Source organism: Streptomyces sp. NPDC005752 (genome assembly GCF_040630715.1).
Taxonomy (GTDB): Bacteria; Actinomycetota; Actinomycetes; order Streptomycetales; family Streptomycetaceae; genus Streptomyces.
Map to the genome: position 1 here is coordinate 57,672 of NZ_JBEXYB010000012.1, position 112,787 is coordinate 170,458.

The window sequence follows — 112,787 nt, forward strand, 5'->3', positions numbered from 1 at the left end:
CCGGTCCAGGTCCACACCAGCGAGGCCGCTCCGGAACATGTTCAGCTCCCGGTCGCGCGCGGGCTGGACCAGGGGACGCAGCGTGAGGGCGTCCTCGGCGGTGTGGGTGTGGATGGTGGAGCGCAGGGTGACGATCCTGACCACCTCGCGGGACTCCATCAGGGCCGCGAGCGCGTCCGGGGCGAAGCCTTCCAGCCGGGAGAAGAGCTGGAAGTACGGCGGCCGGGTGTTCTGGGCCTGGAGGCCGACCAGACGGCTGACGGCGTCCTTGACCGGTACGGCGGTGCGGCGCAACAGCAACTGCCGTTCCAGTGTGGCCCTGTTGAGCGCACGGGTGGAGAGCACGGGAGCGTTCTTGGCGGCCATGGTCCGCAGACTACGCGGGGCCCTGGGCGGGGGTGCGGAACGGGCGACACTCGCACGGTCCACGAAGCACCGGCATGAAGGCACCGGCCCCCATGATGGGGCGGTGATCAGCGTCCTGTTCGCCGTCCTGACCGCTCTGAGCAACGGCACCGCCTCGGTGCTTCAGCGCCGCGCCGCCCTCGATGTGCCCGACAGCGACGCGATGCGCCTGTCGCTGATCGTGCGTCTGCTGCGGCAGAAGGTGTGGCTCGCCGGGATCGGTCTGGTGATCGTCGCCGCGGTCTGCCAGGCGGTGGCCCTCGCCACGGGGCCCATCGCGGTGGTTCAGCCCATCTTCGTGATCGAGCTGCCCGCGACCCTGCTGGTCGCCGGTTTCGTCATGCGGGTGGGGGTGTCGCGGCAGGTCTGGTGCGGGGTGGCGGCCGTGACACTGGGTCTGGCACTCGGTATGGCGGCCGCCGCGCCGGTCGGCGGCAGCGACGACGTTCAGGGGGCCGCCTGGGTCCCGGCTCTTCTGGCGACCGCGGCCTTCGAGGCCGCACTGATCGCCACGGCGCTCGGCGTCGCCGGAAACGCCCGGGCGGCGCTGTTGGGTCTGGCCGCGGCGTGCGGGTACGCGCTGACCGCCGCGCTGATGAAGGACGCCATGTCGCGGCTGGACGCCGGCGGCGCGGTCGGTCTGCTGACGGCGTGGCAGCTCTACGCCACCGCGGCGGCCGGGGTGGGCGCGCTGTTCCTCCTCCAGAACGCGCTCCAGGCCGGCTCCCTGGTGGCGGTGCAGCCGATGCTGACCCTCGGTGACGCGCTGATCAGCATCACCTACGGGGTGACCCTGTTCGGGGAGGAGCTGCGGACAGGCTGGTGGCTGCTCCCCCAGCTGGCCGGGGTGGCTCTGATCGCCGCCGGCTGTGTCGTTCTCGCCCGTACTCCGTTGGCGACGGCGAACGCGGCCCCGCCACGCACGGGGTGAGCCCTCAGGGGCGCCCCCGCGCCGGGACCTCCTCGCCGGGCGGCACCTGCCCGGGCGGGGTCCCGTCGCCGAACGGGCGGCCGCCCAGCTGCCCACGGTGGTGAGGGGCCAGCCAGCCCGAGAGCTCGGGGCCGAGCGGCACGATGCCGGTGGGGTTGATACCGGTGTGCACCCGGTAGTAGTGCTGCTTGATGTGGTGGAAGTCGACGGTGTCGCCGAAGCCCGGGGTCTGGAAGAGGTCCCGTGCGTACGCCCACAGGACGGGGTCCTCGGCGAGCTTCGAGCGGTTGCACTTGAAATGTCCGTGATAGACGGCGTCGAAGCGCACCAGGGTGGTGAACAGCCGGATGTCGGCCTCGGTGATCGTGTCACCGACCAGGTAACGCTGCCCGGCGAGGCGTTGGGAGACCAGGTCCAGGCGGCGGAACACATCGGCGTACGCGGCCTCGTACTCGCCCTGACCGGCGGCGAATCCCGCCCGGTAGACGCCGTTGTTGACGTCGCGGTAGACGCCGTCCATCACGGTGTCGATCTCGTCGCGATGCCGCTGCGGGTAGAGGTCGGGGGCGCCGGGGCGGTGCAGTTCCGCCCATTCGGTGGCCAGGTCCAGCGTGATCTGCTGGTAGTCGTTGGTGACCAGGGCCCCGGTCGGCACGTCGACGACCGCGGGCACGCTGACCCCGCCCGGGTAGCCGTGTTCCCGTGCGTCGTAGGCCTCGCTCAGGTAGCCGATGCCGAGCACCGGGTCCTTGCCGCCCTCGTCGAGGGTGAAGCGCCAGCTGCGGTCGTCCTGGACGGGGTCGGCGACGGCCAGGGAGAGGACGCTCTCCAGTCCGAGCAGCCGCCGTGAGACCAGGGCCCTGCTCGCCCAGGGGCATGCCCGGCTGACGACGAGACGGTAGCGCCCCGCCTCGACGGGCCAGCCGTCCCGGCCGTCGGCGGTGACGCGGTCCGCGAAGTGGCTGCGGGAGCGCTTGAACGGTTTGTGGCCGTACGAGGTGTTCCCGCCGGGTTCCCGGTCCTCGTTGTCGCTCATGGTGTTCCCTTCGGGGCGTCGGTGGCTCCGGGCGCCCGGGAGGACGTCTCGGACCGTCTCTTTCCCCGCCTGCCCGCCGCGACGTCGGCCAGCGCCACGACGAGGCCGGCGAGGACGAACGCGACGGAGACGAGGAGCCCGTGGTCGTAGGCCGCCGCCCAGTCGCCCGGTCCCAGCTGGGCGAAGAAGACCGAACCCACCGCGGCGATCCCGATGGCCGAGCCGACGCGCTGGCTGGTCTGGAGGGTGCCGCCGGCGCTGCCCGCGTTACCGACGGGCACCTCGGAGAGCGTGAGGGTCTGGTTGGGTGCGATGACGAGCCCGCTGCCCAGACCGGCCAGCAGCAGCGGGGCCGCCATCGCCAGCCCGGCGCCCCTGCCCGGGACCAGGTGCGCGGCCAGAGCGGTGAGCCCGAGTCCGACGGCCACCATGGTGAGTCCCACGACGATGAGGGGCCTCCCGAACCGGCCGACCAGCCGGCCTCCGATGCTCGCCGACGCGCCCGCGCCCAAGGCGAACGGGGTGATCGCGAGGCCTGCCTCCAGGGCGCTGTAGTCCAGCCCGGACTGGAGGTAGAGCGTGCTGATGAAGAAGATCGAGGTGAATCCGGCGAAGTACAGCAGGATCATCAGGCAGCCCAGCCAGAAGGACCTGAGCCGGAAGAGTGACAGGTCGAGCACGGGCTGGATGTTGCGTCGCGCGCATCGGGACTCCCAGGCGACGAACGCCGTGAGCAGGACCGCGGCCACGGCCACGAGCAGCCACTTGCCGTTGCCCGGCCACTGCTGGGCCTGGACGAACGGCAGCAGCAGGGCGAGGACCCCCGCGCCGAGCAGCAGGACGCCGACCGGGTCCAGATCGCGCGGGCGCACCCGGGTCGCCGAGGGGGTGTCGGGGAGCAGCCTACGGGCCAGCAGGAGGCAGACGATCCCGATCGGCAGGTTGACGTAGAACACCCAGCGCCAGCCCTCCTGCGCCCCGGCACCCTGGATCAGGAGACCGCCCAGCAGCGGGCCGACGGCGGTGGAGATGCCGACCACGGTGCCGAACATGCCGAAGGCCCGGCCGCGCTCGCGTCCGGAGAACATCTGCTGGATCAACGCGGAGATCTGGGGCGAGAGCAGGCCGCCCGCCGCGCCCTGGAGGAGCCGGGCGATGACGAGCCAGAGGCTGGACTGGGCGGCCCCGCAGGCGGCGGAGGCCAGGGTGAAGAGGGTCAGCCCCGCCATGAACACCGCGCGCCTGCCCCGCGCGTCGCCGAGGCGTCCGCCGGGGATGAGGACGAGCCCGAAGGCGAGCGCGTAGCCGGACAGCACCCACTGGAGGTCGGACTCGGGGGTGTTGAGGCCCTCCTTGATGGACGGCAGCGCCACATTGACGATGGAGACGTCCAGGAGCGTCATGAACCCCGCCACCAGACAGACGGCGAGGGCACGCCAGCGACGGGGGTCGGAGGGGCCGGGGCCGGGCATACCCGTGTCCCGGTGCTCCGTGCTCTCTGCCATGGTCCGCACCCTAGTTCGCGCCCGTCCGGACGTCGTCCCGGGCGCGCCGTAGGGCGGGGCGGCGGGCCCCGGTCAGCGGTGGCCGGTTCCGATCCGGCGTGTCCGGCCCCATCCGGGGTACCGGTCGGTCATGACTGTCGCCAAAACGAGCGTTCTGGTCCTGGACTGTGCCGAGCCGATCGAGCTCGCCGACTTCTACGCGAACCTCCTCGACGCGGAGGCGCGGACAGGGAGCGATCCTGATTTCGTCGAGATAGTGGGTAACACCGGGGTGCACCTGGCTGTCCGGCGCGACCACGGTTACGCGCCGCCGAGCTGGCCGCGCCCCGAGGACTCCCTGCAGGCGCATCTGCGCATCCTGGTGGGCCCGGAGGACATGGACGAGGCCGAGCGCGAGGCGATAGGCCTCGGCGCCCGGCCCGTGGACACGGGGGGCGGCAACGGGGGTCCCCGTGACGTCCGGATCTACAACGACCCGGCCGGGCACTCGTTCTCGCTGGCGGTGTATCCGGCGCCGGCAGGGCCTGCGTCGTAGGGGCGGGTCCCCTCTTTGGGGCAGCGCTTCGGGCCGGGGAGGCGTTCCGTAGGATCCCAGGGTGACGACGGGGACAGGGACGACGGGGACAGGGACGACGGGTACCGGTGCGGCGTGGGCGGGAGCTCCGGGGGTGGGATCGCCGCCGACCGGGGCGGAACGGCTGCTGCTCGAGGCGGCGGGCGACCGGAAGGCGGTGCCGGCCGCGCTGGCCACGAGCAGGCTCTTCGTGCTCGTCGCCCGGCTGCACGCGGACACCCCCGGTTTCGTTCCCCCGCTCAGCGCACAGGCGGATCCTGCTGAGCCGGGGCGAATGTGTGTCACGGTGCTGACGTCCGGCATGCTGCCGCCCTGGCATCCGGACTGGGTGTTCGAGGCGATCGGCGTCGACGAGCTCGTACGCCGGTGGCCGGTCAAGGTGCGGTGGCTGAGGGTCAATCCGGGTACGCCGTACGCCGTCACCCTCGAGGCCGGCGCGGGACGTCGCCGGGCGTGGCTGAAGGCGCACGCGCGTGCCGGCGGGCCTCCGGGCGGTCTGCTGGTGACCCATGGGGCCGGTCCGCTGCACGGGCCGGTCGCACACGGACTGGCGCTCGGCGCCCACCTCGCCGTGCACAACGGTCTCGTCTGGAACGACCTGGGCGCTGCTTACGAGGGGTACACGACGGACCGGGCACGGCTCCGTCGTCCCTGGGGCGTGCTGAACCGCGCCGCCTACCGGGAGACCCTGGAAGCGCTGCTGGCGACCCGGCTCGTCGGGCGTACGTACGAGTCGGTGCTCCGGATCCGCCGAGCACTCGCCGGGCGGCTGGGCCGCACCCCGACGGTCGCCGAGTGGTCCGCGGCGGTCACCGCCGAGATGACGCGCCGTCAGTCCACGGCGGCCGAGACGGCCGAGGCCCACGAGGCGCTGCGGCTGGCCGTCACGTACGAGGACAGATTCCGTGCGGACGGTGCCCTCGGCCCGGGCGAACGGGTCGACACCCTGGCCGCCTTCGACTACGGGCGGGCGGTCAACGTCGTACGGCTGGCGTTGGGGGCCCGCCTCTGCGATCCGTACGAGGCGGAGCAGGCCGTGCTGCGGATCGGCGCCCTGGCCAAGCAGGCCTACGGTTCCTGGGCGCGGTTCTCCCTCGGCTACTCGCTGACCCGCGTGATGCACTTCGACGAGGACGATGCGTCCGGAGTGAAGTACGAGGAGTCGCTCGCGCAGCACCGCATCCTGACCCAGGACCCCGACAGCCCCTACCGGAACCTGGCATGGTGATGAACTCGCTGCCCCCCTTTCCCGGCAACCCTCATGGCGCCCCCTGGGTTCCGCCGTCCGTGACGGAGCATCTGCTGCACGAGGCGGGAGCGCGCGGCGACGCGGAAGCACAACTGCGGGTCCTGGCGGGTGAGGAGCTCTACATTGTCGCGCCGAAGGCCGAGGTGGACGCGGCTCCCGACATGGTCTGGTGGCGCTCGCACCGGGACGAGGCCGGCCGGAGCTGCCGGCCGGTGCTCACCCGGGGGATGCTGCCGCCCTGGCATCCGGACTGGGTGTTCCACGGTGTCTCCCTCAAGTGGGTCGCGGAGACGGAGTGGAGCGACCCCTATCAGCTGTTGTCCGTCAACGCGGGCACTCCGGCCCAGATCCTCTTCCCGGCAACGCCCCCGCACCGCGCGATGTGGCTGCGCTACCACGCGGAGAACGACTGCCCCGGGGGCGACCGGCTGATCGCGTTGCGGCACGGAGCGCTGCACGGCCCCCTGGCCTACGGGCTGGCGTGCGGGGCGCATCTGGCGATCGGCAACGGTGTGCCGTGGAACGAGGTGGGCACCGTCTACAGGGAGTACGCGCGCGAACGGGAGCTGCTCCGCGACTCCTGGGGCATCACCGGACCGAGCGGCTGGCGCAGGCAGTTGGACTTCCTGCTGGACGCGCAGAACAGTCCGGCCGAGCCTGATTTCGTGCTCCGGGTGCGTGAACAGCTCAGGGCCGGGCTCGGCGAGCAGCCCTCCGCTGAGCTGTGGCGCGAGACGGCTGCCGGGCACGCCCAGGACATCGGGTTGGGCCACGGCACGGTCAAGGACATCGAGGAGCTGGTGCGGCGCATCGTGAGGTACGAGGCGCGGTTCCGTGCGGACGGGCTGCTGCCGCCGGACGGCCGGGTCACCACGACGGTCGCCTACGACTACGGGCGCGCCGTGAATCTTGCCAGGTGGGGGCTGTCCGCGCGCTTCTGCGTCCCGCACGAGGCGGAGCAGGCGATCGTGTACGCCGGTGCGCTGAGCAGATCGGCCTACCACTCCTGGGAGGAGTTCTCGGCGGGATACGCGCTGGGCCGTGTGCTGCGGTTCGACGGCGAGGACTACGGCGACTTCTACCTGAGCAACGTCACGGCGCACCGTCTGCTGACGGAGAGCGAGGGCAGCCCGTGGCGGAATCTCGCCTGGCGCTGAGTCTGCGACACCCCTCCGTGCGCCGCCGGCCGGTGTGGGGCGGCCGTGGCGGGCTCCGGGGGAGCTCAGCCTCGGTGGCCCGCCGCGGAGCACACGCGCTCACCTCGATATGACCTCGCATCACCAGGTGTGCGGCGTGCGTGGGGCAATGACGCCCGGAATTAACCTCCGGTCTCTTGCCACGACCGGTCTACGCGCATAGTTTTTGGCCCTCACTACACATTTGGGGGCAGTTCCCGTGCACATAGCCAGACCCGGCTCCGCCCTGCTGGCCGCCGCCGTCGCCGTGACCCTGTCGGTGACCGCGCTGCCCGCCGCCTTCGCGGCACCGTCGACGTCGGCCGTCATCTCCGAGGTGTACGGCGGCGGGGGCAACTCCGGTGCGACGCTCACCCGTGACTACATCGAGCTGGCCAACGCCGGCCAGAGCTCCTTCGGCCTGTCCGGCTTCAGCGTCCAGTACCTGCCGGGCACCCCCTCCGCCGGATCGCTGTGGCAGGTCTCCGCGCTGTCCGGCGCCGTCGCGCCCGGTGGCCGCTACCTCGTCGCGCAGGCCGCGGGCACCGGCGGCACGGTGGCCCTGCCGGCCGCCGACGCGACGGGCACGGTCGCGATGTCTGCGGCGAGCGGCACCGTCGCGCTCGTGTCCGGCACCGCCCCGCTCACGTGCAGGACCGCGGCGGACTGCGCCGCCGACACCCGGATCGTCGATCTCGTCGGCTACGGCTCCGCGGTCGTGCGCGAGGGCAGCGGCCCGGCGACGGGCGCCTCCGCGACCGCCTCCGTGGCGCGCGGCACGTCCCTGGCGGACACGGACGACAACACCGCCGACTTCACCGCGGGCACCACGACACCCGTCAACGCGGCGGGCGAGACCTCCGGCGGCTCCGGGCCGGGCGAGCCCGGCGGACCCACCGAGCCCGGCACGGTGCAGGTCCACGACATCCAGGGAACGACCCGTCTCTCCCCGCTCGCCGGGCAGTCGGTCGCCGGGGTCCCCGGCGTCGTCACCGGCGTACGGACGACGGGTTCGCGCGGCTTCTGGATCCAGGACACCGCCCCGGACGACGACGCCCGCACGAGCGAGGGCCTGTTCGTCTACACCGGCTCGGCGGCACCCACCGTCGCCGTCGGTGACTCGGTACTGGTCAGCGGAAAGATCGCCGAGTACTACCCGGCCGCCGGCGCCCAGTCGCTCACCCAGATGACCGGCCCGCTGACCACGGTCCTGTCCTCGGGCAACGCCCTGCCGGATGCGGTCGTCCTCGATGCCGCCTCGGTGCCGGACGCCTACGTGCCGACGGCCGGGGGCGGTTCGATCGAGGCCCTCGCACTCGACCCCGCGGCTTACGCCCTGGATCTGTACGAGTCGCTCGAAGGCACCCGCGTCATGATGGCCGACACCCGGGTGACGGGCGCGACGACCGCGTACGACGAGGTCTGGGTGACGGTGAAGCCGCGGGAGAACCCGACCCGGCGCGGCGGCACTCTGTACGCCTCCTACGAGGACCAGAACACCGGCCGCCTCAAGGTGATGTCGCTGAACGCCGCGCAGCCGGTCCCGGACGCGAACGTCGGCGACGTGCTGTCCGGCTCCACCACGGGTGTCGTCGACTACGCGTCGTACGGCGGATACAACGTGCAGGCCACCGAGTTGGGCGCGCTGAAGGACAACGGTCTGCGGCGCGAGGTGACGCGGAAGCAGAAGCGCAAGGAACTCGCCGTCGCCACGTACAACGTGGAGAACCTCGACGCGACCGACGAGCAGGCCAAGTTCGGCACGCTCGCCCAGGGTGTGGCGGTCAGCCTCTCGTCCCCGGACATCGTGTCTCTGGAGGAGATCCAGGACGACAACGGTGCGGTGAAGGACGGCACGGTGGGATCGGAGGCGACGCTCGGGCGCTTCACCGACGCGATCGTCGCCGCGGGCGGGCCGCGGTACGCCTGGCGCTATGTCGCCCCCGAGGACGGCAAGGACGGCGGCGAGCCCGGCGGCAACATCCGCAACGTCTTCCTCTTCAACCCCGACCGGGTCGATTTCGTGGACCGCCCGGGCGGCGACGCGACCACCGCGGTGAAGGCGGTGAAGACGAGGAAGGGCGCCACGCTCTCCGTCTCGCCCGGCCGGATCAATCCCACGAGCACGGCCTGGGACAGCAGCCGCAAGCCGCTGGTGGGCGAGTTCCGTTTCCGCGGCGAGCCGGTCTTCGTCATCGCCAACCACTTCGCGTCCAAGGGCGGCGACCAGTCCCTGCACGGCCGCTACCAGGAGCCGGTGCGCAGCTCGGAGACCCAGCGCGTGCGGCAGGCGGAGGAGGTCAACACCTTCGTCACGTCGCTGCTGAAGGCGGACAAGTCGGCCCGGGTCGTCACGCTCGGCGACCTGAACGACTTCGCCTTCTCCCTCACGGTGAAGGCGCTGACCAGTGGCAGGGTGCTCAAGCCGCTGATCACGACGCTGCCCGCCGGCGAGCAGTACAGCTATGTCTACGACGGCAACTCGCAGACGCTGGACCACATCCTGACCAGCCCCGCGATCAGCCGCTTCGACTACGACGTGGTGCACATCAACGCGGAGTTCGCCGACCAGGCGAGCGACCACGACCCGCAGATCGTGCGGATCGATGTGAAGGGCCGGGGCCCCCGGCACTGACCCACACCCGGGTGGCGGCCGGGCCAGGGCCGCCACCCGGATCGCCGTCACACCGCGAACGGTGTGCCGGAGAAGTCCCGTCGGCGGTGCGTCAGCTCACCGAGACGTCGTACGCCGTGCGGGTGGGCCTGGGAGCGGGGGCGACGCCGCGGTGGCCGGCGCCGGGGTGGCCTCACCGGCCCGCGCCTGATGTGGAAGCCGCACCCCGGCGGGATCGAGCGGCTGGTCCGTGAAGAAGCGGGTCACCAGGGCTGCGACCTCCTCGGACCGCTCCAGCACGACCCAGTGGTCGGATTCCGGCAGGGTGAGGAAGCGGCTTCCCTCGATCGTCCCGGCGAACTCCCGCTGCAGCTCCGGAGACGTCACCGTGTCGTACTCCCCCGCGAAGACGAGGGCCGGGACGCCGGACAGTCCGCCGGAGAAGTCGGGCCGGTCCCCCAGGGCCCGCCGCAGCGAGTCGGCGGCATGCTCGGAGTGGGCGAGCGCGTGCAGGAACGAGCGCCGCACATAGCGCCGGGCGAGCTCCCGGCGGTGCACGGGCCGGTCCGGGTCCAGGCACATCAGCCCGTCGGCGGCCAGCGCCGCGAAGCCCTCCGTGTCACCCTCGGCCAGCGCCTGCGTCGCCCGGTGCCAGTAGGCCCGCCGGTCCTCACCGACCTGTGTGGGGACGCCGCCGAGGACGAGCCGCGCGACGCGTCCCGGGTCGTGCCGGGCGCAGTCGAAGGCGACGGCCGCGCCGTAGGAGAAGCCGAAGAGATTGATCCGGGAGGCACCCAGGTCGTCGATGATCCCGGTGACCGCCGCGCGCAGGACCGGGGCGGCGGGACCGGGTGGGAGGGGGTCGGCCGAGCCCATGCCGGGGAGGTCCGCGGTCACCACATCGGCGACCTGACCCACATGGTCGTCCATCTGCGGCCAGCCGAACATGCCCTGCAGCGCGCCTCCGATCACCAGCACCGGTTCGGTCACCGGTGTTCCGCCGGCGGCCGGGTCGCGGGGCAGGACCCGATAGCCGTAACGCACCCCGTCCACCCTCAGTGAACGGATGATCTCCTCGGGCATGCTGCTCCTCGCTTCCCGTCAGGCTCTGGTGAGCACGAGCGCCGCGTTGTGGCCGCCGAAGCCGAGTGACGTCTTGACGGCACAGTCGAACACCGCGTGCCTGGCCTCCTTGCTCACCACCTCCACGGGGATCTCGGGGTCGGGGGCGTCGAGGTTGGCGGTCGGCGGGACGAGCTGGTGCTGGAGCGCGAGGACGGTCAGGGCGGCCTCGATGCCGCCGGCGGCACCCAGGGCGTGGCCGGTCATGGCCTTCGTCGAGGTGACGAGGGGGTGCTCACCCAGGACGCGGCGCAGCATGACCGCCTCGATGAGGTCGTTGGCGACGGTCGACGTACCGTGCGCGTTGACGTGGCCGACGTCGGAGGCGTCGAGGCCCGCGTCGGCCAGGGCGGTGCGCAGGGCCCTCTCGATACCGAGGCCGTCGGGGTCGGGGGCTACGGCGGAGTGGGCGTCGCTGGAGGCGCCGTAGCCGGCGACCCGGGCACGGACCGTGGCGCCGCGGGCGCGTGCGTGCTCGGGGCGTTCCATCACGAGGAGGCCGGCGCCCTCGCCGACGACGAAGCCGTCACGGTGCGAGTCGAAGGGGCGGCAGGCGGCCGCCGGGTCGTCGCGGCGCGTGGAGACGGCCCGCATCTGGCAGGCGCTGGCGATCAGGAGCCGGGAGCGGACCGATTCCGCGCCGCCCGCGACGACGATGTCGCAGGCCCCGGTACGAAGCATCTGGTGGGCCGTGCCGATGGCCACGGTGCCCGACGAGCACGCGGTGGAGACGGCCTGGCTCGGGCCGTGGACACCCAGGTCCATGGCGACGCTGCTGGCGGCGCCGTTGACGACACTCAGCGGGGCGAGCTTCGGGGAGACGCGCCGTGCTCCGCGCTCGCTGAGGGTGGTGTGCTGTTCGTCGTAGAACGGCAGGCCGCCGTGGGCGGAGCCGATGACCACGGCGACCCGTCCGCTGTCCCAGACCGAGGGGTCGAGTCCGGCGTCGGCGACCGCCTCGCGGGCGGCGATCACGGCGAGCTGGGAGAACCGGTCCATCAGCCGATGCACGGCGACACCCAGGACGGCCCTCGTGTCGAGACCTGCGACGGTGTACATGAAGTCGCAGGGCAGCCCGTCGAGTTCCGGCAGGTGCGGTACGGAGGGGGCGACCGCCGTGTCGCACACACCGCGCCACGCCTGGTCGACTCCCACCCCGGCGGCGGTGACCAGACCGATGCCGGTGACCGCCGCGCTGAACGGCTCGACGCCCGGACGTACGGGCACGGGTGCGAACGGCCCCCGGCCCGTCACGCGCCGGCCTTGCTGCACACGGCCTCGACCAGGCGGCCGACGGTGTCGCGCGACGACAGGACGACGTCCTCCAGATCGATGTCCATCCGGTCCTCGATGAGGAGCCGGAGCTCTTCCAGCGCCAGCGAGTCCAGCCGCAGGTGCCGGAGCGGCACCTCGGGCCGGATGGCCTCCGGGTCGGTTCCGAACCTGGTGACGAGCAAGGCGCTGATCTCTTCCGAGGTGCTCATGTGGACGCTCCTCCGCTCTCGGTACGCGGTGACGCCGACCGCGTGGGGGGTGAGATGGCCATCGGGGACGCCGGCTGCTCGGGAGGGACCCTTTATACGCCTTCACGGCCGCCGTTCCCGACCCCGTTCCCCCGTGAGGAGTGGGGACGGCCAGGTGTGCGATTCCGCCGCGCCGCGAAGGCGGGTGACACGATGGGCACGGACGTACGGACATGAGGCCGCGTCCGAGGACGGGCGCTGCGCGGTGACGCGGCGGCACGACCCGGCGGCACGACCCGGCTCGGCCGAACAGACCGCCGATCGGGCCGCGTTGCACGCATTGCCGGGGCGGAGCGAGGGGCGGCCGCGAGATGCCGGCCGGCCGGCTGCGACGGCGCTGACCTGCACCGTGCCGGGCACGGCACGAGGAGGTCGACGGGGCTCCCCGCAGCGGGTTCTGAGCCGTACACTCCGCGATCATGACCTTCGAAACGGTGTACGCCGACGCTCCTGCCCCGGACGGACCCGCCCTCTTCCCGACCATGTCCACCATGCGCGCCATGCGCCGCCTCAAGCCGGACGCCGTCCCGGACGAGACGATCGACCAGCTCATACAGGCCGCCGTCTGGGGGCCGAGCGGCGGCAACATGCAGTGCTACGAGTACGTGGTCGTCACGGACCGCGCGGTCATGGCCGAACTCGCTCCGCTCTGGAAGCGGTGCGTGGACGCCTACCTCGCGACGACCGGCAAGCACGCGCCCAAGGGCATGGACGACGCGGCGTACGGGCGCATGGTGGCAGCGATCGAGCACCAGCGCGACCACTTCGCGGACACACCTGCGCTGATCATCCCTTGTTACAAGTTCCCGGAGCCGCAGTTCGACGAGGAGGGTCTGGGGGTCTACGCCGCCTCGCTCGGCCCTTCCGGACTCGAGCACATGGCGGGCACCCAGGAACGCTTCCAGGCTCTCGCGGAGGGTTCCTGCGTCTATCCGGGCGTCCAGAACATCCTGCTCGCGGCGCGGGCGCTGGGGCTCGCGGCGAACCTCACCATCTGGCACCTGATGCTGGAGCAGGAGTGGAAGGAGGCCCTCGGGATCCCCTCGGACACCCGCACCTTCGCCGCCATCCCGGTGGGGTGGCCGCAGGGCAACTTCGGGCCGGTCCGCCGCCGCCCGGTGGCCGACGTGGTCCACCGGGACCGCTGGTAGCGACATCGGCGTGCCGTCACCCCCTGCCGGGGTGGCGGCCCATCCGGGAGGGCGTCGGGCGCACTTCGGGAAGAGCAACTCCATTCGGGTGAAAGGGATTTGGACACACGGCGGCGTCGTTGTCATGCTCCGTACAGATAGATAGCCTGTGCGGGCTCAGCGGCCCTCGGCCCACCCCACCGGTCCGGCGGCCTTCCTCTCCCCCACAGACCTGGAGCAGGTATGCCCCGACGCCCCGCCGGCCACACCCGAGGCCGCGCAGCCGTTCTTGCCTCTCTCACCGTCACCGCCCTCGTCACCACCGGCCAGCCGGCCGGCGCCGACTCCGCCGGCACGGACTCGATGAACCAGGCTTTCCAGCAGGCCGCCGAGGAGTACGGCGTACCGCGCGACCTGCTCGCCGCCGTCGGCTACGGCGAGACGCACCTGAACGGACACTCCGGACGGCCCAGCCAGGACAACGGCTACGGCGTGATGCACCTCGTCAGCAACCCCGTCAACCACTCCCTGGAGAAGGCCGCCGCACTGACGGGTGAGTCCACGGCCGATCTGCGCGAGGACACCGGGTCCAACATCCTGGGCGGCGCGGCCGTCCTGCGCAGCCACGCGGACGCACTGGGTCTGGACACGGCGGAGCGGTCGGACATCAACGCCTGGTATCCGGCCGTGGCCCGTTACAGCGGAACCGAGGGCGCTGTCTCCGCCCTCTACGCCGACACCGTCTACACCTTCCTCGCCCAGGGCCTGCGGGCCACCGTGGCCGGCGGCGAACGGGTATCCGTCACCTCCCGCCCGGTCTCCCCGGACAAGGGCCCCCTCGCGAAGGCGGACGTCACCGCCCAGAGCCCCGACTACCCTCCGGCGCTCTGGGTGGCCGCCAACTCCGCCAACTTCGCGACGGGTCGCACGGCCACGGTGGACAAGGTCGTCATCCACGTCACCCAGGGCTCGTACGCCGGGACCATCAGCTGGTTCCAGAACGCGACGTCGAAGGTCAGCTCCCACTACGTGGTCCGTTCGTCGGACGGCCAGATCACCCAGATGGTGCGCGACAAGGACACCGCGTACCACGCCAAGAGCGCCAATGCCTCGTCGCTCGGCATCGAGCACGAGGGCTTCGTCGACGACCCGTCGTGGTTCACCGACACGATGTACCGCTCCTCCGCGGCGCTGACGACCTATCTGTGCGACCGGTACGGCATCCCCAAGGACCGGGCACACGTCATCGGGCACAGTGAGGCCCCCGGGAACGACCACACCGACCCGGGCGCCAACTGGAACTGGACCTACTACATGCAGCTCGTCGGCGGCTCCAGCGGCGCCGACGGCCTGAGCTTCGGGGCGTACACGACCCAGAAGTCGGGCTCGACGGGCCCGCAGGTGAAGGCCGTGCAGACGCTGCTCAACCAGCAGGGTTACGAGGCGGGCACAGCGGACGGCGTGTTCGGCTCCGCCACCAGGAGCGCGGTGCAGGCGTTCCAGACCGCGCGTGGGCTCTCCGCCGACGGCACCGTCGGCCCGAAGACCTGGACCGCGCTGCTCTCCGCCGGCACCACCCCGACGCTCGTGTCGGGCGCCTCGGGCGACGCCGTGAAGCGACTGCAGCGGTCGCTGACCGCGGCGCTCGGCAGGACCGTGTCCGTCGACGGGGCCTTCGGTGCGAACACGGACAAGGCCGTCCGCGACTACCAGAGCACACGGGGCCTGTCGGCCGACGGCAGCGTCGGCCCCAGCACCTGGGCCGCGCTGCAGGCCGGGCGCTGATCTCCGCCGCACCGTGTTCCGGTGCCCCGCGCCCGCCCGCCGGGTAACCCCACCCCCCATGTCCCCAGTCGGCATGCGGCGCACTGACCCAGAAGGGCACACGCTGCGGGCGTCCGGCGATGAAGGACGCCTCGCGGTGCGACCGGCACCGGGGACTGGTCGACGTACACCGTCGCGCGGCGCAAGGCCCGGGAGAAGGCGGCCCGCCGCAGGTGAGACGGAGCGGCCGGACCGTGCGACGGAGTGGTCCCGCACCCCCACACGGGATGCGGGACCACCTCGACCGGACGGCTCAGCAGCTCACTTCAGACCGAACGCCTTGATGATCTCCTGGTCGACGGCCAGGCCGCCGGGACCCTCGGTGTGTGCTCTGAGCGAGACCGAGGAGGCACCCTCGGCAGGCGCCCTCAGCTCCGCGGTCCACTCACCCGCCGCGCCCTTGCGCAGATTCACCGCGCTCCACGTCGCACCCTCGTCGTAGCTGACGGACAGCGAGGCCTTGTTCGCCTTCACCGCACCGTCGAGCCATGCCTGGGTGCCGGACTCGATGCCGACCTCGACCGGCTTGCCGGCCCTGACGTCACCGGCCAGATCGGTGTCCACGTCGTAGTCGAGCTGGAGCAGCGGGATGTCGGCCCGCTCGGTGCCGTCCGGCAGGGCTCCCGAGACGTAGTCCCACTCGGTGTGCGTACGCGTGGAGGTCTTCCAGGTGGCCTCGTCCCGCACCGAGTCGATCACCAGGCGGTACGGCACCTTCGCGGACGACAGGTTTCCGATGTGACCGGCCCGTCCCGCACCCTTCTTGATCAGGGTGTCGCCCTGGTAGAAGGCGTAGGACGTGGTGTCGTACTCGTCCGCGGGCATCGAGCCGGAGTGGCCCTCACCCGAGTCCGTCCACGGCGTGATGTTGAACTGCATGTCGTTGTACGACGTACGGAAGGGGCCCCAGTAACCCGTGCCCAGACGGGGACCCGTGACCGGGGCGAACCAGTCGGACCGGTAGGTGCGGCCCGCCCTGTAGTCGAGTTCGGGGCTGCGCATCTCGTGCGCCGTCTCGGTGGCGTCGCCGTTGAGCACGGAGTGGTTCTCGTACCAGAAGGAGGCGCCCGGGAGCGGGCTGACCCACTCGGTGCGGGTGCCCGGGAACTTCTCGTACTCCTCGAAGCCGAGGCCCGGCCCGTAGTCAGGGATGTCGTACCGGTAGCCGCCGCCCAGGGTCGCCTTGTGGCCGTAGAAGGTGTTCTCTACCTTCGCGAGCTGACGTGACGACGGGGCGAAGGCCAGCGAGCGGTCCGGGATGGTGCCGTCGTGGCGGTCCACCAGGTCGTACACGTAACCGGCGAACTTCCGCTGGTCGACCGTGAGCTTCCCACCGCGCTGTGCCGCCCTGATCAGTGTCTCGCCGGCGACCCTCTGCACGGAGGCGACCGGGATGGTGGTCTGCTCGCCGTACGGCGCGTAGCTCTCCATCGCCGCCCCTCGGCCGTCGTTGACGACGAAGAGCGCCTTCGCGCCCGCCGCGAGTGCGTTGGCCAGCCGCTCGGCGGGCGGGACGGCGTCACTGCGGGTCACGATGACGGCCTTGCCCTTGACGCCGCGTCCCCTGTAGTCGGCGGCGGCGCCGTTGCCTGCGAAGACCCCGGTGAGCTTCTGCTCGCTGTCCTCGGCGACGACCGAGCCGTTCTGCACCGTGACCGGGACGTCGTGACCGTCGGCCGTCAGGTCGACCAGTTCCTCGCCCTGGCGCCAGCGGGTGAGGAAGCTGAAGTCGCCCTGGGTGACCTTCTTCGTCGGGCTCGCCCACAGCTGGTCGTAGGTCAGCGGGATCTGGTAGGCGTCACGCTGGACGACGCCTTCGGGGGACGTACGGGCCATGTCGTAGCGCAGCTGCCGGGTCTCGGTCTCCTTCGGGGTGCGCACGCTGACCTTGCGGGCCTCGGAGGCGTCGAGGGTGACCGTGGTCGCCTTGTCGAGGATCGTCTCGGGGGCCGACAGGAACGCCACGGCCTTCGAGTCGGCGCGGTCGCCGTCCACGTCGGCGGAGGTCCAGGCCGTGTAGTTGCCCGGAGGCAGCCGCAGTGTGCTCTCGCCGGAGACCTCGACGAAGCCGAGCTGCGTGTCGCCGAGCGCGGCGAAGACCACGGTGCCGTCCATGGGCTCGCCCGCGCGGTCGCGCAGACGGAGCGTCAGGTCGTGGAGCTCCCGCTCCTTGTTCACGGCGAAGCCGGTGTGGGGCCACCGTCGCGCCGGACGCGTCGGTGGCGACGACCTGGCCGGAGAACCGGGTGTCGTTCGCGACCTTCGACGGGTCGATGGAGAGGACGGCCTGGGCGGTGGAGCCGGCCGGAACGGTCAGTTCGGGAGTGGACAGCGTATAGGCGGCGGCGTCCGTGTCGGTGGCCAGCTTCAGTGTGACGTCCTCGTCGCCCGTGTTGCGGTAGGTGAGGGTGCGCTCGGCGACCGCGTCCTCGGCGCTGTGCGGCCAGTCGTACGACGCGACCTCGACGGAGCCGGTCGCCTCGATCGCCGTGTCGACGGCGGCCTTCACGTCGAGTCGGCCGGTGCCCTGCTCGTACGGCGTGTAGCCGGGCAGCAGCTTCGACGAGCTCATCAGCGTGTCCTTGAGCCGCTGACCGGACCACTCGGGGTGACGCTGCTTCAGGATGGCCGCGGCCCCGGCGACGTGCGGGGTCGCCATCGACGTACCGGACATCTGCTGGTACATGCCCTCGATGCCCGGGGCCGACTGGGAGGCCGCCGCGTTGATGTCGACGCCGGGCGCCGAGAGGTCGGGCTTCAGGCCGTGGGACCGCACGAGCGGGCCCATGGAGGAGAAGGCGGCCCGGCCGTCCTGCTTGTCGACGGCGGCGATGGTGAGCGCGCTCGCGGCGGAGCCGGGCGAGCCGATGGTGCCGGCGCCATAGGCGTTGCCGGCGGCGATCACGAACAGCGGGCCTCCGTCCGCGGAGAGCGCGTCGACGGCCTGTGCCATCGGATCGGTTCCGTCGTCCGGAATGCTGGATCCGAGGCTCGTGACTCCTCCCCCTCATGAATGAGGGGGCTTCTCGTAATGCCGGGTTGGCGTCGCGGCGGACCAGCCCGGCCCGTAGAACGTTGACAGCTCCGACTGTGTCGGCGTGCGCGCTGTGGCCGCACGAGACGCAGTGGAACTTGTCCTGTGTGGGCCGGTTCTCCTTGGCGGTGTGCCCGCATTCGGGGCACTGCCTGGAGGTGTTGCGGGGGTCCACCGCGATCACCTCCCTACCGGCGCTTTCAGCCTTGCTGGTGAGGATCGTCAGGAACACCCCCAGCCAAAGCAGGGGATACCCACGCAAGATCAAGGGATGGAGACGACGTCGGCGCCTTCGGCCTTCGCCCACTCCATCGCCTCGATGATGCCCGAGTCGGCGCCGGACCCCTCGTTGCTCAGGACCTTGCCGACGATCAGGTCGACGGCGGGGGCGACGCCCTTGTCGGCGCCGTCCGAGGCCGCGCCCGAGCCCGCGACGGTGGAGGCGACGTGCGTTCCGTGACCGTTCCCGTCGACGACCTCCTCACCGGGGATGAAGCTCCTGGACAGCGTGATGCGGTTTTTGACGTCCGGGTGCGTCGCGTCGATGCCGGTGTCCAGGACGGCGACCGTGGTGCCCTTGCCGTCGAAGCCCTCCGCCCAGGCCTGCGGTGCGTTCACCTGCGGGACGGAGTCCTTGAGCGCGGCCTCGACCTTGCCGTCGAGCCACAGCTTGGCGATGCCGTTGTCCAGCGAACGGCTCTTCTCCGTACGGGAGATGTCGTTCCAGAAGGTGCGGGCGTCGTCCTTGCCGGCCTTGAGGGCCACGCCGTGGACCGACTCCAGGGTGCGGACCGCCTTGCTGCCGCGCGGGGCGGCGGGCAGCGAACGCGCCACGCCCGCCGGGTAGGTGGCGATCAGCGGAATGCCGCCGGAGCGCCGGTCGTCGTAGCCCATGCCGACCAACGTGGAGATGTTGAACAGCCGACGGTCCAGCTTCTCCGCCGCGATGAGGGCGGTCGCCTCGTCGGGGATGACGTAGATGTCCTCCCCCGCCTGCCGCACGTGCACACCGCCCTTCGCGCCGTCGGGGCGGTCGACGGTGACGGTGTCCTGGTTGCCCGCGCCGTCCGAGTAGTGGACGACGTCGCCGGTGACCAGGGTGATGTCGTAGTCGCGGGCTTCGGATCCTCGGCGGTCCTCGGCATTCGACGGCTTCGGGGCGGCGGTGGCGGAACCCGCCGCGGGAAGCATGACGCCGCTCAGGAGGGCGACGGAGGTCGCTATGAGCAGAGCCCTGCGTCCCGCGCGAGCGGGTCTCGCCCGGCCGGAAACGGCGGAGAGGGAAAATGTCATGCAGCTGATCTACCGGTAAATCCGGTGCTGCGGACGGCCTCACCCCTGGCGTGAAACCACCGTGGCGGCAACCCGCCCGGGATGGACGGCGCCAGTGGAGCGGATCAGGCCACCGATGCCAGCGGTGTGCCCGTGTCGTGGTGGATCGGCGTGTGGGCCCCCTTCAGCGGCAGGCCGGTGCCGCCGCGCCGCTCCGCGACGATCTCCGCCGCGATGGAGAGCGCGGTCTCCTCCGGAGTCCGGGCTCCCAGGTCAAGACCGATCGGCGAGTGCAGGGAAGCCAGTTGGCGCTCGGTGACACCGGCCTCGCGCAGCCTCTCGTTGCGCTCCAGGTGGGTGCGGCGGGAGCCCATCGCGCCGACGTAGGCGACCGGCAGCCGAAGGGCCAGTTCCAGCAGCGGGATGTCGAACTTGGCGTCGTGCGTGAGGACGCAGAGCACCGTGCGCGCGTCGACGTCGGTGGTGGCGAGGTAGCGGTGCGGCCAGTCGACGACGATCTCGTCGGCGTCCGGGAAGCGTGCCGCCGTGGCGAAGACGGGCCGGGCGTCGCAGACGGTGACCCGGTAGCCGAGGAAACGGCCGGCCCGCGTCAGGGCCGCGGCGAAGTCGATGGCGCCGAAGACGATCATCCGGGGCGGTGGGACGCTCGATTCGACGAGGAGGGTGAGGGGGCTGCCGCACCGGGAGCCCCCGGCACCGATGACGACCTCTCCGGTGCGGCCCGTGTCGAGCATCGCGCGCGCCTCCGCCGCGGCCGTACGGTCCAGCTCGGGATGTCCGCCGAGCCCGCCCTCGTACGTGCCGTCGGAGTGCACCAGCAGCGGCTTGCCGAGCAGTTCGTCCGGGCCTCCGGTGACGCGGGCGACCGCCGCCGCGCCCCCCTCCGCGGCGGCCGCGAACGCGGCGGCGAACACCCGGCGCGCGGGGTCGTCCACGCGCACCGGGGTCACCAGGACGTCGATGACGCCGCCGCAGGTCAGACCGACCGCGAAGGCGTCGTCGTCGCTGTACCCGAAGCGGGTCCGCACGGTCGTGCCGTCCTCGATCGCCTGGAGGCACAACTCGTACACCGCGCCCTCCACACATCCGCCGGAGACCGAGCCGATGGCCGTGCCGTCGCTGTCCACGGCGAGGGCGGCGCCCGGCTGCCGGGGCGCGCTGCCGCCGACGGCCACCACGGTGGCCACGGCGAACGCGCGTCCCTGCCCGACCCACCGGTGCAGCTCTTCGGCGATGTCCAGCATGGCGTGTCTCCTTCTGAGGTGCGGAGGGCGAGGGGGGCGTCAGCTGACGCCCAGCCAGCTCTCGATGGGGTGGAGGGCGAAGTACACGACGAAGACCAGCGTCAGGACCCACATGAAGACGCCGACCTCGCGCGCCCTGCCCTGGGCGAGCTTGATGGCCGCGTAGGAGATGACGCCCGCGGCGACACCGGTGGTGATGGTGTACGTGAACGGCATCAGGACGACGGTGAGGAATACCGGTACGGCGACGGAGCGGTCGCCCCAGTCCACGTGCCGGGCGTTCTGCATCATCATCGCGCCGATGACGACCAGGGCGGCGGAGGCCACCTCGGCGGGCACGATCGTCGTGAGCGGGGTGAAGAAGAGGCAGGCTGCGAAGAAGAGCCCGGTGACGACGGAGGCGAGCCCGGTGCGGGCCCCCTCCCCGACGCCGGTCGCCGACTCCACGAACACGGTCTGGCCGGAGCCCCCGGCCACGCCGCCGATGGCACCGCCCGCCCCGTCGATGAACAGAGCCTTGGACAGGCCCGGCATCCGGCCCTTGTCGTCCGCGAGCTTCGCCTCCGTGCCGACCCCGATGATGGTGGCCATGGCGTCGAAGAAGCCGGCCAGGACGAGCGTGAAGACGATCATGCCGACCGTCATCACACCGACGTCACCCCAGCCACCGAACTCGACGTCGCCGAAGAGCGAGAAGTCCGGTGAGGAGACCGCGCTGCCGCTCAGCTCGGGCGGGCCGCTGCTCCATGCCTTCGGGTCGATGTCGCCGACGGCGTTGACGACGATCGCCGCCAGGGTGCCGACGACGATGCCGATCAGGATCGCGCCGGGGACGTTGCGCGCCTGCAGCATGAAGATCAGCAGAAGGGTGACGGCGAAGACGAGGACCGGCCAGCCGGCGAGTTCGCCCGCCGGGCCGAGGGAGAGCGGGGTCGCGGTGCCCTGGTGGACGAAGCCGGCCTTGAAGAGGCCGATGAGGGCGATGAAGAGACCGATCCCGATCGTGATGCCGTGCTTCAGCGCGAGCGGGATGGCGTTCATGATCATCTCGCGGAGGCCGGTCACGACCAGGAGGCAGATCACCACACCGTAGATCACACACATGCCCATGGCCTGCGGCCAGGTCATGGCCGGCGCGACCTGCGAGGCGAGCACACCGGAGACGCTCAGGCCCGCCGCGAGCGCGAGCGGGACCTTACCGACGAAGCCCATCAGCAGGGTGGTGGCGGCCGCCGCGAGCGCGGTGGCAGTGATCAGGCCGGGCTGGCTCAGCAGCTGGCCGTCGACGTCCTTGCCGCCGAGGATGAGCGGATTGAGCAGGAGGATGTACGCCATGGCCATGAAGGTCGTGACGCCGCCGCGCACTTCGCGTGCGACGGTCGATCCGCGTTCGGATATGTGGAAGTACCGGTCGAGCCAGGACCGTCCGGCGGGGACGTGCGAGCCGGGGCCCGCGTCCTTTGCGCCGGTCCTGGGTTCCACGGACTGCTGGGTCATGTTGCCTGACTCCCAAGGTTCACAGGGGCACCCGCGTGGAGCTGTCGTGATTGCGGGATTTGGGATGACTGCGAGGCGCACGACCCGGGGGACGGCCCGAGGCGAACTCTGCGTGCAGATGGAGAGGTTGTTCGTTGGCTCCGGACGGCGCGCGGTGCGGGGAAGTGTGACGTTCACCGCGGGCACGCACCGCCCGGAGGGTCGTGGCGGCCGTCAGGTACCGGTGATGTGCTCGGGGCGCACCGGTGTCCTGTCGAGCTCCAGGCCCGTCGCGTTCCGGATCGCCGCGAGGACGGCCGGGGTGGACGACAGGGTCGGGGCCTCGCCGACGCCGCGCAACCCGTACGGGGCGTGGTCGTCGGCGAGTTCGAGCACGTCGACCGGGATGGTCGGTGTGTCGAGGATGGTGGGGATCAGGTAGTCCGTGAAGGACGGGTTGCGTACCTTCGCCGTCTTCGGGTCGACGATGATCTCCTCCATGACGGCGACACCCAGCCCCTGGGTCGTGCCGCCCTGGATCTGGCCCACGACCGACAGCGGGTTGAGCGCCTTGCCGACGTCCTGGGCGCACGCGAGCTCGATGACCTTGACCAGGCCGAGCTCGGTGTCGACCTCGACGACCGCGCGGTGCGCGGCGAAGGAGTACTGGACGTGGCCGTTGCCCTGGCCGGTGCGCAGGTCGAACGCCTCGGTGGGCCGGTGGCGCCACTCCAGCTCGACGTCGACGCTCTCGTCCTCCAGCACGTCGGCGAGCGAGGCGAGCACCTCGCCGCCGTCGGTGACGACCTTGCCTCCCTCCAGGAGGAGTTCGGCGGTGGCCCAGGCGGGGTGGTACGTGCCGAACTTGCGGCGGCCGATCTCCAGGACCTTGTCCCGGACGGCCTCGCAGGAGTTCTTCACGGCGCCCCCGGTGACGTACGTCTGCCGGGAGGCGGAGGTGGAGCCGGCGGATCCGACCTGGGTGTCCGCCGGGTGGATGGTGACCTGGTTGACCCCGAGTTCGGTGCGGGCGATCTGGGCGTGCACGGTGACTCCGCCCTGCCCGACCTCCGCCATCGCGGTGTGCACGGTGGCCACCGGTTCCCCGTTGATGACCTCCATCCGCACCCGGGCGGTGGAGTAGTCGTCGAAGCCCTCGGAGAAGCCGACGTTCTTCAGACCGACGGCGTATCCGACACCGCGCACGACGCCTTCGCCGTGGGTCGTGTTGGACAGGCCCCCCGGCAGCGCTCGTACGTCGACGGAGCTGCCCTCCGCGTCGGCCGACAGCCACTGCTGCTCGGGCGGCATCGGGCGGGCCTTGACGCGGCGCAGCAGTTCGGCGACGGGCGCCGGCGAGTCGACGGGCTGCCCGGTGGGGAGCAGGGTGCCCTGCTCCATGGCGTTCAGCTGCCGGAGTTCGACCGGGTCCATGTCCAGGGCGGCGGCGAGCTTGTCCATCTGGGCCTCGTAGGCGAAGCACGCCTGGACCGCACCGAAGCCGCGCATGGCGCCGCAGGGCGGGTTGTTGGAGTAGAGGGCGATCGCCTCGATGTCCACGTCCTCTACGACGTACGGCCCGACGGCGAGCGAGGAGGCGTTGCCGACGACGGCCGGGGACGCGGAGGCGTAGGCGCCGCCGTCCAGCACGATCCGGCACTTCATGTGGGTGAGCTTGCCGTCCTTGGTGGCCCCGTGCTCGTAGTGGAGCTTCGCGGGGTGACGGTGGACGTGTCCGAAGAAGGACTCGAAGCGGTTGTAGACCATCTTGACGGGCTTGCCGGCGCGCAGCGCCAGCAGGCAGGCGTGGATCTGCATCGACAGGTCCTCGCGCCCGCCGAAGGCACCGCCGACGCCGGAGAGCGTCATGCGCACCTTGTCCTCGGGGAGGCCGAGTACGGGGGCGATCTGGCGGAGGTCGGAGTGCAGCCACTGGGTGGCGACGTACAGCTCGACACCGCCGTCCTCGGACGGTACCGCGAGGCCGGACTCCGGTCCGAGGAAGGCCTGGTCCTGCATCCCGAAGACGTAGTCGCCGGTGACGATCACGTCGGCGCGCTCGGCGGCCGCGTCGGCGTCACCCCGGACGATGGGCTGGCGGTGGACGATGTTGGGGTGCGGCACGTGCCCGATGTGGTGGTCGGCGCGGCCTTCGTGGACGAGCACCGCGCCGGGGGCGGTCGCGGACGCCTCGTCCGTGACGACCGGCAGTTCCGCGTAGTCGATCCGGATCTTGGCGGCGGCGCGGCGCGCGGTCTCGGGGTGGTCTGCGGCGACGAGCGCCACGGGTTCGCCGTGGTGGCGGACCTTGCCGTGGGCGAGTACGGGGGTGTCCTGGATCTCCAGCCCGTAGTTCTTCATCTCGGCGGGCAGGTCGTCGTAGGTCAGCACGGCGTAGACACCGGGTGTGGCGACCGCCTCGCCGATGTCGATCGACCGGATCTCGGCGTGCGCGACCGTGGAGCGGAGCGTGTGGCCCCACAGCATGTCCTCGTGCCACATGTCCGAGGAGTACGCGAACTCGCCGGTGACCTTGAGGGTGCCGTCGGGGCGCAGGGTGGACTCGCCGATGCCGCCCCGGGTCTCGGAGCCCTGGGTGATCTTTGTGGGGGTGCCGGCCGGTACGGACGCGGCTCGTGGGTGCAGCGCCATGGCTATCGGACCGCCTCTTCCTGACGGGCGGCCGCGAGGCGGACCGCGTCGAGGATCTTCTCGTAACCGGTGCACCGGCAGAGGTTGCCGGAGAGCGCCTCGCGGATGTCCTGGTCGGACGGCGAGGGGTGGGTCTCCAGCAGTTCGTCCGCGGCGACCAGCAGGCCGGGGGTGCAGAAGCCGCACTGCACGGCGCCCGCGTCGATGAACGCCTGTTGGATCGGGGAGAGTTCCGCCGCGTCGGCGCTCTGTCCGTCGGTGGGCCTGGCCTGCCATCGCTGGGCCCGGTCGAGCGAGGTGCCGCATGTGCCGGCGGCGCAGCCGGCGCCGGGGTGGGAGTCGTCGCGGTGCCGGGCGTAGTCCGCCAGCCCCTCGACGGTGACGATCTCGCGGCCTTCCGCCTGGCCTGCCGCGACGAGACAGGAACAGACGGGCACGCCGTCGAGGCGGACCGTGCAGGAGCCGCATTCACCCTGTTCACAGGCGTTCTTGGAGCCGGGGAGCCCCATGCGCTCACGCAGGACGTACAGGAGGGACTCGCCCTCCCAGACGTCGTCCGCCTCCTGCTTCCGGCCGTTGACCGTGAAATTCACTCGCATGGTTAAGCAGCTCCTTCGAGGGTGCGTCCCGCTCCGCGGTACTGCTCCCAGGTCCAGCCCAGCGTGCGGCGGGCCATGATGCCGACGGCGTGCCTGCGGTAGGCGGCGGTACCCCGTACGTCGTCGATGGGGTTGCAGGCCCCGGCGGCGAGCTGGGCGAACTGCTTGGCCACGGAAGGCGTGATGATCTTCCCGCTCTCCCAGAACCCGCCCTCCTCCAGCGCGGCGTTGAGGAAGTCCTCGGCCTCCCTCGCACGTACCGGGGTCGGGGCGGCGGAGCCGATCCCCGTGCGCACGGTGCGGCTCTCGGGGTGAAGGGCGAGGCCGAAGGCGCAGACGGCGATGACCATCGCGTTGCGGGTGCCCACCTTGGAGTACTGCTGCGGGCCGTCGGCCTTCTGGATGTGCACGGCCCGGATCAGCTCGTCCGGGGCGAGGGCGTTGCGCTTGACGCCGGTGTAGAAGTCGTCGATCGGGATCATCCGCGTCCCCCGTACGGACGCGGCTTCCACCTCGGCGCCCGCGGCGAGCAGCGCCGGGTGGGCGTCGCCGGCGGGAGAGGCGGTCCCCAGGTTGCCGCCGACACCGCCGCGGTTGCGGATCTGCGGCGAGGCGACGGTGTGCGAGGCGAGGGCGAGACCGGGCAGTTCGGCCCGCAGGTGCTCCATGACGGCGCTGTACGGCACGGAGGCTCCGAGGCGTACGGAGTCCGGGCCCACCTGCCACTCGGACAGCTCACCGATGCGGTTCAGGTCCATGAGGTGTTCGGGCCGCCGGTGGTCGAAGTTGATCTCGACCATCACGTCGGTGCCACCCGCGATGGGCACAGCCGTCGGGTGCTCGGCCTTGGCGGCGAGCGCCTCCTCCCAGCTGGCGGGGCGAAGGAAGTCCATTGAACGGCTCTCTTCTTCTCGATCGGGTCGTTCGGCTGGGGCTGGGGACGGCCGGCCCGCCGGCCTGCCCGCCTTCGACGGGGGCCGTTCCTGTGTTGTTGACGCAGTGTGTGACCCAGTACACAAGGCTTGCTCCACTCGGTGCAGTCACCGAAACCATGAAGGAACTGGCTGGTCCTCATCCGTGTCTTGTAGATTCGAACGAATGGCGGGTACCGGTGACCTCACCGCAACTCACAGGTGACCTCCGCCGCCCCCACACACCCACGAAGAGATCGGCGGCAATCGACCATGCGGCTGCGCGCACTGCTGGACACCGAGGCCATGGGGCTGCGGCTGCTCGGCGGCGAGGACGAACTCGACCGGCCGGTCCGGGGAGTCATGACGACCGACCTGCGCGACCCGAGCCGCTACCTCTCCGGCGGGGAGCTGGTCCTCACCGGGCTGGCATGGCGCCGGGACGACACGGACTCGGAACCGTTCGTCCGGATCCTGGCGAACGCCGGGGTCGCCGGTCTGGCGGCGGGCGAGGCGGAGCTCGGGGCCGTGCCCGACGATCTGGTCGAGGCATGTCTGCGGCACCGGCTCCCCCTCTTCGCCGTCGACGAGACGGTGGCGTTCGCGACGATCACCGAGCACGTCGTGCGGCAGGTCTCCGGCGAGCGGGCCGGAGACCTGGCGGCGGTCGTCGACCGCCACCGCAGGCTGATGACGTCGGGCCCGGCCGGCGGCGGTCCCGACGTGGTGCTCGACCTCCTCACCTCCGACCTCGACCTGCACGCATGGGTCCTGTCCCCCACGGGCCGGCAGATCGCCGGGGCCGGTGAGCCGCTGCCCCCGCAGGTCGGGGCGGAGCTGGCGGGCCGGCATCTCGCGGCGACCCGTACCGGCCGTCCGGGGCCGCACCGGGCGGAGGTGGACGGCACGGCCTACTCCCTGTTCCCGGTACGCGACACCGCACGGAGCACCCTGCCGGCCCCGTCCCGCGATGTGCGGGAGACGGTGCTCTCGGACTGGCTGCTGGCAGTGGCGGCCGACGCCGGCGAATGGCCGGCGGCCCGTCTGGACCTGCTCCAGGGGGTCACCCAGCTGATCGCGGTCGAACGGGACCGCCGCGACGCCGCCCGCTCGGTACGCCGCAGGCTCGCCCAGGAGGTCCTGGAGCTGGTCCAGGCGGGCGCCCCGCCCGCCGAGATCGCTGCCAGGCTGCGGGTGGCCGCCCCGGTCCTGCTGCCGGGCCTCGGCACGGCACCGCACTGGCAGGTCGTGGTCGCCCGGGTCGAGTGGGCGGCGGACGGTACGCACCTGTCGGGCGGCCGGGCCGCGCAGGCCCTGCTGGAGGAGATCCTGGTCGATCCGGCGGTGACCGGCCCGGACTCGGTGGACCGGATCGCCGTGGCACACACGGATGACGAGGCCATCGCCCTCGTACCACTGACCGCGCTCGCCCCTCGGGGCTCCGACGGGGCGGACGCCCCGGAGGAGGCCGACGCTCCGGAGCCGCGGGACGCCGCGCTGCATGCCGATGCCCTGCTCTCCGCCGTACGCGCGCCGCTCGCCGCCGGCCTCGCCGACGACGGCCGTCTGACACTGGGTGTCAGCGCCGCCGTCCATTCGGCCGAGGGGCTGCGCGGCGCGCTGGAGGAGGCCAGGCACGCCCGCCGGGTCGCGGCGGCCCGGCCGGGCCCGGTCTGTGCGGCGGGCCACCACGAACTCGCCTCGCACGTCCTGCTGCTGCCCTTCGTCCCCGACGACGTCCGCCGTGCCTTCACCGCCCGGCTCCTGGACCCGCTGCGGGACTACGACCGGCGGCACCGCGCTGAGCTGATCGAGACACTGGAGGCCTTCCTGGACTGCGACGGATCCTGGACCCGCTGCGCGGCCCGGCTGCACCTTCACGTCAACACACTGCGCTATCGCGTCGGACGTATCGAGCAGTTGACGGGACGTGACCTTTCGCGCCTCGAGGACAAGCTCGACTTCTTCCTCGCCCTGCGTATGAGCTGACCTCCCGGGTCCGCCGGAGACCTCCCGGGCTCCTGGTGATTGTGAAATCTTTCACCTGAGATCGATCCGACCCCTTGGCCCGGCGTGCCATTCCGTGCTGAGATGCGCGCAGACCCTGGCCGACCGGCGGTAGCCGGCCGGCCTCCACAGCTCGAAGGCGCGCTCGGGGAGGGCAATGTGGCGCATACCGCCATGTCTGGTTCCGGAACGACAGCAGATGACGATCCGCCGCTCCAGACAGCGGTATGGCGGTTGCGCTCACGCGCCTGCTGGACGGACGCCGCCGCACTGCTCGGCCCCCGGGCCGCCACCGACCCCGCTGCCGCACTCCAGCGGACCTCGCTGCTCGTCGAGCGGTGTCTCTACGCAGGCATCGGCTGGACCGACGCGGAGGACGCGCTGCGGACAGCGGAGGCGCTCGCCCAGGACGACTCCGAGCGCGGGGCGGCCGCCTGCGAGCGCGGCTACCTCGCGTACGCCTCGACCCTCCTCGGTGCGCGCGACCGGGCCGACGAGGCCAGCGTGGCACTCAGCAGGGCCGCGGCCCTGCTCTCCCCCGCGGCCCCCGGCCGCCCCCTGCTGGACTTCCGCCGGGGCCTGATCGCCCAGAACATCGCCGACTCCCCCCAGGCGGCGCGCGCCGCCTACCGCAGGGCGCACGCCGGCGCCACGGCCCGGGGTGACGAGCTCCTGCTCTCCTTCACGTGGCGGCATCTCGCCTCGATCTCCCTGCGCGAGGGTGAACTCGCGGAGGCACGGCACGGCTTCGCGGAGTCCCTGCGCATAAGGGAGGAGCTGGGCTATCTCGTGGGCACGGCGCCGGCGCTCATCTCGCTCGCGGACGCCGAGCCGGAACCCGAGTCGGCTGCCCGGCTGCGCGCCGAAGCGGGCCGGCTGTTCCGGCTGCTGGGCGGCGTACCGACCTGGCTCGCCCCCCGGCTGGATCCGCCGGCCCCGGAGACCGCCGACGCGAACTGACACGGCCGGGCCCGCCGGGCGGTCACACGGCAGGCGGGCCTCCGGGCGTGCCGGTACGCGCCGGCGGGTCCGGCGGACCGCGTTCCGGCTCCTGGGCCGGCGGCCTCAGGCTTCCGAGCCGTTGAAGTGTTCGCCGACGAGGGACCGCACCGCCGCGAGGTCCCGTGCGATGAGGGCGTCCAGCAGCGCGACGTGCTCCGCGGCGTCGGCGAGCAGGTCGGCCCGGCGGTCGGCGGGGCCGTTCACCAGGGGCCACTGGGACCGGCGGTGGAGGTCGTCGGCGACCGCCACGAGCTGCTGGTTGCCGGACAGCGCCAGCACGGCCCGGTGGAAGGCCCGGTCGCTCTCCGCGTAGGCCGCCCGGTGCCCCACGGCAGCCGCCGCGACCGTGGCGTCGGCCAGCGGGCGCAGCGCGCACCAGTCGGCCTCCGGAACGGTGCGGGCGAGCCGCAGCATGACCGGCACCTCGATCAGGGCCCGCACCTCCGCAAGCTCCGCCAGCTCGCGGGGGCCCCTCTCGCTGACCCGGAAGCCGCGGTTCGGCACGACCTCGACGGATCCCTCCGCGGCCAGTTGCTGCATCGCCTCGCGCACCGGGGTCGCGGACACACCGAAGCGGGCACCGAGCGCGGGAGCGCTGTAGACCTGCCCGGGGGTCAGCTCGCCGCCGACGAGCGCGGCACGCAGGGCGTCCAGGACCTGTCCCCGCACGGAGTGCCGCTGGACGATCCGGGGCGGGGGCGGCTCGCTGTGGGTGTGCTCACCCCGAGCCTGCTCGGGCACGCGCGCGTCGGGTGGGGTGCCCGGGGACGCGTACGGCCGCGCGTCCTCACGCGCTCTGCCCTGTTCCACCGGGACCTCCTCCGACCGGCGGGCCGACTCGCCTGCGCCGGCCCCCCGTGCACGATAGGCGGAGCGGGCCCCAGTTCAAACACCGATCACTTCGGGTAAGGTAAGGCTTACCTGCAAGAAGCTCGTGATTCGGTGGTCCCTGAATGACCGTGCCCGCTCTGCTCGCCGCCACAGCCCCGTCCCCACTGACGACGTCGTACGCCCGCCTGGCCGAAGTCTTCCCCGGACTGCGCGTCGAGATGCTGACGGATGACGCCGCGGCACCTTCGGGCGGCGGATGGGTCGGCGCCGCGGAGCTCTCGGCGGGCGGTGCCGCGCTGGACGAGTTCATGGCCTGGGACGAGGCACAGGTCCTGCGGGACTACGGCGTGCGGGCGCGCCCCGACGTGGTGGCGAGCTTCGCGCTGCACCGCTACGCGTGGCCGGCATGCCTCCTGGTGACCCTGCCGTGGTTCACGCACCGCCGGGTGCCGCGGATCCCCGTCGAGGACGTCTCCTTCCACCGGGGCCTGGGCCACCTGACCCTCCGCGTAAGCGAGTTCGCCTGTCTGCCCGACGATCCGGCGGCCGGTACGCCCGGCGCCCGGGTCGTCCCGGACGAGTCGGCGCTGCGGGCCGAGGTCCTGGACTCCGTGGCACAGCACATCGGCCCGGTACTGGACGGCTTCCGGCCGCGCATGCGGCGCGGGAAGCGTGCCCTGTGGGGCATGGCGACCGACGAGATCGTCGAGGGCCTCTGGTACATCGCCCACCTGCTCGGCGAGGAGGCACGCGCGATGCGGGAGCTGGAGCTGCTGCTCCCGGGCACCACCAAGCCGTACGTGGGCACGGCGGGCTTCCGGGAGCTGACCGGACCCGACGGCCGGTCGCTTCGGACGCGCGACCGCGCCAGCTGCTGCCTCTTCTACACCCTGCGGCCCGAGGACACGTGCGTCACGTGCCCGCGCACCTGCGACGCCGACCGCGTCCGGAAGCTGGCGGCCGCCGCCTGATGCGTACGGCGGCTCACACCACCCGGGCGGGCGACCATAATTCGAACACAACTCGGTTCTTCCGAAACGGAGTTCGGACTCATTGCACCCAACGGGGTATCCAATCCCCCCGATAGGGTCTGCGTACCCCGAAAGCGCGTGAGCGAGGCAGCATTTCAGCCAGAATGGCGCCCGGAATGCCCTACGTGACGCAAGGGACCGCGCATGAGACTGACCGACATCTCGCTCGACTGGTTGCTTCCGGGCGCCGTACTGCTCGTGGGGGTCCTGGCGGCGGTGACGGTGGTCGCACGCGGCAAACGCGCCGCCGAGAAGGCCTCGGCCGACGACAACTGGGAGCGCAGCGAGGAGCGCCGCAGGCGTAAGGAGGCTCTCTACGCCACCGCCTCGTACGTCCTGCTGTTCTGCTGTGCCGCGGTCGCCGCCGCTCTCTCCTTCCACGGGCTGGTCGGCTTCGGCCGGCAGAACCTCAACCTCTCCGGAGGCTGGGAGTACCTGGTCCCGTTCGGCCTCGACGGGGCCGCGATGTTCTGTTCGGTGCTCGCGGTGCGCGAGGCCAGCCACGGTGACGCCGCGCTGGGATCCCGGCTGCTGGTGTGGACGTTCGCCTGCGCCGCCGCCTGGTTCAACTGGGTGCACGCACCGCGTGGCATCGAGCATGCGGGCGCACCTCACTTCTTCGCGGGGATGTCGCTCTCGGCCGCTGTGCTGTTCGACCGCGCTCTGAAGCAGACCCGCCGCGCGGCCCTGCGTGAGCAGGGCCTCGTGCCCCGTCCGCTGCCGCAGATCCGGATCGTACGGTGGCTGCGCGCCCCCAGGGAGACCTTCGGCGCCTGGTCGCTGATGCTCCTCGAGGGCGTACGCACCCTGGACGCGGCAGTGGACGACGTCCGCGAGGACCGGCAGGAGAAGGAGCAGGACAGGCATCGCAGGAGGGACCAGGCGAAGCTGGACAGGGCCCAGATCAAGGCCCTGAACCGGCAGAACCGAGTCTGGGGGCGTGGCGTCAGGATCGGCCACCAGATGGACGCCCAGGCCATCGCGGGACGCACACCGGGCGTCGGCGGCCAGCTGACCGTGGAACCTGCCACGACAGAACCCGGACAGCTGCCTCTTCGCCCCCGGCCGTCGCTGCAAGCAGCGAACGGCTCGAGTCCCAGAAGCACTCCGGCCCAGACCATGAGCGGTGATCCCGGCGTCGTCGACCTCAATGCCGAGGACGACGCCCAGGCCCTGCCGCGGCTCGACTCGCTGGAACAGAAATTGAAGGACCTGGAGCAACAGTTCGGCTGAGCGTCAGGACCTCCCGGCGTTCAGCTCGAACCAGACCACCTTGCCCAGCGCCTGCATCGTGACCCCCCAGGAGTCCGCCAGGCTCTGGACGAGCAGCAGACCCCTGCCGTGCGTGCCGTCATCGGCGTTGGGTACGTACGGTGCGGACTCCTGTCCGGTCACGAAGTCGCGCACCTCCACCCGCAGTCGCGCGGGTGCGGAGGTGACCGTGACCACGGCGCCGTTCCGCGTGTGGATGAGGGCGTTCGTCACCAGCTCGCTGAGCAGGAGCTCCGCCACATCCGTCTCCTCCGGCCGTCTGCGATAGCGCAGGAACTCCCGCAGAGCCGCGCGCACCTCCCCCACGTCCGACAGATGGGTGTGCCCGAGTCTGCGGCGCAGCCGCACCGGCGGGCTCTCCTGTCTTTTCGTCATGTCCCCCGCACGCACGCTGAATCGGCCTCCCTGGATTCCGTTTCATGACGTCATGTCTCGAACACCTTCGCGGGATGCATGCCCCCACAGCGGAGCGGTCACGCGTCCGTGGGCGTCAACATATGAACGAGCGGGCGCACGACCCCCGGCGGACGACGGGCGCGTCGCGCTTCCGTACTCACGGTTAACTTCCAAAAAATTCACTCGTGTTGGCGTTGACGGATGGGTGTCTACGCGCGTCATCATGGTGGGCATGCGAATCCCCCCACGGATCACCACGCTCGGCGGTATCGCCGCCCTCCTGTCCGTCCTCTTCGTCGGCGGGCCCGTCACCGCGTCCGCCGCGACGGCTCCCTCGACCGCCGCTGTCGGCAGCGTCTGCTACTCGGCGCTGCCCTCGCAGGCCCACGACACGCTCGACCTCATCGATGCGGGCGGCCCGTTCCCGTACGAGCAGGACGGCACCGTCTTCCAGAACCGGGAAGCACTGCTGCCGAGCCAGAGCACCGGCTACTACCACGAGTACACGGTCATCACGCCCGGCTCCTCGGACCGTGGAGCCCGTCGGATCGTGACGGGTGAGGAGACCGAGGAGGACTACTACACCGCGGACCACTACGAGTCGTTCGACCTCGTGGACCACGACTGCTGATCCGCACCCCCCGGTCCGGTCCGCGCCGCAGTCCCCCACCTGCGGCGCGGACCATCGGGCCGGCCGTCGGGCAGGCCTTCGGACCGGGCCTTCGGAGAGACGCGCTTGTACGCTCCACGCATGACCGTGACCTACGTGATCGACGGCTCCGGGATCACCGGCCTCGACAGCTTCTGGGATGTGTTCGGCGAGGCGGTGAACGGCCCCGGCGGTTTCTTCGGCCGCAACCTCGACGCCTTCGCCGACTGCCTCGGCGGCGGTTTCGGCACCCCGGAGGACGGGGACTTCGTCGTCGAGTGGCGTGACCACGCACGCTCCGCCCTGGCGCTCGGCCACGAGGAGACAGCCCGTCGGCTGGAGCGTCTGCTCCCGCGGGCGCACCCCACCAACAGGGCGCGCCTCGAGCGGGAACTGGCCGAGGCCCGGGCGGGCCGCGGTCCGACGCTCTTCGACCAGCTGGTCGGGATCATCACGGACCGGACCCGGCCGGGGACGCTACGGCTGATGTGAGTTCGCAGGCCCGCCCGGCACCGCCGGGGCCCCGTTCAGGGCCGCGGCACGTTGCGGAGGTTGGAGCGGGCCATCTGGAGCATCCGCCCCACCCCGCCGTCCAGCACGATCTTGCTGGCGGAGAGTGCGAAGCCGGTCACCATGTCGGCGCTGATCTTCGGCGGGATGGAGAGGGCGTTCGGATCGGTGACCACGTCGACGAGTGCCGGTCCCCTGTGCTTGAAGGCTTCCTTGAGCGCGCCCTCCAGCTGCTTGGGCTTCTCCACCCGGACCCCGTAGGCCCCCGCGGCCCGTGCGATCGCCGCGAAGTCGGGATTCTTGTTGGTCGTGCCGAACGAGGGCAGCCCCGCAACCAGCATCTCCAGTTCGACCATGCCGAGGGAGGAGTTGTTGAACAGCACGACCTTCACCGGCAGGTTGTACTGGACGAGCGTGAGGAAGTCGCCCATCAGCATGGTGAACCCGCCGTCGCCGGACATCGACACGACCTGCCGGTTCCGGTCGGTGAACTGCGCCCCGATCGCCTGGGGCAGTGCGTTCGCCATCGAGCCGTGGCTGAACGAACCGATCACCCGCCGCCTGCCGTTGGGGGTGAGGTAGCGGGCGGCCCACACATTGCACATGCCGGTGTCGACGGTGAACACGGCATCGTCGTCCGCGAGATCGTCCAGGACCGAGGCGACGTACTCCGGATGGATCGGGACGTGCTTCTCGACCTTGCGGGTGTACGCCTTGACCACGCCCTCCAGCGCGTCGGCGTGCTTCTTCAGCATCCGGTCGAGGAACTTGCGGTCCGTCTTGACCTTCACGCGCGGCGTCACGGAACGCAGGGTCTCGCGGACATCGCCCCAGACCGCCAGGTCGAGCTTGGACCGCCTCCCCAGGTGCTCGGGGCGCACATCGACCTGGACGATCCGCACGTCGGTCGGAAGGAAGGCGTTGTACGGGAAGTCGGTGCCCAGCAGGATCAGCAGGTCGCACTCGTTGGTGGCCTCGTAGGCGGCACCGTAGCCGAGCAGCCCGCTCATTCCCACGTCGTACGGGTTGTCGTACTGGATCCACTCCTTGCCGCGCAGCGCATGGCCGACCGGGGCCTTCACCCGCTCGGCGAACTCCATGACCTCGGCGTGCGCGCCCGCTGTTCCGCTGCCGCAGAACAGCGTCACCCGTTTGGCTTGGTCGATCATCCTGCAGAGCTTCTCGATCTCCTCGTCGCCCGGCTTCACGGAGGGCCGCGAGGTGACCAGGGCGTGCTCGATCGACTTCTCCGGAGCGGGCTGCGAGGCGATGTCACCGGGCATCGACACGACGCTGACTCCACCACGGCCGATCGCGTGCTGGATCGCCGTCTGGAGCAGCCGCGGCATCTGCTGGGGGTTGGAGATCATCTCGTTGTAGTGGCTGCACTCCTGGAAGAGCAGCTCGGGATGGGTCTCCTGGAAGTAGCCGAGGCCGATCTCGCTCGACGGGATGTGCGAGGCGAGCGCCAGCACCGGTGCCATCGAGCGGTGGGCGTCGTACAGGCCGTTGATGAGGTGCAGGTTGCCGGGCCCGCAGGATCCGGCACAGGCCGCGAGGGTCCCGGTGATCTGGGCCTCGGCACCTGCCGCGAACGCGGCGGTCTCCTCGTGCCTGACCTGGACCCACTCGACGGCGGCATTACGCCGGATGGCGTCGACGACGGGGTTGAGGCTGTCACCGACGACGCCGTACAGCCGTTTGACCCCCGCCCGCACGAGGATGTCGACGAACTGCTCCGACACGTTCTGCTTGGCCATGGGTGAGCACCCTCTCTGCCTCCGGCTGTCCCTGTCTCCATCAACCCACGGCGGGCCGGGTTACGCCTCCCAGACCGCGGCGCCCGTACGGTCGTCGGCGTACCCCGTGGTCCTGAGCTGGGTGTCGGCCAGGTAGGCCGGCAGCCCCGGCGGACCGCCGGCCCAGCGCCGGGCGAGCTCTGCGGCGAGCTCCGGCTCACCGCGCATCGGTTCGGCCAGGCCGGTTCCGCAGAGCAGCAGCGTGTCCCCCGGCCGGGCGACGGAGGCGCGGAAGCGGAAGGGCTCCGCGGGGGGTCGCGGCGCGTCCCCGGCGTACGGGGAGTGCGCGGTGGTGATCCGCAGGTCCATCGTCAGGCGGGCCCCGTCCGGGCTCTCCTCGCCCGCGCCGCCGCCGGTCGGAGGGGTCACGGGGTCGAGGTCCTGCCAGGCCCCTTCACGGAGACGGAAGAGACCGCCCGGCCCCACGCCGAAGAAGACGCGGGTGCGGCACTCCGGGTCGGCCGACAGCAGCAGACAGCGCAGCCCGGTGCTGTACGCGGACGCTTCGAGGCCGAGCTCCGCGGCGCGGGCACGCAGCCTGCCGCAGGTGCGGTCGGTGAGACGGTGCAGCCCGGACCTGAGATCGCCCCTGCGGCCCGCCCGTACGTCGTCGGAGAGCCGGTCGTGGCTGCGGGCGACGGCTCCGCCGATCCAGCGACAGGCGTCGGCGGCGAGGCGGGCGTGTCCGGCGTCCCGGGCTCCGCCGGCCACCGCGACGAGGACCAGGGCGCTGTCCCCGTTGCCGAAGCGCGCGGTGAGCAGGGCGTCCCGGCGCGGCTCACCGCACGTGCGCGCGGAGTCCCCGCGCACGGACGCGGCCCGCAGGGTGTACCTCCCGTACCGGGCGCCGTCGAGGACGGTGTCGGGGACGAGGCCGTCGAGGTCGTCGGTGCCCGACTCGGGCAGTGCGACGGGATCGGCGTCGTAGGTGGGGGGCCGGTCCCCGACGTGACCGACGACAGGGCGCGCAGCCGGCTGGGGTGTGACCGCTGCGGCCTGTGGCTCCGGGAGCGGAGGCGTGGCGGGCGGCGGCCCGGCGAAGGTCTGCGGCCGGGAGGGCCCGGCCGGGGTCTCCCAGGGGGCGCGGCCGGCCGGCACGGTGCGCGGGGGCGGCGGTTTTGTGGCCCGGTCCGCTTCCGGGGGGCGTGGATCTGGCAGCTTCACCACCGTGACCGCGTGGTCCGCCCGGTCGGCGTCCGGACCGGTCACGGTGTCCGACACCGAGTCGAAGCGGTCGTCGAGACTGTCGGCCGCGCTGCCCGGCCCGGTGTCCGGCGCGGTCTCGTCGTACAGCCTGCGCCACCAGTGGTCCTCGTGGGCGGCGGGCCTCTCCCCCTGCTGGCTCATGCACATAGTGTCGACCGCTCGGGGCGTACGAAACGGGTCACCGGCAAAGTGGCCCGGATTCGGCACCGCGGGGTGACCCGCCGGACGTCCCCACCCCCCACGGGAAGGTCGTCCGGCGGGCCGGTCCGTGTGATCAGCCGACCGCCCGCGGGGCGGTCGTCACCGCGGTGGCGACAGATTGTCAGAGAGACGGGTGCCACGGGGCATGATGAGCCCGGCGGGTTTACGCCGTGGCCGTTTTCCGCCACCGCGCACTTCCGTCCGACGGGCGCGGGAACGCGCGAGCACGATCCGGGGAGGGCCGAGCATGCTGTCAGCGATAGGTCTCGACGAGAGACAGGAAGCGGCCTACCGGGCACTGGTCGCGGCGGGTGCCGCGGAGCTGACCGGACTCGCACGCCGGCTGGCCCTGCCGGAGGCGGACACCGAACGGGCACTGCGCCTGCTGGAACAGCAGGGGCTCGTGGCCCAGTCGTCGTCGCGGGCGGACCGCTGGGTCGCCGCGCCTCCCGGGGTCGCGCTGGGCGCCCTGCTGACCCAGCAACGCCATGAGCTCGAACAGGCGGAGCTGGCGTCCGCCCTGCTCGCCGAGGAGTACCGGGCCCAGGCTGCCGAACCCGCGGTGCACGACCTGGTGGAGGTGGTGACGGGTGCGAGCGCGGTGGCACACCGGTTCCATCAGCTCCAGTTGGGAGCCGCGTCCGAGGTCTGCGCGCTGGTCACGGGGAAGCCGATCGCGGTCACCGGGATGGAGAACGAGTCCGAGGAACGGGCGGCGATGCGGGGGGTGTCCTACCGCGTGGTGGTCGAGCGCGACGTGCTCTCGCTGCCGTCCGGAATCGTGGAGCTGTCGGCGGCGCTGAGCCGCGACGAACAGTGCCGGGTGGTCGACCGGGTGCCGACGAAGCTGGTGGTGGCCGACGGCATGCTGGCCATGGTGCCGCTGACCGGCCGGGGAGCCGAGCCTGCCGCCCTGGTGATCCACGCCAGCGGGCTGCTGGAATCCCTGATGGGACTTTTCGAGGCGGTGTGGCGGGACGCGATGCCGCTGCGGCTCGGCGGGAGCGGCATCTGCGAGGAGAACGGTCCGGGTGCGGATCCGACCGATCTGGAGATCCTCTCGCTGCTGCTCGCCGGTCTGACCGACGCGAGCGTGGCGAAGCAGCTTGATCTGGGGCTGAGGACCGTGCAGCGGCGGGTGAAGGGGCTCATGGAGCTCACCGGGGTCACCACCCGTCTGCAGCTCGGCTGGCACGCGTACGAACGTGGCTGGGTGGCCCGCGCGCCACGCTGACCGTTCGCTCCCAGCCCTCCGGCCTGCGGCTCCGCCCGCTCAGGGGGCCGCGCTGACGGGCGGGACCCCGCGCACTCCTGCACGCTGGTCGAATGAGTGTGTGGCAGCTCGTTGCCGTCGGGGCGGTGATGCTGCTCGGCCTGGTCGGCGTGCTGGTGCCGGGTGTGCCGGGTCAGGCGATCGTCTGGGCCGCGGTGCTGTGGTGGGCACTGACGGACCCGACCCCGGTCGCCTGGGGTGTACTGATCGGCGCGACGTGCCTGCTGCTGCTGAATCAGGCGCTGAAGGCTCTGCTGCCCTCGCGGCGCCCACGCGAGTCGGGGGCGCCGCGCAAGACGCTGATGGCAGGCGGGATCGCAGCCATCGTCGGCTTCTTCGTGGTCCCGGTGGTGGGCGGGGTCCTGGGATACGTGGGCGCGGTGTACGGCGCCGAACGCCTTCGTCTCGGCAGCCGCGCCGCGGGCTGGACCTCTCTCAGGTCGGTGATGCGGGCGACGGGATACTCGGTGCTCGTGGAGCTCTTCTGCTGCCTTCTGGCGGTCGGGGCGTGGCTGGGCGCCGTCATCTGGGGCTGAGGGCCGGGGGCCCGGGCGGTTCTGACCGCCCGGACCTCCAGGCCGTACCCGTCAGCGCGTCCTGCCCCGCTTCAACTCCATGGCGGCCCGGCCCTCCGCGCCCCTGCGCTTCCATTCGCGCAGGCTCTCGGTGCGCAGCCGGGCGTCCGTCTTCGCAGCGATGCGGTGGTTCTCGCGGAGCAGCTTGCGGTAGCTGTCGAGACGCCGTTCGGACAGCATCCCGTCCTCGATCGCGCCGAGCACGGCACAGCCGGGCTCGGACGCGTGGGCGCAGTCGTGGAAGCGGCACTGTCGCGCCAGGTCCTCGATCTCCGAGAAGACCTGGCCGACTCCGGCGTCCGCGTCCCAGAGACCCACCCCCCGCAGCCCGGGGGTGTCGATGAGGACACCGCCCCCCGGCATCACGAGGAGGTTGCGCGTCGTGGTGGTGTGCCGCCCCTTGCCGTCCACCTCGCGCGCCTGCTGGACCTGCATGACGTCCTCGCCGAGCAGCGCGTTGGCGAGGGTCGACTTGCCGGCGCCGGAAATCCCGAGCAGCACGCTCGTACCGCCGCCGACGATCGCGCCGAACACGTCGACGCCGTCGCCCGTGGCGGAGCTGACCGGGAGGACCTGCACCCCGGGCGCGCTGCGCTCGATGTCCTCGACGAGGTGGGACAGGGTGGTGGCGTCCGGGACCAGGTCGGACTTGGTCAGCAGCACGACCGGGTGCACCTCGTGACCCGCGGACCGGGTCCCGTCGCCGAGCAGGGCGGCGCCGGCGGTGCTGGACATGGCCAGGGCGAGGAACCGTTCCAGCCGCCCGAGGTCCAGCTCGACCGCGAGAGAGACGCAGATGACGATGTGATCGATGTTGGTGGCGAGCACCTGCCCCTCGGAGCGCTGCGACGACGTCGAGCGTACGAAGGCGGTGCGGCGGGGCAGGAGCGTACGGACGAACTGCGGGTCGCCGTCGGGGTCGACGGCCACCCAGTCGCCCGTGCAGACGATACGCATCGGGTCACGGGGCACCACGAACGCCGTGTCCGCCCTGATGACGCCGTCCGCGGTGACGACGTCGCACCGGCCGCGGTCCACCCGCACCACGCGCCCCGGCAGGAGTCCCTGCTCGGCGTACGGGGCGAAGGTGGCGGCCCACGCGTCGTCCCAGCCGTACAGTGCCAGCGGGTGCGACGGAGCAGAAGCCTGGGAAATCGAGAAAGACAAGGGAGACCCTTCACAAGGGCGGCCCCGGCACCGCGCGTTCAGGCGCGGAGAGAATTGATGAAGGTCAGCCGGCAGCCGCAGGGGTGGGAACGATGCACTTCGGGTCGTGGGCCGTGCCCACCGCGACGACAGTCATCAATGTCCTCACCTCCTGGTTCCTTGAACTGCGCACACCCTAGTCCCGCGGGTCCCCGGACCGTCAACAGGTTTTCCGAGGAGCGGCGTCCGCAACAGCGGATTGTGCCGACTTGGAAGAGATGTACCCGAACAGGTGATACGCGTACACAAGGACCGGTCCCGGGCCGTTAGTGTGCCGGACATGACCTCACCCAAAGCCGCCACCACCCCTTATTCCCCAGCCCAGTTGGGCACACAGATCCTGATCGGCTGGAGCGGGTCGAATCCCGGAACAGGACGTGAGACCGCCTTCCTGCTCACCTATTCGCTCGGCGACGGCCCGGACGGACCGGAGGTCGGCGAGAGCGCCATGCGCACGGCCCTGCAGCGCAGCGGCCTGCGGGTGGGAGGCGAGACACTGGACGCCTCGGACCTGCCCAACCTTCCCGTCAAGCTCCTCGTCCAGGCCGGACAGGCCGTCCTGACGATGCCTCACTTCAAGGCGCAGTACACCGTGCCGCGTGAGTGGCTGGACGCGGCGCTGTCGGAGGGCAAGGTGCACGGGATGTTCGCCACGCGCCCGTGGCCGACGGCCGTCCCCGGACAGCCGGTCTCCGAGGAGCTGCTGCGGTCGTTCGTCGGCGACCCCGAGACCATCAGAACCTCCGCCCACTGCCTCATGCCGGTACGCAGCCTGGGCTGATCCGGCCCGCGTACCCCTCCCGCACGGCGATGCCCACCACCCCCGTGGAGTGGTGGGCATCGTCGTGTGAGCGGACGAGGGGCCTCGGGCCTCACAGCAGAGTGCGGGCGGTCCGCGGCGATACGCCCCGGCCGCCCGCACTCAGTGGTGTCAGTTGTTGCCGACGCCGTTGCCCGAGAGCACCGGGATGTCACTCAGGATGTGCGACAGCGGCTCGTCACCCTTGGCCTGGGTGGAGTTGTCCGTGCACTGCTGGTTCTGCGGGTTGGACAGGACGTTGACGTCCTGGACCGCGATCGGGATGGCACCGATCAGCGAGCCCACGTTGGCCTTCACCGGCAGGGCGATGCAGGGCTTGTTCAGCGAGCCCTGCACGAGGCTGAGCTGCGGGCTCTGGTCACCCTTGGTGGAGCTGTTGCCGTACTCGGACTCGGCACCGTTGCCGTTGATGGTGGTGGTGCCGTGGTCGTCACCGATCGCCATCGCCGAGGGAGCCGCGGCGGCGGACAGACCGAGGAGGGACACAGCCACAGCGGCGCCGGCCATAATCTTCTTCATTGCGCTTCACCTTTCGGAGCGTCCCGTTGTGGAACGTACTGATCAACCTCAAGCGGAGGTTTTAGTTCCGCTACGCCACTCGAACGAGTGGGATCCGACGGGGCCACGGGGCCGTTACCTGCCGTTTCCCTCCGCGCGGGCGGCGGGGACGAAGACACCCACCCGTCCTCGCCCTGGACCGGCGGCCACCGGCGGGCCGGACGACGTACCCGTCCGGCCCGGCCCGGCCTCACGCCGCTCCGCGTCCCGCCATTCGGCGAGCAGCCGGTCGTAGATGGGTGTGGAGCTCTCCGGCAACCGGTCGCGGCCGGACGCGTGATGACTGTCGTACGGGTCCATGAGGCGCACCTACCCGGCCGCACGTGCGGCGTCGGCCGCGACTGCGGCAACCGGCCCAATTCCCGCACTATCGGGCTACCCGACGGGCAGACCGGCGAGGGGTCGGGACGCATAGGACAGACGCGTGGGGCCGCTCCGTCCGGGCGGCCGACCAACGGTCGGTCGCGGCACGGACGGAGCGGCCCCACGCGTCTTCACGAACTACGACGAGGCGTGCAACGGTGCACCCTGGCCGGGAGGGGCACAGGGGGTGCCGGTGTCGCGCGGTGTCAGTTGTTGCCCGCGCCGTTGCCGGAGAGCAGCGGGATGTCGTTGAGGATGTGCGACAGCGCCTCGTCACCCTTGGCCTGGGTGGAGTTCTCGGTGCACTGCTGGTTCTGCGGGGAGGACAGAACGTTGATGTCCTGGACGGAGACCGGGATGAGTCCGAGGAGCGAGCCCACGTTGGCCTTCGCCGGCAGGGCGATGCAGGGCTTGTTGAAGGAGCCCTGGATGAGGCCGATCTGCGGGCTCATGTCGCCGTGGGTGCTGCTGTTGCCGTAGTACTGGTCGGAGCCGTTGCCGTTGACCGACGTCGTGCCGGTGTCGTTGCCGATCGCCATGGCCGAGGGGGCCGCAGCGGCGGAAACACCTGCGACGGAGGCGGCGACTGCCGCGGTCGCCAGAATCTTCTTCATCATGAACGTGCCCTTCTGGAATTTCTCTGTTGCCCGCCTGTCCGGAGCAATCTGAACAACTCCGTCCGAACGGTTTGGGTTGCGCCGTTTCACCCGAACGATTCCCCAGGCAGGCGATCAGCGCCCCGCACCGGATTCCGCCCGGTGAACCGGCGCCACGAGAGGGTGGCGCCGCGGTTCAGCCGCCGAGCGGCAGCCCACCGATCAGCGGGCCGGCCCCCTCGGCGACACCGGTGACCGCCTTCGCCGACCTGCTGACCGTGCCGTCATCCCGGACCTGCCCCGCGGTCTCCCCGACCGCGTCCACCAACGGGTTCACCACCTGGTCGGGGACCGTCGGCACCGTGGAGGTCAGTTCGTTCACGCCCCCGGTGAGGCTGATCCGGGGGGCTGTCGGGGTGGTCGCCGCCACAGCGGGAGCGGCTGCCCCGAGAGCGGCCACGGAACCTGCGACGAGGGCTACGGTCTTCGCGTACTTCACTTTCCCAAATCCCTTCTCCGGCGGCATCCGCCGCCTTTGCCCTGGACAACGGCCGAGCGGTGCACGGGGAAACTGGGAGCGACGGGTTTTCCCGTGCACAGCGAAGGCCCTGGAGCGCCACTTGGGCTCCAGGGCCTTCTCATGACGAGCTGTCGGCTCGGTCGGCAGAGGTCAGCGGTTGACGCAGACGTTGCCGAACGCCGGGTTGAGCGCACCGATGATGCTCACGGTGTTACCGCAGATGTTGATCGGGATGTGGATCGGGGCCTGCACGACGTTGCCGGACAGGAATCCCGCGGAGTGGGCGGCAACGGCACCGGCGCCGGAGTCGGCCATGGCCGGGGAAGCGGCACCCAGCGCGAGCAGGGTTCCGGCGGCGACGGCGGCAACCTTGGTGTACTTCACGTTCGTCCCTTTCTGCAGCGGAGTCCTGGACGGACACGTCTTTCGTGCCGCACGAGCGATCGTCTGAATGCGCTCGTGACTCCGGAGTTGTCATCCGTAGCGAGTTATGGGCGGCAGCGGAACACCGTGACGGCTGTTTTCCGGAAAACCGCCCGAATGCTGCAGGTCCGGGCCGCACGATGGAGGAGTGTCGGCGGCCCGGACCGGACGATGGGGCTCGGTCAGCGGTTGCCCGCACCGTTGCCGGAGAGAACCGGGATGTCCGAAAGGATGTGCGAGAGCGGCTCGTCACCCTTCGCCTGGGTGGAGTTGTCCGCGCACTGCTGGTTCTGCGGGTTGGACAGGACGTTGACGTCCTGGACCGCGACCTTGGCCAGATGCGCGAGGGAAGCCAGGTTGGCCTTGACCGGCAGGGCGATGCAGGGCTTGTTCAGCGAGCCCTGCACGAGGCTGAGCTGCGGGCTCTGGTCACCCTTGGTGGAGCTGTTGCCGTACGCGGCCTCGGCACCGTTGCCGTTGATCGACGTCGTACCCGTGTCGTCGCCGATCGCCATGGCGCTGGACGCCGAGAGGCCGAGGATGGAGGCGGCGACGGCGCCCGTAGCCAGAACCTTCTTGATCACGATGAATCCTTCTCATACCGAGTGTCGTACCGAGTGCCCCGCAGCGGAGCGCCCTGATCAACTCGGCACTGGTCGATTGGTTTCCCCGGTTCACCCGAATGCCCGCAACCGACTCGCGGCGAACACCCGTACGTGACCCTTTCGGGTGGTTACAGAATTTGCACCGATCTCCAAGTTTCCCCCGCAACCCTCGCGTCGTTATGAAGTCGTCCGCGTCGATGGAATGACCGCCATCAGGGTCACCGCCCACGCGAATTTCCCGGAGAAGGGCATGTAATGCGACAGGTTCTGAACAAAAGCATGATCGTCATGGCGGCGGCGTCGGGCATCCTGACCGCCGCGGGCGGTTACGCGCACGCCGACTCCTCGGCCGACGGGGTCGCCGCCAATTCGCCCGGTGTCGGCTCGGGCAACGCAGTGCAGGTCCCGGTGCACGTCCCGGTCAACCTCTGCGGCAACACCGTGAACGTGATCGCCCTGCTGAACCCGGCCTTCGGCAACGCCTGCGCCAACGTCAGCTCGAACGACAGGCACGGCGACGACGACGCGTACGGCGACGAGCACGGTGAAGGGCGGGGCCACAAGGGCTCCGGCGCGAGCGCCGACGGCAAGGCGGTCGGTTCCCCGGGCGTCCTCTCCGGCGACCTGGTGCAGGCTCCGGTGCACGTCCCGGTGAACGCCTGCGGCAACAGTGTCAACCTCGTCGGTGCGCTGAACCCCGCGTTCGGCAACTCCTGCGCCAACGAGGACGGTTACGACCACGGCAACCCGCCGGTGAAGCCGCCCACCGAGGAGCCGCCGACGGTCACCCCGCCGACCGAGGAGCCCCCCACCGAGGAGCCGCCGACCGTCACCCCGCCGACCTCGAAGCCCCCCGTCGAGGAGCCGCCGGCCGGCAACCCCGGCCCGAACACGCCTGACACGCAGCTGGCCCAGACCGGTGCCGCCGACATCGGCCTGGCCGCCGGCGCGAGCGCCGGACTGCTGCTGGGGGGCGCGGTGCTGATGCGCCGCACCCGCGGTTCGCGCAACTAGTTCCGCACGGTACGGAAGGGCCGCCGCGCAGCGCAGATGCTGCGGGGCGGCCCTTCCGCATGTGCGGGCAACGGTGTCAGGCGCGGGACAGGCCCGCCCGGTCCAGGTGCGCGGCGACCGCACTCGTCTCCGCGGCGTCCAGCCTGCGCATCGGCGGGCTCATCACGTTGGTCGCGATGACACCGCGCAGCATCAGGGCCGTCTTGAAGGCGCCCAGTCCCGCCGCCGTCGCCGAGGCGGTACCCGGTGCGGCGGCTCCGACGATGTCGAACAGCGCGACGAGACGGTCCTGTTCGGCCGTGGCGGCAGCCCAGTCCCCCCGTACGGCGGCCTGGTGGAGCCGCACGTAGCCGTGCGGGTCCACGTTGCCGAGGCCGGGTACCGACCCGTCCGCCCCGCTCAGCATCATCGCGTCCACCACCAGTTCATGTCCGGTCAGGACCGAGAAACCCGGGAGCCCCCGTGCGCCGATGGCCAGCCGGCGGAAGGATCCGTCGTCCCCGCTGGAGTCCTTCACGCCGGCGAGCACCCCGTCCGCGGCCAGTGCGAGCAGCATCTCCGGGTCGAGCTTGCTGTGGACGCACACCGGCACGTCGTACGCGAGGAGCGGAACGTCCACGGCTGCCGCGATGTCCCGGAAGTGGCGGTCGATCTCCGTGGGGTGGGTGCGGGTGTAGAAGGGCGCGGTGGCGACGACAGCGTCGGCGCCGAGACCGGCCGCGGCGCGAGCCCGCTCGATCGCCCGGTTGGTGGTGGTCTCGATGGCGCCGACGAGGACCGGTACCCGGCCCGCCGCGGCCGAGGTGATCACCTTGATGACCTCGTCCTGTTCCGCCGGTGTCAGGTAGGCGGTCTCTCCGGAGCTGCCGAGGGCGAAGAGTCCGCTGGCGCCCCCGTCGAGGAGGTGGCCGACGACCCGTTCGAGGGAGGCCGTGTCCAGTTCGCCGTCCGCGGTGAGCGGGGTGACGACGGGCGGGATGACTCCGGAGTAGGTGGTGGAGGTGGTCATGCGGTGCTCCTTGCGGGCTGTACGGGGATCGGGCCCCCGGCCGGCGTCGCGGGTTCGGGGTGGACGCAGTGCCAGCGGTGTCCGCCGGGTCCGGAGGTCTCCGCCGGGAAGGCCGTGGCGCAGGTGTCGTCGGCCTTCCAGCAGCGGGTGGTGAAGGGGCAGCCGGGCGGCGGGTTGGTGGCGGAGGGCACCGGGCCGGTGAGCACGACGCGGTCCGTCGCCTCGAGCAGGCTGGGTGTGGCGGAGAGCAGCGCCTTGGTGTACGGGTGCCTGGGCGCCTGTGCGACGTCGGCGGCCAGGCCCTCCTCGACGATGCGGCCGAGGTAGAGGACGGCGATGCGGTCGGCGAGGTGGCGCACGGTCTGGATGTCGTGCGAGATGAACACCATGCCGAGGCCCAGGCGTTCACGCAGGTCGACGAGGAGGTTGAGGACCTGGGCGCGTACGGAGACGTCGAGCGCCGAGGTGGGCTCGTCCGCGACGATCAGTTCCGGTTCGAGGGCCAGGGCCCGGGCGATCGCGACCCGCTGCCGCTGGCCGCCGGAGAGCTGGCCGGGCAGGGCGCCGAGGGTGTGACCGGGCAGACCGACCAGGCCGAGCAGTTCCTCGACGCGGGCCTCGCGGGACTCCCGGGTACCGCGCCGGTGCACGTCCAGTGGGTCACGCAGGATCCGGCGGACCGTGAGGCGCGGGTTGAGGGCGGTGGAGGGGTCCTGGAAGACGACGCCCACAGCCGATCCGAAGTCGTTGCGCCGCTCGGCGCCCGGCATCGCCCAGAGGTCCCGGCCGTGGAAGAGGACCTCGCCCTCGGTGGGCCTCTGCAGGCCGGTCAGCACGCGGGCGAGCGTGGACTTGCCGCAGCCGGACTCGCCGACCAGGCCGACGATATCGCCACGACGGACCTCGAGCGTCGCGTCGGTGAGTGCGTGGACGGCATCGCGGCTGAAGAGCCCTCCGCTGCGTGCCTTGTGGCGTACGTGGACACCGTCGAGCCTGATCACAGCGGGCTCCCTTCCAGCTGTTGTACGGGGGCTCCGGCCGGGTGGTGGCAGGCGAAGCCGTGGTCCTTCGTGGTGCCGCGGTCCGTGAGGGCCGGTGCCGTGCCTCGGCAGACTTCGCTCGCGAAGGCGCAGCGTCCCGCGAAACGGCAGCCCGCGCCGAAGCCCTGGGGTGCGGGGACGACTCCGCGGATCTGGTGCAGCCGGTCGGCGCCCGCCTCCAGGGAGACGACGGAGCCGAGGAGGCCCCGGCTGTAGTGGTGCGCCGGGTCGGTGAGGACCGAGCGGGTGTCGCCGACCTCCGCCAGGCGTCCCGCGTACATCACGGCGACCCGGTGCGAGAGGTCACCGACCAGAGCGAGGTCGTGGGAGACCAGCACCATGGCGAAGCCGAGTTCGTCTCGCAGCCTGACGAGGAGCTCGACGATCTGTGCCTGGACGGTGACGTCGAGGGCGGTGGTCGGTTCGTCCGCTATCAGGAGTCGGGGGCTGCGGGACAGGGCCATGGCGATGAGGACGCGCTGGCGCTGGCCGCCGGAGAGCTCGTGCGGGTAGCTGCGCAGGGTGCGTTCGGGTGAGAGGCCGACGAGTTCGAGGAGTTCGGCCGGGGTCTTCGTGCCACCGCGCGAGGTGAGCTGCCGCAGCTGGGTGCCGACGAGTACGGACGGGTTGAGGGAGGAGAGCGCGTCCTGGTAGACCATCGCGATCTCGGGGCCCATGAGTGCGCGGCGTTCCCTGGGCGGGAGCTTCAGCAGGTCCTGGCCGCGGTAGAGGATCTCGCCGCTGACTTCGGCGTTGCGGGCGAGGAGCCCCATGACCGCGAGGCTGGTGATGGACTTGCCGCACCCGGACTCGCCGACCAGGCCGAGGGTCTCACCCTCGTGGACGGTGAAGTTCAGCTTGTCGACGACGGGGGTGTCGCCGTAGCGGTCGGGGAAGCGGATGGCCAGGTCGCGTACGACGAGGAGTGCGTCGGCGTCCTCCCGTACCGGTGTGATGGTGGGCTCGGTGGCCTCGATGTGCCGGGCGAGCTTGGCGAGCGCGGCGTCGATGTCGACGGTGGAGGCGGCCTCGACCGGGTCCGGTGCGGTGGTGGCGACGGGGCCGGCGGCGGCGCGGGCGCTCCTGGGTGCGGCGGAGGCGTCGGTGAGGCCCTCGGAGAGGATGTTGAGCGCGAGGACGGTGATCAGCAGGGCGAGGCCGGGGAAGAACGTGGCCCACCAGCCGCCGGCGAGGAGGATCTGCCGCCCGTAGGCGAGGACGCTGCCCCAACTGGGGTCGGGGTCCTGCACTCCCGCGCCGATGAAGGAGAGGCTGGCCTCGAAGATGATGGCCTCGGCGACCATCACGGTCGCGAACACCATGACGGGCGCCATGCAGTTGACGGCGACGTGGCGGAGCACGATGTAGCCGCGCCGGGCCCCGATGACCTTCTCGGCGGCGACGTAGTCCTCCCCGTACTGGGCGAGGACGTTGGCGCGTACGACGCGGGCGAGCGAGGGCGTGTAGACGAAGGCGATGGTGAAGATGATCACCGGGACGCTGGTGCCGAACACGGCGACGAGGACGGCCGCGAGCGCGATCGGCGGGAAGGACATGACGATGTCGAGGGTGCGCATGACGGATTCGTCGCCGAGCTTGCGCGAGGTGGCGGCGAGCGAGCCGAGGACGGCTCCGGCGACCAGGGCGACGGCGGTCGCGCCGAGGCCGATGACCAGCGAGTAGCGCGAGCCGTGCACCACGCGGGCGAAGACGTCGCGGCCCGCGCGGTCGGTGCCGAACCAGTGGTCACCGCTCGGTGCCTGGACGGGGGTACCGGTGGTCAGCGGGTCCTGGGTGAGCAGGGGTGCGAGTACGGCGCCGAGTACGACGCCGATCAGTACACCGAGGGCGATGCGGGAGGTGACCGGTAGGGCACGGAAGGCGATGCCCGGTCGGGAGAGTGCGGTGGCCAGACGGCCCGTGGCGAACATGTCACACCGTCCTGATGCGCGGGTTGACCAGCAGGTAGAGCAGGTCGACGATGACGTTGACCACCAGGAAGGCGATGGCGATGGTCAGTACGGTGCCCTGGACCAGGGCGACGTCGCCGCCGGTGACACCTTCGAGGATGAGTTTGCCCATGCCGGGCAGGTCGAAGATCGCTTCGATGACGACGGCTCCGCTGAGCAGGTAGCCGACCTTGACCCCGAGCACGGTGAGCGGGGTGACGAGCGCGTTGCGCAGCACCGAGCGGATCACCAGGAGGACCGGGAGGCCGTTGCCCTGTGCCGTGCGGACGTAGTCGCGGTCGAGCTCGGCGACCATGGAGGTGCGGACGAGCCGGGCGAGCGAGGCGGCGACGGGCACCGCGAGCGAGACGGCCGGCAGGACCATGGTGGTGAGCCAGCCGCCGAACGAGTCGGCGGGGTTGGTGTATCCGCCGGTCGGGAAGATCCGGGTGTTCAGCGCGAACTGCTGGATGAGCAGGACGCCGAGCCAGAACGACGGGACGGCGACCCCGGCCATGGACAGGATCCGGAAGAGCTGGTCGGGCCAGCGGTCGCGGTACATCGCGCCGAGGACTCCGCCGACGACGGCGAGGGCGACGGCGAGGAGCAGGCCGAGGAAGGTGAGCTGGAGGGTGAGTGGGAAGGCCGCGGTGATCCGGTCGATCACGGGCTGGCTCGGCGGGACGGTCATCCCGAGGTCGAAGTGGAGCAACTGGCCGAGGAAGTCGAAGTAGCGTACGGGCAGTGGGTCGTTGAGCCCGTTGGCCTCGGCGAAGGCCGCGCGGGCCTCGGGGGTGGCGCTCTCCCCGAGCGCGTTGAAGGCGGGGTCGACCGGCGAGAACTGCAGCACCACGAAGACCAGCAGCGCGATGCCGAGGATCATCACCGGCATCATCACGACGCGGCGCAGCGCGAGCCGGAGAAAAGCAACCATCGTCGGGTTCCTTGCGATTGGGCGGGCGGCTGGTCCGGGCCACCGGAGGGCGGCCCGGACCGGTGTGCGGGCCCGCCGGGAGGGCGGTCCGCACCGGGCGTGGCCGTCAGGCGCGGCTGACGTCCACGAAGGACAGGCCGGTGGTCGGCAACGGCTCGAAGCCGGGCAGGGCCTTCTCGTTCCAGGCGGTGGGCAGTTTGCGGTGGAGGATCGGGTAGAGCGCCGCCTCCTCCGCCACGATGTCGGTGATCTGTCCCCACAGCTGCTTGCGCGTGGCCTCGTCGGCGGCTTGGGCGGCCTTGTCGAGGAGCTGCTTGACCTGCTTGTACTCGGCGGTCCCGGACCAGCCGTAGCGCTTCTCCGGCCAGAAGCCGTAGTAGAACCAGCGCATCAGGAGGTCCACGTCGTTACCGAACACCGAGGGGTCACCGGGGGCCACCATGACCTCGAAGTCCCCCGCGTCGACCTTGGCCCACTGGGCCGGGGACTGGGCGATGTTCAGGGTGGCCTCGATGCCGGCGGCCGCCCAGCTCTCCTTGAGCAGCGGGGCGATGTCCTTGACCCAGCCGGTGTCGGTGGTCAGGACGGTGAACTTGAGCTTGCCCACGCCCGCGTCGGCGAGCAGCTTCTTCGCCTTGGCCACGTCGTGCGTGTAGACGGTGGCGGCCCTGTGGTAGTCGGGGTGCGTCGAGGGGACGTACCCGGTCGCGGCCGCCGCGTTGCCGACCATCGCGGTGGAGATGATCTTCTCGGTGTCCAGCGCGTAGTGCAGCGCCTGGCGGACCCGCTTGTCGGCGAACCGCTTGTCGGTGGTGTCGAACATGAGGAAGAGAAGGCCGAAGGACTGCACGGACTCGGTCTTCGTCGTGGCGGAGAGCCGTTTGACGTCGATGTACGGGACGTCCTCGATGGCCTGGACGCGGCCCGACTCCATGGCGCTGACGCGGGCCGACTGATCCGACATCAGGCGCCAGATCATCTTCTTGGCCTTGGCCGGGTGGGGTCCGTTGTACGTGTCGTACTTCTCGAAGACGATCTTGTCCTCGCGCGTGGCCTCGATGAACCTGTAGGGCCCCGAGCCGACGGGCTTCGCGTCGAATCCCTTGACGTCCGCCTCGACGATCTTCTTGGGCACGATCCGGGCGACGGCGATGCGGGAGGGGAAGAGCGCGAAGGCGTACGTGAGCTTGAACTCGACCGTCTTCGCGTCGACGGCGGTGATCGTGTCGATGAAGGGCACGAACTGCGCCATCAGCGACGCGTTCCTCTCGTCCAGGATGCGTTCGAAGCTGAACACCACGTCCTCGGCGGTGACCGGGGAGCCGTCGTGGAAGGTCGCCCCGTCGCGGAGGGTGGCCCGGTAGGTGGTGGCGTTGATCTTCTTCGGCATCTCGGTGGCGAGGGCGGGGCGTGCCACGAGCGTGGCCGGGTCGAGATCGACCAGGCCCTCGAAGATGTGCATGTTGGCCGCGTAGGGCGTGGCACCGGAGGTGATCATCGGGTCGAAGCCGGTCGACAGCGGGTACGACAGTCCGGCCTCGATGGTGCCGTCGCCGTCACCCTTGCCCGCCGCGCCGTCGGCGGTCGAGGAGGGCCCGCCGCATGCGGAAAGGCCCGCCGTGATGGCTGCGGCCGCGCCGATGGCACTGGTGTAACGCAGGAAGGTGCGGCGCTCGACGCCGGCCGGCCTCAGCTCGGGCACGGGTCCTCCAAGGGACGTTGAGGTCTCGGAATGAGGGGATGGCGACCGTTTCGACTGCTTTCGGAATGCCTCCGGAACGGTCAAGCATCAGACGTCAGATGTCTGATGCCTTGATAGCGTGGGAACGTAGCTTGACAATCGAGAGGGGTCAAGAGGTGGGGAGTTCACATATGTCCGGCACGCGACCCGGCCGCACCCTGCTGCGGCAGGAAGTGGTCGAGGGCATCAAGCGCTACATCCTCGATGAGCGGCTGCGCCCCGGGGACCCGCTCCCGACGGAGCCCGCCCTGTGCGAGGCGCTGGGAGCCAGCCGCTCCAGCGTCCGGGAGGCCGTCAAGATCCTCGCGGCCCTCGACATCGTCGAGGTACGCCACGGCCACGGGACGTACGTCGGGCGGCTGAGCCTGTCCGCCCTGGTGGAGAGCCTCACCTTCCGGGGCCTGCTCTCCCCCGACGACGACTTCCAGGTGATGGCCGACCTCGTCGACGTGCGCGAGCTCTTCGAGCGGGGCATGGCGGACCGGATCATCTCCTCCCTCGGCACCGAGCAGCTCGACGGCCTGGAGAGCCTGGTGGCGACCATGCGCGCCACCGGCGCCGGCGAGGGACACGGCTTCGTCGCCGCGGACCGCGCGTTCCACGCCCTGCTCGTGGCACCCCTGGGCAACGACCTCATCGGCCAGCTCTCGATGGCCTTCTGGGACGTCTACACGATCGTCGCGCCGCACCTCGACGGCTTCACGCACGCCGACGAGACCGCCACGATCGCCGCCCACCAGAACATCGTGGACGCGGCTCGGGCCGGCGACGTCACCGCGTTCCTGAAGGCGCTCGACGAGCACTACGCGCCCGTCAGGCGGCGGATCTCCGAGGCCAGGTCGCGCGGGGAGGGCCGGGCCTGACCGCGCGCGTCCCGCCTCCCGCCCCGCCACCGGGTCGTCCGGGGCGGGAGATGCCACCCCCGGCACACCCTTGACGTCCGGCCGCAGCGCTCCCTAGGGTCCAGTTTGCCAGCAGGACATCTGACGTCTGCTGTCCAGCCGCTTCCCTTACGCCAGGAGGGCACAGCCATGCCGTCGGCCGATCCACCGATCGAGGAATGGCCGCGGACACTGGTCCGGGAGCGGCCGGGGCGGTGACCGGGGTGAGCCAGGGCGGCGGCATCGCGCCGGCGGTGTCGGGGCTGGTGGATGGGCTGGCCGGGGATCTGCGCGTCTACGGGTCCAGCGGGCACGAGGACGGCACCGCGTACCACCGGGCTGAGCAACCGGCTTGGGTGCACGCCCTGTTCGCCGGCCTTCCGGCCGGGCGGTCCGCCCCCTCGTGACCGCCGCCCGGACGCCTCCCCCAGGCCCTCGGAACCCGCAGCCGGGTGCTCGCCCCCTGATGCGCCGGCCGATCGCGCCGAGCGCTCCGCTCCATCTCCGCACCTCTCCCCCTCACGAGAAGAGAGACCGTCCATGCAGAGCAGAGTCACCTTCGCCATGCTGTCGGCCGCCGTCCTGGTGGCCACCACGGCCGGTACCGTCCACGGCGCCCCCACCGTCGCGGCCGCGCCCGGAGAACTCACCTCCCAGGACATCGCGACCCAGGGGGCCGGTTCCCCCTACTACCGCATCCCGGCGCTGACCACCTCGGTCAAGGGCACCCTCCTGGCCGCCTACGACTCCCGCCCCTCGCTCGGGGACCTGCCCGGCAACCTGGGGATCGTGCTGCGGCGCAGCACCGACGGCGGGGCGACCTGGCAGGCACAGCAGGTGGTCCGCAAGGAGGCGGCACCGAAGGGGTTCGGCGATCCGAGCCTGCTGGTGGACCGCACCACGGGCCGGATCTTCGTCTTCTACGCCGGCTCCGTGAACCAGGGCTTCTCCGGGTCGGGCACGGGCAACGACGAGACCGACCCGAACGTCCTGCAGGCCGACTACAGCTACTCCGACGACGACGGGGTGACCTGGACCCACCGCCGGATCACCCGGCAGATCAAGAACCCCGCCTGGGGCGGCATGTTCGCGGCGTCCGGCGAGGGTATCCAGGTGCGCAACGGCACGTACAAGGGCCGTCTGATCCAGCAGTACGCGATCCGGAACAACGGCGCCAACTACGCGGTGAGCGCGTACAGCGACGACCACGGCGCGACCTGGAAGACCGGCAACCCGGTCGGTCCGGGCGGGGACGAGAACAAGACGGTAGAACTCAGCGACGGACGGATCATGCTCAACAACCGTTCGGCGCCCTACCGGACCATCGCCCACTCCACCGACGGCGGGGCGAACTACACCCCCTTCACCCAGGACACCGCCCTGCGGGACCCGGCGAACAACGGCTCGCTCACGCGGTACGCCCCGGACGCGGCGGCATCGGACCCGAAGGCCTCGTGGCTGCTGTTCAGCAACACGGACAGCAGTTCCTCCCGGAGCAACCTCACCGTGAAGATGTCCTGCGACAACGGGAGGACCTGGCCGATCCGTAAGGTCGTCGACTCCGGGAGCGCGGCGTACTCGACGCTGACGCGGCTGCCGGACGGACGGCTCGGCCTGCTCTACGAGCGGGACGACTACAAGCACATCACCTACTCCTCCTTCGACCTCCAGTGGCTCGGCGGCACCTGCGCCGACATCACCATCACCCCGCCCACCACCATGAAGGCGGGGACCACCACGGAGGTCACCGTCCGGGTCGTCAACCGGATGGACGTGACCCGCAACGCCGGAACGCTCGACCTGACGGTGCCCGGCGGCTGGACGACCAAGCGGGTCGCGTTCCCGGCGACACGTCCGGGTGAAGGCGCGAACATCAAGGTCCCGGTCACCATCCCGGCCGGCGCCTCGGGGAACGCCGGCCTCACCGTGACCTACAAGGCCGACGGCAAGCAGGCTTCGGGGAGCCGCACGGTGACCGTGACCCCGTAACACCCGCTCGCCGCAGGAGTGTTGTCGCCCCGGTCGCACCCGGCCGACTGCCAGGATGGGGGCGGCACCTCCCGGGACGACGGACAGGCGGCAGCGGCATGGCGGTGACGGGTTCACGGATGGGCGTGGTCGGCGGCAGCATCGCCGGGTGCGCGATGGCGGTCGCCGGTGTCAGGGCGGGGGCGGAGGTCACCGTCTACGAGCGCAGCGACGGCGAACTCCGGAGCCGGGGGCTCGGCATCGTCATCCCTCCCCCGCTGCACCGCCGACTGGTCGACACGGGCTATCTGGACGCCGCCATGCCGACCGCCCCCGTGGCGACCAGGGTCTGGCTGACCAGGGTGCCCGGGGAACGGTCGGCGCGCGAGTTCGCCCGCCAGCCCAGCGCGGTGACCCCGTGCAACTGGGGCCTTCTGTGGCAGTCGTTGCGGGCCGCGACCACCGGTGCGCGGTACCACCGGGGGCGCCCCGTCACCTCGGTCGCACGTGACCGGACCGGGGGCGCCCTCGTCCGCACGGCCGAGGGCGAGGACGCCTACGACATCGTCGTGGGCGCGGACGGCCACGGCTCGCTCACCCGAAGGGTCCTGGCCCCGGACCTGCGGGCCTCACCCGCCGGGTACGCGGTGTGGCGCGGCACCCTTCCGGCCGACGGCGGAACGGAACACCGAGGGCCTCTGGAACTGTTGCGCACCTCCTGGGTGACGATCGGTTTCCCCGGCGGGCACGGCATCTTCTACCTGATCCCCCGGGGCGGGGGTGCCGGGCCGGAAGAACGTCTGCTGGCCTACGCGATCTACGCGACCCCACCCGCCGGGTCCCCGGACGAGGGCGGACACGTACGGCAGCTGGCCGACGAACACTTCCCCCGGGAGTGGGCGGACATCGTGGCCCGCGGCGAGCACACCGCCATGACCTGCCATCCCGTCGCCGATCTGCACGCGCCCCTCGCCGCGGACCCGCCGTTCCTGCTCGCGGGCGACGCGGCGGGGGTCACCCGCCCGCACACGGCGAGCGGAGCGGTCAAGGCACTGCAGGACGCCCTCTGCCTGGAGGAGTCGCTGCGGACGTCCGCGTCACCCGCCGACGCGCTGCGGCGCTACGCCCGCGAGCGGACCCCGGAGGGGGCCAGGCTGGTCGAGCTGGGCCGCAGGCTCGGCCGCGCGCAGGTGGAGGTGACACCGGACTGGACCGCCATGGACCAGGGTTCGGTCGACGCGTGGTGCCGCGCCACCCTCGCGGGCACGAGCAGCTACCTCTACGCGGACACGGACTGAGGTTCGAGGCGGCACCGGATGCCGTCGAAGTGGGTGCGCATCGCGCGCACCGCTCGCGCGCCGTCGGCAGCGGCGACCGCCTCGACGATCTCGTGGTGCTGGGAGCAGGTGACGGCCGGGTCCTGGTGGCCGTCGTCGACGTCCTCGCGCACCCGGTCCATGGCCGCCCAGAACGCGTCCAGCACCTCGCTGAGGAGGTGGTTGTCGAGCGAGGCGTAGAGCGCGAGGTGGAAGGCGCGGTCGGTGGCCCGGGCGACCCGGCCGCCTTGCGCGGCCTCGGTCTCCATCGTCACCACGAGGGCCCGCAGCACGGCCAGGTCCTCCGCCGGGACGCCCGCGGTGACGGCGCCGACCAGTCCGGTCTCCAGCGCCTCCCGCACCTTCATCAGTTCCAGCAGCCCGGGTTCGCCCTGCCGGTGCCGTACGGCGGCACGGAAGGCCAGCCCCTCGGCGAAGGGCGACAGGGAGAGCGAGCCGACGAAGGTCCCGTAGCCGCGCCGGATCTCGACGACGTTCATGGCCTGGAGCGCCTTGAGGGCCTCGCGCACCGAGACGCGTCCGGCCTCGAAATGCTCCATCAGCTCGGTCTCGGTGGGCAGCGGGTCGCCCGGTCCGAGCCTGCGTTCGAGGATCAGTTCCTTGATTCTTCGCTCGATGTCCTGAGCCATGGTGGGGCGGGCCACAGCGGTCCTCCTGAGGTGTCGCCGGCCACCGGCACCTCTTGACCGGCCGCCGGGGCATCTGTTTATGGTGAGTCCAGACATAGGACATCTTACGTCCCACGTCTCGGTCCTGTCTTCCCTTCCGACGACGGACCGGGCGCGCCGAACAAGCTGGAGCCCATCACCATGTCCCTGACCGCACCGCTGCACGGCGTAGTACCGCCGGTATGCACCCCGCTCGACGACCGCGGGGAGGTCGACACGGCCTCCCTCACCCGGCTCGTCGGCCACCTCGTCGACGGCGGTGTGCACGGACTCTTCGCCCTCGGTTCGACCAGCGAGGTCGCCTATCTGACCGACGCCCAGCGCGCCACCGCCCTGGAGACCGTGGTCAACACCGCCGCCGGGCGCGTCCCGGTCCTCGCGGGGGTCATCGACACGACCACCGCCCGGGTCACCGAGCACGCCCGGACCGCCGCCGAGCTCGGCGCGGACGCCCTCGTGGCGACCGCGCCCTTCTACACCCGTACGCACCCGAAGGAGACCGCCGGGCACTTCCGCCGGCTGCGCGCCGCGGTGGACCTGCCGCTGTTCGCCTACGACATCCCGGTGGCCGTGCACTCCAGGCTCTCCGCCGCCCTGGTGCGCGAGCTCGCCGAGGACGGCACCCTCGCAGGCCTCAAGGACAGCAGCGGTGACGAGGGCGGGCTGCGCAGGCTCGTCGTGGAACTCGGCGGACGTGAGGGCCGGGCCCAGGGCCCCGTGCCGCACTTCAGCGTGCTGACCGGTTCCGAGCTCACCGTCGACGCGGCGCTCCTGGCCGGGGCCGACGGTGTCGTGCCCGGCATCGGCAACGTGGACCCGGCCGGCTACGTCCGGCTCTACGACGCCGCGCGGGCCAACGACTGGGCGCTCGCCGCCCGGGAGCAGGAGCGGCTCGTCGAGCTGTTCGCCATGGTCGACGTCGGTCCGGAGCCGGACATGGGCCGCAGCTCGTCGGCTCTCGGGTCCTTCAAGGCCGCGCTGCATCTGCTCGGTGTCATCGACAACGGTGCCACCGCCTTCCCGCAGATCCCGCTCTCCGCCGAGTCCGTCGCCCTCGTCGCGGAGCGGCTGCGCGGCGCCGGTCTGCCGCCGGTCCGATGAACACCGGTCCGACAGGCACCCGCCCCGAGTGCACCGGTCCGAGGAGCGCGGCGGCGACCGGGGCCGTGGTGATCGGCCTCGACCTCGGCGGCACGAAGATCGCCGCCGCGCTCTTCGCCTCCGACGGCACGGTGCTGGCCCGCCACACCCGGCCCACCCCGGCCGGGGACGGTGCGGCGGCGGTGCTCGACGCGCTCGCCGCGGCGGCCTCGGAGGTGGACCCCGACAGGCTGGCCACGGCCCTCGGCATCGCCGCGGCCGGGGTGATCGACCCCCGCAGCGGCATGGTCACCAGTGCCACCGACTCGATCAGCGGCTGGGCGGGCACCGCGCTCGGCCCTGGCCTCGCGAACCGTACGGGCCTGCCGGTGGCCTGCGACAACGACGTGCGCGCCACCGCCGGGCCGGAGCTCGCCGCGCTGGCGGGCCGCCACGGTTCGCTGCTGTTCGCCGCCGTCGGCACGGGCGTGGGCGGCGCCCTCGCCGTCGACGGGCGGATGCTGCACGGAGCGTCCGGCATCGCCGGCCACCTCGGGCATCTGCCCAGCGCGGAGGCAGCGGGTCTCCCCTGCACCTGTGGTGCGGGCGGACATCTGGAGGTCATCGCCTCGGGTCCCGGCATCACCGCGCACTACGAGCGGCTCACCGGCTCACCGGCAGGCCGGCTGGAAGCGGTCGCCGCCCGCGCCGCCCAGGGTGAGCGGGCCGCCGTACACGCCATCACCACGGGGGCGACCGCGGCCGGACGGGTCCTCGGCGGCCTCGCCAACGCACTCGGCCCCGACCGGGTCGTCGTCGGCGGCGGGGTGCCCCGGATCGGCGCCCTCTACGGCGACGCGCTGACCGCCGCCTTCACCGCCGAACTGATGCCGCCGCTGCGCGGGCTCGTCCCCGAGCCCCCTCTCTTCGGCCACGACGCCGCCGTACTCGGCGCCGCCGCCCTGACCACCACCCTTCCCCTCCACCACCCGGGAGCACTCCGATGACCGCTCAGGACCTGGCCGACGCCCTCCGGGGCCGGCTGATCGTCTCCTGCCAGGCACCCCCCGGCGACCCGATGCGGGAGACCTCCACTCTCGTACGTCTCGCCCTCTCCGCCGTCGCCGGCGGCGGCTGCGCGATCCGGGCGAACGAACCGGAGGTCGTCGCCGCGATCGCGGACGCCGTGGACGTTCCGGTCATCGGTCTGTGGAAGGACGGCGACACCGGTGTCTACATCACCCCGACCGTCCGGCACGCCCTGGCGATCGTCGCGGCCGGTGCGGCCGTCGTCGCCGCGGACGCCACCGACCGGCCGCGTCCCGACGGCTCCACGTTCGCCGAGCTCGTCACCGCCGTGCACGCGGCGGGCGCCCTGGTCATGGCCGACGTCTCCACGCTCGCCGAGGGGATCACCGCCGCCGGGCAGGGAGCGGACCTCGTCTCGACGACCCTGTCCGGCTACGTGCCGGGGACACCGGTGCAGACCGGCCCTGACCTGGACCTTGTGACATCTCTCTCGGCCGCGGTCCCTGTACCGGTCGTCGCCGAAGGACGTATCAATACCCCGGAGGAGGCTGCCGAGGCCATGGCCCGCGGCGCCCACAGCGTCGTGGTCGGTACGGCCATCACCGCTCCCACCGTTCTGACCTCCCGCTTCGTCGCCGGCCTCGCCCGGTCCTGAGCAGCCCTCACCCCCGAGGGACGGAAACCCGGCCACGGGAAACCGTCCCCGCACCAGGAGCGCACCGTGCAGAAATCCCCCTCCACGCTCCCCTGGTACCGCGAGGTGAGCGGTACCCAGTGGAAGTCCTTCTTCGCCGCCTGGATCGGCTACGTCCTCGACGGCTTCGACTTCGTTCTCATCACGCTCGTCCTCACCGAGATCAGCGACGACTTCGGGCTGAGTACGGTGCAGGCCGCCAGCCTGATCTCCGGGGCCTTCATCACCCGATGGCTCGGCGGGGCCGTCCTCGGAGCCATCGGCGACCGGTACGGCCGCAAGATCTCGATGGTGCTGAGCATCCTGCTCTACTCCCTGGGCACCTTCGCCTGCGGGTTCGCCTGGGACTACAACAGTCTCTTCGTCGCCCGGCTGGCCATCGGCATGGGCATGGCCGGCGAGTACAGCGCGAGCGCCACGTACGTCATGGAGAGCTGGCCGGCTCGTGTCCGCAGCCGCGCGAGCGGCTTTCTGATCTCGGGGTTCTCGGTCGGCTCGGTCCTCGCAGCCCAGGTCTACAACTGGGTGGTCCCCTCGCTCGGCTGGCGGTGGATGTTCTACCTGGGCCTGATACCCATCGCGGTCGCGCTGTGGATGCGCAGGGCCCTGCCGGAGGCCGAGGAGTGGACCGCGGACGTCGCGGAGCGGGACGCCAGGCCCAACCCGTTCCGGCCGTTGTTCCGGACCCCGCGGCTCGCCCTGGTCAACACCGTCCTGGTGGTGGCCGCCACGCTCTCGCTCTTCCTGGTCTTCTCCCCGGGTGGCGAGGGTCTCGTGCCGGTGCTGTCGGTGGTGGCGGGCCTCTCCCTCGCCGCGTTCGCCGTGCAGCTGGGCGGACGCCGGGGCTGGCTGCTGTACGTGTCGATGATCGTGACGCTGTTCTTCGCGTTCCTCTACTCCTGGCCCATCCAGGCGCTGCTGCCCACCTATCTGAAGACCGAGCTGGGGTACACCACCGACCAGGTCACCGACGTCCTCTACTTCGCGGGCTTCGGAACCATGGCCGGCTGCTGGGCGGCGGGCTTCCTGGGTGACTGGATCGGGGCGAAGAAGGCGTACGCGCTGACGCTGCTGGCCTCGCTGGCCTTCGTGTACCCGGTGTTCGCGGTCAAGGACGACCTGCTGGTCCTCGGCTGCCTGCTGTTCCTGCTGCAGGCCACGAGCTTCGGCATCTCCGGGCTGCTGCCGCGGTACATCGGCGGTCACTTCCCGACGGCGAGCCGAGGGGCCGCACTCGGCTTCACGTACAACGTGGGGGCGCTCGGCGGTGCCGTGGCCCCGGTGCTCGGGGCACATCTGGCGTCCGGGATGGACCTGGGACAGGCACTCGCCGTGCTGACGTTCGGGGGGACGGTGATCGTGGCGCTCCTGGTCGGCTTCGACGTGCCGGCGCGGCTGAACCGGCTGACGGACCCCGACGCGCAGAAGGACTATCTGGCCGCGCAGGAGCCGGCGGCGGAGCCGGAGGAGGCGGACCGCGTCGGATAGCGCTCCTCCACGCCGAAGGCGCCCGCCCGGGATTCCGGGCGGGCGCCTTCGCGCGGGGGCTGGTGGACACCCCTAGGGATAGAAGTGCGTCAACGACTCGGCGACGCAGGCCGGCTTCTCGGAGCCCTCCAGCTCGAAGGTGAAGCCCCGCGTCATCTGTACGCCGCCCCGCGCGACCTCGTTCACCCCGGTGACGGTGGCGTGCAGGCGGACCCGGCTGCCGACGGGGACGGGGGCCGGGTAGCGGACCCTGTTGACCCCGTAGTTCAGCGCGCGTCCCACGCCGCTCACCCGGAGCAGTTCACCGAACATCGGGATGCCCCAGCTCAGGACCATGTAGCCGTGGGCGATGGTGCGTCCGTAGGGTCCGGCGGCGGCGCGTTCGACGTCGGTGTGGATCCACTGGTGGTCCCCCGAGACGTACGCGTAGGCGTCTATCAGATCCTGGGTGACCTCCTTCCACTCCGAGCGCCCGAGGTCGCGCCCGCCGAGGGCGAGGATCTCCGGGATGCCGTGCGCGGTCAGCGGCATGGGCGGTACTCCGTTCTGCGTGTGCGGGCGGTCAGGCGGTGACGGGCGCGGTGCGCGCCGCGGTGACCGGCTCCGCGGCGAGCTCGTCGTGGTTGGGGCGCTTGAGCAGGAGGAGCATGCAGCCCAGGGTCAGCGCCACCTGGAAGACGGCGTAGGCGATGACGGCGGTGATGGAGCCGGTCCGGTTGAGCAGGAACTGGCCGATGATCGGAGTCGTGCCGCCGAGCAGAGTGCCGCAGAGCTGGTAGCAGAGCGAGATGCCGGTGTAGCGCAGATGGGCCGGGAAGCGGCTGGCCAGCATGCCGGCGAGGGCCGCGTAGTAGAGGCAGTGCGGGATGGTGGCGACAGCGACGCCGAGCATCGCGAGGCCGTAGTTCTCGGTGCTGATGAGGACGAACATCAGCGGCATCAGGATGAGTTCCGGCAGCAGCATCACGGTCACCGCACGGGACCAGCTCTTCATCCGGGTGGCCAGGAGGGCGCCGAAGGGCTGGACGATGATCTGGGTGACGTTGGCGACGAGGATGATCGTCAGGAACGAGCTGCGGTCGAAGTCGAGGGACGTGGTGGCCCAGGACAGGGCGAACGTCGACTTGAAGTACGTGGCGGACAGCCCGATGGTGCAGGCGCCGATGCCGAGCACGATCAGCATGGGGTGGCTGCGCAGGACCTCGGTCAGCGGGAGCTTGACGACCTCCTTCTTCTCGATCAGCTTGGCCATGGCCGGGGACTCGGCGACCTTCAGGCGGACGAGCAGGCCGACCATGACGAGGGCGGCGGAGGCGAGGAAGGGCACGCGCCACCCCCAGGAGACGAAGGCGTCGTCGGGGAGCTGGCTGATCGCGAGGAAGCTCAGAGTGGAGAGGGTGTTGCCGACGGGCGAGCCCTGCTGCGCGAAGGCCCCGTACAGGACCGACTTGCCCTTGGGCGCGTGTTCGGAGGCGATCAGGACGGAGCCGCCCCACTCACCGCCGAGGCCGATGCCCTGGATCATGCGGATGCAGACCAGCAGGATCGGGGCGGCGATGCCGATGGAGGCGTAGCCGGGCAGCAGGCCGATCGCGGTGGTCGAGATGCCCATCATCAGCAGGGTGATGACGAGCGTCTTCTTGCGGCCGAGCCGGTCACCGTAGTGACCGAAGATGATGCCGCCGATGGGGCGGGCGAGGAAGCCGACCCAGAAGGTGGCGAAGGCGACCAGGGTGCCTATGGGGCCTTCGAGTTCGGGGAAGAACACCTTGTCGAAGACGAGCGCTGCCGCGGTTCCGTAGATGTAGAAGTCGAACCACTCGATGGTGGAGCCGATGAAGGCTCCGAACCCTGCGCGGTTGGCGGCTTTCGTTCGCTCGCGTGCGGTTGCGGTGGTCGCACTCATGGGTGGCTCCCGTGAACATCGTTGATCAAGCGGATGGGGGCACGACTGACCCGGCGTCGCCCGAGACGCCCTGGGTCGCGTGGTGGAGAGGGGACGGTGAGAAGAAAGGGGACGGAGGGGGGACGTGCGTTCAGGCGGCGATGCGTTCGAAGACCGCGGCGAGGCCCTGGCCGCCGCCGATGCACATGGTCTCCAGCCCGTAGCGCGCCTGGCTGCGGTGCATCTCGCGGCTGAGTGTGGCGAGGATGCGGGCGCCCGTGGCGCCCACCGGGTGGCCGAGGGAGACACCGGATCCGTTGATGTTGATCCGCTGCTCGTGGTCCTTCTCGCCGAGGCCCAGTTCCCGGGTACAGGCGAGGACCTGGGCGGCGAAGGCCTCGTTGATCTCGATCAGGTCGAGATCGGCGAGGGTGAGTCCGGCACGGCCGAGCGCCGCGTGGGTGGCCGGGACGGGGCCGAGGCCCATGGTCGCGGCGGGGACACCCGCGCGGGCGAAGGAGACCAGACGGACGAGCGGGGTGAGCCCGAGCCGTTCGGCGGTGGCGGCGCTGGTCACCAGGCAGGCGGCGGCCGCGTCGTTCTGGCCGCTGGCGTTGCCTGCGGTGACGGTGGCCTCCGGGTCGGACCTGACCATGATGGGGCGCAGCGCGGCGAGTTGTTCGGCGGTGGTGTCGGGCCGGGGGTGCTCGTCGGCGGTGACGACCGTCTCGCCCTTGCGGTGCTTCACGGTGACGGGGACGGTCTCCGCGTCGTAGCGCCCCTCCTGCGTCGCGCGGGCGGCGCGGGCCTGGGAGCGCAGGGCGAGGGCGTCCTGGTCGGCGCGGCTGACGGAGTACGCGCGGCGCAGGTTCTCCGCGGTCTCGATCATGCCCCCGGGTACGGGGTGGTGGACCCCGCCGGCGGTGACCCTGCCGCGGGCCAGCGAGTCGTGGAGCTGGAGGCCGGGGCCCTTGATGCCCCAGCGTCCGTCGTGCGTGTAGTAGGGAGCGGCGCTCATGACGTCGACGCCGCCCGCGATGACGACGTCGCTGAAGCCTGCCCGGATCTGCATGGCCGCGTCGAGGACGGCCTGCAGGCCGGAGCCGCAGCGCCGGTCGGTCTGGACACCGGTGACGGTGTCGGGGAGTCCGGCGTCCAGGGCGGCGACCCGGCCGATGGCAGGGGCTTCGGACGAGGGGTAGGCGTGTCCGAGGATCACCTCGTCCACCCGGTCAGGGTCGACCCCCGTACGGGCGACGACCTGTGCGATGACGTGAGCGGCGAGGGCGGCCGGGGTCTGCTGGGCGAACGCGCCGCCGAAACGCCCGATGGGTGTACGCAGCGGCTCGCAGATGACGACATCGGTGCGATCGGGCACGGCGGAACACCTTTCGGCGGGTTCGGATGTGTGGGGCGACCTTCGCACGGACCACTGAGTCGGTCCAATATCGAGTTACCTCACGTTCAAGACGCCACGCGTCTCAATCGACCGCTAGGGCGTCGGCAGGGCCTCCTCGGCGACGGCGAGGACCGCGCGGAGCGCCGCGGAGGGGTTGTCGGTGCGCCAGGCCAGCGCGGCCCGGCGCAGGATGGGCGGGCCGGCGAGGGACCGGTAGACCAGCCCGTTCTGCTGGATGTGGCGGACGGAGGAGACCGTGAGCGTGACGCCGACGCCCGCGGCGACAAGGGCCAGGATCGTGTAGGAGTCGGGGGCCTCCTGCACCACCCGCGGGTTGAAGCCGGTGGCCTCACATGCCTGGACCATGGCGTCGCGCACCGTGGAGCCGGCGTTCGCGGGGAAGGAGACGAAGGGTTCCTCGGCCAGGATCCCGATCGGGATGCTCTCCAGGCGGGCGAGCGGGTGGTCGGAGGGCAGGGCGCACAGCAGCTCCTCCTCGTCGATCACCCGGTAGGCCACCCCGGGCTGGGTGACCGGCAGCCGGACGAAGCCCAGGTCGAGGGAACCGTCGGCGACCCGGGACAGCGCGACGTTGGCGTACGTCTGGCCCTTCATGACCAGCTCGATCCCGGGGTGGGCGGCCCGCACGGCCCGGGTCAGCCGGGGCAGCGTCTCGTGGCTGGAGGCTCCGGCGAAGCCGATGGTGACCCGGCCGTATTCCCCGCGCCCCGCGGCCTTCGCGGCCCGTACCGCCGTGTCGAGGTCGTCGAGCACGGTCCGCACGGGTTCGAGGAAGGACTCCCCCGCGCTGGTGAGCCGCACCGAGCGGGTGTTGCGCTCGAAGAGCTGGACGCCGAGCTCCTTCTCCAGCTGGCGGATCTGCTGGCTGAGCGGCGGCTGGGCCATCTGCAGCCGCTTCGCGGCACGGCCGAAGTGCAGTTCCTCGGCGACAGCGGTGAACGCCGTCAGATGACGCAGTTCCATCGGAGTTCCATTCATTAACCAGGGGTCTTGATCCGACCTTAATTTGGTATTGGACAGCAATCAATGGCCGCTGACACGGTGAGGGCGACCAGCACACACTCGCCGAGGAGCACCGTGGAGCGGACGGATACGGCCGACGGGCCCAGCAAAGTCATGTCGATGAAGGAGGCCATGGCCGCCTTCGTGCACGACGGCGCCACCGTCTGCATCGAAGGCTTCACCCACCTCGTCCCCACCGCCGCCGGGCACGAGATCATCCGGCAGGGGCGCAAGGACCTCACCGTCGTACGGATGACGGCGGACATCGTGGTGGACCAGATGATCGCCGCGGGCTGTGTCTCGCGGCTGGTCTCCTCCTTCGTGGGCAACTCCTCAGCCGGTTCGCTCGGCGAGCTGCGCCGTCGGATCGAGCGCGCCGACCCGGCCCCGCTGGTCTTCGAGGAGTACAGCCACTACGGAATGGTCTGCCGCTACCTCGCGGGGTCCCAGCGGCTGCCGTTCTACCCGCTGCGCAGCTACGGCGGCAGTGACCTGCCCGGCGTCAACAGCGATCTGCGCAAGGTGGCGTCGCCCTACCCGGGGCCCGACGGGGAGCAGGAGCAGATCTACGTCGTACCGCCCGTGAACCCTGACGTGACGATCATCCACGCCCAGCGTGCCGACCGCCGGGGCAACACCCAGATCTGGGGGCTGACCGGCATCCAGGCCGAGGCGGTGTACGCGGCCGGCAAGGCGGTCGTCGTCGTCGAGGAGATCGTCGATGACGAGGTGGTCCGCTCGGACCCCAACCGCACGCTCGTCCCGTCCCATGCCGTGGACGCCGTCGTCGTCTGCCCGCGCGGGGCGCACCCGTCCTTCGCGCAGGGCTACTACGACCGCGACAACGACTTCTACCGGGCCTGGTCGCACATCAGCAAGGACCCGGAGCGGCTGCGGGACTGGCTGGCGGAGTGGGTGTACGGAACGGCAGACCACTCCGAGTACGTCGACAAGCTGGGTGAGGACTTCTGGGCGGGGCTCGCCGTCGGCGAGGCGCTCAGCGAACCGGTGAACTACGGACGGCGGCTGTGAGCGCGCCGCAGGGGAAGGAACGGACCATGACCACCACCGCACCGGAGGCCGCCGCCACCTCGTCCGAGCTGCTCTCCGTCGTCGCCTCCCGCGAACTGGCCGCCCGCCGCACGGTGTTCGCCGGCATCGGACTGCCCACACTGGCCACCGAGCTCGCCCGTCTGACGGTCGCGCCGCAGATCGAGGTCGTGTACGAGTCCGGGGTGTGCGGGGCCCACCCCTCGCATCTGCCGGAGACCATCGCGGACGCGGTACTCATCTCGGGCGCGGAGGCGGTGCTGTCGATGCCTGCGCTGTTCGGCTGCGTGCTCCAGGGCGGCCACATCGACGTGGGCTTCCTCGGAGCCGCGCAGATCGACCGGTGGGGCAACCTGAACACCTCCGTCATCGGCGACTGGGAGAACCCCACGGTGCGGCTCCCCGGTTCCGGCGGCGCGATCGAGGTGATGGCCAACTCCCGCGAGGTGTTCGTCGTGATGCGCCGTCACAACCCCCGCTCCTTCACCGAGGCCCTGGACTTCTGCACCACGCCTGGCCCGGACCGCGCGCTCGCCGAGGGCATCCGGCCGCTGGGCGCGGGAGTCACCCGGGTCATCACCGAACTGGGCATCCTGGCACGCACCGGCGTCGGGGAGGAGCTGCGGCTCGTCGCCGTACAGCCGGGCATGACGGTGCGTCAGGTACGGGAGGCCACCGGCTGGGACCTCCGGGTCGCCGACACCGTCGAGACCGTGCCGCCACCGTCCGAGGCGGAGCTGCGGCTGCTGCGCGAGGACGTCGACCCCGACCGCGTCTACCTGCGCTGACACGGCCGCGCCCGCCTCTCCCGTACGACCTCGTCCGACTTCGCCGGCGCGGCCCCGTCTACCTTCGCCGGCACGACCGCGTCTACCTTCACTGGCACAGACCGCATCTGCCGAGAGGACATCACCGTCATGCGCATCAGGATCGTCGGCGCCGGAGCCATGGGTCGCGGCATCGCCCAGTGGGCCGCGGTGGCCGGGCACACCGTCGAGCTCTGCGACGTCCGGACCGAGGCGGTGACAGCGGCCGTGGACTTCGTGCGGTCGATGCTGGATCGCGCGGTCCACAAGGGCCGGATGTCCGCCACGGACTCCGCCGCCGCCCTGGAGCGGATCGTCCCGCTGGAGGTCCCCTGGGCGCCGGGACCGGACGTCGAGCTGGTCATCGAGGCCGTGCGGGAGGACCTGGACACCAAGGCCGAGGTCTTCGGGAAGCTGGAGCGGGCCCTGCCGGACTCGGCCGTCTTCGCGACCAACACCTCGTCCCTCCCGGTGACCAGGATCGCCGCCTCGCTCCGGGACCCGGGGCGGCTCGCCGGGCTGCACTTCTTCAACCCCGTACCGTTGATGAAGATCGTCGAGCTCGTGCCGGGCGCCGCCACCCGTCCCGGGATCCCGCAGACTCTCACCGCGCTGGTCGAGAGTTGCGGCCACCGCGCGGTCACCGTCGCCGACACTCCCGGATTCCTCGTCAACCACGCCGGCCGGGGGCTGGTGACGGAGGCCCTGGCGCTGCTCGAGGAGTCGGTCTCGGACCCGGCCGGGATCGACCGGATCGCGCGGGACGTCCTGGGGCTGCGGATGGGCCCGTTCGAGCTGATGGACCTCACGGGGCTCGACGTCACGGCGGCGGTGATCGACTCGATCTGGCAGGGCTTCCGCCACGAGGACCGGCTTCGCCCCTCCTTCCTCACCCCGAACCGGGTGACCGCGGGCCTGCACGGCCGCAAGACCGGACAGGGCTGGTTCGCGTACGGCCCGGACGCGCCCGCCCCGGCCCCGGAAGCGCCGGTGACGGGTGACGCGGACCGGCCGGTGTTCGTGGCCGGCGGCGCGTCGGCGGAACACGCGGACGGCGCGGCAGGGCTGCGGGCCGCGCTGACCGCGGCCGGAGCGTCGGTCGAGAACGGCGCCGGCCCCTCGGACACCGCCCTGGTCCTCGTCCCGGTGTGGGGCACGACGGTGGCGGCCTCCGTCGCCGCGCTGGGGCTGCCCCCGTCGCGCACCTTCGGCGTCGACCCGCTTCCCCCGGCCGGCCGCCGCCGGGTGCTCGCGGTGACGCCGTCGGCCGACCCGGCCGCCGCGCGGGACGCCCGCGCGGTGCTGGCCCGCGCGGCGGACGGCGGGGAGCCGTGGGCCGTGTCGGTGACGCGGGACACCGCGGGTTCGGTGGCCCAGCGGCTGCTCGCCTCGGTGGTGTCGGTCGCCACGTCGATCGCCGAGCGCGCGCTGGCCACCCCGGCGGACATCGACCTCGCCGTGACGACGGGTCTCGGCTACCCGGTGGGGCCGCTGGCCTGGGGCGACCGGATCGGAGCCGCGCGGATGCTGGAGCTGCAGCGGTCCCTGCACGCCACGACGGGCGACCCGCGCAACCGGCCGACCCGCTGGCTCACCGAACGCGCCCAGCTGGGGCTGGCGCTGACGGACCCGGGAACCTCGCCGGCCGACTGCGCGTAGCGGAGACCGGTCCGGGGGCCGTGACCGTTTCGTACAAGACCCGGTCGCGGCCCCCGGCATACGGTCGTTCCATGACTCCACGACTCGACGCCATCTCCGTCACCACCGCCGACCTGGCCGCATCACTCGCCTTCTACCGCAGGCTCGGCCTCGACATCCCCGCCGGAGCCGAATCGTCGCCTCATGTCGAGGCGGCTCTTCCGGGCGGGCTGCGCCTGCTGTGGGACACCGAGGACGTGGTCCGCTCCTTCGACCCCTCATGGGCCGGTTCGAAGGGCGGCGAGCGCCTCGGGCTCGCCTTCCTCTGCGACAGCCCGGCGGAGGTCGATTCCGTGTACGCCGATCTGACCGGCGCGGGGTACGAGGGACACCTCGAGCCCTGGGACGCGGTCTGGGGCCAGCGCTACGCCGTCGTCCTGGACCCCGACGGCTGCGCGGTCTCGCTGTTCGCCGCCGGCCCGGCGTGACCCGTCGCGGCCAGGTGGCCGCCGAGCGTCGTACCGGCCAGGTCCCGCATCTCACGGGCCAGGTGCGCCTGGTCCGTACAGCCCGCGGTGTGCGCGGCTTCGGCGTAGGGCGTGCCCGCGCGTACGAGGGCCAGGGCGCGCTGCAGTCTCAGGATCCTGGCCAGTGTCTTCGGTCCGTAGCCGAACGCGGCCAGCGAACGGCGGTGCAGCTGTCGGGGTCCGAGACCGACGGTGTGGGCGGTGGAGGCGACGGAACGGCCCCGCGCCAGTTGCGCGGCGACGGCCGCCGTGAGCGGGTCCGGGGCTTCGGCGCCGACCGCCCTGCGCAGGGCGATGTCCTCCAGCGCGGCGGCCGGGTCGTCGGCCGTGCCCATCCGCCCGGTGAGCCCTCGGACCGTGGACCCGGGCCAGAGGGCGTCGAGCGGGACCCGGCGGTCACGGAGTTCGTCCGCCGGTACGCCCAGGAGGGAGGGCGCCGTACCGGGGGCGAAGCGGATGCCGGCGCAGCTGCCCGAGAGCGCCTCGGTGGGGGCGAACGCGTGGCTGTCGGGGCCCGCGACCATCAGCCGGCCGCCGATCCACAGCAGGTCCATGCAGCCGTCGGGCAGTACCGGACGGGTGGGTTCCCGGGGCCCGCTCCAGGTCCATAGAACCGCGTTGCCGAAGCGCGACACCCGCTCCTCGTACCGTGCGCCCATGACACCAGGCTAAGGGCTGCCTCAGGGGGCGTCCTTGTCCCGGTTGCCGTGCAACCGGGACTTCACGTCGTCCGGGGGCAGGAAGCGCGACCAGCGCTCGGGGAACTCGGAGGGCATGGACACGTCGTCGTCCTCCTCGTCGTCGTCGGCGTACGCGTCCCAGTTCGCCGCCTCGGTGCGTGCCACGAGTTCCGCGGCCTGGGCGGCCTTCAGCCGGTCGCTGGCGGCACGGGCCGCGGCGGTGGCGAGTGAGGGCCAGACCCGGTCGATCGCCGCGTTCACCGCGGCGCCGACGAGCACGGCGAAGGCGGAGATCCCTATCCAGAGCAGGACGGCGATGGGTGCGGCCAACGAGCCGTAGATGGTGGGACCTTCGACCGTGCTCGTGAGGTAGATCCGCAGCAGGAAGCTCCCCAGCACCCACATCCCGAGCGCCACGAGGGCCCCGGGAACGTCCTCTATCCACGGTGAGCGGACGGGGACGGACACGTGGTAGAGCGTCGTCAGGAACGCGATGGACAGCAGTATCACCAGCGGCCAGTACATGACCGCCAGCACCTCGGTGCCCCACGGGACGAACTCCACCACCCGGTCGGGACCGACCACCAGCAGCGGCAGCACCACCGCGCCCAGCAGCAGCGCGACGACGTACAGCAGGAAGGCGAGCAGCCGGGTCTTGACGATGCCGCGGTGGCCGTCCAGCCCGTACATCACGGTGATGGTGTCGATGAAGACGTTCACGGCCCGTGAGCCCGACCAGAGGGCGATCGCGAAACCGAGGGAGATGACGTCGGGGCGCGCACCGGTGGTGACGTCGGCTATGAGGGGTTTGGCGATGTCGTTGACACCCCGCTCGGACAGCACCGTCTGGACCGCCCCGAGGATGTTCCGCTCGATGGAGGCGACGGTGGTGGTGGCCGTCCAGTCGTCGACGTATCCGAGCAGCCCGATCAGACCGAGCAGCAGCGGCGGCAGGGACAGCAGGGTGAAGAACGCCGCCTCGGCCGCGAGGCCGAGGATGCGGTACTCGATGCACGAATTGACCGTGTCCTTGAGCAACTGCCACGCCATCTGCCGCTTCGAGACGTTGCGGTAGAGGACTCGCGCCCGGTGGAGCCGGCCCGATGGCCGTTCGGGTGTTTCATTTGCTGCCTGCACCTCCTTACCGTATCGGCATGGCAGCAAGCACCCACACAGTGACCAACCAGGTTCCGCCGCTGGTCGGCTATGACGTCTTCGCCGGCGACCGGGCGCTGACGGAGGCCGTGGAACGGCACCTGGCGCCCGCGATCATCGACGAGGCACGGGAGGAACTCGGCACGCTGGGCCGGTCCGCCGGCTCCCTCCAGGCCCAGGAGTGGGGTGCGCAGGCCAACGAGAACCCGCCGAAGCTGCGCACGCACGACCGCTACGGGCACCGCGTCGACGAGGTGGACTTCCACCCGGCCTGGCACCGGCTGCTGGGGCACGCGGTCACGGCCGGGCTGACGGACGCCTGGGGCCGGCAGGGCGGCCATGTCCGGCGCGCGGCCGGTTTCCTGGTCTGGACGCAGGCGGAAGCGGGCCACGGCTGCCCGCTGTCGATGACGCACGCGGCGGTCCCGGCGCTGCGGACCGATCCCGCACTGGCCGCGGAGTGGGAGCCGCTGCTGACCTCCCACGTGTACGAGGAGGGGCTGCGGCCCGCCTCGCAGAAGGCCGGTGTGCTCTTCGGGATGGGCATGACGGAGAAGCAGGGCGGCACCGATGTACGGTCCAACACCACCCGGGCCGAACCGCTGGCCGGCGACGGGGAGTACCTGCTCACCGGCCACAAGTGGTTCTGTTCGGCGCCCATGTCGGACGGCTTCCTGGTGCTGGCCCAGGCCCCGGGCGGGCTGAGCTGCTTCCTGGTGCCGCGGGTCCTGCCGGACGGCGCGCGCAACGTGTTCGCGATCCAGCGTCTCAAGGACAAACTGGGCAACAGGTCCAACGCCTCCAGCGAGGTCGAGTTCGACGGGACGTGGGCCCGCCGGGTCGGCGAGGAGGGGCGCGGGGTGCGCACCATCATCGAGATGGTGGCGGCGACCCGGCTGGACTGTGTGGTCGGTTCGGCGGCGCTGATGCGGCAGGCGGTTGCCCAGGCGATCCATCACAGCGCCTACCGCAGCGCGTTCGGCGGACTGCTGATCGAGAAGCCGCTGATGCGCAACGTACTGGCCGACCTGGCCCTGGAGTCGGAGGCGGCGACGACGCTCGCCCTGCGGCTGGCCGCCGCCTACGACGCGGACACGGAGGAGGAGCGGGCCTTCCTCCGCATCGCGGTGCCGACCGCCAAGTACTGGGTGACGAAGCGGTGCTCCGCGGTGGTGGGCGAGGCCCTGGAGTGCCTCGGCGGCAACGGCTACGTCGAGGAGTCCGGGATGCCCCGGCTGCTGCGCGAGGCGCCGCTCAACTCGATCTGGGAGGGCTCGGGCAACGTACAGGCACTCGATGTGCTGCGTGCGCTGCAGCGTGAGCCGCAGGCGCTCAACGCCTTCCTCCAGGAGGTCGGGAAGGCGCGCGGCGCGGACCACCGGCTCGACGCCGCGATCAAGGACCTGCTGACGGAGCTGGCGGATCTGGACTCCGTGGAGGCACGTGCCAGGCGGCTGGTGGAGCGGATGGCGCTGGTGCTGCAGGGTTCGCTGCTGCTGCGCTGGGCGCCGCCCGAGGTCGCGGACGCGTTCTGCGCCTCGCGGCTGGGCGGGGACTGGGGTTCGGCCTTCGGCACGCTGCCGCACAGTCTGGATCTGGCCGCGGTCGTGGAGCGTGCCCGGGCGCAGGAAGGCTGACGCTCCGGCGGCGGGGCGGCGAACGACGGAGGGTGGTGCTGCGCCGACACGGCACCACCCTCCACGCTCGTGCACCACCGCACGGCGGGTCGAGGACTCCCCGCACGGTGTTCCTCCACTGTTGTGCGGTCCGCACCCCCTCACCAGAGTTGCAAAGGGTTGCAACCGTTGCGTGGAGTACGAGCCAACGGACACGCTGCACGGCAAAATGTGTCCTCCGGGCCTCGTTCCCCTCTTCCGGACCGGGCCCACGCTTGCTGGGGGGACCGTCATGGAGTCACGCACCGCCGCGTCGGCGCGGCCGGGGAACGAGCCGCGTCCCGCGGTGACCGAACGCCAGATCCACCGCGCGCGGGAGGCCCGGCTGGCGGGCGAGCACAGCGCACTGGCCCCGCGCGCGGAGATCGACGCCTCATGGGACCGTGCCGTGCGCAGCGGGATCGATCCCGAGCAGTCGACGGAGAGCAGGCTGCTGGAGACGGACGAGATCGAGCACCGGCGCCGGAGCACGGCGCTCGGTGAGGTCATGCCCCTGCTGCGGGAGGGGCTGGCATCGATCGCGGACGCGGCACAGCAGATCATGGTCGTCACCGACACCGAGGGCCGCGTGCTGTGGCGCCAGGGTCATGCTGCCGTCATGCGCCGGGCCAGGGGCATCTGCCTGGAGGAGGGTGCCGCCTGGACGGAGTCCACGACGGGTACGAACGCCATCGGCACCGCGCTCGCCGCGCGCACCCCCGTCCAGGTGCACTCCGCCGAGCACTTCGTCCGCGCCCTGCACGGCTGGACCTGTGCGGCGGCGCCGGTGCGCGACCCGCGGGACGGCCGGCTGATGGGCATCGTCGACATCAGCGGGCCCGCCTCCACCTTTCACCCCGCGACACTGGCGCTGGTCGGTTCGGTGGCGTCGCTGGCGGAGGGAGAGCTGCGCGGCCGGCACCTGGTGGCGATCGAGCGGCTGCGTTCGGTGTCCGCCCCGATCCTGTGCCGGCTCGGCGGCCGTGCGCTGGTGGTGGACGCCCACGGCTGGCTGGCCGCCGTCAGCGGGATGCCTCCCGTGGACCGGCTTCCGCTGCCGAAGTCGCTGGAGCCGGGCACGGTGTGGCTGGCCTCGCTGGGGATGTGCCGGGTGGAAACGCTGCCCGGAGGCTGGCTGGTACAGGTCGCGGAGGGCGCGCACGACCGCGCGCCGCGCCGGGTGGTGCTCGACCTGAGCCGGGAGAGGGGGCTCGCCGTCCATGTGGCGGGACCTGTGGGCAGCTGGACGCGCCGGCTCTCGCCCCGCCACGCGGAGCTGCTCTACGCGCTGGCCCTGCACCGGGAGGGTCGCACCGCGGCGGAGCTCGCCGAGGACGTCTTCGGTGACGCGACCAGGACGGTGACGGTGCGGGCCGAGGTGTCGCGGATGCGCCGCAGCCTCGCGGAGGTGCTGGCCCATCGGCCGTACCGCTTCCGCGAGGCGGTCGAGGTGGAGGTGGTCCACCCGGAGGTGCCGGCCGATCTGCTGCCCCGCTCGACGGCTCCGGTGGTGCTCAGAGCACGGATGCCGGCCGGGACGGTCTGAGCGGCCCCGCGTTTGGGCGAGGTGCGCGGGCCGTGGTTCCCTGACCGCCATGAGCGACTCCACGCACTCCACCCACTCCGCGCCCGCCGTCTCCGACGTGACCGTCTGGTCTCTGGAACAGACGTCGCCCGCCGATCTGAGCCCCGCCGCCGCACCCGCGGACGGAGTGACGGTCACGCGTTCGGAGAGGCCGCTGCCGGAGTTCAGCCGGTTTCTCTACACGGCGGTGGGCGGGGACGTCCGGTGGACCGACCGGCTCGGCCTCACCTACGCGCAGTGGCGCGAGATCCTGGAGCGCCCGGGGGCCGAGACCTGGGTGGCGTACGAGAACGGGACCCCGGCGGGGTTCATCGAGCTCGACGCCCAGGACGACGGGGCGGTGGAGATCGCGTACTTCGGCCTGATCCCGGCCTTCCGGGGCCGCCGGATCGGCGGCCATCTGCTGTCGTACGGCGTGGCGCGCGCCTGGGACCTCGCGGAGCGGCACCCGTGGCGGATCCCGACCGAGCGGGTATGGGTGCACACCTGCTCCGACGACGGCCCGCACGCGATGGACAACTACCTGCGGCGCGGCTTCCGTCTGTTCGACACGAAGATCGAGCAGGAGCCCGATGTCGCGAACCCGGGTCCGTGGCCCGGCGCGCGCGTCTGACCGCACACCCGTCATGTCGCCTTGTCGACAGCACAACGTGACGGATCCCATAGTGTCCCACATTTCGGGACCATCTCGTCCACATGATGGATAGTGGTGGACTGGCCCGAGATGCGCGTGACACGCTTCCCCCATGTCCGGAACTGGAATTGCCTTGGTGAGTCGGCGGCACGTCGACCTCGGCCGCATGTCCAGCGCCATCTGTCCGGTCCGCTGAGAGTTTCCAGCACCGCGATTTCCTGAAGCCCGCTCCACCCCTGCGCACCGCCGCGCCTCACGCGAGTGTGCAGTTCAGAGCCGCCCTCCTGCAGTCCCGAAGGACGTATAGCCATGGCCGCCATCCCCGAGAAGCCTGCTACCGCCACGCCCCGCCGCAAGGCCGGACGTCACCGTGGTGAAGGTCAGTGGGCCATGGGTCACTTCACCCCGCTCAACGGGAACGAGCAGTTCAAGAAGGATGACGACAGTCTCAACGTGCGGACGCGCATTGAGACGATCTACTCGAAGCGCGGATTCGACTCGATCGACCCCAACGACCTGCGCGGACGCATGCGCTGGTGGGGCCTGTACACCCAGCGCCGACCGGGTATCGACGGCGGCAAGACCGCCGTGCTGGAGCCGGAGGAGCTGGACGACCGCTACTTCATGCTCCGCGTGCGCATCGACGGCGGGCGGCTGACCACCGCGCAACTGCGCGTCATCGGCGAGATCTCCGAGGAGTACGCGCGCGGCACGGCCGACATCACCGACCGGCAGAACGTCCAGCTGCACTGGATCCGCATCGAGGACGTCCCGGCGATCTGGGAGAAGCTCGAGGCCGTCGGGCTCTCGACCACCGAGGCATGCGGCGACTGCCCCCGTGTGATCATCGGTTCACCGGTGGCCGGCATCGCCGCCGACGAGATCATCGACGGTACGCCCGCAGTCGACGAGATCCATGAGCGTTACATCGGCAGCAAGGAGTTCTCCAACCTGCCCCGCAAGTTCAAGACCGCGATCTCGGGTTCGCCGGTCCAGGACGTGGTGCACGAGATCAACGACATCGCGTTCGTCGGCGTCGACCACCCCGAGCACGGCCCGGGCTTCGACCTGTGGGTCGGTGGCGGGCTCTCCACCAACCCGCGGTTCGCGGAGCGCCTGGGCGCCTGGGTGCCGCTGGACGAGGTCTCCGACGTCTGGGCCGGTGTCGTCGGGATCTTCCGCGACTACGGCTACCGCCGGCTGCGTACGCGCGCCCGCCTGAAGTTCCTCATGGCCGACTGGGGACCGGAGAAGTTCCGCCGGATCCTCGAGGACGAGTACCTCAAGCGCCCGATGCTGGACGGTCCGCCGCCCGCGCAGCCCTCCTCCCGCTGGCGCGACCACATCGGTGTGCACGCCCAGCAGGACGGCCGCTTCTACGTGGGCTTCGCCCCGCGCGTCGGCCGGGTGGACGGTTCCACCCTCGCCAAGATCGCCGATCTCGCCGAGGCACACGGCTCGGGGCGGGTACGCACCACCGTCGAGCAGAAGATGCTGATCCTGGACGTCGAGCAGGACCAGGTCGAGTCCCTGTCCGCGGGGCTGGAGGCCCTGGACTTCCAGGTGAAGGCCTCCCCCTTCCGGCGCGGCACGATGGCCTGCACCGGCATCGAGTTCTGCAAGCTGGCCATCGTCGAGACGAAGGCGCGCGGCGCCGCCCTCATCGACGAACTCGAGCACCGGATGCCGGACTTCGACGAGCCGCTCTCCATCAACATCAACGGCTGCCCCAACGCCTGCGCCCGCATCCAGACCGCGGACATCGGCCTCAAGGGCCAGCTCATGCTCGACGGCGAGGGCAACCAGGTCGAGGGCTACCAGGTGCACCTCGGCGGCGCACTCGGCCTGGAGGCCGGCTTCGGCCGCAAGGTCCGCGGTCTGAAGGTCACCTCGGCCGAACTCCCGGACTACGTCGAGCGCGTGCTCGGCAACTTCCAGGAGCAGCGCGAGGACGGCGAGCGTTTCGCGACGTGGGCGGCGCGCGCCGACGCGGAGTCGCTGTCATGAGCGAGCGAGCCGCGCCGTTCTACTGCCCGTACTGCGGCGACGAGGACCTGCGCCCGCACGAGGCCGGTCACGGCGCCTGGGAATGCGCTTCCTGCAACCGTGCGTTCCAGCTGAAGTTCCTGGGCCTGCTGGCCCAGGGGCTCCAGCGCGACGACGTGGAAGGGGACGGGACATGACGGACACTCTGCAAGCGGCCGGGCTCACCGACGAGGCCCTGAAGGATCTGGCGGTGCGGGCCGGGCGCGAGCTGGAGGACGCCTCCGCGAGCGACATCCTGCGGTGGGCGGCCGACACCTTCGGCAAGCGCTTCTGCGTCACCTCCTCCATGGAGGACGCGGTCGTCGCGCACCTGGCCTCCCAGGTGTTCCCCGGTGTGGACGTCGTCTTCCTCGACACCGGCTACCACTTCGAGGAGACCGTCGGCACCCGGGACGCGGTGGACGCCGTGATGGACGTCAACCTCATCACGCTGACGCCGCGGCAGTCGGTGGCCGAGCAGGACGCCGAGTACGGGCCGAAGCTGCACGACCGCGACCCCGACCTGTGCTGTGCCCTGCGCAAGGTGAAGCCCCTGGAAGAGGGACTGACGGCGTACGCGGCCTGGGCGACCGGACTGCGCCGCGACGAGTCCCCCACCCGGGCGAACACCCCGGTCGTGGGCTGGGACGAGAAGCGCCGCAAGGTGAAGGTCTCGCCCATCGCCCGCTGGACCCAGGACGACGTGGACGCCTACGTCGCCGAACACGGCGTACTGACCAACCCGCTGCTCACGGACGGCTACGCCTCCGTCGGCTGCGCGCCCTGCACCCGGCGGGTGCTGGAGGGCGAGGACGCACGGGCCGGCCGCTGGGCCGGGCGCGGCAAGACCGAATGCGGGCTGCACGGCTGATGACGACTGATCAGGAGATATCGATGAGCGTGACGGAGACGGGAGCCACCGTCTGGCTCACCGGTCTGCCGAGCGCCGGCAAGACCACCATCGCCTACGAACTGGCGGGACGGCTGCGCGGAGACGGGCACCGGGTCGAGGTGCTGGACGGTGACGAGATCCGGGAGTTCCTCTCCGCGGGTCTCGGCTTCTCCCGCGAGGACCGGCACACCAACGTGGGACGGATCGGCTTCGTCGCCGAACTGCTGGCCGCCAACGGCGTGAAGGTCCTCGTCCCGGTCATCGCGCCGTACGCCGACAGCCGCGACGCGGTGCGCAGGCGTCATCAGCAGGAGGGCACCGCGTATCTGGAGGTGCACGTCGCGACCCCGGTCGAGGTGTGCTCGGAGCGCGACGTGAAGGGGCTGTACGCCAAGCAGGCCGCGGGCGAGATCAGCGGCCTCACCGGGGTCGACGACCCCTACGAGGCACCCGAGTCGCCGGATCTGCGGATCGAGTCGCACCAGCAGACCGTGCAGGAGTCCGCAGCGGCGCTTCGTGCGCTGCTCACCGAGAGGGGCCTGGCGTGAGCACCGTCGCCACCGTGCCGGAAGGCACCGTCAATCCGTACGCGCTGAGCCATCTGGACTCCCTGGAGTCCGAGGCAGTGCACATCTTCCGTGAGGTGGCGGGTGAGTTCGAGCGGCCGGTGATCCTCTTCTCCGGCGGCAAGGACTCGATCCTGATGCTGCACCTGGCGCTGAAGGCGTTCGCGCCGGCGCCCGTCCCCTTCACGCTCCTGCACGTGGACACCGGGCACAACTTCCCCGAGGTCCTCGAATACCGCGACCGCACCGTCGAGAAGCACGGACTACGGCTGCACGTGGCCTCCGTCCAGGAGTACATCGACGCGGGCAAGCTCCGCGAGCGCCCCGACGGCACCCGCAACCCGCTGCAGACGGTTCCGCTCACCGAGGCCATCCAGCAGCACCGCTTCGACGCCGTGTTCGGCGGCGGACGGCGCGACGAGGAGAAAGCCCGCGCCAAGGAGCGCGTCTTCTCGCTCCGCGACGAGTTCTCCCAGTGGGACCCGCGCCGCCAGCGGCCCGAGCTCTGGCAGCTCTACAACGGCCGCCACGCACCCGGCGAGCACGTCCGGGTCTTCCCGATCTCCAACTGGACCGAGCTCGACGTCTGGCAGTACATCGAGCGCGAGGGCATCGAGCTCCCGGAGATCTACTTCGCCCACGAGCGTGAGGTCTTCAGCCGTTCCGGCATGTGGCTCACGGCCGGCGAATGGGGCGGTCCCAAGGACCACGAGAGGACCGAGACCCGCCAGGTGCGCTACCGCACCGTCGGCGACATGTCCTGCACCGGTGCCGTCGACTCCGACGCCACCACCCTGGACGCCGTGATCACCGAGATCGCCGCCTCCCGGCTCACCGAGCGGGGCGCGACCCGCGCCGACGACAAGATGTCCGAGGCCGCGATGGAAGACCGCAAGCGCGAGGGGTACTTCTAGACATGAGCATCACAACGACCGAGCAGCTCTCGGCCACCACCCTGCTGCGGTTCGCCACCGCGGGGTCCGTGGACGACGGCAAGTCGACCCTCGTGGGACGCCTCCTGCACGACTCCAAGTCGGTCCTCACCGACCAGCTGGAGGCCGTCGCGCTGGCCTCGACCAACCGCGGTCAGGAGGCGCCCGACCTGGCGCTGCTGACCGACGGCCTGCGCGCGGAGCGCGAGCAGGGCATCACCATCGACGTCGCGTACCGCTACTTCGCCACGCCCCGGCGCCGGTTCATCCTCGCCGACACCCCCGGCCACGTGCAGTACACCCGCAACATGGTGACCGGCGCCTCCACGGCCGAGCTCGCCGTGGTCCTCGTCGACGCCCGCAACGGCGTGGTCGAGCAGACCCGGCGGCACGCGGCCGTGGCCGCCCTCCTGCGGGTCCCCCACGTCGTCCTCGCCGTCAACAAGATGGACCTGGTGGACTACGCGGAGCCGGTGTTCGCCGCGATAGCGAAGGAGTTCACCGCGTACGCCGCCTCGCTCGGCGTCCCGGAGATCACCGCCATCCCGATCTCCGCGCTGGCCGGCGACAACGTCGTGGAACCGTCCGCCCACATGGACTGGTACGGCGGCCCGACGGTCCTGGAGCACCTCGAGACGGTCCCGGTCAGCCACGACCTGACGGAGTGCCACGCGCGCTTCCCCGTGCAGTACGTGATCCGCCCGCAGAGCGCGGAACACCCCGACTACCGGGGGTACGCGGGTCAGATCGCCGCCGGGGTCTTCCGGGTCGGTGAGAGCGTCTCCGTGCTGCCGTCCGGACGCACCACGACGATCGAGGGGATCGACGCGCTCGGCGAGAGTGTCGACCTCGCCTGGGCACCCCAGTCGGTGACGATCCGGCTCGCCGACGACATCGACGTCTCGCGCGGCGACCTGATCGCCCCCGCGGACGACGCCCCCACCGTCACCCAGGACGTCGAGGCGACCGTCTGCCACGTGGCCGACCAGCCGCTCACCGTGGGCCAGCGGGTGCTGCTCAAGCACACCACCCGCACGGTCAAGGCGATCGTCAAGGACATCCCGTCGCGCCTCACGCTGGACGACCTCTCCCAGCACCCGGCCCCCGGCAAGCTGGTGGCCAACGACATCGGCCGGGTCGTGGTCCGTACCGCCGAGCCGCTCGCGCTCGACGCCTACGCGGACTCGCGGCGCACCGGATCGTTCCTGCTGATCGACCCCGCCGACGGCACGACGCTGACGGCCGGCATGGCGGGCGCCTCGTTCGCGGCCGAGGCGGACGCCGACGCGGACACCTCCGCCGAGGACGCGGAGTGGGACTTCTGATGATCACCGACTTCTTCTCCACCTTCGCGAAGGAGGGCGGCCGGGTCGGCAGCGGCGCCCTCGGGTGGGGGTGCCCCCTGGTCGAGCGAAGTCGAGAGCTCGGGGGAGGCAAGGGCGGGGTCGGGCGATGTGCGTGATGACGTACGCGCACTGCCTGCGCGCCCGCTCGTGCCACCCGCACCGCCAGTTCAGACGAAGACCTGCCGATCGCCCGGCCGCGCCACCTGATCCCAGGGGGACGTGAGCACCGGGCCGACGAGAGGAACGCCTCCCGTGCGTGCCACCCGTAACACTCTCCGCCGCGGCCTCGCCGCTGCCGCCGCTCTGCCGCTGCTCGCCGTGGCGGCCACCGCCTGCGGCTACGGTTCCGAGTCGAAGGACGACGACGCCGCGAAGGCGGACGTCTCCGCCGGCGGGAAGAAGCTCTCCGCGGACTCCGTGAAGATCGGCTACTTCCCGAACCTCACGCACGCCACCGCCCTGGTCGGTATCCAGGAAGGCCTCATCGCCAAGGAGCTGGGCGGCACCACGGTCAAGCCCTCGACGTTCAACGCCGGGCCCTCCGAGATCGAGGCGCTCAACGCGGGTTCGATCGACATCGGCTTCATCGGCCCCTCCCCCTCGATCAACGGCTACGCCAAGTCCCAGGGCCAGAGCCTGCGGATCCTCGGCGGCTCGGCCTCCGGCGGGGTGAAGCTCGTCGTCGACCCGAAGAAGATCAAGACTCTTGACGACCTCAAGGGCAAGAAGATCGCCACCCCGCAGCTCGGCAACACCCAGGACGTGGCGTTCCTGAACTGGATCTCCGAGAAGGGCTGGAAGGTCGACGCCCAGAGCGGCAAGGGCGACGTCTCCGTGGTCCGCTCGGACAACAAGGTGACCCCGGACGCCTTCAAGTCCGGTTCGCTGGACGGTGCCTGGGTCCCGGAGCCGACCGCCTCCAAGCTGGTCGCCGAGGGCGGCAAGGTCCTGCTCGACGAGTCGACGCTGTGGCCGGACGACAAATTCGTCATCACGAACATCATCGTGTCGCAGAAGTTCCTCTCCGAGCACCCCGACGTCGTGGACGCGGTTCTGCGGGGCACGGTGAAGACCAACAAGTGGATCAACGCCAACCCGGATGAGGCGAAGGCCTCGGCCAACTCGGCGCTGGAGAAGCTCAGCGGCAAGGCGTTGCCCCCAGCGGTCCTCGACCCGGCGTGGGAGTCCATCCAGATCACCGACGACCCGCTGGCCGCCACGCTCCAGGCGCAGGCCGACCACGCGGTCGAGGCGGGCCTGCTGGAGAAGCCCGACCTCAAGGGCATCTACGACCTGAAGCCACTGAACAAGATCCTCAGGGCCGAGGGACAGCCCGAGGTCGCCGACGCCGGTCTCGGCGCCAAGTAGCCCACCCGACCGCACCAGGAACCCTGAAGATTCCCAGGAGGTGACGACCATGGCGACCACCACCCTCACCAAGGCCGAGGACCGTGCAACGGTCGAGCACGCCGCTCGTCTCGCGAACGTCTCGAAGTCCTTCGCCGGACCCACGGGGCAGCAGCTCGTCCTGGACGACATCACGCTCGATGTCGCTCCGGGCGAGTTCGTCACCCTCCTGGGAGCCTCCGGGTGCGGCAAGTCGACCCTGCTCAACCTGGTGGCCGGACTCGACCGCCCGACCGCGGGGTCCATCGAGACCCCCGGCGGACGTCCGGCCCTGATGTTCCAGGAGCACGCCCTCTTCCCGTGGCTGACCGCGGGCAAGAACATCGAACTGGCCCTGCGGCTGCGCGGGGTGCCCAGGCCGGAGCGCAGGCCCGAGGCGGAACGGCTGCTCGAGCTCGTGCGCCTCGGCGGGGCCTACGGGAAGCGGGTGCACGAGCTCTCGGGCGGTATGCGCCAGCGGGTGGCGATGGCCCGGGCACTCGCGCAGGACAGCCAACTGCTGCTGATGGACGAGCCGTTCGCCGCGCTCGACGCCATCACCCGCGACGTGCTGCACGACGAACTGACCCGGATCTGGCGCGAGACGAACGCCTCCGTCCTCTTCGTCACCCACAACGTGCGCGAGGCGGTGCGGCTCGCGCAGCGCGTCGTCCTGCTGTCGTCGCGTCCCGGCCGGATCGCCCGGGAGTGGACCGTGGACATCGAGCAGCCTCGCCGCATCGAGGACACCGCCGTGGCGGAACTGTCCGTCGAGATCACCGAACAACTGCGTGGGGAGATCCGCCGACATGGCCAGCACTGATACGAAGGCCGACGACCTGGCGGGTCTCGAGGCGGGCCTGGACGCGCTCGACGCCGTACAGGTACGCAGGACACCGGCCCGCGAGGTCCTGCTCAGCAAGGTCCTGCCACCGGTCGTCGCGGTCGTCCTGGTGGTCCTGGTCTGGCAGTTGCTGGTCTGGGCCAAGGTCACCGACGACTACAAGCTGCCGCCACCGGCCGCGGTCTGGAACAGCCTGACCGACATGTGGCTGCAGGGCACGCTGCTGGAGGTCATCTGGACCAGTGTGTCGCGAGGTCTGCTCGGCTTCGTCATGGCCGTCGCGATCGGTACGCCCCTGGGTCTGCTGGTGGCACGGGTGAAGGTGGTCCGTGCGGCGATCGGCCCGATCCTGTCCGGGCTGCAGTCCCTGCCGTCGGTGGCATGGGTGGCACCGGCCGTGATCTGGCTCGGGCTCAACGACTCGATGATGTACGCGGTGATCCTGCTGGGCGCCGTCCCGTCCGTCGCCAACGGGCTGGTCTCCGGTGTCGACCAGGTGCCGCCACTGTTCCTCCGGGCGGGCCGCACCATCGGTGCCACCGGACTGCGCGGGACGATCCACATCGTGCTGCCGGCCGCGCTGCCCGGCTATCTGGCGGGGCTCAAGCAGGGCTGGGCGTTCTCCTGGCGCTCGCTCATGGCCGCGGAGATCATCGCGTCCTCGCCCGACCTGGGCCTGGGACTCGGCCAGTTGCTGGAGAACGGCCGCAACAACTTCGACATGCCGGGGATCTTCCTGGCGATCCTGCTCATCCTGTTCGTCGGCATCGCGATCGACCTGCTGATCTTCAGTCCGCTGGAGCGGCGGGTGCTGCGTGGCCGCGGTCTCCTCGTGAAGAGCTGAGTCCCCATGTCGGCTCCGGTCCTCCTCGTCATCGCCCACGGCAGCCGCGATCCGCGGCACGCGGCGACCGTCCACGCGCTCACCGCGCGGGTACGGTCGCTGCGGCCGGGCCTGCGCGTGGAGACGGGATTCCTGGACTTCAACGCCCCGTCGGTGCCCAGGGTGCTGGAACGCCTGGCCGCGGAGGGAGCCGATGAGGTCGTCGCGCTTCCCCTGCTGCTGACGCGGGCCTTCCACGCCAAGTCGGACATCCCCTCGGTGCTCCGCGAGGCCCGTACGCGACTGCCGCGGCTGCGGATCAGCCAGGCCGGCGTGCTCGGCCCGTCCCCGCTGCTGAACGCCGCGCTGGAACAGAGGCTGTACGAGGCCGGACTGAGCCCCGGCGACAGGAGTTCGACGGGGCTGGTACTGGCCTCGGCCGGCTCGACGGACCCGGAGGCGAGCGCGGTGATCGCTGAAATCGCGCGGGAGCTGCGGCACACCGGTTGGTGCGCCGTGCGGCCCGCGTTCGCCTCCGCTGTCGGTGCGGGGGGTTTCTCCCGCACCGCGGACGTGGTGCGGGACCTGCGGGCGGACGGCGCACAGCGGGTCGCGGTGGCCCCGTACGTCATCGCCCCGGGGCGGCTCCCCGACCGCATCGCCACGGGCGCCGAGGAGGCCGGGGCCGATGTGCTGGCCGACGTCCTGGGCCCGTCCCCGGCGCTCGCCCGGCTGCTGCTGACCCGGTACGACGAGGCGCGCGTCCCGGCGACCGGGGCGATGAGCGCCTGAGGCGTCGCGCCGCATCACGCCGAGCGGGCGCGGCCGGCATCGGGTCGCCCGATGGGCTCCCCCGCGGTGATCGTGCTCGTCGTCGCAGGAATCGGCCGTGTCCTTCCCCCGACGGATCCCCGTCCAGGACTCCGTGGAATCATCGCCGACCGGTGACCCGACCGGCTGCCGGTCCGCCTCCACCCGCGCCCGGCGGGTCACGTCCTCACCGGTACGACAGGAAGGATCGTGACATGTCCAGCGACCACCTCATGCGCATCCGCAGCCCCGAGTTCCAGGCCATGGCCGAGAGGGTGCTGCGGGCCACCGAACTCACCTCGCGCCTGAACGTCCTGCCCTTCGAGGACGAGGCGGGCAAGGCGGAACTGTTCGAACAGATCCTCGGCAGGCCGCTGCCGACGAGCGCCACGGTCCATCCGCCCTTCTACACGGACCACGGCCTTCATCTGGACCTGGCGGAGCGGGTGTTCATCAACCAGAACTGCACGTTCCTGGACTACGCCGGCATCAGGCTCGGCGAGCGTGTGATGGTCGGCCCGAAGGCCACGTTCATCACCGTCGGCCATCCGGTCGATCCCGAGGAGCGACGTGGGTGGCTCAGCGGCGGGCCCATCGACGTGGCGGAGAACGTGTGGATCGGGGCCGGCGCCACGATCCTGCCCGGCGTCAGCATCGGCCGTGACGCCGTGGTCGCCGCGGGGGCGGTCGTGGCCGAAGACGTCCCGGCAGCAAGCCTGGTGACCGGAGGCAAGGCGACCGTGCACCGGCGATGGTGACCGTTCTCCGGCGGTGACCGGCCCGGGGCGGGTGACCGGGCCGGTCCGGACGTACGGCTGCGGGCCGCGCTCGGGGAGAGCGCGGCCCGCAGGACGTACGGGAGGTGGTCCTAGAAGACGCTGACGCCGTAGGCGCTCAGGGCCTCGGTGACCGGCTGGAAGAACGTGGTGCCACCCGAGCTGCAGTTACCGCTGCCGCCCGAGGTGAGGCCCAGCGCGGTGGAGCCGGAGAAGAGCGAGCCGCCGCTGTCGCCGGGCTCGGCGCAGACGTTGGTCTGGATCATGCCGTAGACGACGTCGCCGCCGCCGTAGTTCACCGTCGCGTTGAGGCCGGTGACGGTGCCGCTGTGGACGCCGGTGGTGGAGCCGCTGCGCTTGACGGACTGGCCGACGCTGGGGGTCGCGGCGGAGGTGATGTCCTGGTAGCTGCCGTTGTACAGGTAGACCCGGCCGTCCGCGTTGGCGGAGTTGGAGTGCCGGATCAGGCCGTAGTCATTGGTCGGGAAGCTGCTGCCGGCCCGCGAGCCGAGGACCGCGGTCTGGCCGGAGTTGGTGTACCAGGTGCTGCCTATCTCGGTGCAGTGCCCGGCGGTCAGCGCGTAGTAGGTGCTGCCGCTGCGGACGTTGAAGCCGAGGGAGCAGCGTCCGCCGCCGGCGTAGATGGCCTGTCCGCCCGCGATGAGCTTGTTGAACTTGCCCTCGGTACGGTTGATGTCGGCCTTGGCGCCCGAGTCGGTGACCGACTTCTTGATCGTGGCGATCTCGGCGGCGGAGACCGTGCTGTCGACGGTGACGACGACCTTGCCGGTCTTCGCTTCCGTGTACCAGGCGGTACCCGCGATGTCGGCACCGCGCACGGCCGTACTCGCGTCGGCCAGCTCGGCCTTCGTCACGGTGGTGTCCGGTGCCGCCTGAGCGACCGCGGTCGGTGCCGCAAGCGCCACGGCGGTGACCAGACCTGAGGTCGCGGCGATGAGGCGAGCACGTCTGGAGATCGAGCCGAGGGGGGCGAAGCGCTTGAAGGTCACAGGATCCTCCGTCTTTGGGGGTGTCCGGCCCGCTGGGTGGGCGGGCCGAGGACGTACGGCTGTCCGCGACCAGGTGGGTTCTGGTCGTGGACCTGCCAACCGCACGACTCGAATCCTTGACTCCGCTTGAGTCTGTGGCAAGGTCCCCTTCCGGCCCGTGGCGAAGAACGGACCGTGAACTCCGGTATGCGTGCGGGTGCCCTCCGAACGCCGACGTCCGCTCACCGAACGGATGGTGCCTGCGAATTGCAGCAAAGTGCGAAGCGGGCGGAGGACATCGGAACCTGTCTACGCGCATCGCGTTCACACACGCCGCAGCCGCCGGGGAACGGGGCACACAAGGGCGCCGGCGGCCCGGACCGGGCCCCTCGGAGCCCCGTCCGTTCAGGCGCTTTACCAGCGTTTTGCCCGGGCTCTCCAGTTGGCTGGAATTAACCCTTCGGGCGAGAACCGGCCGGACTCCGGGCGCAGATCAGACCGGGGCGGCACTCTTGTGGTGCCGCCCCGGAGTGTGCTGCCGGAGGGGGTGTGTCGGGATGTCGGTGGAACCGGGGGCTCAGGCCTCGGCGAACGGGTCGTCGATGAAGGGGGTGGCCTGGTGGAAATAGAGCAGCCAGCCGCTCCCGGTCAGCCGCCACAGGGAACTGCGGTGTGAACGCAGCCCTTTGGACTCCGTGTCGAAGGTGAGGTGCACCAGGTCCGGCGCGAGCTGGTCGCCCCTCATCCGTGACGCGGTGAGCGGTCCTGGATGCGGCGCGTCCGGGTCCGTGAGCATGGCGATGATGGTGTCCCGCTGCCAGAGGCGGCCGCTGGTGCCGATCTCCCGGAAGTCGGGGTGCAGCAGCGTTGCCAGCACATCCGCCGAGGCCCGCACCCCGGGATCGAGGAGGCGGAGCTCGCCCTCGACGGCTGCGGCAACGGCGGGCGAGGACTCAGTCACGTGTCATCTCCACAAGCTTGACCACGGTGTTCCAGTTGCGGCTGGTGGCGATGAGGTCACGGGTGAAGGCGGGCCGCCCGAGCGCCACCGCGAGCTTCGAGCGTCCGAGCCCTTCGGGCGCGTACAGGTAGAGGGCACGGTCCCCGAGCCGGAACTCCTCGGGGCGGAAGGCCTCGGCGTCGAGCGCGGCGAAGCGTGCGGCGTCGACGGCCCTGTCGAAATAGGTGACGTGCAGTTGCTTGGCCTCGAGTTCGGCGGCCGGGAAGGGGCAGGCGCCGGCCACGTCGGCGAGATAGCCGGCCGATCGGACCAGACAGTCGACCGGAAAGCCGAACCGCTCCTCGATCGCCCGCTCCAGCCCGGCGGCCAGGGTCCCCTCGTCGCCGGACGCGCTGCGGAACACGGCGTTGCCGCTCTGCAGGTACGTGGCGATGTCCTCGTGCCCCAGTTCCCCGAGCAGCGTGCGGAGTTCCGCCATCGGGACCCGGCGGTGCCCACTCACATTGATCCCGCGCAGCAGTGCCGCGTACATCGTGCTCATGACCTCACCCTAGGGCTTTTGACGGCGTGAGGCCGCCGCGCCCCGTGGGGGAGGGCGCGGCGGCCTCGTGCCTGTTCCGTCGTGCCTGTTCGTCCTACTCCACGACCTTGAGGAGCTTGTTCGCCGTACCCTCGGTGGCGTTGGAGATGGCATCCGGGGTGGCTCCGTCCGAGAGCGCCGTGGCGACCTCCTCCGGGGTGGCGTCCGGGTGTCCACCGAGGTAGACGGCCGCCGCACCGACCACGTGCGGCGTCGCCATGGACGTGCCCGAGATCGTGTTCGTGGCGTCGTCACTGTCGTTCCAGGCCGACGTGATGTCCGAGCCGGGAGCGTAGATGTCGACGACCGAGCCGAAGTTGGAGAACGACGACTGCTCGTCGTCCACGGTGGACGAGGCAACCGTGATGGCCTCGGGGACGCGGGAGGGGGAGCCCTCGCCGGCGTCGCTCGACTCGTTGCCCGCGGCGACGGCGAAGGTGACGCCGGAGGCGATGGCCTTCTGCACCGCGGCGTCGAGGGCCGGGTCCGCGGATCCACCGAGGCTCATGTTGGCGACGGACGGGCCCTCGTGGTTCGTGGTGACCCAGTCGATGCCCGCGACGACCTGCTCGGTGGTGCCCGAGCCGGCGTCGTCCAGGACCCGGACGGCCACGATCTTCGCCTTCTTGGCCACCCCGTGGGCCGCGCCCGCTATGGTTCCGGCCACGTGGGTGCCGTGCCCGTTGCCGTCGTCGGCGTCGTCGTCGTTGTCCACGGCGTCGAAGCCCGAAGTGGCGCGGCCCTCGAAGTCCTTGTGGGTGACGCGGACACCGGTGTCGATGACGTACGCCGTGACGTCCCCGCCCGCGGCGTCCGGGTAGTTGTACGCGCCGTCACCGGTGGTCTCGGCCTGGTCGATCCGGTCCAGCCCCCATGAAGGCGGGTTGTCCTGGGTGGCGTCGATGTGGAACTTCTTGTTCTGGACGACCTTGGAGACGGCCGGGTCGGCGGCGAGCCGCTTGGCCTCGGTCTCCGAAAGCCCGCTGGCGGAGAAGCCGTTGATGGCCGACTTGTAGTTCCGCTGGAGCTTGCCGCCGTACTCCTTCGCCAGCCCGGCCTTGTCGGCCTTCTGGTCCAGCATCACGATGTAGCTGCCGGAGACGGCCGTCGCCGCGTCCGCGCCGTAGACGGTGCCCATCGCGGGAGCCGGGGCGGCTCCGGCGAACGAGGTGGAGAGCAGGGTGACACCGGCGGCCGCAGCGACTGCGGTGATCGCGGCGGTGAGCTTGACCGAACGAGCGCGCTTGTGAATTGCCATGAAGAGGGGGCTCCTCGTCATTCTTTGTGGGGGGATTGGCCCTCGGCCGGAAATTCTCCGGGGGCTGGTTCGAAACACTGCTCGATTGACGCGCGCAGATCAAGACCTTCATGCAGCCGTCACGGACTCGGCAAGCTTTCGACACAGATAAAATGCGCGCTTCACTGCGAATCAGTCCAAAACGCCGTGCGATTCCGCAGCATGAGAGCGCCTCAGAATTCACGTACGAGTGAACCTGGCCAGATCAGACACGAATGCCCCCCGCCCTACCAGCAGGAACTCCGGAACGAGGGAGCGGAATGGCATGCTTCGGTTGTGTGCGTCGATGGCAGCTCCCGCCTTCCCCGGGCGGGGACGCGTGGTCCACCGCTTGCATGACATATGGGGATGACGGGATGTCAGGCGGTCAGCCCCTTACGCGGCCGCCTCCCGCCCGAGCCCCGACGGGCCCGCGGCCCGCCCTCGGTCCCCGCACATGCGCCACGCGGCGGGTCCGAGCGGCCGGACCGAGGGCAGGCGGCACTCGGAGCCGGGAAGGCGCGAGGACCGGAGGCGTCAGTGCCGGCCGGAGCGACCGGTTCGCGGGCCGCCGCCTTCGTCTGCCGACTCGGCACCGCAGCGGTCCGCTCCCCCGGGGCACGCCGCCGCCACGGGCGGCCGCCGGGCGGCGCTGAGCCGCACGCGGCCCGCCGCCCTCAGCCCGGGCTGCCGGCGGAATGACCGAGTACGGCGCGGAACCGTTCCCGCCCCGCCTCGGTGCTCGCTTCCCACAGCCCTGCGGTGTCACCGGACACCGAGAGGGACTGGAGCCGGTGCTCCTGCGCGCGGAAGCCGGTGCCGACCACGTTCTGGTCCAGCATCCCCATCGCGGTGAGCGCCGCATGCCCGCAGGACACCGCGTCCTCGGGATTCCCCGACCCGTTGGCCGGCAAGGCATGGCGCAGGACCAGGGCGGCGAAGAAGGCGTAGATGCCGACGACGTCGGTGATCACCTCGTCGTCCTTCTGCCTCAGCTCCGGAAACCGCTCCAGCACACGTACGCGCTCCTCGGCGTCGGACAACGGGCGGTCGACGTGCCAGAGGTCGTGTACGGACTCCGCGTAGAGGTCGACGTCGCCTTCCCTGCCTCCTCCGCCCGCCCGCAGCCCCACGAACAGTGGTGCCATGCGTTCGACGCAGGCGGCTACGTACAGGCGCACCGTGTCTCCGTCCCCGTTGCGGAGGGTCGTCGCTACGGCCTCTTCCACCAACGTCTCCACGCCTCCACCTCTCCCCTGAGCCGTCCGTACAGCCGACATGCTCGCAGAAGGCCGGCGCGTTCCAGCCACTGGGGCGCCGGCATGCGCAGCAGGTCGGCGCCCGGTGGATGGTCGAGCCCGGAGAAGCACGCGGGCGGGGCACGAGGTGACGTCGGCGGCGTCCTCATGCCGCCGAGGCAGACAGGACGAGACCCGTCCAGTCGGGGGACCCGCGCTCCGGCCCGGTCAGCGCTGGTAGCGGGCCAACACCCGGTTCCCGTCGTCGACCAGGCGTTTCTTCAGCTCCTCGGTGTCGATGGCCCCGCTGTAGTACTCCTGGAGTGCGGGCGTGGCGACCTTGTCCTTCCACTCGGGATAGCCGCGCACGGACTGCGCGGGGGCGGGACGCAGCCCCCGGGCGAGAGCGGTGCCCGCAGCCCAGCCGTTCTCCTCGGTGTGCAGCGCGGGATCGGCCAGCGCCTCGGTTCCGGTCGGCAGCATCCAGTCCCCCTTGGCGAGCCGCACCATGTTCGCGGGACGCAGCAGGAAGTCGATGAACTGCACGGCCTCCTTCTTGTGCGGGCTGTCCTCGGCGACGGAGAGGGTCTGCGGGCTGACCCCCTGGGCGGTCCCTCCGCTGCCCGCCGGGGTGGGCAGTACCGTCCACTCGAAGCCCTCGGGGGCCTGTTCGACGACCTGCTGGCGGTAGGAGAATCCCAGCGGGACCATGGCGTACTTGCCGCCGAAGAAGCCGGGAAGTGTGTCCGAACCGCCCATGCCGAGCGCTGAACGCGCGGCGCTTCGATCGGAGTTGACCTGCTCCTGGACCGTGCCGGGCATGACCCGGTCACCGTCGTCGAAGCGGATGTCCACCTTGCCGTCCGCGCCGCGGTGGAAGAGCTGCCCGCCGGTGGAGAGGCCCAGGTTGAGGGTGACGGATACCGGCTCCTTGAGCGGCCAGGCGACCCCGTACGTCCCCTTCCCCGTCAGCTCCTGGGTGACCTGACGGAACTCCGCCCAGCTCCAGGGCTTCTCGGGGGTCGGGATCCGGACCCCCGAGGACTCGAGGATCTTCTTGTTGGCGATCAGGACCTTGGGTTCCTGGAGGAAGGGGACTCCGTAGACGCCGTCGCCGAAGGTGGTGGTCGCCCACGACTGCCGCGGGATGTCCCCGGTCAGCCGGCCCGGCAGCAGGGGCCGCAGGTCGGCGAGGTAGCCGCCGTACGCGAAGTCCGCGAGGTCGTCGGAGGCGTCGTGGATGATGTCAGGCGCCTCACCGCCCTCGAAGGAGGTCAGCAGCTGGTCGTGGACGTTGTCCCAGCTGCCCTGGACGTAGTCCACCTGGACGTCCGGGTGGGCCGCGTTCCATTCGCGTACGAGCTGCTTGTTGGCGTCGACGGATTCCTTCTGCCAGGCCAGCGACTGGAAGCTGAGCCGGATCGGACCGCCGGTGTCCGTGCCGCGGCCACCGTCTCCCGAACAGCCGGTCAGCAGGAGAGCGAGCGCGGTGGTCACCGCGGCGGCGAGTGAGGGCAGTCGGCGGCCCATCAGTGCTTCACCGCCCCGGCCGTCAGACCGCCGGTGATGCGCTTCTGGATGATCGCGAAGAGCACGAGCGAGGGGAGGGTGGCGAGGAAGGCGGCGGCGGCGAGCGGCCCGAGGTCGGCCACGCCCTCCGCGCCCAGGAAATGGGTGAGTACGACCGGCAAGGTCTGCTTCTCCGGTGTCTTGAGCAGGACGAGCGCGAAGAAGAACTCGTTCCATGCGGTGATGAACGCGAAGAGGGCGGTGGCCACGATCCCCGGGGCCAGCAGCGGTGCGGTGACCGAGACGAGGATCCGCACCTTCCCGGCCCCGTCGACGGCGGCGGCCTCCTCCAGTTCGGGCGGCACCGCCCGTACGTAGCCGGCCAGCATCCAGAGGGCGAAGGGCAGTGACCAGACGACGTACACCAGGATCAGCCCCCACAACGAGTTGATCAGGTGCAGGTACTTGAGGACCAGGAACAGCGGAATGATCACCAGGACGAAGGGGAACGCCTGGCTCACCACGACCCATCCGGTGGCGGCGGCGGCCAGGCGCCCCCGGTGCCGGGCCATCACGTAGGCCATGGGCGTGGCGATGACGACCGCGATCAGGGCCGCACACAGCGCGGCGGTGAGCGAGTTGGCCGCGGCCCGGAGCAGCGGCTGTTCGTCGAAGGCCTGCCGGAAGTTGTCCAGCGTCGGATCCTGTGGAATCCACGTGGGGTGCAGCGAGCCGAGTTCACGGGCCGGCTTGAAGGCGGTCGATATCAGCCAGAGGAAGGGGAAGGCCAGGAAGACGAGATAGCACAGGAGCGCGGCGTACTGTCCGGCGCGCGCGGTTCTGCCCGTACGGAGGCTCATGCGTCCTCACCTCCCCTGAGTCGGCCGACGAGGTAGACGGCGAGGATCACCGAGATGACGGCGACCATCACGCATCCCATCGCGGCCGCATAACCGAACTGGCCGTAGCGGAAAGCCTCTTCGTAGGCGAAGAGCATGGGCAGCCGGGTGCGGCCCCCCGGTCCGCCGCTGGTCAGGACGTAGACCAGGGCGAAGGAGTTGAAGTTCCAGATGAAGTTGAGCGCGCTGATGGCCAGGGCCACCGGCCTGATGGCGGGCCAGGTGACCGTGCGGAAGCGGCGCAGGGCACCGGCTCCGTCGAGCGCGGCCGCCTCGTGCAGTTCGTGCGGGGTGTTCTGCAGCCCGGCCAGCAGTGCCACGGTGGTCTGCGGCATTCCGGCCCAGATGCCGACGATTATCACGGCGGGCAGCGCGGTGGCGAGTCCGGTCAGCCAGTCCCTGCCGTCACCGAGGCCGAGATCGCGGACGGTCTCGTTGAGGATGCCGGCGTCGGGGTTGTAGACCAGGCGCCACATGATGCCGACGACGACCTCGGGCATGGCCCAGGGGATGATCGCCAGCGCTCTGGCGAGCCAGCGCATCCGCAGGTTCGCGTTGAGCAGCAGGGCGAGGCCGAGTGCCAGCACGAACTGGGGCACCGTGACCCCGACCGCCCACAGCAGGCCGATCCGGAAGGAGTCCCAGAACAGCGTGTCGTGCAGCAGGTCCTGGAAGTTGAGGAGACCGACCCACTGCGTGGAGCGGGTGCGGCCCGACTGCGCGTCGGTGAAGGCCAGCGCGATGCCGTAGAGCAGGGGGCCGACGCTCAGGATCAGGATCGGGATCAGAGCGGGCAGCACCAGGAACCAGGTGGCACCGTCCCGTCGGCGGCCGTCACCCCGTCCGCCCTGGGGGGCCTTACGCCCGGACCGCGTCATTGCGGTCGCCAGTGTCATGAATTCGACCTCTTCATTACCCTTGGATCGGTTTCATCCCTGTATTGCCGCCCGGGCGGCCCCCGTCATCGTGCTGACGGGCCGCCCGTTCGTCAAGGTGGCCTGCGCGGATGAGAAAATCGGGCCATGGACGAGATGCGCGCACGCGAAGTACTGACCGCCGCCGGACTGCCCGGCGGGGCGGAGCTCCTCGCGCTGGGCGAGAACGCGGTGTTCGCCGTCGGCGGTCTGGTGGCCAAGATCGGCCGGGACGCCACACACCACCCCGAGCTGCTGGAGCGCGCCGAGCGTGAGGTGGCCGTCGCACGGTGGCTCGCCGCCTCGGGCGTACCCGCCGTACGCGCCGCCGAATCCCGGGCCCGCCTTATGGAGGGCCACCCGGTCACCCTGTGGCACCGGTTGCCCGACGCCGTGCGCCCGTCCGAACCGCGTGACCTGGCCCCGTTGCTCACCCAGGTGCACGCGTTGCCCGCCCCCGAGGACTTCACACTGCCCCGCCGTGAGCTGCTCGGCGGAGTCGAGCGCTGGCTGCGGATCGCGGGCGACGCGATCGATCCGGCCGACGCCGACTATCTGCGCGGCCGGCGCGACGGCTTCGCGAAGGCCGCGGCGGCCCTCGTCCCGCACCTGGCTCACGGTCCCGTCCACGGCGACGCGCTTCCCCGCAACGTGCACGTCACCCCGGACGGGCCGGTGCTGGTCGACCTGGAGACCTTCTCCGCCGATCTGCGCGAACACGACCTGGTGGTCCTCGCGCTCTCCCGCGACCGCTACGGTCTCCCGGCCCCCGCCTACGACGCGTTCACTGAGGCGTACGGCTGGGACGTGCGCACCTGGGAAGGGTGCGCGGTGCTGCGCGGCGCCCGCGAGACGGCGAGCTGCGCCTGGGTCTCGCAGCACGCCCCGGCGAACCCCAAGGCGCTGGAGGAGTTCCGGCGCAGGGTGGCGTCACTGCGGGAGGACGACCCCGAGGTGCGCTGGTACCCCTTCTGAAACGCCCGCCCCCTCGCGCGAAGCCGGGTACCGTACGGCGGGCCGGCTCCGACCGTCCAGCACCGGCAACCCGACCCCTCCCAGGTTGACTTCATGCGACTTCTCGACAGGATCACCGGAACCAGGCACCCCGAATCCGGAGTGGCGGCACGCGCGGCCGGGGAGTTGCGGAGGGCCCTGCTCGGCCTCGGTGAGTCGGACGTCCCCTACGTCATCCGTGACGGCGCGGCGCATGACGCCGATCTGGTGGCGGAGTGGCGGATCGCCGAGCCCGCCTGGCAGACCTTCTTCATCGGGTCCCAGCTGACGCACGCCGTCCGGATCCGGATGCGTCTGGCCGAGGAGAGCCATGAGGTGCGCGCCGTCGAGGAGCAGTGGGAGGTCGAGCGCGTCGGGAATCCGCAGCGGCTCCGGACTTCGGCGGAGTACTCGCGCGGCTCGGGCCGGACCGTCTCACGCCGCTGGTCGCTTCGACGCGGGGAGAACGGCCGCCTCGAAGCGACGGAGACCTTCAGCTTCGACAGTGCGCAGCTGACCGGCCCCCTGCGCGACACCGTCCTCACCTCGGGCTGGACGTGGCGCGGAGTGATCTTCGGAAAGCTGTGAGGCGGTCGGGAAGCTGTGAGGCGGTCAGGGCCCGCCGCACTCTCTCCGCCCGGCGCTTCCGGCCGCACTCCGCGGCCGCCTGCATGCCCGCACAGGCCCGGCCCGGGCTGTTCCCCGCGTGGTGCGTGGACCGGCCCGTCGGCGTCCTCCGGCAGGATCCCGGGGACGTCGCCGCCCCGTATGCTTCCCACGACCGCCTTGATCATCCGGATGGAGTCCCCATGACCACTGCCCGCCTGTCCGCAGCCACATGGAGCCTCTCGGTCATGGCCACCGCCGCGCTGCTCGTCGGCTGCTCGGCATCGGTCAGTGTGGGGAGCTCCGAACCGAAACTGTCCGCGGACAAGCTGGCCGCCACGGTCTCCGAGAAGCTCGCCCGCACGACAGGGCGGCCGGAGCCTGACGTCGTCTGCCCCGAGGACCTCGTCGGGAAGGTCGGTACCACCACCCGGTGCGAGCTCACGGCGGACGACGGCAGCACCCTGGGCGTGTCGGTCGACGTCACCTCGGTCGACGGAGAACAGATCAACTTCGACATCAAGGCCGATGAGACGGCTTCACCCGCACCGAACTGACGGCCCACGGTGGCCTGATCCTCCTCACCCGCCGGCCGGCTCCCGCCTCCGGGGGATGAGCGGCCAGGCCGCTTCGACGACCGCCGCCGGATCCGCGGTGCGCCGCAGATACGCCTGCAGGGAGAGCGACTGCTCGGCCGCCGCGCGCACCTGGAGGCCGTGCAGGTCCGGCAACGGCATCACTCCGACGGGCCGGTGCATCTCCCCCATGCGTCGCACCACCCGGGCGGCGGCCACGGCGTCCGCCTTCGCGTCGTGCGCGTCGTCGAGCGGCACCCTGTAGTGGGCGCACAACGCGTGCAGGGCCCGCTTCCCCTTCCGGTACTTGTCGACGTGCTTGTCGATCACCAGCGGATCGATGACGGGCGAGGGTGCGCCACCCAGTCGCTCGCTGACCGAGTCGACCGCGTACCGCCGGCACTCACGGTCGAGCAGAGACAGGTCGTAGCGTGCGTTCATCACCACCAGCGGCGTCCCCGAGCGCAGCCCGTCGGCGACGGCCCGCGCGATCTCATCGACCGCGGAGGCGGCCGGAGCCCCGTGCTCACGGGCGCGTTCCGTCGAGATGCCGTGGATCGCCGACGCCTGCTCGGGTATGGCCACACCGGGGTCCAGCAGCCACGTCCGCTCCCCTGAAACCGATCCGTCGGCCTCCAGCCGGATGACCGCCGCCGTCACGATGCGGTCGGTCTCGACGTCCGTCCCCGTCGTCTCCAGGTCGAACGCCAGCAACGGCCCGCTCATCCAGCTCATCCCGTATCTTCCCTCCGTGGTGCGTTCCCCCAAGTGACGACCACCCTCGCACGCACCACTGACAACGCCGGAAGGGATGTCAGGAGACGGGCCTCGAGTCCGTCCAGACCGACTCGAACTCCTCGCGGTACGTCTCGAAGAGTCCGTGCTCGCTGTCCTGCCCCGCCCTGACCACCGCACGACCGCCGCCCCGCAGCACCAGTACGGGCGCCTCCATGCCGCGTGCGCGGCGAAGATACGGCTGGACGACCCCGACCGCGTCGGACCCGTCACCGTCCACCAGATAGGCGGTGAAGCGCGGCGTCTCGTCGAAGACGTGGATCTGGAAGGCGCCCGGGTCACGGAGCTTGGAGCGGACCCGCCGCATGTGGAGGATGTTCATCTCCACCGAGCGGCTCAGCTCGCCCTTCTTGAGCCCCAGTTCACGCTCCCGGCGTTTCACCGCGCTGCTCGCCGGGTTGATGAACAGCAGCCGGACCCGGCAGCCCGACTCGGCGAGCCGCACCAGTCGGCGCCCGGAGAAGTTCTGCGTGAGGAGATTGAGCCCTATGCCGATCGCGTCCAGCCGGCGCGCGCCGCCGAACAGGTCCTCGGCGGGCAGCTGGCGCTGCAGCCGCACCCGGTCAGGGTGGACGGAGACCACGTCGGCGTAGCGGTCGCCGACCAGCTCCTCCACCGCGTCCACCGGCAACCGGTCGGCCGACGGGACGGAGGCCCCGCTGCCGAGGATCTCCAGGAGCCGGGCGGAGGCCCTCTCCGCCTGCGCGAGGACCGCTTCGTTCAGCGCACGGTTGCGGGAGACGACGTTGCGCGCCACCTCCAGCTCGTCCAGCGCGAGCTCCACGTCTCGGCGGTCGTCGAAGTACGGCTCGAAACAGGGCCAGTGCTGGACCATCAGCTCGCGCAGCTGCGGCAGCGTGAGGAAGCTCAGGACGTTGTCGTCGGCCGGGTCGAGCAGATAGCCCTTGCGGCGCGAGACCTCCCGGACCGCGACGGCACGCTGCACCCACTCCTGCCCCGCGGGTCCCGCGGCGGCCACCACCCAGTCCTCGCCGTGCACAGGCTCGTAGATCGGCCGGATCACGGAGGAGACGACGGCACGCAGCCGCTGCTCCACCAGATTCAGCCAGATGTAGGCACGCCCCGCCCGCTGGGCCCGTGTGCGCACCTCGTTCCAGGAGTCCGCTCCCCAGCCCAGCTCAGCACCGATCTCCACGGGCTGAGCGAGGGAGACCGCCCCCGGTGGGGCATCGATCGATTCCCCCTCGTGACCTGCGTCACCTGGGGGCAGCTCGAATCCTCCCGAGCTCACCCGTGTACCGCCTTCCAATCCCCCACCAACGATCAAGGAAGGGTACTCCGGTAGCGGGAGCCGGTGCAGCAGGATGCACAGGGTCCTTACTCAACTCCCCTGATTGACGGATCCGTTCCTTGCGGTGAGATCGGGCGGAGTGAGATGGTTCATAGCGATTGCGCACCCCTTCGCACGCCGTGAACCGGACGCGGGAGCCGCCCGGCGGCCCGGGCCCCCTGTCCGGGCGACATCCAGGTGTCCCAGGTTGACCGAGCCGACGGGATCGTGGCGACGGGACCCGGCCGCACCGGCCGACGTACTAGGTACAGGACCGTCTTTCGGGGAGTATCGGGGCGAAAACCCCCCAGAACCCGGATCCGAAGTGGAAGAGTCCTATCTATGCAGGTCTGGCCGGGACACGCGTATCCGCTCGGCGCCACCTACGACGGCGCCGGAACCAACTTCGCGGTCTTCTCGGAGGCTGCCGACCGAATCGAGTTGTGCCTGCTGCACGACGACGGTTCAGAAACGGCGGTGGAGCTCCGCGAGACCGACGCCTTCGTGCGCCACGCGTATCTGCCCGGGGTGATGCCCGGACAGCGTTACGGCTTCCGGGTGCACGGACCCTACGAGCCGCAGCACGGGCAGCGCTGCAATTCGGCGAAGCTGCTCCTCGATCCGTACGCCCGTGCGATCTCGGGGCAGATCCGGTGGGGCGAGGCGGTGTACGGCTATCCGTTCGGCAAGCCGGACGAGCGCAACGACCTCGACTCGGCACCGCACATGATGAGCTCGGTCGTGGTCAATCCGTACTTCGACTGGGGCGACGACCGCCGCCCGCGTACGGACTACCACCGCACGGTCATCTACGAGGCCCATGTGAAGGGCCTGACGATGCTCCACCCCGGCCTCCCCGAGGAACTGCGCGGCACCTACGCGGGGCTCGCTCATCCGGAGATCATCGCCCATCTGACGGAGCTCGGTGTCACCGCGATCGAGCTGATGCCGGTACACCAGTTCGTCCAGGACCACCGCCTCGCGGACGCCGGCCTGGCCAACTACTGGGGCTACAACACCATCGGCTTCTTCGCCCCGCACAACGCCTACGCGTCCTGGGGTGACCGGGGCGAGCAGGTACTGGAGTTCAAGCAGGCGGTGAAGGCGCTGCACCAGGCGGGCATCGAGGTGATCCTCGACGTGGTCTACAACCACACCGCGGAGGGCAACCACCTCGGTCCGACGCTCTCCTTCCGGGGCCTGGACAACGCCTCGTACTACCGCCTGGCGGACGACCCGAAGTACTACATGGACACCACGGGCACCGGGAACTCGCTGCTCATGCGGTCACCGCACGTCCTGCAGCTGATCATGGACTCGCTGCGGTACTGGGTGACCGAGATGCACGTGGACGGCTTCCGCTTCGATCTCGCCGCGACCCTGGCACGCCAGTTCCACGAGGTGGACCGGCTGTCCTCCTTCTTCGACCTCGTACAGCAGGACCCGGTGGTCAGCCAGGTGAAGCTGATCGCCGAGCCCTGGGACGTGGGCGAGGGCGGCTACCAGGTGGGGAACTTCCCACCGCTGTGGACCGAGTGGAACGGCAAGTACCGGGACACGGTGCGGGACCTGTGGCGGGGCGAGCCCCGGACCCTCGCGGAGTTCGCCGGCCGCCTCACGGGCTCCTCCGACCTCTACCAGGACGACGGCAGACGCCCGCTGGCCTCGATCAACTTCACCACCTGCCACGACGGTTTCACACTGAACGACCTGGTCTCGTACAACGACAAGCGCAACGACGCCAACGGCGAGGGCAACCGGGACGGCGAGAGCCACAACCGCTCCTGGAACTGCGGGGCGGAGGGCGAGACCGAGGACAAGGAGGTCCTGGAGCTGCGCAGCCGTCAGATGCGCAACTTCGTCGCCACTCTGATGCTCTCCCAGGGTGTGCCCATGCTGAGCCACGGCGACGAGTTCGCCCGGACGCAGCGGGGGAACAACAACGGCTACTGCCAGGACAACGAGCTCTCCTGGGTCCACTGGCCCGACCCGTCCGCCGCCTCGCGCGCCGAGGACGGGGACGAGGAGGCGGGTGGCACGGACACCAGCCTGCTGGAGTTCACCCGCTCCATGGTCTGGCTGCGCCGGGACCACCCGGTCTTCCGGCGCAGGCGCTTCTTCCACGGCCGTCCGGTCGAGGGCACGCACGACGAGCTGTCCGACATCGCGTGGTTCACCCCCCGGGGTGAGGAGATGACCCAGCGGGACTGGCAGGCGGCGCACGCCAAGGCCATGACGGTCTTCCTGAACGGCCACGCCATCTCCGAGCCGGGCCCGCGCGGTGAGCGGATCGCCGACGACTCGTTCCTGCTCATGTTCAACGCGGGTGCCGAGACCCTGGAGTTCGCCGTGCCCATGAACCACGGCAAGCAGTGGCAGGTCGTCGTGGACACCGCCGTCCCGGACGGGGTGCCGCCGGGCGCGGGGCCCAAGGTGTCGGCGGGCGAGCGGGTGACGCTCGTCGGGCGGAGCCTGACCGTGCTCAAGCGTCCGGCGTAGGCCGAAGGGGTGACGGGCACCGGGCGGGTACCGCCCTGCCGGTGCCCGGTGGCCCGGAAGGTGGGAGAGCGGCGCCGGGCTGGGTACGTACGAGTCCATGACGCCCACCGCCACGTACCGGCTCCAGCTCCAACCGGACTTCCCGTTCGCCGCCGCCGCCGACGCCGTGCCGTATCTCGCCGACCTCGGCGTCTCCCATCTGCATCTGTCCCCCGTCCTGGAGGCCGTGCCGGGTTCGGGGCACGGTTACGACGTCGTCGACCACACCGCGGTACGGGCCGAGTTCGGGGGCGAGGAGGGCCTCCGGGAGCTGGCCGGCACGGCCCGCGCCCACGGCCTCGGCATCGTGCTGGACATCGTGCCGAACCACATGGCCGCCGCCCCCCGGCACAACCTGCCGCTGTGGGAGGTGCTGCGTGAGGGCCCTCAATCCCCGTACGCCCGCTGGTTCGACATCGACTGGGCGGCGGGCGGCGGGAAGGTGCTGCTGCCCGTGCTGGCGGGGCGCGTCGGCGAGGAGAGCGACAGCTTCGAGCCGGGTACCCGCGGCGACGGCACCGCCGTGCTCCGCTACGGCGATCTGGAGTTCCCGGTCCGCGAGGGCACGGCGCACCTGCCGCTGCCGGAACTCCTGGCCGCCCAGCACTACCGGCTCGCCTGGTGGCGGCTGGCCAGAACGGAGCTGAACTACCGGCGCTTCTTCACCATCTCCGATCTGATCGGCGTGCGGGTGGAGCATCCGGAGGTCTTCGCCGCCACCCACGGCAAGATCCTGGAACTGGTCCGCGACGGAGTCGTCGACGGGCTGCGCATCGACCATCCGGACGGGCTCGCCGACCCGGCCGCGTATCTGGGACAGCTCGGCGACGAGAGCGGCGGGCGGTGGACGGTGGTGGAGAAGATCCTCACCGGCTCCGAGCCCCTTCCCGCCGGCTGGGCCGTAGCGGGGACGACCGGGTACGACGCGCTGCACCGGATCGACGGTCTGTTCACCGACCCGATGGGCGCGGCCGACCTGCTCGGCCGTTACCGGGACTTCGCGGGCCCTCCCGGGGACCGCGGCGGCTACTGGACCGCGACGGTGCGCCGTGCGGCGTACCGCGTGGTCACCCATGAGCTGGCGGCCGAGACGGAGTGGCTGACCCGCCTCGCCGTCGAGGTGTGTGCCGGGAGCCCCGCACTGCACGACCACGCACCGTGGGCGCTCCACACGGCGGTGCGCGAACTGCTGGTGCGGGTGCCCGTCTACCGGCCGTACGTGACGGCGGGGGGCCCGCTCACCGAGATCGCCGAGTCGACGCTGCCGGCCGAGGCGGTACGGGACGCCAGGGCGGTGTTCTCGGTCGCCCGGGAGTCGGAGGCCGTCGAAGTGGTGCGGGATCTGGCGCTGGGCCGCCTCGGCGACGGGCCGGCACACGCGGCGTTCTGCGCCCGGTTCGCGCAGACGGCGTCCGCGCTGCACGCCAAGTCGGTGGAGGACACGGCGTTCTACCGCTACGTTCCGCTGATCTCGGCGACGGAGGTGGGCGGCGACCCCGGCCGGCCGGCGGTGAGCCCCGAGGAGTTCCACGCGTTCTGTGCCCGCATCGCGCGGGACTGGCCGGCGACCGGCACGGTGCTGACCACGCACGACACCAAGCGCAGCGGGGACGTGCGGGCCCGGATCGCGGTCCTCTCCGAGTGCCCCGAGCGGTGGTCCTCGCTGGTGGCGCAGCTGTCCAGGTCCGCTTCGGTACCGGCCCCGGATCCCCAGCTGGCCTGGCAGGCCTGGCAGTCGGCGTACGGCTGCGCGGGCCTGCCCGCGGGCGAGATGGCGGGCAGGCTGGAGCCCGCCCTGCTGAAGTCCGTGCGTGAGGCGGGCCTGTTCACCAGCTGGACCGAGCCGGATCCGGTCTACGAAAGGGCGGTCACCGACTTCGTGGCGGCCGGTCCGGGAAGTGACACGGGTGAGGCGCGGTCGATGATGACGAGGTTCGCGGACGCCCTCGCCCCCTTCGCCCGGGCCAATGTGCTGGGTGCCGCGCTGGTGCATCTGACGATGCCCGGCGTGCCCGATCTGTACCAGGGCACGGAGCGGGAGTACATCGCGCTGGTCGACCCCGACAACCGGCGTCCGTTCACCAGGCCGGCCGGGGGCGAGGGTGAAAAGGCTGCGCTGACGACGACCGCGCTGCGTCTGCGCCGGGAGCGGCCGGAGGTCTTCGGCGAGAGGGGCGTCTACACACCGCTGGCGGCACGGGGACCCGCAGCGGCGCACTGTCTGGCCTTCTGCCGGTCCGGTGAGGTGGTGACGGCGGTGACCCGGCTGTCGCTGCGCCTCGACGAGGAGGGCGGCTGGCGCGACACGGAGCTGACGCTGCCGGACGAGGGGCCGTGGACCGATCTCCTGGCGCCCGGCGGGGAGTTCACGGGGCCTGTGGTGCCCGTGGCTCGGCTCTTCGCGGACCGTCCGGTGGCGCTTCTCGTCAGGGCGTCGCCGGTACGGCGCTGAGGAACCCCGGGCGTCGCCACGGGGCGCCCTGACCCTGACCGTAAGTCAGGACGGGGGCACGGGAAGGGACGCGCTGAGCCGGAACGTCATCCGGCCGAAGCTGACCTGGTCGCCGTCGCTCACCACGACCGATCCGACGACCCGCTGTCCGTTGACGCACGTGCCGTTCGTCGAGCCCAGGTCACGCAGGATCCACCGGCTGCCGTGCGCGGTCAGTTCGGCGTGCGTCCGGGACACCGTCTCGTGGCTGAGCCGGAGTCCGTTGCCCGGGTCACGGCCGATGCGCAGCGGGTGCGGGCCGGGCACCGGCAGCAGGAGTTTCGGCAGCCGCTCGGACTGCCATGCCCTGCGCACCCGGGCCGGAAAGGCGGAGACCCCGCCGACGGCGCGGAACAGGCCGCGCGACCAGCGCCCGCCGGAATCAAGATCGGAGGTGAGCGCCGCCAGCTCTTCCGGACGCCGGGCCGTCAGGGCCAGTTCCATGCGCCGCAGGAAGGTGTCGTGGGAGAGCTTGCCCTGGGCGGCGCCGTCTCTGAGCACGCCGAGAACACGGTCGCGCTGGGCGTCGGACAGCCGCGCGGGATACGTGTAGGGCTCGAAGGAGGACGTCACGGTACCGATTGTCGGGCCGACAGGACCGAGGTGTCCAGACGATGCCCGTTTCCGGCCTCCCTGACCTGCGTGGCAGCGGAGCGAGAGCACTCGCCTATCGCCCCGAAGCCGTCCTCCCCCGCAGGCTGCCGGCGCCGGCCGGGCCGTGGGCGTGCAGGGGCACGGGCCCGGCACGCAGGAGGTGAAGAGCGTCAAAGTGGCGACCAGCCGGGACGACGTCCCGACGACGACGTCCTGCCCGCGTCCGGGCGGCGTCGACTTCGAGCGCGCCTTCGACGGGGTGGGGCCGGCCGTAAAGCGGTGGACCCGACGTGCCGGGGCCCGTATCGTCGGCGTCCGGACCCCTGGCCGGCCTCGGCCCGGACGCCTGACAAGGAAGGAGGCGAGACACGTGCGTGACCTCAGCACCACCCCTGACACCACGTTCACGCGCTCCCGTTCCGTCCGCAGGACGGTGTCGGACTCGGTCTGACCGGGGGCGCCGAGTCCCGGAGGACACCACCATGACCGTTCCGGTCATCCGCTCGCTCACCCGGAGCGACGCACATCTCTTCGATTCCCTGCAGGGCCGTACGCTCGTCGGCCGTGCCGCGTTCGGCCACCGCTACGCCACCGTGCACGAGGGCGGTGAGTACCGCCCCGAGTGGACCTGGGTCGCTCTGCGCGACGGCGTGGTCGTCGCCAGGGCGGCCTGGTGGGGCGGGCCCAAGGACACCGAGCCCGTGCTCCTCAACCACTTCGACTTCGCCGAGGGCGAGGACGCCGCGGGCACCGAACTGCTGCGCCGCGCCCCGTGGTCCGTCGAGTACGAGCTGATCGTGCCGCCGAACTGGCGGGACATCCGCGAGGTGCGGGCGGCCGCTTCGGCGCGGATCGCGGCGGCCCAGGCGGCGGGGATGGAGCCGCTGGTCGAGCGTTACCGCTACGAGTGGACTCCCGCGGACGGCCTGCCGGAGCGGCCCGGCAGGCTGGAGTTCCGCCAGGAACCCGACGACGCGGTCATCCTGGACGTGCTGCGGCGGGTCCACTCACAAACGCTGGATGCCCACGCCCTGCGCGCCATCGAGGGGCCGGGCGGTCTCGAGCAGGCCGCTCAGGAGGAGCTGGACTTCTTCAACTGGTGTCCCTCGCCCCGCTCCTGGTGGCAGCTCGCCCACACCCCGGACGGCGGACTCGTGGGCATCCATGTGCCCGCCCGCAATCCGGGTGGTCCGTGCATCGGCTTCATCGGGGTCGTCCCCGAGGCGCGCGGGCACGGCTACGGCTACGACCTGCTCGTCGAATGCACCCGCTTCCTCGCCGGCGAGGGTGCCACGGCCGTCGCGGGCGCGACGGACCGGGGCAACGTGCCGATGGCCGCCGCGTTCGCCCGGGCCGGCCACCGCATCACCCAGGAGCGCGTTCACCTGGTGTGAGGGACGGACCACCCGTGCGCTGGGCGCGGATCACGTCGCGGTACCAGGCGTAGGACTCCTTCGGGGTCCTGCGCAGGGTCTCGTAGTCGATGTGGACCAGGCCGAACCGTTTGCTCGCGCCCTCGGTCCATTCGACGTTGTCGGTCAGTGACCAGGTGAAGTAGCCGCGCACGTCGACGCCCGCGTCGATGGCCGTGCGCAGCGCCTCCAGGTGCCCTTCCAGGAAGGTGATGCGGCGGCCGTCGGCGACGGGCTCGTCGACCGCGCAGCCGTTCTCGGTGATGTAGACGGGCGGCAGCCTGTCCCCGAAGCGGTCACGCAGCTGTCCGAGGGTCTCGGCCAGCCCCTGCGGGACGACGGGCCAGCCGAAGTCGGTGGTGTCGTATCCCTGGATCTCCCTGATGCCGAAGGGGAGCCCGGCCGGCATCGAGTAGCCGGAGAAGGAGTCGAGCGCTTCCGGCCTGGGCGCTCCGACCAGGGTCGGGTTGTAGTAGTTGACGCCGTACCAGTCGAGGGGGACAGAGATGATCTTGAGGTCGTCCTCGACCGGGCCGGGCATCAGGGCCGCGAAGCCCTCGTCGGGGTACCGGCCGGTGAGGACGGGGTCGGCGAACAGCCAGTTGGTCAGGGTGTCGTAGAGCTCCGCGCCCGCACGGTCCTCGTCCGTGTCCCCGGCGGTCCAGACGGGCGAGTGGGAGAGCGCGATGCCGATGTTGCCGGCCCCGGCGGCGCGCAGCGCCCGTACGGCGAGCCCGTGCGCGAGCAGCTGGTGGTGGGCGGCCGGCAGGGCGTCGAAGAGGAGCGTGCGGCCGGGGGCGTGCTCGCCGAGGGCGTAGCCGAGCATCGTCACCTCGGCCGGTTCGTTGATGGTGATCCACATGGGGACCCGGTCGGCGAGGCGTTCGGCGACCATGCCCGCGTACTCGGCGAAGCGGTAGGCGGTGTCGCGGTTGAGCCAGCCGCCCGCCTCGTCCAGCGGGAGCGGGGTGTCCCAGTGGTAGAGGGTGGGGGCCGGGGTGATGCCGTGGGCGCAGAGCTCGTCGACGAGCCGGTCGTAGAAGTCGAGTCCGGCGGGGTTGAGCGAGCCGCTGCCTCCGGGCACGACCCGGGGCCAGCTGATGGAGAAGCGGAAGGCGTCCGCCCCGAGGCCGGCGAGCAGGGCGACGTCCTCGCGGTAGTGCTCGTGGAAGCCGGTGCCGCGGGTGGTGTCGGTGCCGTCCTTGATCCGGCCGGGCTGTGCGGCGAAGGCGTCCCAGCCGGAGGGCCCCTTCCCGTCGGTGTCGAAGGCCCCCTCCGTCTGGAAAGCGGAAGCGGAGGCGCCCCACAGGAAGCCGGGTGGGAAGCTCGGCACGGTCATCTCGGCCTCCAGCAGCCGTAGGGGGACCTCGTATTACTGCCCGGGCTCACCGCGAATGAGCAGAACCCGGTAGGGCAATGATCAGGACCAGACCCTAACGGCCGGTTGCGGGCTCGCTCCAGTCTCCCGGGGCCGTGCGTGCGAATTCCGTCGATCATGGGGCCTCCTGCGAGGCGCCGGGTGCATGGACGAGGAGTGGTGGATGCAGTTCGAGGTGTGGGCCCCCGAGGCCGGGTCGGCCGAGCTGTGCACGGCGGGCGGCCGCCTGCCGATGGAGCACGACCCGTTGCGCGTGGGCTGGTGGACGGCGGAGGCCGAGGCGGCGGACGGTGACCGTTACGGCTTCGCGCTGGACGGGGGCCCCGTGCTGCCCGATCCGCGCTCCCGCCGTCAGCCGGACGGGCCCGACGGCGAGAGCGCGGTCGTCGACCAGGACGCGTACGCCTGGGGCACCGTCTGGGCCGGGCGCGGGCTGCCGGGCGCGGTCCTGTACGAACTGCACGTCGGTACGTTCACCGGGGCGGGCACCTTCGACGCCGCGGCCGAGCGGCTCGGCCATCTCGTGGACCTCGGCATCACCCATGTGGAGCTGATGCCCGTCTGTCCTTTCCCGGGCACCCACGGATGGGGGTACGAGGGGGTGTCGCTCTGGGCGGTGCACGAGCCCTACGGCGGCCCGGAAGGACTGAAGCGCTTCGTCGACACGGCGCACGGTCTGGGACTCGCCGTCGTCCTGGACGTGGTCCACAACCACCTGGGCCCCTCGGGCAACCACCTCCCGGCCTTCGGGCCGTACTTCACGGACACCCACCACACCCCCTGGGGCTCGGCCGTCAACCTCGACGCCCCCGGGTCGGACGAGGTGCGTGCCTATCTCCTGGGCAGCGCGCTGGCCTGGCTGCGGGACTACCGCCTGGACGCCCTGCGCCTGGACGCCGTCCACGCGCTGGCCGACGGCCGGGCGCTCACCTTCCTGGAAGAGCTCTCCACCGCCGTCGACGCACTCGCCTCTGAGCTCGGCCGGCCGCTCGGGCTGATCGCGGAGTCCGACCTCTGCGACCCCCGTACGACCACTCCGCGCACGGAGGGCGGCATCGGACTGCACGCCCAGTGGAACGACGACTTCCACCATGCCCTGCACACCGCGCTCACCGGTGAGCCTCAGGGCTACTACGCCGACTTCGCGGCCGCCCCGCTGGCCGCACTCGCGAAGACCGTGACCCGGGCCTTCTTCCACAACGGGACGTACTCCAGCTTCCGGGGCCGCGTGCACGGCCGCCCCGTCGACGTCACCCGGTCACCCGCCCACCGCTTCGTCGGCTACGCCCAGACGCACGACCAGATCGGCAACCGCGCCCTCGGCGACCGGCTCGCCGCCGGGCTCTCCCCGGGACTCCAGGCGTGCGCGGCCGCGCTCGTGCTCACCGGCCCCTTCACCCCGATGCTCTTCATGGGAGAGGAGTGGGGTGCCCGCACCCCGTGGCAGTTCTTCACCGACCACACCGACCCGGAACTCGCCCGCGCCGTGCGCGACGGCAGGCGGCGGGAGTTCGCGGCCCACGGCTGGGCCGAGGAGGACGTCCCCGATCCGCAGGACCCGGCGACGCGGGCGCGCTCCTGCCTCGACTGGAGCGAACCGGAGCGCGAGCCCCACACCCGGCTGTACGCCTGGTACCGCGAGCTGATCGCCCTGCGCCACACCCTGCCGGACCTCTCCGATCCGGATCTGGCGGCGGTGAGGACGGCGTACGACGAGGAGGCCCGCTGGATCGCCTACCGCAGGGGCGATCTGCGGATCGCGGTCAACCTCTCGGGGAAGCCCGCGGCCATCCCGCTGGGAGCCGGCCGTCACCGGGCCGGCGGGGGCAGGGTGCTGGCCGCCTGGGGGCCGGCTGCGGCTCCGGGCGCGGACGGACTGCTGCACCTTCCCCCGGAGTCGTGTGTGGTGCTGGCCGATGAGTGAACAACTCCCTTGCCTTCGCGTGCACTTCAACTCGTAGGGTCCGGACCGGGAATCCAAGGAAGGGACACCATGAAGCAGCGTTTTCTGGGCCGTTCGGGACTTCGTGTGAGCGAGCTCTGCCTCGGCACCATGACGTTCGGCCAGGACACCGACGAGACCGCCGCGCACCGCGTCCTCGACACCTTCACCGAGGCGGGCGGGACGTTCGTCGACACCGCGGACGTCTACCAGCACGGCGTGTCGGAGGAGATCGTCGGCCGCTGGCTGAAGGGCCGCGACCGGGACGGACTCGTCATCGCCACCAAGGTGTTCGGCACCATGGGCGAGGCGCCGAACGCGGGCGGACTGAGCCGTAAGCACATCGTGCGGGCCGTCGAGGAGAGCCTGCGGCGGCTCGGCACGGACTACATCGACCTCTACCAGACACATGTGTGGGACGCGACGACGCCCGCCGAGGAGACGCTGGCCACGCTGGACACCCTGGTGAAGTCCGGAAAGGTGCGTTACCTCGGCGCGAGCAACCTCTCGGCCTCGCAGCTCCAGCGCTGCCAGGACCTGGCGCGCCACAACGGCTGGGAGCCCTACGTCAGCCTCCAGCCGCTGTACAACCTGCTGGCGCGCGAGGTGGAGTGGGAGCTCGTCCCCGTGAGCCTGGCGGAGGGCGTCGGTGTCATCCCCTGGAGCCCGCTCCAGGGGGGCTGGCTGACGGGCAAGTACCGGCGGGGCATGACCGCGGCGGAGCCCGGCACCCGTGAGGCGCGCTATCAGCGGGAGCTGGGCCGCGAGGCCTGGCGGGAACGGGACAACGAGGAGACGTGGCGGGTCGTCGAGGCTGTCGTCGCCGTCGCCGAGGAGGCCGGGCGCACGCCGGCGCAGGTGGCCCTGCGCTGGCTGCTCGGACGCCCCGGCGTCACGGCACCGATCGTCGGGGCGCGCACGCCCGAGCAGCTGGCCGACAGCCTCGGCGCCGCGGGCTGGGAGCTGACACCGGAGCAGACGGCGCGGCTGGACGGGGCGAGCGAGCGCCCCCTGCCCTATCCGTACGACGTCCTGCACCGGTTCCGGCACCGCGAGCCGCTGGACTGAGCACGGGCCCTATTCGACGATCGCCAGTTCGCGGGCGGTGGTGTTCAGCCGCCTGCCCCCGGTCTCCGTGACCGTCACGATGTCCTCGATGCGGACGCCGAAGCGGCCGGGGAGATAGATGCCCGGCTCCACGGAGAAGCACATCCCGGGCACGAGCGGCTGCTCCTCGCCCTCGATCATGTACGGCGGCTCGTGGGTGGTGACACCGATGCCGTGACCGGTGCGGTGGATGAACCGTTCGCCGTAGCCGAATTCGGTGATGACGGCACGGGCGGCCCGGTCGACGTCCTGGCAGGCGGCTCCGGGCCGCACGGCGCCGCAGCCGGCCTCCTGAGCCTCCCGTACGACGTCGTGGACCCGCTGCTCCTCGGCGGTGGGCTCCCCCACGTGGACCGTGCGGGAGGTGTCGGATCCGTAGCCGTGCTTCAGCCCGCCGAAGTCCAGGACCACCATGTCGCCCTGCTCGATCGTGCGGTCACCCGCCTCGTGGTGGGGGTCGGCTCCGTTCGGACCGGAGCCCACCACGGTGAAGTCGACCTGGGAGTGCCCGTGTTCGATGAGGAGTGCGGCCAGGTCGGCGGCCACGTCGCTCTCCCGCCGGCCGGAGAAGCGGACCTTCAGGATCTGCTCGTACGTCGCGTCGGCTGCGGCCCCCGCGGCGGCGAGCCTCTCCAGCTCGGCCGTGTCCTTGACCGCGCGCAGCATCGGCAGGGCATCGGTGAAGGAGACGTAGGAGGTGTCGGGGAGAAGCTGCCGCAGGGCCAGGAGGTGCAGCGCCCAGGCGTTGTCGCTGATCCCGAACCGGCCCTCGGCGTGCAGCAGTCCGGCGGTCAGGGTGTACGGGTTCGCGGCGTCGGTCCAGTCCCGCAGCGTGAGGGCGGGCGCGCCCGCCGCTCGCTCGGCGTCCGCCGCCTCGAGCGCGGGGACGACGAGGACCGGGTCGTGGCCCGCCCTGAGGACGAGCAGGGTGAGGCGCTCGGTGTCCGCGGTCGGCCGGTAGCCGGTGAGGTGGACCATGTCGGGCCCCGGTGCCACGAGGACGCCGGCCAGGCCCGCGGCCCCGGCGGAGTCGACGGCCCGGGCCATCCTGGCCCGGTAGACGTCGGCCGTGAAGGGCGGGGGCTGGTCGTTGCTGGGCATGAGGTCCTCCTGGCGGGGCGCGGCGCGGCTCTCAGCATCCTGCCTGCCCGCCCGGGCGGACGCGAGCGGGATTCAGGGCGCGCCGGACCCGATTGGACCGAGCCGCACCACGAGGTCGGCGCGGTCGCGGTGACGCTCGACCAGCCGGGCGTTGCGCTCGTCCGATTCGGCCACCCAGCGCTCGGCGTACGGGCGCGGCTTGCCGAACCGGACATGCCGGTCCACCAGCCTGTTCACCCGCGATCCGGGATCGGCGTCCAGGAACCACGCTTCGTCCAGCAGTCCGCGCACCGGCGCCCAGGGCCCCTCGTCCAACAGCAGGTAGTTGCCCTCGGTCACGACGAGCGGGATGTCCGCGGGGACGCACACCGAACCGGCGACCGGTTCCTCCAGTGTCCGGTCGAAGGCGGGCGCGTACACCGGGTCGGGGCCTGCGGGGTGCCGCAGCCGTCGGAGCAGAGCCGCGTATCCGGCGGCGTCGAAGGTGTCCGGCGCGCCCTTGCGGTCCGCCCGGCCGAGGCGTTCCAGTTCCGCCCCGGCGAGGTGGAAGCCGTCCATCGGGACGAGGGCCGCGCGCCCCCGGAGCCCTTCGACGATCCGGGCTGCCAACGTGGACTTCCCGGCACCGGGTGCCCCCGCGATGCCGAGGATGCGGCGCCGGCCGCCGCCCGCCAGGCGGAGGGCGCGGTCGGTCAGCGCGGTGAGGTCGCTGTCGTCCATGCCGGGCATTGTCCCCGGGCAAGCGGGACCGCGTTAGTGTTACGTATAACTACCCCATGGCCCGTGCTGTCGGGAAAACTGCCAAGGACGAGGATCCCCATGTCCCACATCGCTCTGGTCACCCTGGTCGTCCGCGACTACGACGAGGCGCTCTCCTTCTACACCGACGCCCTCGGATTCGAGCTGGTGGAGGACACGGACCGGGGCGACGGGTCCCGTTGGGTCGTCGTACGGCCGCGTGGCACGGCGGGGACCGGCCTGCTGCTGGCTCGCGCCAAGGACGAGGCCCAGCGCGCGAGCGTCGGTGCGCAGACGGGCGGCAGGGTCGGGTTCTTCCTGTACACGGAGGACTTCGCGGGTGACCACGAGCGGATGCTGGCCGCCGGCGTCCGCTTCCTGGAGGAGCCGCGCCACGAGACGTACGGCTCCGTCGCCGTCTTCGAGGACCTGTACGGCAACCGGTGGGACCTGCTGCAGCCGGCGTGACCGCCGGCCCCCGGGTGTCACACGGGCCCGGCCGCCGTGCGCAGCGCGTCCAGGACCGGCTTGATGAGCGGGTGCCCCTCGGCACCCTGCCGCACCGCGGCGAAGACCCGCCGGGTCGGGGCGGCTCCCTCGACCGGCCGTACGACGACGCCGCCGAGCCCCGTGTCCCGCAGCGCCGAGCGGGGTACCAGTGCCACCCCCGCACCCGCCCCGGCCAGGGCGACCACGGCGTGGAAGTCGTCCGAGGAGTGCTCGAGCAGGGGCTCGAAGCCGGCGTACTCGCAGGCCAGGACCACCACGTCGTGGCAGGGGTTGCCGGGGTACGGGCCGATCCACGCGTCCTTGGCGAGATCGGCGACGGCGACGTGGTCCTGGCCCGCCAGACGGTGGCCGACCGGCAGCACCGCGTCGAAGGGCTCGCTGTACAGGGGCACCCGGGTCAGCCGCCGGTCGTCGTCACCGGGCGCGCCACGGTATTCGACGGCGACGGCGACGTCGACCTGCCGGTCCAGCACCATCGGCACGCTGGCGTCGCCCTCGGCGTCCTGCACCCGCACCCGGATGCCGGGTGCGGTGCGCGACAGCTCGGCGATCGCGGGGGCGAGGACGAGGCCGATGCCGGTCGCGAACGCGGCGACGGTGACGGTGCCCGCCACACCCGCGCCGTAGTCGGCGAGCTCCGCCTCGGCGCGCTCCAGCTGCGCGAGCACCGCGTTGGCGTGGGTCAGCAGGATGTCGCCCGCCGCCGTCAGCCGCGCACCGCGCGCACCGCGCTCGACGAGCCGGTGGCCCGTCTCCTGCTCCAGGGCGGCGAGCTGCTGGGAGACCGCGGACGGGGTCAGATACAGCGCGGCGGCCGCGGCGGTCACCGTGCGGTGGTCGGCCACCGCACGGAGGATACGCAGCCGCCGTGCATCGATCATGCGCCCATTGTCCCTGGTCGCGGGAGTTGTTACGCCTCCAGCGCCTTCCGCGCGTCGACG

102 protein-coding genes and 4 pseudogenes (2 of these 106 cut by a window edge) are annotated in these 112,787 nt (G+C 71.3%); 53 read left to right on the top strand and 53 right to left on the bottom strand.

What is annotated here, in order from left to right:
- A protein-coding gene (locus tag ABZ441_RS12560) for a winged helix DNA-binding domain-containing protein (protein ID WP_358971721.1) crosses the window boundary here: on the bottom strand, positions 1 to 366 show its 5' end (the start). It extends 753 nt beyond the left edge of the window; 366 of the gene's 1,119 nt are visible here — the first part of the coding sequence; the start codon lies at positions 364 to 366; its stop codon lies beyond the left edge, outside the window.
- 103 nt (positions 367 to 469) lie between these two features.
- On the opposite strand from ABZ441_RS12560, the gene ABZ441_RS12565 reads away from it, so the two are divergent.
- Positions 470 to 1,336, top strand: coding sequence for a DMT family transporter (locus tag ABZ441_RS12565; RefSeq protein ID WP_358971724.1), 867 nt, complete (start codon positions 470 to 472; stop codon positions 1,334 to 1,336).
- A gap of 4 nt (positions 1,337 to 1,340) precedes the next feature.
- Here ABZ441_RS12565 and ABZ441_RS12570 read toward each other — a convergent pair whose 3' ends face one another.
- Entirely contained in the window at positions 1,341 to 2,372 is a 1,032-nt protein-coding gene (locus tag ABZ441_RS12570; RefSeq protein ID WP_358971726.1) for a glutathione S-transferase C-terminal domain-containing protein, read from the bottom strand.
- Positions 2,369 to 3,877, bottom strand: a complete 1,509-nt coding sequence (locus ABZ441_RS12575; RefSeq protein ID WP_358971729.1) for an MFS transporter — start codon at positions 3,875 to 3,877, stop codon at positions 2,369 to 2,371. Before ABZ441_RS12575 ends, ABZ441_RS12570 begins: the two co-directional genes overlap by 4 nt.
- Positions 3,878 to 4,007: 130 nt before the next feature.
- On the opposite strand from ABZ441_RS12575, the gene ABZ441_RS12580 reads away from it, so the two are divergent.
- From ABZ441_RS12580 to ABZ441_RS12595, 4 genes are all read left to right on the top strand, one after another.
- Entirely contained in the window at positions 4,008 to 4,412 is a 405-nt protein-coding gene (locus ABZ441_RS12580) for a VOC family protein (RefSeq protein ID WP_358971732.1), read from the top strand.
- 163 nt (positions 4,413 to 4,575) lie between these two features.
- The gene (locus ABZ441_RS12585; protein ID WP_358972039.1) at positions 4,576 to 5,679 is read left to right on the top strand and encodes a DUF1266 domain-containing protein; all 1,104 of its coding nucleotides are present in this window, start codon (positions 4,576 to 4,578) and stop codon (positions 5,677 to 5,679) included.
- Positions 5,673 to 6,857: a DUF1266 domain-containing protein gene (locus ABZ441_RS12590; protein ID WP_358971734.1), complete on the top strand. Its 1,185-nt coding sequence runs from the start codon at positions 5,673 to 5,675 to the stop codon at positions 6,855 to 6,857. The genes ABZ441_RS12585 and ABZ441_RS12590 overlap by 7 nt, the downstream gene beginning before the upstream one ends.
- Positions 6,858 to 7,095: 238 nt before the next feature.
- On the top strand, positions 7,096 to 9,510 hold the full coding sequence (locus tag ABZ441_RS12595) for an endonuclease/exonuclease/phosphatase family protein (RefSeq protein WP_358971737.1): 2,415 nt from the start codon (positions 7,096 to 7,098) through the stop codon (positions 9,508 to 9,510).
- Positions 9,511 to 9,606: 96 nt separating this feature from the next.
- Here ABZ441_RS12595 and ABZ441_RS12600 read toward each other — a convergent pair whose 3' ends face one another.
- Genes ABZ441_RS12600 through ABZ441_RS12610 form a run of 3 tightly spaced genes read right to left on the bottom strand, consistent with a single transcriptional unit; the run spans position 9,607 to position 12,095 of the window.
- Positions 9,607 to 10,572, bottom strand: coding sequence for an alpha/beta hydrolase (locus ABZ441_RS12600; protein WP_358971740.1), 966 nt, complete (start codon positions 10,570 to 10,572; stop codon positions 9,607 to 9,609).
- 18 nt (positions 10,573 to 10,590) lie between these two features.
- Positions 10,591 to 11,865, bottom strand: a complete 1,275-nt coding sequence (locus ABZ441_RS12605) for a beta-ketoacyl-[acyl-carrier-protein] synthase family protein (protein WP_358971742.1) — start codon at positions 11,863 to 11,865, stop codon at positions 10,591 to 10,593.
- The gene (locus tag ABZ441_RS12610; protein ID WP_358971745.1) at positions 11,862 to 12,095 is read right to left on the bottom strand and encodes an acyl carrier protein; all 234 of its coding nucleotides are present in this window, start codon (positions 12,093 to 12,095) and stop codon (positions 11,862 to 11,864) included. The genes ABZ441_RS12605 and ABZ441_RS12610 overlap by 4 nt, the downstream gene beginning before the upstream one ends.
- 458 nt (positions 12,096 to 12,553) lie before the next feature.
- On the opposite strand from ABZ441_RS12610, the gene ABZ441_RS12615 reads away from it, so the two are divergent.
- Positions 12,554 to 13,285, top strand: a complete 732-nt coding sequence (locus tag ABZ441_RS12615) for a nitroreductase family protein (RefSeq protein ID WP_358971747.1) — start codon at positions 12,554 to 12,556, stop codon at positions 13,283 to 13,285.
- Positions 13,286 to 13,507: 222 nt separating this feature from the next.
- Positions 13,508 to 15,049 (top strand): peptidoglycan-binding protein, encoded by a 1,542-nt coding sequence (locus ABZ441_RS12620; protein ID WP_358971749.1) that lies wholly within the window; start codon positions 13,508 to 13,510, stop codon positions 15,047 to 15,049.
- A gap of 300 nt (positions 15,050 to 15,349) precedes the next feature.
- Here the strand turns inward: ABZ441_RS12620 and ABZ441_RS12625 are convergent.
- From ABZ441_RS12625 to ABZ441_RS12660, 8 genes and pseudogenes are all read right to left on the bottom strand, one after another.
- Positions 15,350 to 18,080 (bottom strand): annotated as a pseudogene (locus tag ABZ441_RS12625) (S8 family serine peptidase); the annotation flags it as partial.
- Positions 18,081 to 18,141: 61 nt separating this feature from the next.
- Positions 18,142 to 18,357, bottom strand: a pseudogene (locus tag ABZ441_RS12630) (transposase); the annotation flags it as partial.
- A 35-nt stretch (positions 18,358 to 18,392) separates the two neighbouring features.
- Positions 18,393 to 19,313: pseudogene (locus ABZ441_RS12635) on the bottom strand (S8 family serine peptidase); the annotation flags it as partial.
- 206 nt (positions 19,314 to 19,519) lie between these two features.
- Positions 19,520 to 20,659 (bottom strand): XdhC/CoxI family protein, encoded by a 1,140-nt coding sequence (locus ABZ441_RS12640; protein WP_358971752.1) that lies wholly within the window; start codon positions 20,657 to 20,659, stop codon positions 19,520 to 19,522.
- Positions 20,660 to 20,698: 39 nt separating this feature from the next.
- Positions 20,699 to 22,156 (bottom strand): NCS2 family permease, encoded by a 1,458-nt coding sequence (locus tag ABZ441_RS12645; protein ID WP_358971755.1) that lies wholly within the window; start codon positions 22,154 to 22,156, stop codon positions 20,699 to 20,701.
- A 213-nt stretch (positions 22,157 to 22,369) separates the two neighbouring features.
- The gene (locus ABZ441_RS12650) at positions 22,370 to 24,787 is read right to left on the bottom strand and encodes a molybdopterin cofactor-binding domain-containing protein (RefSeq protein WP_358971757.1); all 2,418 of its coding nucleotides are present in this window, start codon (positions 24,785 to 24,787) and stop codon (positions 22,370 to 22,372) included.
- 2 nt (positions 24,788 to 24,789) lie between these two features.
- The gene (locus ABZ441_RS12655) at positions 24,790 to 25,386 is read right to left on the bottom strand and encodes a (2Fe-2S)-binding protein (protein WP_358971759.1); all 597 of its coding nucleotides are present in this window, start codon (positions 25,384 to 25,386) and stop codon (positions 24,790 to 24,792) included.
- Between the two features lie 2 nt (positions 25,387 to 25,388).
- Entirely contained in the window at positions 25,389 to 26,279 is an 891-nt protein-coding gene (locus tag ABZ441_RS12660) for a xanthine dehydrogenase family protein subunit M (protein ID WP_358971762.1), read from the bottom strand.
- Positions 26,280 to 26,570: 291 nt separating this feature from the next.
- Between ABZ441_RS12660 and ABZ441_RS12665 the strand changes: the two genes are divergently transcribed.
- Both ABZ441_RS12665 and ABZ441_RS12670 read left to right on the top strand, forming a co-directional pair.
- Entirely contained in the window at positions 26,571 to 28,286 is a 1,716-nt protein-coding gene (locus ABZ441_RS12665; RefSeq protein ID WP_358971765.1) for a PucR family transcriptional regulator ligand-binding domain-containing protein, read from the top strand.
- Between the two features lie 192 nt (positions 28,287 to 28,478).
- The gene (locus ABZ441_RS12670; RefSeq protein WP_358971768.1) at positions 28,479 to 29,264 is read left to right on the top strand and encodes a hypothetical protein; all 786 of its coding nucleotides are present in this window, start codon (positions 28,479 to 28,481) and stop codon (positions 29,262 to 29,264) included.
- Positions 29,265 to 29,369: 105 nt separating this feature from the next.
- Here the strand turns inward: ABZ441_RS12670 and ABZ441_RS12675 are convergent, their stop codons facing one another.
- Positions 29,370 to 30,116, bottom strand: coding sequence for a GntR family transcriptional regulator (locus tag ABZ441_RS12675; RefSeq protein ID WP_358971770.1), 747 nt, complete (start codon positions 30,114 to 30,116; stop codon positions 29,370 to 29,372).
- A gap of 143 nt (positions 30,117 to 30,259) precedes the next feature.
- On the opposite strand from ABZ441_RS12675, the gene ABZ441_RS12680 reads away from it, so the two are divergent.
- Positions 30,260 to 31,108: a (2Fe-2S)-binding protein gene (locus ABZ441_RS12680; protein ID WP_358971772.1), complete on the top strand. Its 849-nt coding sequence runs from the start codon at positions 30,260 to 30,262 to the stop codon at positions 31,106 to 31,108.
- A 204-nt stretch (positions 31,109 to 31,312) separates the two neighbouring features.
- Entirely contained in the window at positions 31,313 to 32,401 is a 1,089-nt protein-coding gene (locus tag ABZ441_RS12685; RefSeq protein WP_358971775.1) for a DUF2637 domain-containing protein, read from the top strand.
- Positions 32,402 to 32,404: 3 nt separating this feature from the next.
- Here the strand turns inward: ABZ441_RS12685 and ABZ441_RS12690 are convergent, their stop codons facing one another.
- Positions 32,405 to 32,815, bottom strand: a complete 411-nt coding sequence (locus tag ABZ441_RS12690; protein ID WP_358971777.1) for an ATP-binding protein — start codon at positions 32,813 to 32,815, stop codon at positions 32,405 to 32,407.
- Positions 32,816 to 33,068: 253 nt separating this feature from the next.
- Between ABZ441_RS12690 and ABZ441_RS12695 the strand changes: the two genes are divergently transcribed.
- Both ABZ441_RS12695 and ABZ441_RS12700 read left to right on the top strand, forming a co-directional pair.
- A complete protein-coding gene (locus ABZ441_RS12695; RefSeq protein ID WP_358971779.1) occupies positions 33,069 to 33,467 on the top strand; it encodes a ribonuclease in 399 nt (132 codons plus the stop codon).
- 120 nt (positions 33,468 to 33,587) lie between these two features.
- Positions 33,588 to 33,977 (top strand): barstar family protein, encoded by a 390-nt coding sequence (locus tag ABZ441_RS12700; protein WP_358971782.1) that lies wholly within the window; start codon positions 33,588 to 33,590, stop codon positions 33,975 to 33,977.
- A gap of 35 nt (positions 33,978 to 34,012) precedes the next feature.
- Here ABZ441_RS12700 and ABZ441_RS12705 read toward each other — a convergent pair whose 3' ends face one another.
- On the bottom strand, positions 34,013 to 35,755 hold the full coding sequence (locus ABZ441_RS12705) for a pyruvate dehydrogenase (protein ID WP_358971784.1): 1,743 nt from the start codon (positions 35,753 to 35,755) through the stop codon (positions 34,013 to 34,015).
- A gap of 60 nt (positions 35,756 to 35,815) precedes the next feature.
- Entirely contained in the window at positions 35,816 to 37,141 is a 1,326-nt protein-coding gene (locus ABZ441_RS12710; RefSeq protein WP_358971787.1) for a protein phosphatase 2C domain-containing protein, read from the bottom strand.
- 307 nt (positions 37,142 to 37,448) lie between these two features.
- On the opposite strand from ABZ441_RS12710, the gene ABZ441_RS12715 reads away from it, so the two are divergent.
- Together ABZ441_RS12715 and ABZ441_RS12720 are read left to right on the top strand one after the other, a co-directional pair.
- Positions 37,449 to 38,435 (top strand): helix-turn-helix domain-containing protein, encoded by a 987-nt coding sequence (locus ABZ441_RS12715; protein WP_358971789.1) that lies wholly within the window; start codon positions 37,449 to 37,451, stop codon positions 38,433 to 38,435.
- A 92-nt stretch (positions 38,436 to 38,527) separates the two neighbouring features.
- The gene (locus ABZ441_RS12720) at positions 38,528 to 39,010 is read left to right on the top strand and encodes a DUF456 domain-containing protein (RefSeq protein ID WP_358971792.1); all 483 of its coding nucleotides are present in this window, start codon (positions 38,528 to 38,530) and stop codon (positions 39,008 to 39,010) included.
- Between the two features lie 51 nt (positions 39,011 to 39,061).
- On the opposite strand, the gene rsgA is transcribed toward ABZ441_RS12720, so the two are convergent.
- Positions 39,062 to 40,216 carry a ribosome small subunit-dependent GTPase A gene (gene rsgA, locus ABZ441_RS12725; protein WP_358971795.1) on the bottom strand — a complete coding sequence of 385 codons (1,155 nt, stop codon included), beginning with the start codon at positions 40,214 to 40,216 and terminating at the stop codon, positions 39,062 to 39,064.
- 319 nt (positions 40,217 to 40,535) lie between these two features.
- Between rsgA and ABZ441_RS12730 the strand changes: the two genes are divergently transcribed.
- A complete protein-coding gene (locus ABZ441_RS12730; RefSeq protein WP_358971798.1) occupies positions 40,536 to 41,036 on the top strand; it encodes a DUF5949 family protein in 501 nt (166 codons plus the stop codon).
- 150 nt (positions 41,037 to 41,186) lie between these two features.
- On the opposite strand, the gene ABZ441_RS12735 is transcribed toward ABZ441_RS12730, so the two are convergent.
- The 6 genes from ABZ441_RS12735 to ABZ441_RS12760 form a co-directional block, all read right to left on the bottom strand.
- Positions 41,187 to 41,594: a rodlin gene (locus tag ABZ441_RS12735; protein WP_358971800.1), complete on the bottom strand. Its 408-nt coding sequence runs from the start codon at positions 41,592 to 41,594 to the stop codon at positions 41,187 to 41,189.
- 114 nt (positions 41,595 to 41,708) lie between these two features.
- Positions 41,709 to 41,933 (bottom strand): hypothetical protein, encoded by a 225-nt coding sequence (locus ABZ441_RS12740; protein ID WP_358971803.1) that lies wholly within the window; start codon positions 41,931 to 41,933, stop codon positions 41,709 to 41,711.
- A gap of 269 nt (positions 41,934 to 42,202) precedes the next feature.
- A complete protein-coding gene (locus ABZ441_RS12745; RefSeq protein ID WP_358971806.1) occupies positions 42,203 to 42,613 on the bottom strand; it encodes a rodlin in 411 nt (136 codons plus the stop codon).
- Between the two features lie 175 nt (positions 42,614 to 42,788).
- A complete protein-coding gene (locus tag ABZ441_RS12750) occupies positions 42,789 to 43,091 on the bottom strand; it encodes a hypothetical protein (protein ID WP_358971808.1) in 303 nt (100 codons plus the stop codon).
- 171 nt (positions 43,092 to 43,262) lie between these two features.
- Entirely contained in the window at positions 43,263 to 43,496 is a 234-nt protein-coding gene (locus ABZ441_RS12755) for a chaplin (protein ID WP_358971811.1), read from the bottom strand.
- Between the two features lie 221 nt (positions 43,497 to 43,717).
- The gene (locus ABZ441_RS12760; protein ID WP_358971814.1) at positions 43,718 to 44,119 is read right to left on the bottom strand and encodes a rodlin; all 402 of its coding nucleotides are present in this window, start codon (positions 44,117 to 44,119) and stop codon (positions 43,718 to 43,720) included.
- Between the two features lie 276 nt (positions 44,120 to 44,395).
- Here ABZ441_RS12760 and ABZ441_RS12765 point away from each other — a divergent pair, with 276 nt between their 5' ends.
- Positions 44,396 to 45,154 (top strand): chaplin, encoded by a 759-nt coding sequence (locus ABZ441_RS12765; RefSeq protein ID WP_358971817.1) that lies wholly within the window; start codon positions 44,396 to 44,398, stop codon positions 45,152 to 45,154.
- Positions 45,155 to 45,230: 76 nt separating this feature from the next.
- Here ABZ441_RS12765 and ABZ441_RS12770 read toward each other — a convergent pair whose 3' ends face one another.
- The 5 genes from ABZ441_RS12770 to ABZ441_RS12790 form a co-directional block, all read right to left on the bottom strand.
- Positions 45,231 to 46,163, bottom strand: a complete 933-nt coding sequence (locus tag ABZ441_RS12770; RefSeq protein WP_358971820.1) for a dihydrodipicolinate synthase family protein — start codon at positions 46,161 to 46,163, stop codon at positions 45,231 to 45,233.
- Positions 46,160 to 47,164, bottom strand: coding sequence for an ABC transporter ATP-binding protein (locus ABZ441_RS12775; RefSeq protein ID WP_358971823.1), 1,005 nt, complete (start codon positions 47,162 to 47,164; stop codon positions 46,160 to 46,162). Before ABZ441_RS12775 ends, ABZ441_RS12770 begins: the two co-directional genes overlap by 4 nt.
- Positions 47,161 to 49,134 (bottom strand): dipeptide/oligopeptide/nickel ABC transporter permease/ATP-binding protein, encoded by a 1,974-nt coding sequence (locus tag ABZ441_RS12780; RefSeq protein WP_358971826.1) that lies wholly within the window; start codon positions 49,132 to 49,134, stop codon positions 47,161 to 47,163. The genes ABZ441_RS12775 and ABZ441_RS12780 overlap by 4 nt, the downstream gene beginning before the upstream one ends.
- Before the next feature lies 1 nt (position 49,135).
- The gene (locus ABZ441_RS12785) at positions 49,136 to 50,086 is read right to left on the bottom strand and encodes an ABC transporter permease (RefSeq protein ID WP_358971829.1); all 951 of its coding nucleotides are present in this window, start codon (positions 50,084 to 50,086) and stop codon (positions 49,136 to 49,138) included.
- A 106-nt stretch (positions 50,087 to 50,192) separates the two neighbouring features.
- On the bottom strand, positions 50,193 to 51,788 hold the full coding sequence (locus ABZ441_RS12790; protein WP_358971832.1) for an ABC transporter substrate-binding protein: 1,596 nt from the start codon (positions 51,786 to 51,788) through the stop codon (positions 50,193 to 50,195).
- A gap of 170 nt (positions 51,789 to 51,958) precedes the next feature.
- Between ABZ441_RS12790 and ABZ441_RS12795 the strand changes: the two genes are divergently transcribed.
- The 4 genes and pseudogenes from ABZ441_RS12795 (at position 51,959) to ABZ441_RS12810 (ending at position 55,974) form a co-directional block, all read left to right on the top strand.
- A complete protein-coding gene (locus ABZ441_RS12795) occupies positions 51,959 to 52,690 on the top strand; it encodes a FadR/GntR family transcriptional regulator (RefSeq protein ID WP_358971834.1) in 732 nt (243 codons plus the stop codon).
- 233 nt (positions 52,691 to 52,923) lie between these two features.
- A pseudogene (locus ABZ441_RS12800) lies at positions 52,924 to 53,115 on the top strand (hypothetical protein); the annotation flags it as partial.
- 133 nt (positions 53,116 to 53,248) lie between these two features.
- Positions 53,249 to 54,697: an exo-alpha-sialidase gene (locus ABZ441_RS12805; RefSeq protein WP_358971837.1), complete on the top strand. Its 1,449-nt coding sequence runs from the start codon at positions 53,249 to 53,251 to the stop codon at positions 54,695 to 54,697.
- A gap of 98 nt (positions 54,698 to 54,795) precedes the next feature.
- Positions 54,796 to 55,974, top strand: coding sequence for an FAD-dependent monooxygenase (locus ABZ441_RS12810; RefSeq protein ID WP_358971840.1), 1,179 nt, complete (start codon positions 54,796 to 54,798; stop codon positions 55,972 to 55,974).
- Here ABZ441_RS12810 and ABZ441_RS12815 read toward each other — a convergent pair.
- Complete coding sequence (locus ABZ441_RS12815; RefSeq protein WP_358971842.1) at positions 55,956 to 56,657, bottom strand: FCD domain-containing protein; 702 nt, start codon at positions 56,655 to 56,657, stop codon at positions 55,956 to 55,958. The two genes, ABZ441_RS12810 and ABZ441_RS12815, sit on opposite strands and share 19 nt — an antisense overlap.
- Before the next feature lie 165 nt (positions 56,658 to 56,822).
- Between ABZ441_RS12815 and ABZ441_RS12820 the strand changes: the two genes are divergently transcribed.
- From ABZ441_RS12820 to ABZ441_RS12835, 4 genes are all read left to right on the top strand, one after another.
- The gene (locus tag ABZ441_RS12820; protein ID WP_358971845.1) at positions 56,823 to 57,782 is read left to right on the top strand and encodes a dihydrodipicolinate synthase family protein; all 960 of its coding nucleotides are present in this window, start codon (positions 56,823 to 56,825) and stop codon (positions 57,780 to 57,782) included.
- Positions 57,779 to 58,768, top strand: coding sequence for an ROK family protein (locus ABZ441_RS12825; RefSeq protein ID WP_358971848.1), 990 nt, complete (start codon positions 57,779 to 57,781; stop codon positions 58,766 to 58,768). Before ABZ441_RS12820 ends, ABZ441_RS12825 begins: the two co-directional genes overlap by 4 nt.
- Entirely contained in the window at positions 58,765 to 59,445 is a 681-nt protein-coding gene (locus tag ABZ441_RS12830; RefSeq protein ID WP_358971851.1) for an N-acetylmannosamine-6-phosphate 2-epimerase, read from the top strand. The genes ABZ441_RS12825 and ABZ441_RS12830 overlap by 4 nt, the downstream gene beginning before the upstream one ends.
- A 66-nt stretch (positions 59,446 to 59,511) precedes the next feature.
- Entirely contained in the window at positions 59,512 to 60,972 is a 1,461-nt protein-coding gene (locus ABZ441_RS12835; RefSeq protein ID WP_358971854.1) for a sialate:H+ symport family MFS transporter, read from the top strand.
- A gap of 72 nt (positions 60,973 to 61,044) precedes the next feature.
- Here the strand turns inward: ABZ441_RS12835 and ABZ441_RS12840 are convergent, their stop codons facing one another.
- The 4 genes from ABZ441_RS12840 to ABZ441_RS12855 form a co-directional block, all read right to left on the bottom strand.
- Positions 61,045 to 61,503: a MaoC family dehydratase gene (locus ABZ441_RS12840; RefSeq protein WP_358971857.1), complete on the bottom strand. Its 459-nt coding sequence runs from the start codon at positions 61,501 to 61,503 to the stop codon at positions 61,045 to 61,047.
- A 31-nt stretch (positions 61,504 to 61,534) separates the two neighbouring features.
- Positions 61,535 to 62,878 carry an MFS transporter gene (locus ABZ441_RS12845; RefSeq protein ID WP_358971860.1) on the bottom strand — a complete coding sequence of 448 codons (1,344 nt, stop codon included), beginning with the start codon at positions 62,876 to 62,878 and terminating at the stop codon, positions 61,535 to 61,537.
- Positions 62,879 to 63,008: 130 nt separating this feature from the next.
- Positions 63,009 to 64,235, bottom strand: coding sequence for an acetyl-CoA C-acetyltransferase (locus ABZ441_RS12850; protein WP_358971863.1), 1,227 nt, complete (start codon positions 64,233 to 64,235; stop codon positions 63,009 to 63,011).
- Positions 64,236 to 64,349: 114 nt separating this feature from the next.
- Positions 64,350 to 65,240 (bottom strand): LysR family transcriptional regulator, encoded by an 891-nt coding sequence (locus ABZ441_RS12855; RefSeq protein WP_358971866.1) that lies wholly within the window; start codon positions 65,238 to 65,240, stop codon positions 64,350 to 64,352.
- 153 nt (positions 65,241 to 65,393) lie between these two features.
- Here ABZ441_RS12855 and ABZ441_RS12860 point away from each other — a divergent pair, with 153 nt between their 5' ends.
- The 4 genes from ABZ441_RS12860 to ABZ441_RS12875 all read left to right on the top strand — a co-directional run bounded on the left by ABZ441_RS12860 (position 65,394) and on the right by ABZ441_RS12875 (position 69,261).
- Positions 65,394 to 66,311, top strand: coding sequence for a CoA-transferase (locus tag ABZ441_RS12860; protein ID WP_358972041.1), 918 nt, complete (start codon positions 65,394 to 65,396; stop codon positions 66,309 to 66,311).
- 26 nt (positions 66,312 to 66,337) lie between these two features.
- On the top strand, positions 66,338 to 67,117 hold the full coding sequence (locus tag ABZ441_RS12865) for a CoA-transferase (RefSeq protein WP_358971869.1): 780 nt from the start codon (positions 66,338 to 66,340) through the stop codon (positions 67,115 to 67,117).
- A 129-nt stretch (positions 67,118 to 67,246) separates the two neighbouring features.
- Positions 67,247 to 68,794, top strand: coding sequence for a 3-hydroxyacyl-CoA dehydrogenase (locus ABZ441_RS12870; protein WP_358971872.1), 1,548 nt, complete (start codon positions 67,247 to 67,249; stop codon positions 68,792 to 68,794).
- A gap of 71 nt (positions 68,795 to 68,865) precedes the next feature.
- Positions 68,866 to 69,261, top strand: coding sequence for a VOC family protein (locus tag ABZ441_RS12875; protein ID WP_358971875.1), 396 nt, complete (start codon positions 68,866 to 68,868; stop codon positions 69,259 to 69,261).
- Here the strand turns inward: ABZ441_RS12875 and ABZ441_RS12880 are convergent.
- Together ABZ441_RS12880 and ABZ441_RS12885 are read right to left on the bottom strand one after the other, a co-directional pair.
- On the bottom strand, positions 69,198 to 69,959 hold the full coding sequence (locus tag ABZ441_RS12880) for an AraC family transcriptional regulator (RefSeq protein ID WP_358971878.1): 762 nt from the start codon (positions 69,957 to 69,959) through the stop codon (positions 69,198 to 69,200). The two genes, ABZ441_RS12875 and ABZ441_RS12880, sit on opposite strands and share 64 nt — an antisense overlap.
- A gap of 21 nt (positions 69,960 to 69,980) precedes the next feature.
- Positions 69,981 to 71,117, bottom strand: coding sequence for a YihY/virulence factor BrkB family protein (locus ABZ441_RS12885; RefSeq protein ID WP_358971880.1), 1,137 nt, complete (start codon positions 71,115 to 71,117; stop codon positions 69,981 to 69,983).
- A 17-nt stretch (positions 71,118 to 71,134) separates the two neighbouring features.
- On the opposite strand from ABZ441_RS12885, the gene ABZ441_RS12890 reads away from it, so the two are divergent.
- From ABZ441_RS12890 to ABZ441_RS12960, 15 genes are all read left to right on the top strand, one after another.
- On the top strand, positions 71,135 to 72,772 hold the full coding sequence (locus ABZ441_RS12890) for an acyl-CoA dehydrogenase family protein (RefSeq protein WP_358971883.1): 1,638 nt from the start codon (positions 71,135 to 71,137) through the stop codon (positions 72,770 to 72,772).
- 271 nt (positions 72,773 to 73,043) lie between these two features.
- Complete coding sequence (locus tag ABZ441_RS12895) at positions 73,044 to 74,336, top strand: GAF domain-containing protein (protein WP_358971886.1); 1,293 nt, start codon at positions 73,044 to 73,046, stop codon at positions 74,334 to 74,336.
- A 49-nt stretch (positions 74,337 to 74,385) separates the two neighbouring features.
- Entirely contained in the window at positions 74,386 to 74,988 is a 603-nt protein-coding gene (locus tag ABZ441_RS12900; RefSeq protein ID WP_358971888.1) for a GNAT family N-acetyltransferase, read from the top strand.
- 133 nt (positions 74,989 to 75,121) lie between these two features.
- Complete coding sequence (locus tag ABZ441_RS12905; protein WP_349817346.1) at positions 75,122 to 75,205, top strand: putative leader peptide; 84 nt, start codon at positions 75,122 to 75,124, stop codon at positions 75,203 to 75,205.
- Positions 75,206 to 75,318: 113 nt separating this feature from the next.
- Complete coding sequence (locus ABZ441_RS12910) at positions 75,319 to 77,016, top strand: nitrite/sulfite reductase (protein ID WP_358971891.1); 1,698 nt, start codon at positions 75,319 to 75,321, stop codon at positions 77,014 to 77,016.
- Positions 77,013 to 77,192 (top strand): hypothetical protein, encoded by a 180-nt coding sequence (locus ABZ441_RS12915; RefSeq protein ID WP_031095411.1) that lies wholly within the window; start codon positions 77,013 to 77,015, stop codon positions 77,190 to 77,192. Before ABZ441_RS12910 ends, ABZ441_RS12915 begins: the two co-directional genes overlap by 4 nt.
- Positions 77,189 to 77,905 carry a phosphoadenylyl-sulfate reductase gene (locus ABZ441_RS12920; protein WP_358971895.1) on the top strand — a complete coding sequence of 239 codons (717 nt, stop codon included), beginning with the start codon at positions 77,189 to 77,191 and terminating at the stop codon, positions 77,903 to 77,905. Before ABZ441_RS12915 ends, ABZ441_RS12920 begins: the two co-directional genes overlap by 4 nt.
- A complete protein-coding gene (gene cysC / locus ABZ441_RS12925) occupies positions 77,905 to 78,474 on the top strand; it encodes an adenylyl-sulfate kinase (RefSeq protein WP_358971898.1) in 570 nt (189 codons plus the stop codon). The genes ABZ441_RS12920 and cysC overlap by 1 nt, the downstream gene beginning before the upstream one ends.
- Positions 78,471 to 79,406 (top strand): sulfate adenylyltransferase subunit CysD, encoded by a 936-nt coding sequence (gene cysD / locus ABZ441_RS12930; RefSeq protein WP_358971900.1) that lies wholly within the window; start codon positions 78,471 to 78,473, stop codon positions 79,404 to 79,406. The genes cysC and cysD overlap by 4 nt, the downstream gene beginning before the upstream one ends.
- A 2-nt stretch (positions 79,407 to 79,408) precedes the next feature.
- Positions 79,409 to 80,749 (top strand): GTP-binding protein, encoded by a 1,341-nt coding sequence (locus tag ABZ441_RS12935; RefSeq protein ID WP_358971902.1) that lies wholly within the window; start codon positions 79,409 to 79,411, stop codon positions 80,747 to 80,749.
- A 273-nt stretch (positions 80,750 to 81,022) separates the two neighbouring features.
- The gene (locus ABZ441_RS12940) at positions 81,023 to 82,138 is read left to right on the top strand and encodes an aliphatic sulfonate ABC transporter substrate-binding protein (protein ID WP_358971905.1); all 1,116 of its coding nucleotides are present in this window, start codon (positions 81,023 to 81,025) and stop codon (positions 82,136 to 82,138) included.
- A 49-nt stretch (positions 82,139 to 82,187) separates the two neighbouring features.
- Complete coding sequence (locus ABZ441_RS12945) at positions 82,188 to 82,979, top strand: ABC transporter ATP-binding protein (protein ID WP_358971908.1); 792 nt, start codon at positions 82,188 to 82,190, stop codon at positions 82,977 to 82,979.
- Positions 82,966 to 83,844 (top strand): ABC transporter permease, encoded by an 879-nt coding sequence (locus tag ABZ441_RS12950; RefSeq protein WP_358971910.1) that lies wholly within the window; start codon positions 82,966 to 82,968, stop codon positions 83,842 to 83,844. The genes ABZ441_RS12945 and ABZ441_RS12950 overlap by 14 nt, the downstream gene beginning before the upstream one ends.
- 6 nt (positions 83,845 to 83,850) lie before the next feature.
- Positions 83,851 to 84,615, top strand: coding sequence for a sirohydrochlorin chelatase (locus ABZ441_RS12955; RefSeq protein WP_358971913.1), 765 nt, complete (start codon positions 83,851 to 83,853; stop codon positions 84,613 to 84,615).
- Between the two features lie 233 nt (positions 84,616 to 84,848).
- Positions 84,849 to 85,391: a DapH/DapD/GlmU-related protein gene (locus ABZ441_RS12960; RefSeq protein WP_358971916.1), complete on the top strand. Its 543-nt coding sequence runs from the start codon at positions 84,849 to 84,851 to the stop codon at positions 85,389 to 85,391.
- A gap of 110 nt (positions 85,392 to 85,501) precedes the next feature.
- Here ABZ441_RS12960 and ABZ441_RS12965 read toward each other — a convergent pair whose 3' ends face one another.
- From ABZ441_RS12965 to ABZ441_RS13000, 8 genes are all read right to left on the bottom strand, one after another.
- Complete coding sequence (locus ABZ441_RS12965; protein ID WP_358971918.1) at positions 85,502 to 86,419, bottom strand: S1 family peptidase; 918 nt, start codon at positions 86,417 to 86,419, stop codon at positions 85,502 to 85,504.
- Positions 86,420 to 86,975: 556 nt separating this feature from the next.
- On the bottom strand, positions 86,976 to 87,359 hold the full coding sequence (locus ABZ441_RS12970) for a nuclear transport factor 2 family protein (RefSeq protein ID WP_358971921.1): 384 nt from the start codon (positions 87,357 to 87,359) through the stop codon (positions 86,976 to 86,978).
- The gene (locus ABZ441_RS12975) at positions 87,352 to 87,900 is read right to left on the bottom strand and encodes a DUF1697 domain-containing protein (RefSeq protein ID WP_358971924.1); all 549 of its coding nucleotides are present in this window, start codon (positions 87,898 to 87,900) and stop codon (positions 87,352 to 87,354) included. The genes ABZ441_RS12970 and ABZ441_RS12975 overlap by 8 nt, the downstream gene beginning before the upstream one ends.
- Positions 87,901 to 87,994: 94 nt before the next feature.
- Positions 87,995 to 89,197: a S8 family peptidase gene (locus ABZ441_RS12980; protein WP_358971927.1), complete on the bottom strand. Its 1,203-nt coding sequence runs from the start codon at positions 89,195 to 89,197 to the stop codon at positions 87,995 to 87,997.
- A gap of 695 nt (positions 89,198 to 89,892) precedes the next feature.
- Positions 89,893 to 90,456: a hypothetical protein gene (locus ABZ441_RS12985; protein WP_358971930.1), complete on the bottom strand. Its 564-nt coding sequence runs from the start codon at positions 90,454 to 90,456 to the stop codon at positions 89,893 to 89,895.
- Between the two features lie 225 nt (positions 90,457 to 90,681).
- Positions 90,682 to 91,983, bottom strand: coding sequence for an extracellular solute-binding protein (locus ABZ441_RS12990; protein WP_358971933.1), 1,302 nt, complete (start codon positions 91,981 to 91,983; stop codon positions 90,682 to 90,684).
- Positions 91,983 to 92,822: a carbohydrate ABC transporter permease gene (locus ABZ441_RS12995; protein ID WP_358971936.1), complete on the bottom strand. Its 840-nt coding sequence runs from the start codon at positions 92,820 to 92,822 to the stop codon at positions 91,983 to 91,985. Before ABZ441_RS12995 ends, ABZ441_RS12990 begins: the two co-directional genes overlap by 1 nt.
- On the bottom strand, positions 92,819 to 93,757 hold the full coding sequence (locus ABZ441_RS13000) for a sugar ABC transporter permease (protein WP_358971939.1): 939 nt from the start codon (positions 93,755 to 93,757) through the stop codon (positions 92,819 to 92,821). Before ABZ441_RS13000 ends, ABZ441_RS12995 begins: the two co-directional genes overlap by 4 nt.
- Positions 93,758 to 93,883: 126 nt before the next feature.
- Between ABZ441_RS13000 and ABZ441_RS13005 the strand changes: the two genes are divergently transcribed.
- The 3 genes from ABZ441_RS13005 to ABZ441_RS13015 all read left to right on the top strand — a co-directional run bounded on the left by ABZ441_RS13005 (position 93,884) and on the right by ABZ441_RS13015 (position 95,931).
- Positions 93,884 to 94,750, top strand: coding sequence for an aminoglycoside phosphotransferase family protein (locus ABZ441_RS13005; protein ID WP_358971942.1), 867 nt, complete (start codon positions 93,884 to 93,886; stop codon positions 94,748 to 94,750).
- A gap of 93 nt (positions 94,751 to 94,843) precedes the next feature.
- Positions 94,844 to 95,356, top strand: a complete 513-nt coding sequence (locus ABZ441_RS13010) for a hypothetical protein (RefSeq protein ID WP_358971945.1) — start codon at positions 94,844 to 94,846, stop codon at positions 95,354 to 95,356.
- Between the two features lie 221 nt (positions 95,357 to 95,577).
- Positions 95,578 to 95,931, top strand: coding sequence for a DUF4333 domain-containing protein (locus ABZ441_RS13015; protein ID WP_358971948.1), 354 nt, complete (start codon positions 95,578 to 95,580; stop codon positions 95,929 to 95,931).
- 24 nt (positions 95,932 to 95,955) lie between these two features.
- Here the strand turns inward: ABZ441_RS13015 and ABZ441_RS13020 are convergent, their stop codons facing one another.
- The gene (locus ABZ441_RS13020) at positions 95,956 to 96,684 is read right to left on the bottom strand and encodes a 3'-5' exonuclease (RefSeq protein WP_358971951.1); all 729 of its coding nucleotides are present in this window, start codon (positions 96,682 to 96,684) and stop codon (positions 95,956 to 95,958) included.
- A 79-nt stretch (positions 96,685 to 96,763) separates the two neighbouring features.
- Entirely contained in the window at positions 96,764 to 97,996 is a 1,233-nt protein-coding gene (locus ABZ441_RS13025) for an SAV2148 family HEPN domain-containing protein (RefSeq protein WP_358971953.1), read from the bottom strand.
- A 381-nt stretch (positions 97,997 to 98,377) separates the two neighbouring features.
- Here ABZ441_RS13025 and glgX point away from each other — a divergent pair, with 381 nt between their 5' ends.
- Together glgX and treY are read left to right on the top strand one after the other, a co-directional pair.
- Entirely contained in the window at positions 98,378 to 100,534 is a 2,157-nt protein-coding gene (gene glgX, locus ABZ441_RS13030) for a glycogen debranching protein GlgX (RefSeq protein WP_358971955.1), read from the top strand.
- A gap of 97 nt (positions 100,535 to 100,631) precedes the next feature.
- Positions 100,632 to 103,025, top strand: a complete 2,394-nt coding sequence (treY, locus tag ABZ441_RS13035; RefSeq protein WP_358971958.1) for a malto-oligosyltrehalose synthase — start codon at positions 100,632 to 100,634, stop codon at positions 103,023 to 103,025.
- A gap of 45 nt (positions 103,026 to 103,070) precedes the next feature.
- Here the strand turns inward: treY and ABZ441_RS13040 are convergent, their stop codons facing one another.
- The gene (locus tag ABZ441_RS13040; protein WP_358971961.1) at positions 103,071 to 103,637 is read right to left on the bottom strand and encodes a DUF1707 and FHA domain-containing protein; all 567 of its coding nucleotides are present in this window, start codon (positions 103,635 to 103,637) and stop codon (positions 103,071 to 103,073) included.
- Positions 103,638 to 104,140: 503 nt separating this feature from the next.
- Between ABZ441_RS13040 and ABZ441_RS13045 the strand changes: the two genes are divergently transcribed.
- Complete coding sequence (locus tag ABZ441_RS13045) at positions 104,141 to 105,052, top strand: GNAT family N-acetyltransferase (RefSeq protein WP_358971964.1); 912 nt, start codon at positions 104,141 to 104,143, stop codon at positions 105,050 to 105,052.
- On the opposite strand, the gene ABZ441_RS13050 is transcribed toward ABZ441_RS13045, so the two are convergent.
- The gene (locus ABZ441_RS13050) at positions 105,024 to 106,409 is read right to left on the bottom strand and encodes a GH1 family beta-glucosidase (protein ID WP_358971967.1); all 1,386 of its coding nucleotides are present in this window, start codon (positions 106,407 to 106,409) and stop codon (positions 105,024 to 105,026) included. The two genes, ABZ441_RS13045 and ABZ441_RS13050, sit on opposite strands and share 29 nt — an antisense overlap.
- Before the next feature lie 202 nt (positions 106,410 to 106,611).
- Between ABZ441_RS13050 and treZ the strand changes: the two genes are divergently transcribed.
- A complete protein-coding gene (treZ, locus tag ABZ441_RS13055) occupies positions 106,612 to 108,372 on the top strand; it encodes a malto-oligosyltrehalose trehalohydrolase (RefSeq protein WP_358972045.1) in 1,761 nt (586 codons plus the stop codon).
- Between the two features lie 69 nt (positions 108,373 to 108,441).
- Complete coding sequence (locus ABZ441_RS13060) at positions 108,442 to 109,458, top strand: aldo/keto reductase (protein ID WP_358971970.1); 1,017 nt, start codon at positions 108,442 to 108,444, stop codon at positions 109,456 to 109,458.
- A 9-nt stretch (positions 109,459 to 109,467) separates the two neighbouring features.
- Here the strand turns inward: ABZ441_RS13060 and ABZ441_RS13065 are convergent, their stop codons facing one another.
- Both ABZ441_RS13065 and ABZ441_RS13070 read right to left on the bottom strand, forming a co-directional pair.
- Positions 109,468 to 110,598, bottom strand: coding sequence for an aminopeptidase P family protein (locus ABZ441_RS13065; protein WP_358971973.1), 1,131 nt, complete (start codon positions 110,596 to 110,598; stop codon positions 109,468 to 109,470).
- 72 nt (positions 110,599 to 110,670) lie between these two features.
- On the bottom strand, positions 110,671 to 111,318 hold the full coding sequence (locus ABZ441_RS13070) for a nucleoside/nucleotide kinase family protein (RefSeq protein ID WP_358971976.1): 648 nt from the start codon (positions 111,316 to 111,318) through the stop codon (positions 110,671 to 110,673).
- Between the two features lie 99 nt (positions 111,319 to 111,417).
- On the opposite strand from ABZ441_RS13070, the gene ABZ441_RS13075 reads away from it, so the two are divergent.
- On the top strand, positions 111,418 to 111,804 hold the full coding sequence (locus ABZ441_RS13075; RefSeq protein WP_358971979.1) for a VOC family protein: 387 nt from the start codon (positions 111,418 to 111,420) through the stop codon (positions 111,802 to 111,804).
- A gap of 17 nt (positions 111,805 to 111,821) precedes the next feature.
- Here ABZ441_RS13075 and ABZ441_RS13080 read toward each other — a convergent pair whose 3' ends face one another.
- Together ABZ441_RS13080 and ABZ441_RS13085 are read right to left on the bottom strand one after the other, a co-directional pair.
- A complete protein-coding gene (locus tag ABZ441_RS13080) occupies positions 111,822 to 112,727 on the bottom strand; it encodes a LysR family transcriptional regulator (RefSeq protein WP_358971982.1) in 906 nt (301 codons plus the stop codon).
- Between the two features lie 29 nt (positions 112,728 to 112,756).
- Positions 112,757 to 112,787: the final stretch of a glycine C-acetyltransferase gene (locus ABZ441_RS13085; protein WP_358971985.1), read on the bottom strand. It continues 1,163 nt past the right edge of the window; 31 of the gene's 1,194 nt are visible here — the last part of the coding sequence; its start codon lies off the right edge, out of view — the gene reads right to left on this strand; its stop codon occupies positions 112,757 to 112,759.

Coding starts and splice junctions, on each gene's coding strand:
- ABZ441_RS12830 (WP_358971851.1), top strand. CDS start 58,765: ATGACCGCTCAGGACCTGGCCGACGCCCTCCGGGGCCGGCTGATCGTC.
- ABZ441_RS12705 (WP_358971784.1), bottom strand. CDS start 35,755: ATGGCCAAGCAGAACGTGTCGGAGCAGTTCGTCGACATCCTCGTGCGG.
- ABZ441_RS12650 (WP_358971757.1), bottom strand. CDS start 24,787: ATGGCGCTGCACCCACGAGCCGCGTCCGTACCGGCCGGCACCCCCACA.
- ABZ441_RS12700 (WP_358971782.1), top strand. CDS start 33,588: ATGACCGTGACCTACGTGATCGACGGCTCCGGGATCACCGGCCTCGAC.
- ABZ441_RS12640 (WP_358971752.1), bottom strand. CDS start 20,659: ATGCTGGACATCGCCGAAGAGCTGCACCGGTGGGTCGGGCAGGGACGC.
- ABZ441_RS12575 (WP_358971729.1), bottom strand. CDS start 3,877: ATGGCAGAGAGCACGGAGCACCGGGACACGGGTATGCCCGGCCCCGGC.
- ABZ441_RS12895 (WP_358971886.1), top strand. CDS start 73,044: ATGGAGTCACGCACCGCCGCGTCGGCGCGGCCGGGGAACGAGCCGCGT.
- ABZ441_RS13045 (WP_358971964.1), top strand. CDS start 104,141: ATGACCGTTCCGGTCATCCGCTCGCTCACCCGGAGCGACGCACATCTC.
- ABZ441_RS12590 (WP_358971734.1), top strand. CDS start 5,673: ATGGTGATGAACTCGCTGCCCCCCTTTCCCGGCAACCCTCATGGCGCC.
- ABZ441_RS12870 (WP_358971872.1), top strand. CDS start 67,247: ATGCGCATCAGGATCGTCGGCGCCGGAGCCATGGGTCGCGGCATCGCC.
- ABZ441_RS13070 (WP_358971976.1), bottom strand. CDS start 111,318: ATGGACGACAGCGACCTCACCGCGCTGACCGACCGCGCCCTCCGCCTG.
- ABZ441_RS13075 (WP_358971979.1), top strand. CDS start 111,418: ATGTCCCACATCGCTCTGGTCACCCTGGTCGTCCGCGACTACGACGAG.
- ABZ441_RS12610 (WP_358971745.1), bottom strand. CDS start 12,095: ATGAGCACCTCGGAAGAGATCAGCGCCTTGCTCGTCACCAGGTTCGGA.
- ABZ441_RS12770 (WP_358971820.1), bottom strand. CDS start 46,163: ATGACCACCTCCACCACCTACTCCGGAGTCATCCCGCCCGTCGTCACC.
- cysC (WP_358971898.1), top strand. CDS start 77,905: ATGACGACTGATCAGGAGATATCGATGAGCGTGACGGAGACGGGAGCC.
- ABZ441_RS12655 (WP_358971759.1), bottom strand. CDS start 25,386: ATGCGAGTGAATTTCACGGTCAACGGCCGGAAGCAGGAGGCGGACGAC.
- ABZ441_RS12615 (WP_358971747.1), top strand. CDS start 12,554: ATGACCTTCGAAACGGTGTACGCCGACGCTCCTGCCCCGGACGGACCC.
- ABZ441_RS12820 (WP_358971845.1), top strand. CDS start 56,823: ATGTCCCTGACCGCACCGCTGCACGGCGTAGTACCGCCGGTATGCACC.
- ABZ441_RS12685 (WP_358971775.1), top strand. CDS start 31,313: ATGAGACTGACCGACATCTCGCTCGACTGGTTGCTTCCGGGCGCCGTA.
- ABZ441_RS12665 (WP_358971765.1), top strand. CDS start 26,571: ATGCGGCTGCGCGCACTGCTGGACACCGAGGCCATGGGGCTGCGGCTG.
- ABZ441_RS13005 (WP_358971942.1), top strand. CDS start 93,884: ATGGACGAGATGCGCGCACGCGAAGTACTGACCGCCGCCGGACTGCCC.
- ABZ441_RS12805 (WP_358971837.1), top strand. CDS start 53,249: ATGCAGAGCAGAGTCACCTTCGCCATGCTGTCGGCCGCCGTCCTGGTG.
- ABZ441_RS12840 (WP_358971857.1), bottom strand. CDS start 61,503: ATGCCGCTGACCGCGCACGGCATCCCGGAGATCCTCGCCCTCGGCGGG.
- ABZ441_RS12785 (WP_358971829.1), bottom strand. CDS start 50,086: ATGGTTGCTTTTCTCCGGCTCGCGCTGCGCCGCGTCGTGATGATGCCG.
- ABZ441_RS13060 (WP_358971970.1), top strand. CDS start 108,442: ATGAAGCAGCGTTTTCTGGGCCGTTCGGGACTTCGTGTGAGCGAGCTC.
- ABZ441_RS13050 (WP_358971967.1), bottom strand. CDS start 106,409: ATGACCGTGCCGAGCTTCCCACCCGGCTTCCTGTGGGGCGCCTCCGCT.
- ABZ441_RS12865 (WP_358971869.1), top strand. CDS start 66,338: ATGACCACCACCGCACCGGAGGCCGCCGCCACCTCGTCCGAGCTGCTC.
- ABZ441_RS12745 (WP_358971806.1), bottom strand. CDS start 42,613: ATGATGAAGAAGATTCTGGCGACCGCGGCAGTCGCCGCCTCCGTCGCA.
- ABZ441_RS13000 (WP_358971939.1), bottom strand. CDS start 93,757: ATGACACTGGCGACCGCAATGACGCGGTCCGGGCGTAAGGCCCCCCAG.
- ABZ441_RS13020 (WP_358971951.1), bottom strand. CDS start 96,684: ATGAGCTGGATGAGCGGGCCGTTGCTGGCGTTCGACCTGGAGACGACG.
- ABZ441_RS12620 (WP_358971749.1), top strand. CDS start 13,508: ATGCCCCGACGCCCCGCCGGCCACACCCGAGGCCGCGCAGCCGTTCTT.
- ABZ441_RS12795 (WP_358971834.1), top strand. CDS start 51,959: ATGTCCGGCACGCGACCCGGCCGCACCCTGCTGCGGCAGGAAGTGGTC.
- ABZ441_RS12695 (WP_358971779.1), top strand. CDS start 33,069: ATGCGAATCCCCCCACGGATCACCACGCTCGGCGGTATCGCCGCCCTC.
- ABZ441_RS12905 (WP_349817346.1), top strand. CDS start 75,122: ATGTCCGGAACTGGAATTGCCTTGGTGAGTCGGCGGCACGTCGACCTC.
- ABZ441_RS12825 (WP_358971848.1), top strand. CDS start 57,779: ATGAACACCGGTCCGACAGGCACCCGCCCCGAGTGCACCGGTCCGAGG.
- glgX (WP_358971955.1), top strand. CDS start 98,378: ATGCAGGTCTGGCCGGGACACGCGTATCCGCTCGGCGCCACCTACGAC.
- ABZ441_RS12710 (WP_358971787.1), bottom strand. CDS start 37,141: ATGAGCCAGCAGGGGGAGAGGCCCGCCGCCCACGAGGACCACTGGTGG.
- ABZ441_RS12890 (WP_358971883.1), top strand. CDS start 71,135: ATGGCAGCAAGCACCCACACAGTGACCAACCAGGTTCCGCCGCTGGTC.
- ABZ441_RS13065 (WP_358971973.1), bottom strand. CDS start 110,598: ATGCCCAGCAACGACCAGCCCCCGCCCTTCACGGCCGACGTCTACCGG.
- ABZ441_RS12910 (WP_358971891.1), top strand. CDS start 75,319: ATGGCCGCCATCCCCGAGAAGCCTGCTACCGCCACGCCCCGCCGCAAG.
- ABZ441_RS12720 (WP_358971792.1), top strand. CDS start 38,528: ATGAGTGTGTGGCAGCTCGTTGCCGTCGGGGCGGTGATGCTGCTCGGC.
- ABZ441_RS12920 (WP_358971895.1), top strand. CDS start 77,189: ATGACGGACACTCTGCAAGCGGCCGGGCTCACCGACGAGGCCCTGAAG.
- ABZ441_RS12735 (WP_358971800.1), bottom strand. CDS start 41,594: ATGAAGAAGATTATGGCCGGCGCCGCTGTGGCTGTGTCCCTCCTCGGT.
- ABZ441_RS12845 (WP_358971860.1), bottom strand. CDS start 62,878: ATGAGTGCGACCACCGCAACCGCACGCGAGCGAACGAAAGCCGCCAAC.
- ABZ441_RS13015 (WP_358971948.1), top strand. CDS start 95,578: ATGACCACTGCCCGCCTGTCCGCAGCCACATGGAGCCTCTCGGTCATG.
- ABZ441_RS12955 (WP_358971913.1), top strand. CDS start 83,851: ATGTCGGCTCCGGTCCTCCTCGTCATCGCCCACGGCAGCCGCGATCCG.
- ABZ441_RS12660 (WP_358971762.1), bottom strand. CDS start 26,279: ATGGACTTCCTTCGCCCCGCCAGCTGGGAGGAGGCGCTCGCCGCCAAG.
- ABZ441_RS12855 (WP_358971866.1), bottom strand. CDS start 65,240: ATGGAACTGCGTCATCTGACGGCGTTCACCGCTGTCGCCGAGGAACTG.
- ABZ441_RS12875 (WP_358971875.1), top strand. CDS start 68,866: ATGACTCCACGACTCGACGCCATCTCCGTCACCACCGCCGACCTGGCC.
- ABZ441_RS13080 (WP_358971982.1), bottom strand. CDS start 112,727: ATGATCGATGCACGGCGGCTGCGTATCCTCCGTGCGGTGGCCGACCAC.
- ABZ441_RS12880 (WP_358971878.1), bottom strand. CDS start 69,959: ATGGGCGCACGGTACGAGGAGCGGGTGTCGCGCTTCGGCAACGCGGTT.
- ABZ441_RS12765 (WP_358971817.1), top strand. CDS start 44,396: ATGCGACAGGTTCTGAACAAAAGCATGATCGTCATGGCGGCGGCGTCG.
- ABZ441_RS12670 (WP_358971768.1), top strand. CDS start 28,479: ATGTCTGGTTCCGGAACGACAGCAGATGACGATCCGCCGCTCCAGACA.
- ABZ441_RS12580 (WP_358971732.1), top strand. CDS start 4,008: ATGACTGTCGCCAAAACGAGCGTTCTGGTCCTGGACTGTGCCGAGCCG.
- ABZ441_RS12645 (WP_358971755.1), bottom strand. CDS start 22,156: ATGACCCAGCAGTCCGTGGAACCCAGGACCGGCGCAAAGGACGCGGGC.
- ABZ441_RS12960 (WP_358971916.1), top strand. CDS start 84,849: ATGTCCAGCGACCACCTCATGCGCATCCGCAGCCCCGAGTTCCAGGCC.
- ABZ441_RS12600 (WP_358971740.1), bottom strand. CDS start 10,572: ATGCCCGAGGAGATCATCCGTTCACTGAGGGTGGACGGGGTGCGTTAC.
- ABZ441_RS12945 (WP_358971908.1), top strand. CDS start 82,188: ATGGCGACCACCACCCTCACCAAGGCCGAGGACCGTGCAACGGTCGAG.
- ABZ441_RS12995 (WP_358971936.1), bottom strand. CDS start 92,822: ATGAGCCTCCGTACGGGCAGAACCGCGCGCGCCGGACAGTACGCCGCG.
- ABZ441_RS12935 (WP_358971902.1), top strand. CDS start 79,409: ATGAGCATCACAACGACCGAGCAGCTCTCGGCCACCACCCTGCTGCGG.
- ABZ441_RS12680 (WP_358971772.1), top strand. CDS start 30,260: ATGACCGTGCCCGCTCTGCTCGCCGCCACAGCCCCGTCCCCACTGACG.
- ABZ441_RS12980 (WP_358971927.1), bottom strand. CDS start 89,197: ATGGCAATTCACAAGCGCGCTCGTTCGGTCAAGCTCACCGCCGCGATC.
- treZ (WP_358972045.1), top strand. CDS start 106,612: ATGCAGTTCGAGGTGTGGGCCCCCGAGGCCGGGTCGGCCGAGCTGTGC.
- ABZ441_RS12975 (WP_358971924.1), bottom strand. CDS start 87,900: ATGAGCACGATGTACGCGGCACTGCTGCGCGGGATCAATGTGAGTGGG.
- ABZ441_RS12900 (WP_358971888.1), top strand. CDS start 74,386: ATGAGCGACTCCACGCACTCCACCCACTCCGCGCCCGCCGTCTCCGAC.
- ABZ441_RS12860 (WP_358972041.1), top strand. CDS start 65,394: ATGTCGATGAAGGAGGCCATGGCCGCCTTCGTGCACGACGGCGCCACC.
- ABZ441_RS12715 (WP_358971789.1), top strand. CDS start 37,449: ATGCTGTCAGCGATAGGTCTCGACGAGAGACAGGAAGCGGCCTACCGG.
- ABZ441_RS12780 (WP_358971826.1), bottom strand. CDS start 49,134: ATGTTCGCCACGGGCCGTCTGGCCACCGCACTCTCCCGACCGGGCATC.
- ABZ441_RS12915 (WP_031095411.1), top strand. CDS start 77,013: ATGAGCGAGCGAGCCGCGCCGTTCTACTGCCCGTACTGCGGCGACGAG.
- ABZ441_RS12740 (WP_358971803.1), bottom strand. CDS start 41,933: ATGGACCCGTACGACAGTCATCACGCGTCCGGCCGCGACCGGTTGCCG.
- ABZ441_RS12690 (WP_358971777.1), bottom strand. CDS start 32,815: ATGACGAAAAGACAGGAGAGCCCGCCGGTGCGGCTGCGCCGCAGACTC.
- ABZ441_RS12950 (WP_358971910.1), top strand. CDS start 82,966: ATGGCCAGCACTGATACGAAGGCCGACGACCTGGCGGGTCTCGAGGCG.
- ABZ441_RS12810 (WP_358971840.1), top strand. CDS start 54,796: ATGGCGGTGACGGGTTCACGGATGGGCGTGGTCGGCGGCAGCATCGCC.
- ABZ441_RS12570 (WP_358971726.1), bottom strand. CDS start 2,372: ATGAGCGACAACGAGGACCGGGAACCCGGCGGGAACACCTCGTACGGC.
- treY (WP_358971958.1), top strand. CDS start 100,632: ATGACGCCCACCGCCACGTACCGGCTCCAGCTCCAACCGGACTTCCCG.
- ABZ441_RS12990 (WP_358971933.1), bottom strand. CDS start 91,983: ATGGGCCGCCGACTGCCCTCACTCGCCGCCGCGGTGACCACCGCGCTC.
- ABZ441_RS12730 (WP_358971798.1), top strand. CDS start 40,536: ATGACCTCACCCAAAGCCGCCACCACCCCTTATTCCCCAGCCCAGTTG.
- ABZ441_RS13010 (WP_358971945.1), top strand. CDS start 94,844: ATGCGACTTCTCGACAGGATCACCGGAACCAGGCACCCCGAATCCGGA.